Annotated in this window: 77 protein-coding genes and 2 pseudogenes; 68 read left to right on the top strand and 11 right to left on the bottom strand. The window is 65.1% G+C overall.

The window, feature by feature from the left end; all coding sequences use genetic code 11:
- Positions 1 to 128 (top strand): Flp family type IVb pilin (locus tag JNK84_RS22020; protein ID WP_293428288.1); only part of this gene is annotated, 128 nt, incomplete at its 5' end.
- 98 nt (positions 129 to 226) lie between these two features.
- Here JNK84_RS22020 and JNK84_RS22015 read toward each other — a convergent pair.
- The gene (locus JNK84_RS22015) at positions 227 to 1,387 is read right to left on the bottom strand and encodes a M20 aminoacylase family protein (RefSeq protein ID WP_293428278.1); all 1,161 of its coding nucleotides are present in this window, start codon (positions 1,385 to 1,387) and stop codon (positions 227 to 229) included.
- Between the two features lie 180 nt (positions 1,388 to 1,567).
- Here JNK84_RS22015 and JNK84_RS22010 point away from each other — a divergent pair, with 180 nt between their 5' ends.
- Together JNK84_RS22010 and JNK84_RS22005 are read left to right on the top strand one after the other, a co-directional pair.
- On the top strand, positions 1,568 to 3,058 hold the full coding sequence (locus JNK84_RS22010; protein ID WP_293428276.1) for an amidase: 1,491 nt from the start codon (positions 1,568 to 1,570) through the stop codon (positions 3,056 to 3,058).
- A gap of 69 nt (positions 3,059 to 3,127) precedes the next feature.
- A complete protein-coding gene (locus tag JNK84_RS22005) occupies positions 3,128 to 4,705 on the top strand; it encodes an ABC transporter substrate-binding protein (RefSeq protein ID WP_293428274.1) in 1,578 nt (525 codons plus the stop codon).
- Between the two features lie 21 nt (positions 4,706 to 4,726).
- Here the strand turns inward: JNK84_RS22005 and JNK84_RS22000 are convergent, their stop codons facing one another.
- Positions 4,727 to 6,520 carry a cation:proton antiporter domain-containing protein gene (locus tag JNK84_RS22000; protein WP_293428272.1) on the bottom strand — a complete coding sequence of 598 codons (1,794 nt, stop codon included), beginning with the start codon at positions 6,518 to 6,520 and terminating at the stop codon, positions 4,727 to 4,729.
- A 668-nt stretch (positions 6,521 to 7,188) separates the two neighbouring features.
- On the opposite strand from JNK84_RS22000, the gene JNK84_RS21995 reads away from it, so the two are divergent.
- The 3 genes from JNK84_RS21995 to JNK84_RS21985 all read left to right on the top strand — a co-directional run bounded on the left by JNK84_RS21995 (position 7,189) and on the right by JNK84_RS21985 (position 11,219).
- On the top strand, positions 7,189 to 8,433 hold the full coding sequence (locus tag JNK84_RS21995) for an outer membrane protein (protein ID WP_367272380.1): 1,245 nt from the start codon (positions 7,189 to 7,191) through the stop codon (positions 8,431 to 8,433).
- Positions 8,434 to 8,694: 261 nt separating this feature from the next.
- Entirely contained in the window at positions 8,695 to 9,162 is a 468-nt protein-coding gene (locus JNK84_RS21990) for an Lrp/AsnC family transcriptional regulator (RefSeq protein WP_293428270.1), read from the top strand.
- 545 nt (positions 9,163 to 9,707) lie between these two features.
- Positions 9,708 to 11,219: a porin gene (locus JNK84_RS21985; protein WP_293428268.1), complete on the top strand. Its 1,512-nt coding sequence runs from the start codon at positions 9,708 to 9,710 to the stop codon at positions 11,217 to 11,219.
- A gap of 94 nt (positions 11,220 to 11,313) precedes the next feature.
- Here the strand turns inward: JNK84_RS21985 and JNK84_RS21980 are convergent, their stop codons facing one another.
- Complete coding sequence (locus JNK84_RS21980) at positions 11,314 to 12,591, bottom strand: tyrosine-type recombinase/integrase (protein ID WP_293428266.1); 1,278 nt, start codon at positions 12,589 to 12,591, stop codon at positions 11,314 to 11,316.
- Between the two features lie 1,187 nt (positions 12,592 to 13,778).
- Between JNK84_RS21980 and JNK84_RS21975 the strand changes: the two genes are divergently transcribed.
- The 7 genes from JNK84_RS21975 to JNK84_RS21945 all read left to right on the top strand — a co-directional run bounded on the left by JNK84_RS21975 (position 13,779) and on the right by JNK84_RS21945 (position 23,507).
- Positions 13,779 to 14,489: a response regulator gene (locus JNK84_RS21975; protein WP_293428264.1), complete on the top strand. Its 711-nt coding sequence runs from the start codon at positions 13,779 to 13,781 to the stop codon at positions 14,487 to 14,489.
- The gene (locus tag JNK84_RS21970; RefSeq protein ID WP_293428262.1) at positions 14,486 to 15,853 is read left to right on the top strand and encodes an ATP-binding protein; all 1,368 of its coding nucleotides are present in this window, start codon (positions 14,486 to 14,488) and stop codon (positions 15,851 to 15,853) included. The genes JNK84_RS21975 and JNK84_RS21970 overlap by 4 nt, the downstream gene beginning before the upstream one ends.
- 113 nt (positions 15,854 to 15,966) lie before the next feature.
- Positions 15,967 to 16,344, top strand: a complete 378-nt coding sequence (locus JNK84_RS21965; protein WP_293428260.1) for a hypothetical protein — start codon at positions 15,967 to 15,969, stop codon at positions 16,342 to 16,344.
- 15 nt (positions 16,345 to 16,359) lie between these two features.
- Complete coding sequence (locus JNK84_RS21960; protein ID WP_293428258.1) at positions 16,360 to 17,934, top strand: efflux transporter outer membrane subunit; 1,575 nt, start codon at positions 16,360 to 16,362, stop codon at positions 17,932 to 17,934.
- Positions 17,935 to 17,977: 43 nt separating this feature from the next.
- A complete protein-coding gene (locus JNK84_RS21955) occupies positions 17,978 to 19,228 on the top strand; it encodes an efflux RND transporter periplasmic adaptor subunit (RefSeq protein WP_293428256.1) in 1,251 nt (416 codons plus the stop codon).
- A gap of 11 nt (positions 19,229 to 19,239) precedes the next feature.
- A complete protein-coding gene (locus JNK84_RS21950) occupies positions 19,240 to 22,521 on the top strand; it encodes an efflux RND transporter permease subunit (protein WP_293428255.1) in 3,282 nt (1,093 codons plus the stop codon).
- Between the two features lie 23 nt (positions 22,522 to 22,544).
- A complete protein-coding gene (locus tag JNK84_RS21945) occupies positions 22,545 to 23,507 on the top strand; it encodes a cation diffusion facilitator family transporter (RefSeq protein ID WP_293428254.1) in 963 nt (320 codons plus the stop codon).
- A gap of 610 nt (positions 23,508 to 24,117) precedes the next feature.
- Here the strand turns inward: JNK84_RS21945 and JNK84_RS21940 are convergent.
- Entirely contained in the window at positions 24,118 to 25,287 is a 1,170-nt protein-coding gene (locus JNK84_RS21940) for a tyrosine-type recombinase/integrase (RefSeq protein WP_293428253.1), read from the bottom strand.
- 355 nt (positions 25,288 to 25,642) lie between these two features.
- Here JNK84_RS21940 and JNK84_RS21935 point away from each other — a divergent pair, with 355 nt between their 5' ends.
- The 6 genes and pseudogenes from JNK84_RS21935 to JNK84_RS21915 all read left to right on the top strand — a co-directional run bounded on the left by JNK84_RS21935 (position 25,643) and on the right by JNK84_RS21915 (position 28,462).
- On the top strand, positions 25,643 to 26,860 hold the full coding sequence (locus JNK84_RS21935; RefSeq protein WP_293428251.1) for an AAA family ATPase: 1,218 nt from the start codon (positions 25,643 to 25,645) through the stop codon (positions 26,858 to 26,860).
- Positions 26,860 to 27,513, top strand: a complete 654-nt coding sequence (locus tag JNK84_RS21930) for a hypothetical protein (protein WP_293428249.1) — start codon at positions 26,860 to 26,862, stop codon at positions 27,511 to 27,513. Before JNK84_RS21935 ends, JNK84_RS21930 begins: the two co-directional genes overlap by 1 nt.
- A gap of 137 nt (positions 27,514 to 27,650) precedes the next feature.
- A complete protein-coding gene (locus JNK84_RS21925; protein WP_293428247.1) occupies positions 27,651 to 27,872 on the top strand; it encodes a hypothetical protein in 222 nt (73 codons plus the stop codon).
- 51 nt (positions 27,873 to 27,923) lie between these two features.
- Positions 27,924 to 28,046 (top strand): hypothetical protein, encoded by a 123-nt coding sequence (locus JNK84_RS21920; protein WP_293428245.1) that lies wholly within the window; start codon positions 27,924 to 27,926, stop codon positions 28,044 to 28,046.
- Positions 28,047 to 28,125: 79 nt separating this feature from the next.
- A pseudogene (locus JNK84_RS23530) lies at positions 28,126 to 28,200 on the top strand (BRO family protein); the annotation flags it as partial.
- Positions 28,166 to 28,462 (top strand): Rha family transcriptional regulator, encoded by a 297-nt coding sequence (locus JNK84_RS21915; RefSeq protein WP_367272381.1) that lies wholly within the window; start codon positions 28,166 to 28,168, stop codon positions 28,460 to 28,462. The pseudogene JNK84_RS23530 and the gene JNK84_RS21915, both read left to right, overlap by 35 nt.
- 462 nt (positions 28,463 to 28,924) lie before the next feature.
- Here the strand turns inward: JNK84_RS21915 and JNK84_RS21910 are convergent, their stop codons facing one another.
- Positions 28,925 to 29,212 (bottom strand): hypothetical protein, encoded by a 288-nt coding sequence (locus JNK84_RS21910; protein ID WP_293428241.1) that lies wholly within the window; start codon positions 29,210 to 29,212, stop codon positions 28,925 to 28,927.
- 280 nt (positions 29,213 to 29,492) lie between these two features.
- Between JNK84_RS21910 and JNK84_RS21905 the strand changes: the two genes are divergently transcribed.
- Positions 29,493 to 30,224, top strand: coding sequence for a hypothetical protein (locus JNK84_RS21905; protein WP_293428239.1), 732 nt, complete (start codon positions 29,493 to 29,495; stop codon positions 30,222 to 30,224).
- On the opposite strand, the gene JNK84_RS21900 is transcribed toward JNK84_RS21905, so the two are convergent.
- Entirely contained in the window at positions 30,190 to 31,617 is a 1,428-nt protein-coding gene (locus JNK84_RS21900) for a tyrosine-type recombinase/integrase (RefSeq protein WP_293428237.1), read from the bottom strand. The genes JNK84_RS21905 and JNK84_RS21900 overlap by 35 nt on opposite strands.
- A gap of 678 nt (positions 31,618 to 32,295) precedes the next feature.
- On the opposite strand from JNK84_RS21900, the gene JNK84_RS21895 reads away from it, so the two are divergent.
- The 8 genes from JNK84_RS21895 (at position 32,296) to JNK84_RS21860 (ending at position 40,785) form a co-directional block, all read left to right on the top strand.
- Positions 32,296 to 33,645 carry an ABC transporter substrate-binding protein gene (locus JNK84_RS21895; RefSeq protein ID WP_293428235.1) on the top strand — a complete coding sequence of 450 codons (1,350 nt, stop codon included), beginning with the start codon at positions 32,296 to 32,298 and terminating at the stop codon, positions 33,643 to 33,645.
- Positions 33,646 to 33,800: 155 nt separating this feature from the next.
- Positions 33,801 to 35,024 (top strand): mandelate racemase/muconate lactonizing enzyme family protein, encoded by a 1,224-nt coding sequence (locus JNK84_RS21890; RefSeq protein ID WP_293428233.1) that lies wholly within the window; start codon positions 33,801 to 33,803, stop codon positions 35,022 to 35,024.
- 32 nt (positions 35,025 to 35,056) lie between these two features.
- On the top strand, positions 35,057 to 36,667 hold the full coding sequence (locus JNK84_RS21885) for a GMC family oxidoreductase (RefSeq protein WP_293428231.1): 1,611 nt from the start codon (positions 35,057 to 35,059) through the stop codon (positions 36,665 to 36,667).
- A gap of 6 nt (positions 36,668 to 36,673) precedes the next feature.
- The gene (locus tag JNK84_RS21880; protein ID WP_293428229.1) at positions 36,674 to 37,144 is read left to right on the top strand and encodes a hypothetical protein; all 471 of its coding nucleotides are present in this window, start codon (positions 36,674 to 36,676) and stop codon (positions 37,142 to 37,144) included.
- Positions 37,141 to 38,052 (top strand): carbohydrate ABC transporter permease, encoded by a 912-nt coding sequence (locus JNK84_RS21875; protein WP_293428227.1) that lies wholly within the window; start codon positions 37,141 to 37,143, stop codon positions 38,050 to 38,052. The genes JNK84_RS21880 and JNK84_RS21875 overlap by 4 nt, the downstream gene beginning before the upstream one ends.
- A 2-nt stretch (positions 38,053 to 38,054) precedes the next feature.
- Complete coding sequence (locus tag JNK84_RS21870) at positions 38,055 to 38,918, top strand: carbohydrate ABC transporter permease (protein ID WP_293428225.1); 864 nt, start codon at positions 38,055 to 38,057, stop codon at positions 38,916 to 38,918.
- A 34-nt stretch (positions 38,919 to 38,952) separates the two neighbouring features.
- Entirely contained in the window at positions 38,953 to 39,678 is a 726-nt protein-coding gene (locus tag JNK84_RS21865) for a GntR family transcriptional regulator (RefSeq protein ID WP_293428223.1), read from the top strand.
- 36 nt (positions 39,679 to 39,714) lie between these two features.
- Positions 39,715 to 40,785, top strand: a complete 1,071-nt coding sequence (locus tag JNK84_RS21860) for an ABC transporter ATP-binding protein (protein ID WP_293428221.1) — start codon at positions 39,715 to 39,717, stop codon at positions 40,783 to 40,785.
- Positions 40,786 to 41,080: 295 nt separating this feature from the next.
- Here JNK84_RS21860 and JNK84_RS21855 read toward each other — a convergent pair.
- Positions 41,081 to 41,281, bottom strand: a pseudogene (locus JNK84_RS21855) (transposase); the annotation flags it as partial.
- A gap of 138 nt (positions 41,282 to 41,419) precedes the next feature.
- Between JNK84_RS21855 and JNK84_RS21850 the strand changes: the two are divergent.
- Entirely contained in the window at positions 41,420 to 43,390 is a 1,971-nt protein-coding gene (locus tag JNK84_RS21850; protein WP_293428219.1) for a sensor domain-containing diguanylate cyclase, read from the top strand.
- Positions 43,391 to 43,867: 477 nt separating this feature from the next.
- On the opposite strand, the gene JNK84_RS21845 is transcribed toward JNK84_RS21850, so the two are convergent.
- A complete protein-coding gene (locus tag JNK84_RS21845; RefSeq protein WP_293428284.1) occupies positions 43,868 to 45,022 on the bottom strand; it encodes a CaiB/BaiF CoA transferase family protein in 1,155 nt (384 codons plus the stop codon).
- 194 nt (positions 45,023 to 45,216) lie between these two features.
- Here JNK84_RS21845 and JNK84_RS21840 point away from each other — a divergent pair, with 194 nt between their 5' ends.
- From JNK84_RS21840 to JNK84_RS21730, 23 genes are all read left to right on the top strand, one after another.
- Positions 45,217 to 45,858: a TetR/AcrR family transcriptional regulator gene (locus JNK84_RS21840; RefSeq protein WP_293428217.1), complete on the top strand. Its 642-nt coding sequence runs from the start codon at positions 45,217 to 45,219 to the stop codon at positions 45,856 to 45,858.
- Positions 45,859 to 45,948: 90 nt separating this feature from the next.
- On the top strand, positions 45,949 to 47,112 hold the full coding sequence (locus JNK84_RS21835) for an acyl-CoA dehydrogenase family protein (RefSeq protein ID WP_293428215.1): 1,164 nt from the start codon (positions 45,949 to 45,951) through the stop codon (positions 47,110 to 47,112).
- Between the two features lie 69 nt (positions 47,113 to 47,181).
- Positions 47,182 to 47,976, top strand: a complete 795-nt coding sequence (locus tag JNK84_RS21830; protein WP_293428213.1) for an ABC transporter ATP-binding protein — start codon at positions 47,182 to 47,184, stop codon at positions 47,974 to 47,976.
- The gene (locus tag JNK84_RS21825) at positions 47,973 to 49,931 is read left to right on the top strand and encodes an AMP-dependent synthetase/ligase (protein WP_293428211.1); all 1,959 of its coding nucleotides are present in this window, start codon (positions 47,973 to 47,975) and stop codon (positions 49,929 to 49,931) included. The genes JNK84_RS21830 and JNK84_RS21825 overlap by 4 nt, the downstream gene beginning before the upstream one ends.
- Complete coding sequence (locus tag JNK84_RS21820; protein WP_293428209.1) at positions 49,928 to 50,827, top strand: branched-chain amino acid ABC transporter permease; 900 nt, start codon at positions 49,928 to 49,930, stop codon at positions 50,825 to 50,827. The genes JNK84_RS21825 and JNK84_RS21820 overlap by 4 nt, the downstream gene beginning before the upstream one ends.
- A gap of 3 nt (positions 50,828 to 50,830) precedes the next feature.
- Entirely contained in the window at positions 50,831 to 51,880 is a 1,050-nt protein-coding gene (locus tag JNK84_RS21815) for a branched-chain amino acid ABC transporter permease (RefSeq protein ID WP_293428207.1), read from the top strand.
- A gap of 55 nt (positions 51,881 to 51,935) precedes the next feature.
- Complete coding sequence (locus JNK84_RS21810; RefSeq protein WP_293428205.1) at positions 51,936 to 53,129, top strand: ABC transporter substrate-binding protein; 1,194 nt, start codon at positions 51,936 to 51,938, stop codon at positions 53,127 to 53,129.
- A 16-nt stretch (positions 53,130 to 53,145) separates the two neighbouring features.
- On the top strand, positions 53,146 to 53,943 hold the full coding sequence (locus JNK84_RS21805; protein ID WP_293428203.1) for an ABC transporter ATP-binding protein: 798 nt from the start codon (positions 53,146 to 53,148) through the stop codon (positions 53,941 to 53,943).
- Positions 53,944 to 53,951: 8 nt separating this feature from the next.
- Complete coding sequence (locus tag JNK84_RS21800; RefSeq protein WP_293428201.1) at positions 53,952 to 55,163, top strand: phenylacetate--CoA ligase family protein; 1,212 nt, start codon at positions 53,952 to 53,954, stop codon at positions 55,161 to 55,163.
- 29 nt (positions 55,164 to 55,192) lie between these two features.
- Complete coding sequence (locus JNK84_RS21795; protein WP_293428199.1) at positions 55,193 to 56,794, top strand: acyl-CoA carboxylase subunit beta; 1,602 nt, start codon at positions 55,193 to 55,195, stop codon at positions 56,792 to 56,794.
- Positions 56,795 to 56,796: 2 nt separating this feature from the next.
- Positions 56,797 to 58,764, top strand: coding sequence for an ATP-binding protein (locus JNK84_RS21790; protein WP_293428197.1), 1,968 nt, complete (start codon positions 56,797 to 56,799; stop codon positions 58,762 to 58,764).
- Positions 58,765 to 58,767: 3 nt separating this feature from the next.
- Entirely contained in the window at positions 58,768 to 59,229 is a 462-nt protein-coding gene (locus JNK84_RS21785) for a MaoC family dehydratase (protein WP_293428195.1), read from the top strand.
- Between the two features lies 1 nt (position 59,230).
- Positions 59,231 to 60,073: an HpcH/HpaI aldolase/citrate lyase family protein gene (locus JNK84_RS21780; RefSeq protein WP_293428193.1), complete on the top strand. Its 843-nt coding sequence runs from the start codon at positions 59,231 to 59,233 to the stop codon at positions 60,071 to 60,073.
- A gap of 164 nt (positions 60,074 to 60,237) precedes the next feature.
- Positions 60,238 to 61,023 carry an SDR family NAD(P)-dependent oxidoreductase gene (locus tag JNK84_RS21775; RefSeq protein ID WP_293428191.1) on the top strand — a complete coding sequence of 262 codons (786 nt, stop codon included), beginning with the start codon at positions 60,238 to 60,240 and terminating at the stop codon, positions 61,021 to 61,023.
- Between the two features lie 513 nt (positions 61,024 to 61,536).
- Positions 61,537 to 61,890, top strand: a complete 354-nt coding sequence (locus JNK84_RS21770; protein ID WP_293428189.1) for an ArsR/SmtB family transcription factor — start codon at positions 61,537 to 61,539, stop codon at positions 61,888 to 61,890.
- A complete protein-coding gene (locus JNK84_RS21765) occupies positions 61,887 to 63,269 on the top strand; it encodes an FAD-dependent oxidoreductase (protein WP_293428187.1) in 1,383 nt (460 codons plus the stop codon). The genes JNK84_RS21770 and JNK84_RS21765 overlap by 4 nt, the downstream gene beginning before the upstream one ends.
- Before the next feature lie 21 nt (positions 63,270 to 63,290).
- Positions 63,291 to 64,517: an MFS transporter gene (locus JNK84_RS21760; RefSeq protein WP_293428185.1), complete on the top strand. Its 1,227-nt coding sequence runs from the start codon at positions 63,291 to 63,293 to the stop codon at positions 64,515 to 64,517.
- A gap of 239 nt (positions 64,518 to 64,756) precedes the next feature.
- Positions 64,757 to 64,846 carry a potassium-transporting ATPase subunit F gene (locus tag JNK84_RS21755; protein WP_293428183.1) on the top strand — a complete coding sequence of 30 codons (90 nt, stop codon included), beginning with the start codon at positions 64,757 to 64,759 and terminating at the stop codon, positions 64,844 to 64,846.
- 6 nt (positions 64,847 to 64,852) lie between these two features.
- Positions 64,853 to 66,547, top strand: coding sequence for a potassium-transporting ATPase subunit KdpA (gene kdpA / locus JNK84_RS21750; RefSeq protein WP_441343287.1), 1,695 nt, complete (start codon positions 64,853 to 64,855; stop codon positions 66,545 to 66,547).
- 11 nt (positions 66,548 to 66,558) lie between these two features.
- Positions 66,559 to 68,601 (top strand): potassium-transporting ATPase subunit KdpB, encoded by a 2,043-nt coding sequence (kdpB, locus tag JNK84_RS21745; protein WP_293428179.1) that lies wholly within the window; start codon positions 66,559 to 66,561, stop codon positions 68,599 to 68,601.
- Positions 68,602 to 68,613: 12 nt separating this feature from the next.
- Positions 68,614 to 69,204, top strand: a complete 591-nt coding sequence (gene kdpC / locus JNK84_RS21740; protein ID WP_293428177.1) for a potassium-transporting ATPase subunit KdpC — start codon at positions 68,614 to 68,616, stop codon at positions 69,202 to 69,204.
- 4 nt (positions 69,205 to 69,208) lie between these two features.
- On the top strand, positions 69,209 to 71,911 hold the full coding sequence (locus tag JNK84_RS21735; RefSeq protein WP_293428175.1) for a sensor histidine kinase: 2,703 nt from the start codon (positions 69,209 to 69,211) through the stop codon (positions 71,909 to 71,911).
- Complete coding sequence (locus JNK84_RS21730; protein WP_293428173.1) at positions 71,908 to 72,600, top strand: response regulator; 693 nt, start codon at positions 71,908 to 71,910, stop codon at positions 72,598 to 72,600. Before JNK84_RS21735 ends, JNK84_RS21730 begins: the two co-directional genes overlap by 4 nt.
- A gap of 26 nt (positions 72,601 to 72,626) precedes the next feature.
- Here the strand turns inward: JNK84_RS21730 and JNK84_RS21725 are convergent, their stop codons facing one another.
- On the bottom strand, positions 72,627 to 73,175 hold the full coding sequence (locus tag JNK84_RS21725; RefSeq protein ID WP_293428171.1) for a DUF924 family protein: 549 nt from the start codon (positions 73,173 to 73,175) through the stop codon (positions 72,627 to 72,629).
- A gap of 143 nt (positions 73,176 to 73,318) precedes the next feature.
- Here JNK84_RS21725 and JNK84_RS21720 point away from each other — a divergent pair, with 143 nt between their 5' ends.
- From JNK84_RS21720 to JNK84_RS21655, 14 genes are all read left to right on the top strand, one after another.
- Complete coding sequence (locus JNK84_RS21720) at positions 73,319 to 74,125, top strand: response regulator (protein ID WP_293428169.1); 807 nt, start codon at positions 73,319 to 73,321, stop codon at positions 74,123 to 74,125.
- A 113-nt stretch (positions 74,126 to 74,238) separates the two neighbouring features.
- Entirely contained in the window at positions 74,239 to 75,231 is a 993-nt protein-coding gene (locus tag JNK84_RS21715) for a membrane dipeptidase (RefSeq protein ID WP_293428167.1), read from the top strand.
- Positions 75,232 to 75,251: 20 nt separating this feature from the next.
- Positions 75,252 to 76,247, top strand: a complete 996-nt coding sequence (locus JNK84_RS21710) for an Ldh family oxidoreductase (protein WP_293428165.1) — start codon at positions 75,252 to 75,254, stop codon at positions 76,245 to 76,247.
- On the top strand, positions 76,244 to 77,896 hold the full coding sequence (locus tag JNK84_RS21705; protein ID WP_293428163.1) for a hypothetical protein: 1,653 nt from the start codon (positions 76,244 to 76,246) through the stop codon (positions 77,894 to 77,896). Before JNK84_RS21710 ends, JNK84_RS21705 begins: the two co-directional genes overlap by 4 nt.
- Positions 77,893 to 78,270: a DUF3726 domain-containing protein gene (locus tag JNK84_RS21700; protein WP_293428161.1), complete on the top strand. Its 378-nt coding sequence runs from the start codon at positions 77,893 to 77,895 to the stop codon at positions 78,268 to 78,270. The genes JNK84_RS21705 and JNK84_RS21700 overlap by 4 nt, the downstream gene beginning before the upstream one ends.
- Before the next feature lie 88 nt (positions 78,271 to 78,358).
- Complete coding sequence (locus JNK84_RS21695; protein ID WP_293428159.1) at positions 78,359 to 79,477, top strand: SAM-dependent methyltransferase; 1,119 nt, start codon at positions 78,359 to 78,361, stop codon at positions 79,475 to 79,477.
- An 88-nt stretch (positions 79,478 to 79,565) separates the two neighbouring features.
- On the top strand, positions 79,566 to 80,654 hold the full coding sequence (locus JNK84_RS21690) for a TRAP transporter substrate-binding protein (protein WP_293428157.1): 1,089 nt from the start codon (positions 79,566 to 79,568) through the stop codon (positions 80,652 to 80,654).
- Positions 80,655 to 80,791: 137 nt separating this feature from the next.
- Positions 80,792 to 82,045, top strand: coding sequence for a sarcosine oxidase subunit beta family protein (locus JNK84_RS21685; protein ID WP_293428155.1), 1,254 nt, complete (start codon positions 80,792 to 80,794; stop codon positions 82,043 to 82,045).
- A gap of 11 nt (positions 82,046 to 82,056) precedes the next feature.
- Positions 82,057 to 82,335 carry a sarcosine oxidase subunit delta gene (locus JNK84_RS21680; RefSeq protein ID WP_293428153.1) on the top strand — a complete coding sequence of 93 codons (279 nt, stop codon included), beginning with the start codon at positions 82,057 to 82,059 and terminating at the stop codon, positions 82,333 to 82,335.
- A 47-nt stretch (positions 82,336 to 82,382) separates the two neighbouring features.
- Complete coding sequence (locus JNK84_RS21675; RefSeq protein WP_293428282.1) at positions 82,383 to 85,367, top strand: sarcosine oxidase subunit alpha family protein; 2,985 nt, start codon at positions 82,383 to 82,385, stop codon at positions 85,365 to 85,367.
- Complete coding sequence (locus JNK84_RS21670; protein WP_293428151.1) at positions 85,360 to 85,887, top strand: sarcosine oxidase subunit gamma; 528 nt, start codon at positions 85,360 to 85,362, stop codon at positions 85,885 to 85,887. Before JNK84_RS21675 ends, JNK84_RS21670 begins: the two co-directional genes overlap by 8 nt.
- 157 nt (positions 85,888 to 86,044) lie before the next feature.
- Positions 86,045 to 86,989 carry an ABC transporter substrate-binding protein gene (locus JNK84_RS21665; protein WP_441343286.1) on the top strand — a complete coding sequence of 315 codons (945 nt, stop codon included), beginning with the start codon at positions 86,045 to 86,047 and terminating at the stop codon, positions 86,987 to 86,989.
- An 86-nt stretch (positions 86,990 to 87,075) separates the two neighbouring features.
- Entirely contained in the window at positions 87,076 to 87,849 is a 774-nt protein-coding gene (locus tag JNK84_RS21660; RefSeq protein WP_293428149.1) for an ABC transporter permease, read from the top strand.
- Positions 87,846 to 88,634: an ABC transporter ATP-binding protein gene (locus tag JNK84_RS21655; RefSeq protein ID WP_293428147.1), complete on the top strand. Its 789-nt coding sequence runs from the start codon at positions 87,846 to 87,848 to the stop codon at positions 88,632 to 88,634. Before JNK84_RS21660 ends, JNK84_RS21655 begins: the two co-directional genes overlap by 4 nt.
- A 6-nt stretch (positions 88,635 to 88,640) precedes the next feature.
- On the opposite strand, the gene JNK84_RS21650 is transcribed toward JNK84_RS21655, so the two are convergent.
- Together JNK84_RS21650 and JNK84_RS21645 are read right to left on the bottom strand one after the other, a co-directional pair.
- Positions 88,641 to 89,087, bottom strand: a complete 447-nt coding sequence (locus JNK84_RS21650; protein WP_293428145.1) for a BLUF domain-containing protein — start codon at positions 89,085 to 89,087, stop codon at positions 88,641 to 88,643.
- A 167-nt stretch (positions 89,088 to 89,254) separates the two neighbouring features.
- Positions 89,255 to 90,727, bottom strand: a complete 1,473-nt coding sequence (locus tag JNK84_RS21645) for a M81 family metallopeptidase (RefSeq protein WP_293428143.1) — start codon at positions 90,725 to 90,727, stop codon at positions 89,255 to 89,257.
- A gap of 164 nt (positions 90,728 to 90,891) precedes the next feature.
- On the opposite strand from JNK84_RS21645, the gene JNK84_RS21640 reads away from it, so the two are divergent.
- Both JNK84_RS21640 and JNK84_RS21635 read left to right on the top strand, forming a co-directional pair.
- Positions 90,892 to 92,043: a diaminopropionate ammonia-lyase gene (locus tag JNK84_RS21640; protein ID WP_293428141.1), complete on the top strand. Its 1,152-nt coding sequence runs from the start codon at positions 90,892 to 90,894 to the stop codon at positions 92,041 to 92,043.
- Positions 92,040 to 92,969 carry an N-carbamoyl-D-amino-acid hydrolase gene (locus tag JNK84_RS21635; protein WP_293428139.1) on the top strand — a complete coding sequence of 310 codons (930 nt, stop codon included), beginning with the start codon at positions 92,040 to 92,042 and terminating at the stop codon, positions 92,967 to 92,969. Before JNK84_RS21640 ends, JNK84_RS21635 begins: the two co-directional genes overlap by 4 nt.
- Positions 92,970 to 93,099 lie beyond the last annotated feature (130 nt).

The raw sequence follows: 93,099 nt of genomic DNA, 5'->3' as shown, positions 1-93,099 counted from the left end.
GCGCCACCGCCATCGAGTACGGCCTGATCGCCGCCGGCATCGCCGCCGTCGTCATCGTCGCGGTCAACACCATGGGCACCAACACGCTCAACGCCTTCAACAAGGTCAACACGAACTTCAAGCAGTGATCTGACGATCGCTGGTTGGTTCAGGCCCGTCGCTCCGCAAGGAGCGGCGGGTTTTTTGCATTGAGGTGTCCGTTGCGCGTGACGGCGGGCTTCGGCCCTCAGGCCGCCGCCAACCGCTTCTCCACCAGCCGCGCATAGAGCGTCGCGGCATAGGGCAGGAGCTTGTCGTTATAGTCGTAGGCGGGGTTGTGGACCGGGGCTGAATCGCCGTTGCCGATGTTGATATAGGCGCCCGGCACCTTCTCCAGCATGAACGAGAAGTCCTCGGAGGCCATAATCAGGTCGCGGTTGCGGTTGACGTTGGCTTCGCCCGCGATCTCGGCGGCGACATCGGCGATGAAGGCGGTTTCGGCGTCGGTATTGACCAGCGGCGCGAAGATGACGCGGAAATCGACCTCGGCCTGGCAGCCGAAGCCGGTCGCAACGCCGGTCGCGATGCGCTTCATGTTGGTGCGGATGATCTCCAGCGCCTCCGGCTTGAACCAGCGGGCCGTGCCGCGCAGATGTGCCTCGTTCGGGATGACGTTGTAGGCGTCGCCGCCCTCGATCCGGGTGATCGAGATGACCGCGCCGTCAACGGCGGGCACGTTGCGCGAGACGATGGACTGCATGGCGGTCGCGACGTGGCAGGCGGCCAGCACCGGGTCGATGCCGAGTTCGGGATGGGCGCCATGCGAGCCCTTGCCCTCGATGCGGATGTCGAAAAAGGCGCCGCCCGCCATCATCGGGCCGGGGCGGATCGAGAACTTCCCGACGGCGAGGCGCGGCGTGTTGTGGTAGCCGAACACCGCGTCGCAGGGGAAACGCTCGAACAGCCCGTCCGCCAGCATGGCGCGTGCGCCGCCGACGCCTTCCTCGGCCGGCTGGAAGATCAGATTGACCGTGCCGTCGAAATTCTTCGTCTCGGCGAGATATTGGGCCGCGCCAAGGAGGCTCGCCGTGTGGCCGTCATGGCCGCAGGCATGCATGCGGTTCTCGGTCTTCGAACGGTAGGGGAGCTGCGTCGCCTCCTGCATGGGCAGCGCGTCCATGTCGCAGCGAAGCCCGATGGTGCGGCCGGACGAGCCGACCTTCAGGCGGCCGACGACGCCGGTCTTGCCGACATTGCGGTGAACCTCGTAGCCCCAGGACGCCAGTTTCTCCGCGACGATGGCGGAGGTGCGCTGTTCCTCGAAACCGACCTCCGGATGGGTGTGGAAATCGTGCCGCCAGGCGGTCATCTCGGGGTGGATATTGGCAATCTGGTCGAGGATCGGCATGGCTTTGCTCGTCGTCGGGTGGCCCTGGAGGGGCGGCCCTGGAAGGGGCGCGAGCCTAGCCCGGCTCCGATCCGCTGACCACGGCCGGCAATGCCGCGCCCGGCGGGCTAGCCATGCATTGCCGCGGCAGGTGCGCGCCGCCAGAATGCCGCGGCAAACCGCGTCGCCCAGCGAGCCGCCATGGAACCCTGCGACCTCTCCGCTCTCGACGCCCGTGCCCTGATCGGCGCGAAGAAACTGTCAGCCCGGGAACTGCTGGAAAGCTGCCTCGCCCGCATGGATGCCGTCGACCCCGCCGTGAACTGCATGGTGGCGCGCGACGACGCGGCGGCGCGGCGCGCGGCGCTGGCGGCGGACGAATTGACGGCGCGCGGCGAGCCACTCGGGCCCCTTCATGGCCTGCCGGTCGGCGTCAAGGATCTGGAGAACACGAGGGGCCTGCGAACGACCTATGGCAGCGTCATCTTCAGGGATTTCGTGCCCGAGGAAGACCAGCTCATCGTCCGCGCCGTGCGCGAGGCGGGCGCGATCGTCGCCGGCAAGACCAATACGCCGGAATGGGGTGCCGGGGCCAATACCCGCAATGCCGTCTATGGCGCGACCGGCAATCCGTTCGACCCCGCGAAATCGGCGGCGGGCTCGTCCGGCGGCTCGGGCGTTGCGCTCGCGACCGGCATGGTGCCGATCGCCACGGGGTCGGACACCGGCGGCTCGCTGCGCAATCCCGCCGCGTTCAATGGGATTGTCGGCTTCCGCCCGTCGCCCGGCCTCGTGCCGAGCGACAAGCGCCCGCTTGGCTGGAATCCCTTGAGCGTGCTCGGCCCCATGGCGCGCACCGTGCCGGATCTCTGCCTGCTGCTCTCGACCATGGTGTCGGACGATGCCTGCGACCCGCTGGCCACCACGATCTTCGGCCAGACGGTGCGCCGCGCGGGGGATTTCGCCGCGCCTCGTGCCATCGACCTTGCTTCGCTCAGGGTGGCGGTGACGCCGGATTTCGGCTTCACGCCGACGGAGCGGCACATTCGCGAGGTTTTCGCCGAGAAGGTCGGCCTGTTCGGCCACGCCTTCGCGGCGGTCGAGGAAGCCACGCCTGATTGCGCCGGCACCGACGAGACTTTCGAGGTCCTGCGCGCGGTGGCCTTCATGGCCGGCATGTACGAGCGGGTCAGGGACACGCCCGAGCTGGTCGGGCCGAACGTGCGGGCCAATGTCGAGGAGGGCCTGCGCTATTCGGCTCTCGACGTGACGCGCGCCCTGAAGCAGCAGACGGTGCTCTACAAGAACTGGCAGCGCTTCTTCGAGCGCTTCGACGTGATCCTCTCGCCTGCCGTGACGCTGAGCCCGAGGCCCTGGTCGGAGCTCTATCCCGCCGAGATCGACGGTGCGCCGACCCGCACCTATTTCCACTGGCTGGCCAATGCCTATGCGGTGACGACGGTCGGACATCCCGCGATTTCGCTGCCCGTCGGCCTCGACCGGAACGGCATGCCCTTCGGCCTGCAGATCGTCGGACCGCGCGGCGGCGACGCGAAGGTGCTGGCGGTGGCCGCCGCGCTGGAAAAGCTGCTCGCGGACGATGCGCGCACCTGCCGCCCGGTGCCGGATATCGCGAAGCTGAAGGCCACGCCGCCGATCAGCGCCACGCCCGGCTTCATGGGCTTCGACTGATCGCCGCTTCGCTTGCATTCCGGGCACAAGGCGGCACGATGACATTGGAAATGGGGGAGGAGCCCGATCATGGACCGCAGGACTTTGCTGAAGGGCGCGGCGACCGGTGCCGGATTGATCGCCGCCCCGGCCCTGGCCCAGGACTGGCGCGCCTCGACCATGCGCTTCATTCCGCAGGCGAACCTGTCCTCGCTCGATCCGATCTGGACGACGGCCACCGTCACCAACAACCACGGCTATTACGTCTATGACACGCTCTATGGCGCGGACATGGACTTCAAGCCGCAGCCGCAGATGGCCGAGAGCCACGAGATTCTCGACAACGGCCTGCGCTGGCGGTTCAAGCTGCGCGCCGGGCTGAAGTTCCATGACGGTGAGGCCGTGAGGTCGGCCGACTGCATCGCCAGCATCATGCGCTGGACCCAGCGCGACGCCTTCGGACAGCTGGTCGGCCGGGTCGTGGAGGGGTGGCAGGTCATCGACGACCGGACCTTCGATCTTCGTCTCAAGCGAGCCTTTCCGCTGCTGCTCGACGCGCTCGGCAAGCCCGACACGCCGGCTTTCATCATGCCCGAGCGCCACGCGAAGACCGAGGCGACCCGGCAGGTGACGGAAATGATCGGTTCCGGGCCCTACCGCTTCATGCCGGGCGAGTTCAATTCCGGCAGCCGGGTGGTCTACGAGAAATTCGCCGACTATGTGCCGCGCTCCGGACCGGCGAGCCGCGGCGCCGGTGGCAAGGTCGCGCATTTCCCGCGCATCGAGTGGCACATCATTCCCGACCCCTCGACTGCGGCCAACGCGCTCACGCGCGGCGAGGTCGACTGGTGGGAGCGCCCGCCGGCCGACCTGCAGCCGCTGCTGGCCCGCTCGCGCGATGTCGTGCGCGAGGTCATCGACGCCTCGGGCCGCGTCGCGATCATGCGGCTCAACCACCTTCAGGCGCCGTTCAACAACGTCAAGGTGCGTCAGGCCGTCCGGATGGCGGCGATGCAGGAAGACTATATGCGCGGCTCGCAGGGCAACGACACCTCGGCCTGGCAGCTGTGCCGCAGCCTCTGGCCGCGCGGCACGGCCTATTATTCCGGCGAGCAGGAAGACCTCATGCCGCAGTCGATCGCCAAGGCCGCCGAGGCGTTGAAGGCTTCCGGCTATGGCGGCGAAAAGGTCGTGATCATCAACCCGACCGATTTCCCGGATATCGGCCCGCTCGGCCAGGTCAGCGCCGACATCCTCCAGAAGATCGGCCTGAACGTCGAACTGGCGGAGACCGACTGGGGCACGGTCATCCAGCGGCGCAACAGCCGCGAGCCGACCGACAAGGGCGGCTGGAGCATCTTCCACACCACCGGGCCGGCGCCCGGCTGGGGCACGCCCGCCACCTCGCTGCTGGTGCGGGGGCAGGGCGCGCGCGGCTGGTTCGGCTGGTGGGACAGCCCGAAGGCCGAGGCCCTGACGGAGGAATGGCTGTTCGCGCCGGACGAAGCCGGCCAGCAAAAGGCGGCGCGCGAGCTGGGACGGCTGGCGCTGGAGGAGGTGGCGACCGTGCCGCTCGGCCAGTTCACGCTCAAGACGGCCTATCGCCGGACGCTGACCGGCATGCCCCACGGCTCGGCACCCTATCCATGGAGCCTCCGGCGGGCGTGAACCGGTCGCCAGAGCGCCGCGTCAGATCGCGGCGCCGTTCTGGATGGGATTCGTGGCGGGTGGGGCGGTGGCAGCTGCCACCGTGTCGATGATGCCGCGCGCGATCTCGCGCTCGCCCATGATCACCGTGCCGGCGCCGAGCGCCGTGAGGTGATCGACCTCGGCATCCGAATGGGCGCGGGCGATGATCGGCAGGTCGGGCTTGGCCGTCTTCGCCATCTCGATGATGTGCCCGGCCTCGAAGGCGTTCGGAATGGCGACGATCAGCCGCCGGGCGCCCGCCACATTGGCGCACCGGAGGATGTCGGCATTGGCGGCATTGCCGGCGATCGTCTCGATCCGCTCGCCGCGCAGTCTCGCCTGCGGCCTGTCGGCGTCCTCGACGACGAGGAAGGGCAGGCCCCTGGCCTTCAGCGCCTCGCCGACGAGGCTGCCGACGCGGCCGAAGCCGACGAGGATCGTATGGTCGGACAGCGCCGTGACGGCCGGCGGCTCGTCGCTGGTCGGCTGGCCGGTTGGCGGCTGTGGAGCGGGCTCCGGCGCGCCATCGGCCGGAACAGGGACGGGAGCCGCGGGTTCCGGCCTGGGCGCGCGCGTGTCGAGGAAGCGCCGCAGCCGATCGACGCCGGCAAAGACCGCCGGATTCAGCATGATCGACAGGAGTGCGCCCGCGAGGATCAGATCGCGCGCGCGCTCGGGCAGGAGCTTCAGGTGAACGCCGAGCTCGGCGAGGATGAACGAGAACTCGCCGATCTGCGCCAGCGAGGCCGAGATCGTCAGCGCGGTCGCGGCCGGATAGCGGAAGGCCACGACGATCAGGAAGGCCGCGATCGACTTGCCGACCACGATGATGAACAGCGTTGCGAGGATCGGCCAGGCCTCGGTGACAAGGCTCATCGGGTTGAACAGCATGCCGACCGAGACGAAGAACAGCACCGAGAAGGCGTCGCGCAGCGGCAGGGATTCCTCCGCCGCGCGGTGGCTGAGTTCCGACTCGCTCATGATCATGCCGGCGAAAAAGGCGCCCAGCGCGAAGGAGACGCCGAACAGCTTGGCGGCGCCGAAGGCGACGCCGAGCGCGATGGCCAGCACAGCGAGACGGAACAGCTCGCGCGATCCGGTATGGGCCACGTAGTGCAGCACCCAGGGGATGACCTGCCGGCCGACCACCAGCATCAGCGCGACGAAGCCCGCGACCTTGATGAAGGTCAGCGCAAGGATGCCGCCGACGCCGAGATTGAGCCATTGCACGATCGGGTCGGAGGCGGCCGTCGCCTGCGCCTGGCCGCCGAGCAAGCTCGATAGCGCCGGCAGCAGAACCAGCGCCAGCACCATGGCGATGTCTTCGACGATCAGCCAGCCGACCGCGATGCGCCCGCGCTCTGTCTCCACGAGACGACGTTCCTGCAGCGCCCGCAGCAGCACGACCGTCGAGGCGACCGACAGGGCGAGGCCGAAGACGAGACCCGCGCCGTGGCTCCAGCCGAGCGCCATCGCCAGCGTCCAGCCCATGACGGTGGCGACGGCGATCTGCACCACCGCTCCGGGAATGGCGATCGCCCGCACCGACATCAGGTCCTTCAGCGAGAAGTGCAGGCCGACGCCGAACATCAGCAGGATCACGCCCATCTCGGCGAGTTCGGTACCAAGCTTCTGATCCGCGACGAAACCGGGCGTGTACGGCCCGACAAGGATGCCGGCGAACAGGTAGCCGACCAGCGTCGGCAGTCTCAGCCGGTTGGCGATGGCGCCGAAGACGAATGCCAGCCCGAGGCCCGCGACGATAGTGGCGATCAGGGGCGTGTCATGCGGCATCGTACGGTCCGGGGCCTCGCGTCATGGGTGGGGGGAGGATCGGTCCGTGCGGCCGATGCGACCATTATTATGGGGAGCCGGTGGTCCGCCGCGCAAGAAAAGCTGCGCGGCCGATGGCCGCGGCGGCCCTCGAATGAAGGACGAAGGCGCGTTCTGCTGTTGCATGAATGAGACAGATGTCCGGGGAAGGGCCTCTCGCGCCGTGCGATCGACCGGCATCGCCGCGCCCGAGGACGGTAGCAATATACAGTAGTTGGCTCTCACTCCGCGCACGCCACCAATCTCTTGGCCAGACAGGTTTTGAGACATTGGCGCGACCTTGAGTAATAGCAAATTGTATTCCGATAATGTTTTATTAAAGAACATAAAAATCACACGAATGTGATTCGTTCATAGGTACGAAAGGCAAAAAGTGAATAAGATCGATAATGATCGTTGATGGCATAAAGTAATTGATAGAAGAAAATACGAGCGGTGGCGCATTAATGTTAATCTCGAATCCTCGCGGGCATCATTGACGCTTGGTTACATTCTCCGTCACAACTCGCGCGGAAAACACAGGCGCTTGGTAATCCGGGGCCCGGCACGGGCGAAAAGCGCGCACGCTTGGGGGACGACGAATGATGCGAACTGGTCTCGCGTATGCTGCATCCATTCTGGCCATCTGCATGGCCGCACCGGCGGCGCAGTCGGCCGATCTCGGGGTTCCGCGCGCACCGGTGGCCGCCGAGGTGATGGCGAGCGGCTTCACCTGGACGGCCGTCTATGGCGGCCTTCATGCCGGCTACGGCTTTGCCAACACGGCGATCTCGGTTCCCGGTGCCTTCGGGTTCTCGGGAATCGGCTCCAACGGCTGGCTGGTCGGCGGCAAGATCGGCGCGGACTATCAGTTCGCCCAGCGCTGGGTGGCCGGCGTCCTGGCCGAGGGCAACCTGCAAGGCATCGACACCGTGATCGGCATCGGCGGTGTCGGCAACGTCAAGTTCTCCGGTGATCGCCGCTGGGCGATCCGCGGCCGGCTCGGCTACCTGCTGACGCCCGAGACCATGCTCTATGTGACCGGCGGCTTCACGCAGGGCCGCACGACCTTCTCGGCGCCCGGCGGCCTCGGCAGCGTCAGCTTCTCGGCCAACGGCTGGCAGATCGGCGGCGGTGTCGAGACGCGGCTGTCCGGCAACTGGTTCATGTATGCCGAGTATATCCATACCTTCTCGAACAGCTTCGGCCAGTTCGCGCCGCTCTCGGTGAAGCCGACCTCCGGCACGGCGCGGATCGGCATCAACTACCGCTTCGGCGGCGGCAGCCTCTATCCGACCTTCGCGGCGCCCACGCGCCGCAACTGGAGCGGCTTCTTCGCGGGCGTCCAGGCGGGCTACGGCTTCGGCAATACGACGATCTCCGCGCCGCCGGCCTTCAGCTTCCGTGGTATCGGCTCGCAGGGCGTCACCGGCGGCGTGCTGGCGGGCTATGATCATCAGTTCGCGGGCATGAACATCGTGGCCGGTCTCGAGGGCGATGCCAGCCTGTCCGACATCAAGACGACGATCAGCGGCGTGGGCGCCTCGGCCTCGATCGGATCGGACTGGAATATCGGGCTGCGCGCCCGTCTCGGCTACGTCATGGGCGGCTCGATCATGCCCTATGTCTCGGCAGGCTATGGCTGGACCCACGTGAAGACCTCGGGCCTCGGCGGCGGCTTCACCCAGTCGCTTTCGGGCTTCCAGCTCGGAGCCGGCGTCGAGACCATGCTCACCGCCAATGTCGCGCTGCGCGCCGAGTACATCCATCAGTTCAACAGTTCGCGCGACCTCGTACCGGGCATTCTGCGGACCCGCACCGACAACGGTCGCGCCCGCGTCGGCATCACCTACAAGTTCGGAGGGGAGGATGCCGCGGTCGTGGCTCGCTACTGAGCCGATACCGCGCCATCCACCGAACGGAGAGGCCGCCTGCGGGCGGCCTTTTCTGTTGGCGCATGCCGGTCGCCGCGTGACCGCCGGGAGGCGGCATGCGCGCCGACAGCGCGGTGCCTCATTCGCCGTGATGCGGGTGGGGACTTGCCAAGACAGAATAAATAATCTCTCTATCGGCAGCATATGTCGGCGACGTAGAATAATTATCTCGCACGGCGATGCGGATCGCAATTTTCTGCTTCCAGGCCGGACCGAGACAAAATGGACGCCATTGACCGCAAGATCCTGACGATTCTTCAGGACGATTCGACCATATCAATCGCCGAACTCGCCGAGCGGGTGCATCTGTCCCAGACGCCGTGCTGGAAGCGCATCCAGAAGCTCGAGGCCAATGGCTATATCCTGAAGCGCGTGGCGCTGGTTTCGCCGGAGAAGCTGGGTCTCGGCCTCACCGTCTTCGTCTCGATCGAGACATCGGACCATTCGCGCGAGTGGCTCGGCCGTTTCGCCGAAACCGTCGCGGCGCTGCCGGAGGTGATGGAATTCTACCGGATGGCCGGCGATGTCGACTACATGCTCCGCGTGGTGGTTACCGACATGGCTGCCTATGACGCCTTCTATAAGCGGCTGATCGAGACGATCCCGCTGAAGAATGTCACGTCGCGCTTCGCCATGGAGCGGATCAAGTCGACCACGGCCTATGCGGTGCCGGCCTTGCCGAAGCCCTGAGGGCCTGTTGCGCGAGGGGGCATGTCGCGGGATTCGGCGGCCGATATTCGCCGGGTCTCCGAATAGACCCCGATACCGCGAATCCATGGTCGGTCATGCGCCCTGCGCCGGTATCCGGATGGCGAAACGGCATCGCCTGGCGGGGAGGCGGCGCGGCGCCCCCCGGTGAGCGCCCCGCTCCGGTGTTAACATTCACGGAACGGTGAATGTTCGATTTTCCTAAAACAGATCAGGCTCTTGTGAGTTGGATCGGGCGGCTCGCCGTGGTTAAGGGGGCCGTGGCCTTCCTGCAACACTCCCCACCAAAGGCTCGTCGGGGGCGGTGGAAGGCGGTTGTTTCGATTGATCGGCGCGGAACCATCGGTAATGGTGACCCTGCGACGAAGGGGGGCACCCCGGTCGCACCGCCCTTTTGGGGTCGAACGGCAAATGCCACGACAGCAAACAGGCGGCCATCGGGGAATAACGGGCCAGAAGCCTTCCGGGAAACCGGCAGTCAGACGGAACCCCATGCTCCCTCAGGAGAAACTTTGGAGGTCTAAACAATGAAGACGGTTAAGAGCCTTCTTCTCGGCGCTGCCACAGGCTTTATCAGCCTGACGGGCGCTCAGGCGGCTGATCTCCCGGGCAAGGCGGCCCCTGCGGAATATGTTCGCATCTGCGATACGTATGGCGCGGGCTTCTTCTTCATCCCGGGCACCGACACCTGCCTTCGCATCGGCGGCTTCGTCCGTGCGGACTACAATTTCCTCAGCAACCCGAATGGGGGCGTGCAGGGGACAGCGCTCGATCCGCGTCTCGCGACCAGCGGCTACGACGCGAACTACTCGACCAGCATCCGCCTGACGCTGTTCACGGATGCCCGCTCGAACACCGAGTACGGCCTGCTCCGTGCCTTCGGCCAGTTCTCGGCTTACCGGGCCGCGCTGGCAGCCTCCGGTCCGACCTCGGATACCCAGATCAACTCCGGCGTCGGTCAGTCGCAGCGTCAGTCGAACATCAGCGTTGAACGCGCCTTCATCCAGTTCGCCGGGTTCACGTTCGGCTTCTCGGCGTCGTTCTTCAACTTCTACCAGGGTGACGTTTCGTTTGCCCGTCCGTTCGGCGCGACGGCCGTCTCGACGACGGTTCTCGCCTACACCGCCACGTTTGGTTCGGGCTTCTCGGCCACCGTGTCGCTGGAAGACGGCGTCTATCGCCGTGTCGGCAATCAGGACGCTTATGTCGTGACCGCCGCTGCGGTACCGGCCTCGTCGACCGTTCAGCGTCCGCTGTCGGGCGCCTACGGCCTGACCTACGGTGCAAACCAGATCCCGGACATCGTCGCAAACCTGCGCGTCGATCAGGGCTGGGGCTCGGCTCAGCTCATGGGCGCGCTGCATCAGCTGCGTGACTACGGCTATGGCAGCAACCTCGTCGGCGGCACGGGCACGACGGTCGGCACCGCCAATTACGGCGCTCCGGCCATTCGCGCGGGCGACAAGTGGGGCTGGGCGATCGGCGCAGGCGTCCGCCTGAATCTCGACATGCTCGCCCGCGGCGACGTGCTGTGGCTGCAGGCTGTCTACTCGGACGGCGCGCTGGATTACGCTTTCTCGACGGCGAACCAGGGCGGCGACCGCCAGGGCATCTTCGGCGCCGGCAATCGTGCCTCGCCGAACAGCCTGATGAGCCAGCTTCGCGATGCCGCGGTCATCACCGCGGGCGGCGCGACCTCGATCCAGACGACGAAGGCCTGGTCGATCACGGCAGGCTTCCGCCACTTCTGGACACCGGCCCTGCGCTCGGCGATCTTCGGCGGCTACTCCAACATCGACCAGCCCGGCCTCTCGCTGCTGCCGGACGTCAAGTACTGGCAGGTCGGCGTGAATACGATCTGGTCGCCGGTTCGTAACCTCGACCTCGGTATCGAGCTCGTCTACCACAACATCAACTCGCGCACCCAGGCCGGCGCGCCGCTGCCCTTCGGTGCTTCGACCTACGGCGTCAACACGACGCCCGGCCGCACCACGGAAGGCGTCTGGACCGGCACGGTTCGCGCGCAGCGTAACTTCTGATAGCGCCAAATCGCTCTGCAATAAGGATGGCCCCCGGCACTGCCGGGGGCCATTTTCGTTGTAAACCGTCAGGTTTTTGAGGTGCTCGCCGGCCTCAAGCCGGACTCTGGATCTTCTGCATTTCAACCGCCATGACCTTCAGGGCCACGCTGCCATACCGCCTGGCCGTCGTCGCTTGCGCATGTCCAACGATGGCGTCGGCGATCTTTTCCGGCACCCCCGCGGCAAAGGCCTTTTCCTTGAACCAGTGGCGCCAAGCGTGATTGGGATCGCGCTTATGCTCCCTGCCGATTTCCAGCCCAAGCGTATGTAACCACTCGGTAACCCGGCGGATGGTGGAACGGGCGGGATTGTAGCGTGCCAGCGAGCCGGGATCGAGCGGATTGCTCAGCGATGGCTTGAATGCATCCATAGGGGCGGGCGCGAAGAAAAGCCGGTCGCGCTCCAGGCGCTCGACGAAATCGATGAAACCGCGGGAAAGAATGGCCGGGTGGATCGGTACCAGCCGCTCGGACGCCGCAGTCTTGATCGGCCCGGCCTGCCTGGAAATCCGAAGCGCCCAGCAACCCTCGATCTCGACGACATCGGAAGTGCGCAGGTTGGCGATTGTCGCCACACGACTACCGGTAAAGGCGGTAAGCCAGGGAATCCACCGCCGCGAGGCTATGGACTGCCGATCGGCCGCCTGAAGGATGGTGCGGGCCTGGTCATCGCTGAACGCAAGCATCCTGCTCTGCGTCGCGAGCCGCGCCAGCTTGAAGCGGATTCCCTGGGTTGGATCTGACGCAAGAATTTGCTGCTCCACGGCGAAATGGAACAGTGCGCGTATCGCGGCAAAGTCCGCATGACGTGCCGTTCGGATGTTGCGCCCTGACCGGATCAGGTGGTCTCGATAGTCCCGGACATCTTGCGCAGAGACGGTTGCTAGCTCGTCATGGCCGAGATGGTCGACGAACCGGCTGATCAACAGATGCCAATAGGGCGGCGTCGTGGGGGCACCGTCGAGCGCAAGATGGTGAGCGCGCCAAAGTTCGAATGTGTCGAGAATGCGTGGGCCGGAAGCGTTACTGGACGCTGTAAAACGGGGTTCAGAATCGGGCAGGGACGCTGCAGCGCTTTCGACTAACGATGATTCCTCTGCAGTTGCGCTTACGACCTGAAGAGAGATGGCCGCAGCAAAATACTTGGCTTCCTGCAGGGATTGGCAAGGCAACGGGAGCGGGATCGAGCGATTGATGGTCACCGGAAAAGCTACTCCATCGACGCGCACGCAGATGGTAGCTCCCTGATATCGGGTGAGCCGTGCTTCAGTCAGCGGCAGGCTGAAATGATAGCCGCCGTCTGAGGCAATGGTGATCTCGGGAAGGGCCATGCTGGACTGCAGCAACACCTTGAACCTCGCAACGCAACAAACAAAGGACCGCCGGCTTGGCCAATCACACTGACGCGATCGTTACCTGGCCGAAGGCTGGCAATGAGACGATGGCCGTCAGGGCCGTCTGATTGACTGGGAAACGGTAGAAAGGCCGGTGTCGCGCCTCAACAAACGGCGAGTTGAAAGGTAAGTCGAATTATTGCCGGCCAGCAACACAGCATAAGCATAAAGGCCTATCGTAGGAACAAGGGCGGATTTTGAGGGTCGCGGGTACCGGGGGGAATGTGCTTCTCGGGCAATTGTGGTGAGAGCGTCGGGATGTTGCGTTCTCGCCAACGCGCGGGACTCCGACGAAGCGCTTCTTTCGATCAAATTAGCTGACGTGTGTTATTGCGCATGCGTTCAAAAACACGCATTGCGTGTATTACGAAATATGTCAAAATATAACAGTGAGGAATAAAAACATTGCAGAATGGACATGTTCTGCAATGTTGAGACACGAGGGAATGGCAGCGTCACGCTTCCGCCTTCGATAGGGGCTGCCGGCAGCAAGGCTTTGCGCCGAGGCCCGCCTCCCAGCAAGCCTTTCGGGCATGGGAGGCGGGTCGGCAAGGAGCTAGCGAGGGAGCTGATTGGGCGTGCTGTCTCAGAAGTTGCCGAACAGAGCGGCCCCCGACGCTTGAGCATGATCGGGTTGAGGCACGGCGGCAGGCGCGCGGCCGGGCCCGTGTGCCGGCTGAATGAATTGGTGCTGACGGACGAGGTCGGGGCCAGATTTGATGCCTCGCTGGGCGTCAAAGAATTCGTGCCGCTCTCGCTCCTCGGGCGTGAGCGTTGTCGGGTATGATCCACTGGCAATCGCCGCAGCGGGAGCTGTGATGATGAGGAGTGTCGCGATTATAACTTTCATTTCGATATCCTTTCACCAGATCGTGTCGACCTGTGAAGGTATTTCTACATGTTCGATATTGCAGGCATTTCTCCAGTGTGATTCACAATATGCTTGCGTGATTACAAATATTTTCAATGAGGAGATCGGTTGAAAGCCGCTTGCGCGTAGCCCCTAAGGACCGTTTGGCACCGGCAAGAGCGGATCTGAAACAATTCGATACAAAGCCGCAAAGTGGCGATACTGCGGGGTGCGTAATGATGCTGCCCCATCTATCTGTCGAAGCGACCCTAGAATGAATGAACCACATATTCTTTTTGTCGATGATGATGTCGAAATCCGGCAGCTGACGTCCAAATTCCTTCGCCAGTCCGGCTTCCGCGTGACGCCGGCGCGTGACGGGCGGGAGATGCGCGAGGCGCTGAAATCGACGCAGATCGACCTCGTCGTTCTTGACCTGATGCTGCCAGGCACGAGCGGACTTGACCTCTGCCGAGAGCTGCGCGCGAGTTCTTCGATGCCGATCATCATTCTCACCGCGCGTGGCGAAGAAACTGACCGCATCGTGGGCCTTGAACTCGGTGCGGACGACTATCTTGCTAAGCCCTGTAGCCCACGCGAGCTCACCGCGCGGGTGAGGGCGGTTCTGCGCCGGAGCATGGCCGAACCCAATCGAGGCTATGAGAGCTGGTGTTTCTCTTTCGAGGGCTGGACACTCGATACTCGCAAGCGGGAACTGATCGACGCGCGCAAGGTGGCCATTGATCTGTCTACGAGCGAATATGACTTGCTGCTCTCGTTCGTCGAGGCACCTCAGAGGGTGCTGTCCCGCGAACATTTGCTCGACGCGGCGCGAAATCGCATCGCGACCGGTTTCGATCGCGCCATCGACGTGCAGGTGAGCCGGCTCCGTCGCAAGCTCGCGTCCTGTCCCGGCGGCGAGGATATCATCAAGACGATACGGGGGGCGGGCTACCTCTTCTCGCCGGAGGTTAGGCGTACTTGAAGGCGATATTCGACACGCTTGCCGGTCGCGCCATCATCGTGCTGCTGGCGGGCGTTCTCACGGTTCAGTTTTCGAGCCAGTGGATCTACGAGGCGACACTTGCCAACGAGGCCGCGCTCGCCAACCAGGAGCGCCTCGTCGAGCGGCTATACTCCATCTATCAGAATATCGGGCGGCTGTCGTCGGAGGCGCGCGACACGGCGGCCCATGACCTGTCCGGCGGCGCGATCGAGGCTCACTGGGCCATGCGGCCGCGGGCCGTCGGTGATGCAGGCGAGGAGTGGGGCGAGCTGCGCCGCCAACTCCTTCAGAGGCTGCCGCCGGGTGGGGGGGGCGGCGTCATGGTTGGAAAGGACGGATGGGATAACTCGCCTTTGCATCTGGCGATGATATCCATGCGCCTGCCCGATGAATCGTGGATCAATGTGGGCATTCTCGCGCCGCACTTTCATCCGCCCAGGCCGTGGCAGGCGATCGCCGCAACGACGCTGGTCGCGCTGGTTGTCATGCTCGCCTCCGTCCTCATGGTTCGGTGGCTGGCCCGCCCGCTGCAGCGCATGGCGGACGCGGCCCGCTCGTTCCAGCTGGCGGGATCGAGCGAGATCGTGCCCGAGGGGGGGCCTCGCGAGATTCGGGCGCTGGCAACCGCCTTCAATGACATGCAGTCGCGAATCCTCCGGCAGACCCGCACACGTACGCAGGCCCTCGCCGCCGTATCGCACGATCTGAAGACGCCGCTGACGCGCGTGCGATTCAGACTCGAGGAACTGAAGGATCGACGCCTGCGGCGGTCGCTGGAGCGCGATCTGTCCGAAATGGAACGAATGATCGAGGCGACGCTCCACTACCTCAAGGGAGACCGCGCCGGCGAGGAGGCGCAGCCGGTCGAACTTGTCGCATTGCTGCGGACGATTTCGGACGACGCCAGCGACATGGGGCAGGACGTCATGTTTCATGGTCCCGCTACATTGGTGTTGCGCGGTCGACGGCTGGCGCTGAAGCGCGCGATCACGAATATTGTCCAGAACGCAGTTAAATACGGCCGCCGCGCCGAAATAACTGCGTCGATCGATGATGATCAGGCCGTCGTCACCGTCCTTGACGAGGGGCCGGGCGTGCCACCTGACAAGATTGACGCGTTGTTCGAACCTTTCGTTCGGCTGGAGACATCCCGCAACGAGGCGACAGGCGGCTTCGGTCTGGGGCTCACTATCGCCGACGAGATTATCGGCGCCCACGACGGCACGATCACGTTGCAAAACCGGCCCGAGGTGGGGCTGGAAGTCGTGATCCGCCTGCCTCTGAAAGGGCCTGCCGGAAATGTTTTGTCACACAACCGAAACGCGCCGACAGAGCAAATCTGACAGGTTCCGGCCGTCGCTCGGCTGGCCTCCGAAACCCCCTCTTCGGGACGATCCTTTCCGGTCGCTCAATGGTCTGGCCGAGCGCCGCCCGTGTTCTGAAAGAGGTTGCCCACATGACTCTCAGCAGGCGCGCTGTCGCTGCCATTGCTCTTTCGATTCTGCCGTCCGCGGCCTTCGCCAGCGCGCCCGAGCGCGGGCCGAACGGCGGATGGAAGGTTGATGCCGGCCCGCGGCATCACGTCGAGGTCGTCTTCGACGGCTCGACCACTATCAGCGTTTACGTGAGCGATGGAAACTCCCGGCCGATCTCGGCTGAGGGATTCTCGGGCACGGCGACCGTCGTGGTGAACGGCAATACGCACCGTGTGCCGCTCGCAGCCAAGGAAGGGTCGAGGCTGACGGGTACGGCCCCGGTCGCCATTCCGGCTGGCACCAAGGGCGCTATCCAGCTTCAGATCCCCGGCGGCGGCAACGTCCGCGCCGTGCTCTGACCGCAGCAGGCGAGCGTGCCGCTGCCGCGGCACGTCGCTAACATTCTGGTGAATGCCGTGCTCGACATATCCCGGTGCGCTGCGATCGGCGCCATTGCTATTGGCCTGTCCGGTTGCGTAACCCGTGATGACGCGGCTTCGCTGGCAGTGAATCTGCCGGCGCGCTGGAGTAACGGGCCGACGAATACGACGACGCGGCCACCTGCGGATATCGCGACGTGGTGGCGGCGCTTTCGCGATCCGGCCGTGGACCGTCTGGTTCAGGAGGCGCTCGCCAATAATCCTGGTCTTGCGGAGGCGCAGGAACGGGTCATCGCGGCTCGCGCGCTCGCCCGCGCGCAGGGAGCGCAACGGCTCCCAATGGTCGACGGTTCGGCCCAGGCCATTCTCCAGTCGCGCCTCAATGGCCCGGCGAGCGGCCTCAATGCGGCCGGCGAGGATTTCTACGGAGATCCCGCGCGGCGAACGGTCGGCAGCTTTCTTGCCGGCTTCGACGCCAGATGGGAGCTGGATTTCTTCGGCCGTGTGAGGAACACCGTCATCGCCGCCGAGAACGCTGCCAGTGCTGCCGCGGAAGACGCACGCGACGCACAGTTCATTCTGGTCGCCGAGGTGGTCCGCACCTATCTCGAAATGCGTGGGGCCGAGGCGCGCCTCTCCGTCATCACCCGCGAAATCTCGGCGCGACGCGGCCTGCTGGGTCTGGTGCAAACCCAGCAGACAGCAGGCTCGGCGGGCGAATTCGATGTTCAGCGTGCACGATCGACGTATGAGGCGGCGAGGGCACGCGCACCAGCGGCGGAACTCGCCGTGCGCGTTGCAAGGCAGAGGTTGGCCACACTTTCCGGTTCCGCCCGGGCGGACGGCCGCATAGGCGTGAGCCGGCGCGGCGCGGTGATTATCACGACTGCCATGGCGCCCCTCCCGGCCGACATCCTGCGCTGGCGGGCCGACATCCGGCGCGCCGAGTATGTCGTCGCTCAGCGCGGCGCCGAGGCTGAAGTGGCCAATGCGGAACTTTATCCGCGCTTCGCTCTGGCCGGCACGCTCGACGTGGCGGGCAACCTTCTCGGCCGGCCGATCCTGGGCACGCCGGTCACTTTCGCCGGAGGGCCGGCGGTCACCATTCCCCTTGTCGACTGGGGAATGCGCGTTCACGTGCTGCGCGCCCGTGAGGCCCAGTGGCGCGAATCCGTCGCGGCCTACCGTGGCGCCGTCCTTCGCGCCGTCGAGGATGTCGAAATCGCATTGGCGACGATCCGGGCGACGCGCAACAGGCTGGAGCGCCAGCGCACCGCGGTCGCCGCGGCGCGCAGCGCATTGGACCTCGCCGACCGGCAGTATCGCGGCGGTCTCACCGGTCTGACCGAGCGATTGCAGGCCGAAACCGACCTGCGGCAAGCCGAGCTCGAACTTGCGGATGCGACCGAGGGGGCGAGCGTCGCTTCGGTGGCCTTTTTCAAGGCGCTCGGCGCGCCCCCGCCGCCGGAGCCGGTGCCGGCTGTCATCGTACCGGTGTCTTTTCCGGCTGCGGCTGCGAGCCCCGCCCCGTTGGCCGCAATCTCCGTTCGGTCCTCGCAGGCGCAGTGACTTCCGTCCCGCTTCCCCTTTTCGTGCCTAGGCAAACACGCTCATGAAAGCTCTGACCATCGCTATCGCCGGACTGATCGGGGGCGTTGTGCTCAGCCTGGCCTGGCCTCAAGGGCCCCAGATGGCGCGCACCTATCTCTCAGTCATTACCGGCGCAGCTTCAAGCTCGACAGCAGCGCCGAGCGGTAACGCAGGCGGCGCCCATGCCGAGGAGCGCGCCCCCGAAGGCACGCTCGCCATGACGGCGGAGCGCATCGCGACCGCGCGGATCGATCTGGCGGAGGTCGCGGGCGGCAGCCTGTCGCGCAGGCTGACGCTGCCGGGAACGATCGTTCCGGACCGCAACAACATCTGGCGTGTCGCGGCGCGTATCGTCGGGACGGTGTCGGAACTGCGCAAGGGGCTTGGCGACGAGGTTCGGCCCGGCGAGCTGCTGGCCATCCTCGACAGCCGCGAGGTCGCCGAGGCCCGCAGCGACTACATCACGGCGCTCGTCAATTTCGGCCTTCAGAAAACGCTGTTCGAGCGCGAGGAAACTTTGTGGCGCAGCCGCATCCAGGCGGAGCAGCAATATCTGCGCGCCCGAAACGCCTTCACCGAGGCACAGCTTCGCCTGCATCTGGCCAAGCAGAAGCTTGCAGCCCTTGGGGTCAGCGAACAGGAGATCGCCAAGCTCTCGGCCGCGCCGGAGGCGATGAACGGCCTTCAGCGCTATGAGATCCGCTCCCCGGGCCTCGGCCGCGTGGTCGAGCGCATGGTCGATCTGGGCACGCCGGTGGGCGGTGAAGGCCAGGCCAAGGAACTCTATTCCATCATCGACCTTAAGTCCGTCTGGGTGGAGCTGGCGGTTTCGTCGTCAGATCTCAGCCAGGTTCGCGAGGGCAACAAGGTTACAGTATCGATCGCCGGAAACGACCGCCGCGCCGAAGGCAAGATCGTTTTCATCAGCCCCGTTTTCAATCCCGAGACGCGCTCCGCCCGCGTCTTCGCCGCCATCCCCAACGACGATCTGTTCTGGCGGCCCGGCTCATTTGTCAGCGCTGATGTCGAAATCGAAAAGGTCGAGGTCGAGACGCGGGTGCCGCGGGCAGCGATGCAGACCGTCGAAGGCTCGACGGTGGTATTCGTTCGCACCGAGACCGGCTTCCAGACGCGGAAGGTGGTGCTGGGAAAGCAGGACGAGGAGTTCGTCGAGATCGCGTTCGGCGTGGACCCGGGCGAGACGATCGCGATCAGCAATACGTTCCTGCTCAAGGCTGAACTCGGCAAGTCCGAAGCCGAACATTCGCACTAGGTTTTGCCGCAATGATCGCTAGCGTTCTCGCATTCTCGGTCCGTCAGCGCTGGCTGGTGGTCATGGTCACGCTGGCCGTCGTGGCCTTCGGCATCTGGTCGCTCACGCGGCTGCCGATCGACGCCGTGCCGGACATCACGAACAAGCAGGTCCAGATCAACAGCCTGGCGCCTTCGCTTTCGCCCGTCGATGTCGAGCGGCAGGTGACCTTTCCGGTCGAGACCGCGCTCGCCGGTATTCCAGGGCTCGAGTATACGCGTTCGCTGTCGCGCAACGGCTTCTCGCAGGTCACGGCGGTGTTCAGCGAGCGCACGGATATCTATTTCGCCCGCCAGCAAGTCACCGAACGATTGACCGAAGCCGGCCGAAACCTGCCGGCAGGCGTTCGTCCGCAACTTGGACCGATCTCGTCGGGTCTCGGCGAAATCTATATGTGGGCGGTGCATTTCAAGACCGGCAGCGACCGCCCGCCGGTTCGCCCCGGTGCCCCCGGGTGGCAGCGCGACGGTAGCTACCTTACGCCGGAGGGGCAGATCCTCAGGACGGAGCTTGAGCGGGCGGCCTATCTGCGAACGGTCCAGGACTGGATTATTCGCCCGCAACTGCGAACCGTTCCCGGGGTTGCCGGCATCGACACGATCGGCGGCTTCGAGAAGCAGTATATCGTGCAGCCGGACCCCTCCCGGCTGATCGGCTACAACCTTTCTTTCGGCGACATTGCCGAAGCGCTGGAAAACAACAATGTCAGCCGGGGCGCAGGCTATATCGAGCGCAACGGCGAGGGCTTCAACGTCCGGATCAACGGACGGCTCGACGCGGTCGATCAGATATCGAGCATCGTCGTCGCCACCCGCGAAGGTACGCCGATCCGGATATCCGATATCGCGCAGGTCAGCATCGGCCGCGAGATGCGCACAGGCAGCGGCAGCGAGAACGGCGTGGAGGTCGTCATCGGCACCGCGATGATGCTGATCGGAGAGAACAGTCGCACGGTTGCGGCGGCAGTCGATGCCAAGATGCAGGCGATCAACCGGTCGCTTCCCCCTGGCGTCGAGGCGAAACCCGTCCTCAATCGCATGGCGCTGGTCGACGCGACCATCTCCACGGTGGCGAAGAACCTGTCGGAGGGCGCACTGCTCGTCGTCCTCGTGCTCTTCCTGATGCTTGGCAATATCCGCGCCGCGGTCATCACCGCCCTCGTGATCCCGATCGCCATGCTGATGACGATGTCGGGCATGGTGCAGGGAAAAATCAGCGCGAACCTGATGAGCCTCGGGGCGCTGGACTTCGGCCTGATTGTCGACGGCGCTGTGATCATCGCCGAGAACACCCTGCGCCGGCTTGCCGAGCGGCAGCATGAACTGGGACGTCAACTCACGCTCGAGGAGCGGCTGCAGACGGTCATTGGCGCTTCGGAGCAGATGATCAAGCCATCGGTTTACGGTCAGGCGATCATCATCCTCGTCTATGTGCCGCTGCTGACCTTTTCGGGGGTCGAGGGCAAGATGTTCGAGCCGATGGCGCTAACGGTCATCCTTGCACTGGTCGCGGCCTTCGTTCTCTCGATGACGTTCATTCCCGCGGTTCTCGCGATCGTCATCTCCGGCAAGGTGCAGGAGAGAGATAATTTCCTGGTCAAGGCGCTCCGGGCGATCTACGCGCCCGCCTTGAATGCCGGACTTCGTCTGCCGATCCTGTTCATGGCAGGGGCGATCGCGCTGCTGGTCGCCAGCGGCATGCTTTTCGGGCGGCTCGGGCAGGAGTTCCTGCCGCAGCTTGACGAAAAGAACATCGCCATGCACGCCTTGCGGATTCCCAGCGTGTCGCTGACGCAGTCTCAGGCGATGCAGCTGGAAGTCGAGCGTACCGTCTCGCGCTTCAAGGAAGTGGCCTATGTCTTCTCCAAGACCGGCACCGCGGAAGTGGCGGCGGACCCCATGCCGCCGAACGCATCCGACACGTTCATCATCCTGAAGCCGCAGAACGAGTGGCCCGATCCGTCGCTGACTAAGGCCAAACTTATCGAGCGGATTCAGGCCGAGGTCGAGAAGCTCGTCGGCAACAATTACGAGTTCACCCAGCCGATCCAGATGCGCTTCAACGAGCTGCTTGCGGGCGTGCGTGGCGATCTTGCCGTGAAGGTCTTTGGCGACGACTTCGAGCCGATGCTGCGCGCGGCAAATCAGATCGCTGCGGCTCTGCGCTCGACCCGCGGCGCGCAGGACGTGAAGGTCGAACAGGTCGGTGGCCTGCCGAGCCTGGAAATCAACATCAACCGGGCCGAGATTGCCCGGCTGGGATTGAGCGTCCAGGCGGTGCAGGATGTCATCGGCGCGGCCGTTGGCGGCCGTGAGGCAGGCGTGATCTTCGAGGGCGACAGGCGCTTCCCGATTGTCGTCCGCCTGCCGGAATCCGTGCGCGAGGACATCGAACACCTGCGGCACCTGCCGCTGCCGATCGCCGCGGAGGGCGCGCGAGGCGCAGCCTCCATCCCTCTTGAGCAGGTCGCTTCGCTCGCCTTTGTCGAGGGGCCAAACCAGATTTCCCGCGAGAACGGCAAGCGCCGCGTCGTCGTCACTGCGAACGTCCGCGGCCGGGATATCGCCTCCGTCGTGGAGGAGGCGCAGGTGAAGGTGCAGCGCGTCGCTCTGCCGAGCGGCTATTACGTCACCTGGGGCGGCCAGTTCGAGAACCTCGCCGCAGCGCGCAACAGGCTGATGCTGGTCGTGCCCGCATGCTTCCTGCTGATCCTGTTGCTCCTGTCATCGGCGCTCGGCTCGTTCCGCGACGCGTTGCTGGTGTTCACGGCGGTGCCACTCGCGCTCACCGGCGGCGTTATCGCGCTGTGGCTGCGCGGAATGCCGTTCTCCGTCGCGGCCGCCGTCGGCTTCATCGCGCTCTCAGGTGTGGCCGTGCTCAACGGTCTCGTCATGCTGACTTACATGAAGCAACTCGTCGCGGAGGGCTGGTCATTGAAAAAGGCCGTGGTCGAGGGCGCGCTGACACGCCTGCGTCCCGTCATCATGACGGCGCTGGTCGCCTCGCTCGGTTTCGTTCCGATGGCCATCGCGACCGGCACGGGCGCCGAGGTCCAGAAGCCGCTTGCCACGGTCGTCATCGGCGGCCTGATCAGCGCGACGGTCCTGACGCTCATCATCCTGCCCATCCTGTACGTCCGCTACGGATCAGCAGCGAAATCCGGGCAATCCCTGAGTTCAGGTTCCGGCCCGGCAGGACAGGTGGACAACGCAAAGGACGGCGCGACTGTCGCGCCGGCCAGCGCGGGTTCATGATCATGCCGCTGAACAACGGATAGATGGATCGCGACACCATGATCGACGCCCCGCAACGCGGACAGGAGGCCCACGGTGATGGTCCCGGCGCCCATGATCACGGCCAGTCGGTCACCGCCTCCAGCGAGCGGCGCATCCGGTTCGTCTTCATCTTCACGGCCGGTTACGCGCTGGTTCAGGCCGTGGGCGGCTGGATGTCCGGATCGCTGGCGCTTATCGCAGATGCCGGGCACATGGTCTCGGACGCCGCGGCGCTGCTGCTCGCGCTGATTGCCTATCGCATCGCGCGCCGGCCGGCCGACGCGACCCGTACCTACGGCTTCCATCGCGTGCGCGTTCTTGCAGCGCTCGCCAATGGCGCGACGCTTTTGCTGCTTGTCGCCTGGATCGCTTGGGAAGCGGTGCAGCGCATCAAGGCGCCGGGCGAGATTCTCGCCGGCCCCATGCTTGCGGTCGCAGCGGTTGGGCTGCTTGTGAACATCGCTGGCGCGTACATCCTAGCTTCCGGCAATTCTCAAGACAGCAATCTCCGCGGTGCGTTTCTGCATGTCGTCGGCGATCTCCTTGGCTCAGTCGGCGCCATCGCTGCGGCCATCGGCATCATGCTCACGGGCTGGACCCTGCTCGATCCGATCCTCTCGGTTCTCGTCGCGGGCCTCGTCATTCGTTCTGCCTGGACCCTGGTTACGGACTCCATCCGGGTATTGCTGCAAGCTGTCCCGCGCGGCATCGATGCGGTGGAAATCGAACGCGGCATCGCGGCCCTTCCAGGGATCGAAGCCGCCGGTCATTTTCATGCGTGGACGCTGAGCGACGATACGATCGTGGCCACCGTTCACGTCAGCCCGAAGGGCGCAACGGATTCGTTGTCGTTACCAGCACTTGTCGCCGATTGGTTGAAGACCCGCCATTCGATTGAGCATGTGACCGTTCAGGTGGACCGCCAGGTAGTCTCGAAGGAATTGCATAACGCCAAACAGAAATAGTTTACGATATATCGCGTCGAATCGGTTTTCGAAGAAATATTTTGGATAATATTAAGTTATAAAAGCTACATTATTCCGTGTCGCGATTTTGCATCGCCGATCCCGCGTGTACTTATTCAGCGGCTTTACCTATTAGTCGGGCAAGGCAAAGTTCACCTATCTCCCGCGCCGCGCCAGTCTCAGAGCGCCTATTTCGAAAACTTGGATCGAGTGCGCAGCTATGGCCTTTCTCTTGTCAGCCGCTCAGGTCGACGATCCCGGCGAGCCGCGCGGCGCTGTTGCGACTGACGGATTGACGTCATTCGGTGCTCTCTCACGAGCCAAATGGGGCAGGGGTAATCGGGTGCTATTTTGATGCACAAGCCATCGGCATTCGCGCCGAGGGGATTCATGCGAAAGTGTACGAAGATTAAAGCCTGTTCAAATTCCAGGGTTCCTTTCTCTAGGAGCCGATCGCCGACAGTCGTCTTGCAGCGCACTCTCAAGCCAGCATCGCCTGAGGCACTGTTTTGACCCCCATTTTGCGGGCGGTGCGGGACTTCATGGCAGAATGCTCATTGCTGGCTGCGGGTCAAACGCAGGGGTGAGCATCCATGTCCACCAACCTCAGCTAATTCTGCAAAACGAAATCCGCCCACGATTGCATGACATCACGGCGGCGATTGAGCACAGTCGATCGTGCGTATGCCTGTTCGACCGCATTGCCAATAAGGTGAGCGAGACAAAGCTCGGCCACCTCGCGCGCAACACCGTTTTCCGAGCACCAGTCGCGAAAGCTCGAACGAAAGCCATGGACGGTCGCATTGAGCTTAACCTTCTCGGCCCTGACTCCTTTTGGAGCGAGAGCTCGTCTCAGCGCCATCGACAGCGCCATTTGCGAAAGGGCGTTCGTATTGGAATTCGGGAACAGCAGCCCGGATCGATGGGGCAGGGCTTCCAATATTGCGATGGCCTGATCGCTCAGCGGGACGACATGTTCGCGCTTCGCCTTCATGCGTTCCTTCGGCACCACCCAGATCTTGGCATTGAGGTCGATCTCGCCCCAGTCGGCTCCACGTACTTCGCCAGACCTGGCCGCCGTGAGAATCGCAAATAACAGACCGCGCGTGGAAAACCCGCTCAGCCCTAGCAAGCGCTCTGCGAGTGGCGGGACCTGATGGTAGGGCATCGCGTTGAAGTGTCCGCGCTTCGTCGGATCCTGCGGTTCCAACAGTTCCTTTAGCCCGTCGCGCCACCCTGCCGGGTTGTTTCCCGTCCGAAGGTCGAGTGCTGTTGCACGGGCCAAGACCTTCTCGATGCGAGCGCGAAGCTTCTGAGCTGTCTCCGGCACGCGGTGCCAATGCGGCGCAAGCACATCTATGATGTCCTGTCGCGTGATTTCGCTGACGGGCTTGTGCGATAGCGGCTTTGCGAGTTCGCGCAACGAGCGCTCCCACTGACGCTGATGCGACGCCGAGCGGAACATCTTCTTTTGAAGCACGTCGTCAGCAATCGTGCCGAAGGTGGTTGAGCCGCGATCAGGTGTTTGGACCCGCACGCTCTCTCCGCGAGCGACAATGGCCCGAAGAGCTGCGGCTTTGGATCGCGCATCGGCCAACGTGATCGCCGGAAACGGCCCAAGGCCGCTCTTTGCTCGCTTGCCGTTTGACTTGTGCCAGAACTGCCAGGTGCGCGATCCGCCCTTGACGATGAGATAGAGGCCGCCGCCATCGGCGTATGCGCCATCGTCCTTCAGAGCCGCCATTCCACGGGTCGTGAGCAGGTTCAATCCGCGAGCCATCGCCGCATCCCTAGGGCACCTTTTAGGGTACCCGTTAGCACGAGATTGCACGATACGCCAGGATACGCGGAGCTCCTGCCGATTTCGAGAACCTAGAAAAAGCGTGACATAACACAAGGTTGCGTGGATCATCATGGAACGTCGAGAGACGGTTGGATACGTGAGTTATGGTCCCGTAGGGAGCGCCAGCCCTCTTTGGGTGGATAAAGATCAGCAAGAACAAAGACTTATAATGTCAGCCTTGCTGACCTATCCCCCATGCGGGAGTTTGGCTATCCCCCACGGATCGATCTCGTGGGGGTTGGTCCGTTAACGTTCCGCTGATACGTTTCGGAAGTCTCAAAGGTATGCATTCGTGCGAACGCTTCTGAACGTCACTGTTCACAACTTTCTGAGCTTTCGGCGAATCGATGTCGCCCTGAAGCCGTTGAACGTTCTCGTTGGCCCCAATGGGGCCGGTAAGACCAACTTCCTGCGGGTTTTTCAGTTTTTGGGTGACGTCGCCCGCAATGATCTTGTCCCCGCCGTGGACAGCCTTGGCGGCATGGAACACATCCGCTTTCGCACATCAAAAATCGAGCGTGCGTCCACGACGATCGAAGTCCGAGGACTCATCACGGAGCATGCGTCGTTAAACGCTCCAGATGAGTATAGCCTCTCGTTTTGGCAGTTGCGATTGCGCCATGGCCGGCTTGACTCTCCGGGGCCAAGACGAATGCTGCAACGACGCGAGTCCATTGTGTTAAAGCGATTTCGCGGGAGGGGCCGTAGAATAACGCTTTCGGGTGGAAGCATGGTCTTTGCCCCTGAGAAGGACGCCCGAACGCGGGACGAGAGAAAGATTTCTATCCAGTCGCAGTCATCTGGCCTGAGCACCATAAGACGTCTGGGTGAAGAGTACGGCGCTTCTCAAGTTGCGGAGTTGGCATCAGTCTTCGAAGACCTCCGTCTTTTTGAGGTAGATGTTGAAAAGGCGCGCTTGCCTGCGAGTGCAATCGAGCCTTCGAGGCTTTCCGCCGACGCATCGAATCTGGCAGCCTATCTTCAGTGGATGAAGGATGAATATCCCGACATCTTTGAGAAACTTTGCCAAGATGTTCGCTACGTCCTCCCGAGTTTTGTTTCATTTGAGTTCAGTAAGCTTGGTGGGTCCTCCGAAGCAATCGTCGTTCAGTTGAAGGAGCGTTATCTTACGGACCTTACCCCTCTCGGTAGGGCATCGTTTGGGACGATTAGAGCTATCTCGCTATTTGCGATGCTTCATGACCCGTCACCTCCGAAACTGACGTGTCTTGAAGAAGTAGATCATGGCTTGCACCCGCATGCATTGGATAGGCTCGTCCAACGGTTACGCGAGGCTTCTGACCGCACGCAGATCATCGTGGCGACGCATTCGCCCGCGCTTGTCAACCGGCTTCAGGAAGATGAACTCTGCGTGTTCGAGCGAGATGAAGAAACGGACGCCACGAGGGTTGTAGATTTGGGCGAACTGAACGTTTCGGCCATGATCGAAGAGTCTGGCTATGGATTGGGCGAGCTTTGGTTTTCGGGCACGCTCGGGGGAGCACTTTAATGCCGAGGGTGCGGCAAAAGGTCGTGCTGGTTTTCGGTGAAGATGACACGGATCGATCCGCCCTAATCGATATTGCTCAAGCTGTCAGGAAGACCACGGCGAAGTTTGCTAAACGCCACCGGCCTTTAGTATTGCTTCGCAAATCGGAACTGCCCGCCACGAGAAGGCGTGCAGCCGAGGGAATCGCGGCCTTGGTAAGGGCCGAAGCTGTCTCCAACGATGTCATTGCAGTGATAGCCCATCGTGATTGCGACAGCGTCGAGCCCGCCCATGTTCAGGCAGCCGAAGAGATTGAGGCTGAGTTGAAGGCTGCGGGGGTAGGGGTACCCGTGGCTGCTACTCCAGCGTTTGAGATGGAGGCATGGTGGCTGCTTTTTCCCGAGGCACTTAGCCAAGTGCGCCGATGCTGGGCTCGAATTGAAATCGGAAATCGGAACGTCGGTAGTATCGTAGACGCCAAGGAGTTCCTGCGCCGGAGTTTGCGGCCGGCAGACCCGGTGGCTCGGCAGCGCTGCCCTGACTTTTGCGAGTCAGATGGTGCCTATATCGCAGCGAAGATCAAAGAACTCGCCCTAGTCACACCTCAGCGCCGCGCTAGATCGCAATCGTTCGATAGTTTCTGCGCGAAAATTGAGGCATTGAAGAACTTCTAGGCGCATTCCAAGCCTCGATACCCCCTCACTTGTCGCGCGCCCCTTCTCATCCAACTTCAATTGATCCGCACCGCGCTTGCTTTCTATCCGCGATCAGAACATAACGGGAACTGATCAGCCGAGTCGAGAGCCTGCCCATGACCGCGCCCCGCCGCTCGGATCGAGAAATCGCGTCTGAGGCCATCACTGATCATGACGTTGATGACGTTCTGGCCGAGTTCGCGAACGACCCGCGTAGAGCCATCCGGGCGCTCCTTGAGGGCATCGCTACGCTGGCCTTGGACAAGGCGAGGACGACCAGCCGGGGCTATGTGCGGGGCCGTATCTACATGGGCATCGACATGCTCAAGCTGCCTTGAGCCCCTGCATGACATGTGTTCGGCTACGTCGAGGTTGAGAGGAACTGGGCCATGAACGACGCCGCTACGATCCGCGACCTTGAAGCTGCCCTTGAGGCGCAGCGGAAGAAGCTGACGGTTCGCTTTGCCGTGATGATCATCGTGGCGACGGTCGCGGTGTTCCTGCTCGTATAGGAGCTTCGCTGTCGCCTCTGCCGGCCCAGCCCGCGCAGCGGGTGACCATCGTCTCCATCAAGGACGGCCGGGCGTCCGCATCATCACCCTCGACGATAAGCCATGGTTCGTCGCGAAGGATGTCTGCGCCATCCTCGGCTACGTACAGGTCAACCACGCTCTGCGTCTTCTCGATGCCGACGAGCATATTCCCCACAAACTGGGGAAAACTCCGGGTCGTCCGCACCATCGACATGGACCAAGAGGGCTTCACGCTCTTCGCCATGGGCTTCACCGGCCCGAAGGCCCTTCAGTTCAAACGGCTGTACATCCGGGCCTTCAACGCGGCCATGGAGGAAATCCATGGTTCCACGCAGCGGGCCTGTGACACTTGCACTGAACGTCACAGGCCCGACGTCATCAATCTCCGAAAGTGAAGACCACTCGGTCACGCCCAAACCCGCCAGTCCCGGTGCCTCTTGTGCCGGTCGAGACAAAGCGGAATGGTCCTGCCCGACCATCCGAACAGGTTGCCGTGCCTTCTCCTTCGCGGCGGGTCACATAGACGAACCTGCCCTCGCAGACCGCACCCTTGCTCGATCGAATGGTGAGGGTTCCAGCGCCGTCGAGGAAGCCAGTCGCGGTGCCCAGAAAGGTCTCTCCCGTTGCGATGACATTACCGCGCACTGGCAAGGTCATTGAGCAACCCGATAAGAGGAGCGCGGCGGGCAAGGTCGCAGCGAGCGCGAGTCTGTTCATTTCACATTCCATGTCTGCTGGTCGTCGGTGACGGCGGTTCGCCACGCTGACCAGCTTGAGCACAAATGAGCCAACGTGGGGAAGGCCGCGCTGTCTGCATGGGAGCGATGTCGGATTTCCCCGCTGCGCGACTGGCTCCACTATGGCGTGTTGGCCCTGTCGTTGAATCTGCGCACCGCTTCATTGAACTCATCGGTCGCGCTTTCAACTTTCCTGCGGGCGTCCCGAATGAGGCATTCGCGGTACTCATCCAGATCGCTCTTGTAGCGCTCCATATCCATTCGGCAGGCCCGGAACTGCATCTCATCAGCGAAGCGGCCGAAGCCGATGATGCATGATGGGGATGACGGTTCCGAACAGTAGGCGAGCGCCGACGATGTGAACACAGCCAGCCCAGCGGTGGCGACAATCGTGTGGAGCAGTTTCATTCGCATTGATCCATATGGCGAGGCGAGAACGTAGCCCGCTTTTTCACGGTCTGCTGTCTGGCAGTTGCGGCCGTTCACAGGTGTCTTTCGACGCCTCTTGTTGTGATACCCCTCACTCAAGCTAATGCAGCGCGCCGCTGGCCTTGCCGCGCCTATTGTCGCCATCGGCCGTCCTAGGCCGTCTCTCTACCTCACCATCGCCAAACCTGACCGCTTCCCACTGCCGCGCCTTCGGCAGGTGGGTGGCCTTCGCGTGCCTTCCATTCCGTGGAGTCGTCTCATGCTCTCAGCCGTCATCACCACCAGTGACCTCCCGAACCTCGCTCGGGAAATCAACGACGCCCACCGGCAGGTGCGGATGCACGGCCGGGGCATGCTCATGGAAGCCAAGAGGGCGGGCGAGGCGCTCCTCGTGGCCAAGCAGCAGTGCGCCCACGGGGAGTTCAAGGCGTGGATCAACGCTCGCACCATGGTCAGCTACCGACAGGCAGCGGCCTACATGCGCGTCGCCAAGCTCTCGAAAGATGCGGAGGTCCGCACTTTTGATGGCGGCATCGACGCCTTCCTCGACGCCCATGCCGAGGTGAGCATCCAGACGCTGACCGCTCTGGCGTCGGAAGCCGGCATCGAGCCCGGGGAAGCGAAGGCCCACATGGCGAAGGTGCAGGCTGCATTCGTGCAGCAGGCCGATAAGGTGGCGCGGCAGGCCGGTGTCAGCGACTTCGCAGACTTCACGGACTGGGCATGGAAGCATCAGCCCAACACCATGCGCGAGGCAATCCGCACGCAAGCCATGCTCCGCAGCACGGAGGGATATGGCGCTCTGGCTCGGGAGTACATGGCCACGATGGACCAGCACGACCCCCATGCCATCCTTGAGGCCGACTTCGGCAGCGGCATCACGGCGCACAGGACGCAGGAGGGTCGCATCTACCTGAACGTGCCCGGTCAGGGGCAGGTCGGATGGCGGCAGGCGGTCAGCCTTGGACTGGTGAAGGTGTCTCGCCGGTAACGGCTTCGGCCTCCGGGCGCGGCTTAGAGAGCTTGGTCGGAAGCATCACAGCTTCGATACAGGCCATCTTCGCCGCGTCCGATGCCGGCCCGGGGTAGCGCCCCATGGTCAGTCCCAGCGGAAGCTCGCCGCTCTCCTTACTGTGACCGACGACCTCCGCGATGGTCCATGGCGTGAAGCCCGCACCGCCTTGGGCGAGCACATCGCCAGCCTTCTTCATGAACCATCGCCGGAACGAGTAGAAGTCCACCGTCTCCTGCTTGCTGTTGGTGATGGTCTCTCCGATTTTCAACTCGCGCCTGCGACGCGTGAACCGTTGGGACAGGGCAGCGTAAGGCCCACGGGTGTCGGAGGCTTTCCCGGGGAGATCACGGAAAAGCGGCTCATCATCGCCAGCGCCAGCCATCCGCTCCTTTACGATGGTGGCGATTGCCGGGTGGATTGGAACGCGTCGGATGGCGCTGACGGTCTTGCCGTCACGTACGGTGAACATGCCGCCCTTGCTGTCCGCAACCGTCAGACTGGCAATCTCGGTTGGGCGCATCCCCGACAGGGCAGCGACCCTAGCGAAGTCCGGTATGGGCTGGTCCTTGATGTCCCGCAGTAGGATGAAGACCTCATCGTCCGTGAAGGGCCTCTTGGCCTGTCCCTGTGCCTCACGCTTCTTCCTGTCGGACTTCATGCGCCGACCCTGCCACGGGTTCGCGGCACCCTCGGCAAGGTGACCAGCCTCGACCATCCATTTCCAGAACCGGCCGTACCACTTCAACTGGTCGTTCGCGGTCTCGGGGTTCTTCCCGGCCTGCACGAACACCTCTTGGAAGTAGGCGTAGGTGGTCTTCCGGTCGAACGTTTCGACGGCAGCCGCCAAACCCTTTTGCTCGCACCACTCCGTCAGGAGCTTCATGGCGTGCCGTAGCTTGGCCTCGGTGCGGGCAGGGTACTTTCGGGTCGCCGCCATCTCATCGACATAAAGCGACAGAGGCGTCAGCCGGCCCTCCACGATGGCCAGCATATGTTCCGCTTGGTCCTCGCCATGCTTCGCGATGATCCCCGGCAACACGTCCTCAATGAGCACGTCCAGCGCTGTAACCTCTTGCGGCTCCCCGGTGCCGGGGTTCAGCGCGATGGCCTCACGCCACTGCATTGCCTGCTTGGTGATGGGTGAGGGCAGGGTGCCCCTGTGCGCCGCCTGAATGCGGTCCTTGAGGCGCTGGATGACGCCATGCTTGAGGGCCTCGGCCACCTTGGGGTCGCCAGTGCCGAGCGCCTCGCGGAGCTTCGTGGAGCCCACACGCTCCTGCAGGGAAGGGGGCACCATGACCACGACGCGGAGCTTGTTTCCGTGCCATTCGAGGTGGGAGCCGATGCGGGGTTTTGCCTTCGATGCCATGGGCCTGCCTGCACTGCGAAAAGGGGCTGCAATCCCCCATCTATCCCCCAGAGTTATCCCCCGCGCAAGCTTGAAAACATCAACGATTCAAGCATATTAAGAACTTAGATGCCACTTGGCGTGCCCTCCCGTAGGGAGCGCCATCCACTTTCCCTGCATATTCATCCTCCCTTCGCTTTCGCGGCTTTCCTAACCTCGCGGCGCTTGGTTGGGGAGTTCTTGCTCGCGCTGGTTCTTCCAGCTTGTGGATCGCGGCGCTTGCAAATCGGGCTTGATCAGCCTCGAGCGTGTATCGCTCGGCTGCTGCAGGGCTCTTGTGTCCGAGGGGCGACATGATCTCGTGAGCTGTGCTCGGCGGAAGGCGGCCGGCCGCCTTCCGCCGCCCGTGCGGCTGTCAGTCCAGCGGCAAACCGACATCGCGGATCGCGTCGCGTATGGACCTGGAGCGCCCGGGCCTTTCCATCAACGCAGCGCTGCGCTCACGCGGTTGCACGTCCAGCACCTCTCGGGTCGAGTGGTCGCGGTATCATAATGCCATTTTGGCTTACCGCGACGACCCGCTGCGTGAACCCCACCGGGCAGCCTCATCCGTTAGGCCCCCTTGACCAAATATCATATATAACATCAAATACAGAAAAATCGAAGATCCTAGAAGTCTCGTACGGAGGAAGCTTGGTTATGAATGGCAAGATGAGGGTTGGCCCGTCCCGGCGTTCGGTGTTGGGTGGAGCCGCCACCGCCTTGACGGCGATGGCACTGACCGTTGATGGGGCTCAGGCGGACAACGAGCTGGGGACGAGCGGGGCGCCTGTCGAGCTTCGTGTCATTGCCAACGCCGCCTTCTCGCACACATGGCAAACCGTGCTCGTGCCCGAGTTCAACAAGATCTACCCCCACATCCGCGTCACCATCGACGGCGTGCCCTATAACGAGCATCTCGCGAAGCTGATGCTCGAAGCGACCAGCACCAACCCCGAATACGACGTTCTGGTGATCGACGATCCCTGGACGCCGCAGCTGGCGCAGCTGGGCGCCCTGGTTGATCTGAAGGGGCCGAAGGTCGCGCCGATCACCGCAGCGGACTACGAATGGGCTGATTTCAATCCTGCGCCGCTGGCATCGGGCGAGTGGGGCGGCAAGCAGTACAGCATCCCGGTCCGCTCGAACATGCTGATGATGTTCTACAATCGGGCGCACTATCAGAAGGCGGGTCTGCCCGAGCCGACGCCGCAGCTGACCTGGAAGCAGTATTTCGAACAGGCCCCCAAGCTGGTTCAGGACATGAACGGCGACGGCACCACCGATGCATGGGCTGTCGATACGTTCTTCGTCCGCGATCAGCTCACCCCGACGATCTGGCAAGCCATCATGAACTCCAACGGCGGTGCGCTGCTGGACGACAAGGGCGCGCCCATCTTCAACAACGAGATCGGCGTGGCTGCTCTCGAAATGCACCGGAAGCTGCTGGACTACGCCCCGCCCGGTTCCCTCGGGCACGGCCTCCAGGAGTCGCTTCAGACATTCCGTCAGGGCGCCGTTGCCACGATGTTCATGTGGGGCAGCGTGTACAAGGCGTCGGGTATCGATACGAGGGCATCGGTCCTGACCCTGAAGGAGCTCGGGATGCAGGTGATGCCCGTCGGCACCGCGGGTCCGGGCACGCATCGCGGCATCTGGACTGCGGGCATTGGCGCCAAGACCAAGAAGATGAAGGCATCCTGGGCGTTCCTGGAGTGGCTGACCTCCAAGAAGGGAGAGGCCGTCAATGCCGCGCTGGCAGGTTCGTTCCCGGCACGCAAGTCGACGTTGACCGCCCCGAGCGAGGACTGGATGAAGCCCGTCTATATCGCGCTTCAGCAGGCCTATGACGTGGCTGCGAAAGGCAAGATGTGGCGGATCAGGAGCCCGCGCTCCGACGCGACGCAGCAGATTCTCGCCGATGAAATCGCGCGGGCTCTGGCCGGGCAGGTCACTCCCAAGGCGGCACTCGATGTAGCCGCGCGGCGCATCAGCCGCATTCTCCGGTAGCCCTTGCAAGGCCTCGCTCGTGGGCAAGCGGAGTCCATTGGCGACCTTTACAGCTCTGGCGCGCCCGCCACCCGGCGGGCGGGCCGTGCATTCCGTCACCTCACTGCTTGCCCCGGCTGCAGCTCCATCAGTCTCAAACCAAGATTGAGAATGTCATGACGACAAAGGCCCTCATCAAAGAGGTCAAGACCCTTTCCTGCAGCAATTCCTGGCGGAATTACTTCTTCCTGAAGATCACCACCCAAGACGGGATCGTCGGCTGGAGCGAGTTCGACCAGAATTTCGGGTCGCCGGGTGTGGAAGCTGCGATCAATCAGCTCAAGCACCGGCTGATTGGCCAGGATGCGATGCATCACGAGCTGATCCGTGAGGATCTGCGCAATGTCACCCGACCCGGTTCGGGCGGTGTTGTCGGGCAGGCGCTCGGCGCCATCGAGAACGCCTTGCTGGACATCAAGGCGAAAGCGCTCGGCGTTCCCTGCTACACCCTGCTTGGTGGCAAGGTTCGCGACAAGGTGCGGGTCTACTGGTCTCACTTCGTCTCGTACCGCGCACGCACCGAGCACTTCTCGCCGCCGATCTTCGACATCGAGGGCGTTCGCCAGATTTCCCGTGAGGTTGGCGAGCGGGGCTTCACCGGCCTCAAGACGAATATCTTCAACTACGACGAGAACGATCGGATCTCCGGCTGGGCCCCGGGTTTCGGCCGGCCCTTCGAGGGCGGGCGGAATGTCGAGCGGCGGCTGCGCAAGAACTTGCGGCGCCACCTGGAGGTGATCCGCGAGGAGGCCGGGCCGGACATCGACATCCTGCTCGATCTGAACTTCAACGCGCGGACCGAGGGCTATATCGAGATCCTGCGTGAGATCAACGATCTCGACATTTTCTGGGTCGAACTTGACACGCTCGATCCCGAGGCGCTTGCGCTGATCCGCTCGAAGAGCGCTCATCCGATCGCATCCTGCGAGACCCTGATCGGCCTGCAGCAGTTCCTGCCCTACTTCCGTGCGCAGTCGGTTGATGTCGCCATCGTCGATACGCCCTGGAATGGCGTGTGGCAGTCGATGAAGATCGCTGCGGCGGCAGAGGCGTATGAAACCAATGTGGCTTGCCACAACTTCTACGGTCATCTCTGCACGATGATGAATGCGCATTTCTGCGCGGCCGTTCCCAATCTGCGGATCATGGAAACGGACATTGACCGGGTCGCATGGGATCACGAACTGTTCACGCATGTCCCCGAGTTCGTCGACGGTCACCTCATCATTCCGGATCGTCCGGGTTGGGGCACCGAGCCGATCGAGGAGGCGCTGCTTGCCCATCCGCCCGTGAACGCAGGCTTTGTCCAGCAGATCGCCGTCGCGCGACTGGGCTCCTGAGTCGGTAAAGAGGCGAAAGGAACCTCAGTGCAATGACGGGCGCAGTCAACGATCCCGTGGACGTTCTGATCATCGGCGGCGGTGCTTCTGGCGCCGCCGTTGCCTGGAGCCTTGCCGACACGAGGATGAGAATTCTGTGTCTCGAGCAGGGTGATTGGGTCAAGCCGACGGAATTCCCGACCACGGGCCGCGACTGGGAGGCCCGGCAATTTGGCGACTTTTCCGTCAGCCCCAACCGTCGCGGGCTGCCGGAGGACTATCCGATCAACGAGGACGACAGCCCTATCAAGGTCGCCAATTTCAATGGCGTCGGGGGTGGCACGATACTCTATGCCGGGCATTTTCCCCGCCTTCATCCTTCTGATTTCCGCGTGCGCTCTCTCGATGGCGTCGCCGACGACTGGCCGATCAGCTACGAGACCCTGGAGCCCTACTACGCCCAGAATGACGAGATGACGGGTGTTGCCGGGCTTGAGGGAGATCCGGCCTACCCGCCCAAATCGGCGCAGATGCCGCCCTTGCCGCTGGGGCGTACCGGCGCTGTGCTTGGCGGGGCGATGAACCAGCTGGGCTGGCACTGGTGGCCATCCGATGCGGCCATCAACACCCAGACCTATGATGATCGTGCTCCGTGCATCAATCTGGGGCACTGCCTCCATGGCTGTGCGCAGGGTGCCAAATCCAGCACCGACGGTTCGTACTGGCCGAAGGCCATTCGCGCGCGCGTCGAGCTGCGGACGCGGTGTCGCGTGCGGCGGATCGAGACCGATGCCGACCGAATGGCAACGGGCGCCCATTACGTCGATCCGGACGGTATCGAGCGCTTTCAGCCCGCGGCAATCGTCATCGTCGCCTGCAATGGCGTGGGCACGCCACGGCTGCTGCTGAACTCGGCTTCGGAACAGTTTCCGGAGGGGTTGGCTAACTCGAGCGGGCTCGTCGGCAAGAACCTGATGTTCCACCCCTATGGCCAGATCAGGGGCTATTTCGACGATAAGCTCGATGCCTATCGGGGCCCGAGAATTGGTGCGTGGAGCATGGAGTTCTACGAGACCGATGCGTCGCGCGGCTTCGTGCGGGGCTATTGCTACCAGTTCTCGCGCGGGCTCGGTCCCGTTTCGACCGCGACCGCCGGGATGGCGGACGGGTTGATTCCGTGGGGCGAGGGACATCACGCCGGGTTTCGACGCCTCTTCGAGCGCAGCGCCGGTATGGTGTCGATCTGCGAGGATCTCCCCGAGGAGATCAACCGGGTCACACTCGACCCCCAACTGACCGATTCAGACGGCATTCCCGCGCCGAAGATCACGTATCGGCTCGGGGAAAACTCTCAGAAGATGCTGGATCACTCGATCGCCCGCGCGACCGAAATCCTGAAGACGGCGGGAGCGCGCGCGATCACCGCAAAGTCGCCGATGCCGTCAGCGGGATGGCATCTGCTCGGCACGGCACGGATGGGGCTCGATCCAAAACGGTCGGTCGTCAATGACTGGGGGCGCAGCCACGACGTTCGCAACCTGTTCATCGTGGACGGCAGCGTTTTCGTGACTGCCGGAGGCGTCAATCCGACCTCGACCATCCAGGCGATTGCCCTCTATGTCGCCGACCAGATCAAGGCGCGAATTCATAACCTGTTCGATTGAGTGGTCATGACCAAGCTATCTGCCAGCGCCTTCAGCGATGTTCAGCAGGAGACATTGCGCGCCATCGCCGGGGCGATGATCCCGCCATGTGAGGAATCCGGCTTGCCGGGTGCCAATGATGCCGCCATCGTCAGCGATATCCTGGCTTCCACAGGACGCGACACAGCGGTCCTGATCGGCATCCTGGATGCGCTCCATTCCGCCGCCGGCGGCAATCTGGATGCCCTGCGAAGCGCCGGTCCCGGGTCGTTTCTTGCGACGTTCCGGTCCGAAAGCCCGGCACTTGCAGGGGTTCTCGAGCTGGCAATCGCGCAGTGTTACTACCGCGATGACCGGGTCCTGCGGGTCATCGGGATGGAGCCGCGACCGCCGTTTCCCAAAGGCTATGAGATCGAGGAGGGCGACTGGTCGCTCCTCGATCCTGTCCGGGCGCGCGGAAAAATCTACCGGGACGCTGATGAGGGGAGGGCGCCATGACGGATGCCGCTTTGGTGAAGCGACGCAGCCATGGCAAGTGGAAGGATCTCCTCGTCCGCTGGTCGTTCATGCTGCCGACGATCGTCTTGCTCGCGGCCGTCCTCGCCTACCCCCTGTTCTACACGCTCCAGATCAGCTTCTCCTATTTCGACATGTCGATCTTCGGCGCGGGCGAGTGGGTTGGCTGGGAGAACTACGAAACCGTCATCAACGACTACCGATTCTGGGAGTCGCTGCGCGTCACGCTGATCTATCTGGCCATTGCCTTGCCGCTACAGGTCGCGCTCGGTTTCGGTATCGCCTTTCTCATCAACGCCGAGTGGGGCGGCCGTGGCCTGCTGCGCGCGCTCTTCATCATTCCCATGGTCGTGGCCCCCGTGGTTGCGGGTGGAATCTGGCGCATGATCCTCGATCCGCTCTGGGGCTCGATGAATTTCCTTCTCGGCCTCGTCGGCATCGGTCCGTTCGACTGGTTCGGTGACCCGCGACTGGCGATGGCCACGATCATCATCATCGATACCTGGCGCTGGACACCCTTCATCGTGCTGATTGCGACAGCGGCGCTGCTCGCCTTGCCGCGCGACGTGTTCGAGGCGGCCAAGATCGATGGCGCGAACTGGTGGGCGACGCTCTGGTCCGTGGCGCTGCCGCTCCTGGTACCGATCATCGCCGCCACCTTCGTGATCCGCTGGCTGGGCGCAGTCAAACTGTTCGATATCGTTCTAGCCTCAACTTTTGGCGGCCCTGGGAAAGCAACCAGTGTCATCAACCTCTTCATCTATGAAGAAGCATTCCGCTCGTTTCACTTCGCTGAATCCGCAGCAATGGTCATGATCGTCCTGGTGTTGACGATGATCCTGACTGGGCTGTTTCTGCGCGGCAGCCGCAAGCTGGAGGAACTGTTTTGACAATGACTGAAGTCGTCGTCCAGCCACAACATCCTGCGCGTCGCAAGATCAACGGGCATTACGTCCGCATCGCCGCCGGCGTGTTCGTCAGTCTGCTCTTTCTCTTTCCGATATTCTGGATGGTGTTGACATCGTTCAAGCAGCAGGTCGACATCTTTACCACGCCACCGAGGCTGTTCTTCACCCCCACGATCTCGACCTATGTCGAGTACTTGCAACGGGCCGATATTGTCAGGCGACTGATCAATACCGTCATCGTCGCTGTCGGAGCGGGCGTTCTCTCGATCATTGTCGGCGCGATGTCAGGCTATGCGCTTGCCCGCATCAAGATGCGGGGTGCGCACACATTCGGGCTGCTGATCCTGCTTTCGCGCGGCGTTCCGCCCATTGCGCTCGCAGTCCCGATGTTCCTCGTTGCGCGCAAGATGGGGCTGGCTGACCAGCATATCACGCTCATCCTTGCGTATTGCACGTTTCTCATCCCCTATGTGATGTGGCTCATGCGCAGCTTCTTCGTATCGCTTCCCCGCGAACTGGAAGAATCGGCCATGATCGATGGCTGTTCCCGCTATGGCGCGTTCTTCAAGATCATCGTGCCGATCTCGATGCCGGGCCTTCTGTCCACGCTGATCTTCAGCATGATCCTGGCGTGGGAAGAACTTCTCTTCGCGCTCGTGCTCACCAATCGTTTTGCTTCGACGATGCCAGTCGCCATTGCCGGCATCGCGGGCGATACCGTCAACGGTGCGAACTGGGCTGCCCTGACAGCCGTCGGCACGATCACGGTAATTCCTGTCGTCGTCTTTGCCCTGCTGGTTCAAAAGTGGCTGATCCAGGGCCTCGCGGACGGCGCTACGAAGGGATAGACGAAATTACGATGGACTAACCCGGATTGAACCCATGAGCCCGCCCACCGCCTACATGACCAAGTCAGGCCTCGCGCACCAGCAGATCAAGCAGATGATCCTGTCGGGCGAGCTGCGGCCAGGCAGTCGCGTCAAGCTAGGCGAAGTGTCCCGAAGGCTTGGAATTAGCGAGACGCCGATCAGGGAGGCGATGACCGCGCTTCACTCGGAAGGCTGGCTCGACATGACGTCTCATGTTGGTGCGGTCGTGCGGGACATCAGCGTTGAGCAGGTTCTCGAGATCGCTTCTATACGCGGTCTGATCAGCGGGCTGGCGATCGAGCTCAACGGTCCTCACTTCGACGAGGCGATGCTGCAGAAGCTCAAGGACAATGTTCAGGCGATGAGCGAAGCGGTGCGGCGGGACGATCTGCAGGGAATGTCCGCGCTGAATGACGAGTTTCACCGGCTCCTCTCCAATGGCCCGTTTTCCCCATGGTGCGCCCGCATCATGGAGAGTGTCTTGGGCCTGACATCCTACCTGCGCCACGGAATCGTCCCGAAGGCGGAGCGCCTGCGAGAGCAGGTCCGCGAACACCGGAAGCTGGTGAAGCACTTGTGCGAGGGAGACTTTCGCGCAGCGGCGGCTACCGCCGAGCTTCATGAACGCAACGGCGGGCTGTTCCTGATCGGAGAACTGAACAAGGCGAAGGCGAGTGAGGAACAGCTCCCGCCGGTCAAAACCGCGCCCCGCAAGGCCCGTGATCGATCACCCGCGTAACTCGAAACAAACATTTACATTCTGGAGTCGTCCGCAATGAGCACAGTGGACCTGATCAACGTCCGCAAATCCTATGGCAATGTTGAGGTGCTTCACGGCGTTTCCATGCACATCGAGGATGGCGAGTTTGTTGCCCTGGTCGGCCCTTCGGGCTGCGGTAAGTCGACACTTCTGCGCATGATCGCAGGGCTCGAGGATGTTACGAGCGGCGAGATCAAGATCGGCGACCGCGTTGTCAACGATGTCGCGCCGAAGGATAGGGACATCGCGATGGTGTTTCAGAACTATGCGCTCTATCCCCATATGAACGTGCGCGACAATATGGGCTTCGCATTGAAGCAGCGGGGCGTGCCGCGCGCCGAGATCGAAGCGCGTGTCGTCAATGCGGGCCGGATCCTCGGTCTCGATGCTCTGCTGGATCGCAAGCCGCGAGCCCTCTCGGGCGGTCAGCGGCAGCGTGTGGCAATGGGGCGTGCCATCGTCCGCGATCCGAACGTCTTCCTCTTCGATGAACCGCTTTCCAATCTGGACGCCAAGCTTCGTGTTCAGATGCGATCCGAGATCAAGGAATTGCATCAGCGCCTGGGTACCACGACGATCTATGTCACCCACGACCAGGTCGAGGCGATGACGCTGGCCGACCGGGTCGTCGTGATGAACGGTGGCGTGGTCGAACAGGAGGGGCCGCCGCTGGAGCTTTACGATCGACCGAAAACAGCATTCGTCGCAGCGTTCATCGGGTCACCTCCGATGAACTTCCTCGACGGCGCGATGATCGATCGCACTGTATTCCAGCTCAAGGACGGAACGAAGCTGCAGCTTCCCATACCGGACCAGCAGGGGCGCTCCCGCCTCACCGTTGGCGTCAGGCCCGAGCACTTCGTTCTGTCATCTGACGGTTGGCCTGCGACGGTCTCGATTGTCGAGCCGACCGGCTCCGAGACGCAGATCACTGCGAAACTGGGCGGTCGTCTCATTCGCATTCTGGTCCGGGGTCGGACGGACGTGAAGCCGGGCGATTCGATCCGCCTGACCGTGCCGCCTGACCTGGTTCACATGTTCGACTCAGCCCCTGCGCCCGAAGTCGCGGTGACCGAAGCCGCTTGACGCGGCCGCGTGTGGCGGGATGCAAGGCTTCGGGCAGCCCCTTTGACATCAGTTCATTGGACCTTGCCCGCGGCTCTGATCCGGTTTCAGGTCAGTCATCACCGCCCTGACCGAGAAGCCTGATATCATCGAGCATCTGGCGTCTGACTTGGTCGCCGGCGAGGTGATCGAAGCCTTGGCCGACCAACTCGGCACCGATCCGACGGCCGGAGGCCGTGAACGGCGCGGCCACCGACCCTGCCAATGCGGGGGACCATGAAGACAACCGAGGCACGGGGGAGTTGATCCGGGTCGCCCAACGGTTGACGCGATTGTAGACCGTCGTGTGCGAACCATCCCGATCCGGCAGGTTGTGCCACGGTGAGCCCATCCTCAGCACGTAGAAGATGCCGTTGATCACCCGTTGGTCGTCCACCCGGGCAACACCGCGCGGCTTGTTCGGCAGCAGCGGCTCGATCAGCCGCCACACCGTCTCGCTCAGATCGTAGCGTGCCATTCGAGGCTTCAGACGAGACCTTGAATCAGCCAACCCCAACGCCCGCAAATTTTGCGAGTTCAGAGCCTGGCTCCCAGCGCTGAAACGATAACGAAAATTAACACATTTGAGCGAAGGGTTTCCCACAGAGGAAACCAAATGCTCGACCAGAAAAACAAGGCTGGCGCAGGTTGGCTCAAATCCACCGGACCTGCAGCAGGGCTCCTGCTGATTGTCCTCTGCGCCTCCATTATCGGGCTTGGCTGGTATCGCGAAACCCAGTTGCGGGATTCGGACATCCGGGCCGCCGAGCTCGAGGCTGGCAACCTTGCCCGCTCACTCATCCAGCAGGCGGAGGACAGTGTCGAATTGGTCGACAATGCCCTCATCGGTATCGTGCACTGGCTTGAGAATTTCCGCGACCGCCCTAACGCGATCAAGCATCTCCAAGACCTGCTCCATCTGCGGAAGGCAACACTTCCGCGCCTCAGAGGCCTTTTCGTCTATGCCGCGGACGGCTCCTGGATTGCTACTTCAGAAACCGAGAACATTCGCGGGCACAACAACTCGGACCGCAACTATTTCAGGCAACACCGTGAGTCCGGCGACCGAGGGCCGTTAATCGGCCAGCCGGTTCGTAGCAGGTCCGGCGGCCAGTGGATTGTCACGATCACCCGGCGCCTGAACGGACCCAATGGAGAGTTTGCCGGCGTCGTGCTCGCGTCCCTCGATGTCGGCTACTTCGTTCGCAACTTCAGCCAGTTTGAAGTCGGGCGGGAGGGGTCACTGGCATTGCTCAGGACCGACGGCACATTGCTTGCGCGATATCCGTTCGACGATCAGGTCGTCGGCAGGAATTTTTCTGGCTCGTCGTTCTACCGGCACGCCACGAATGAACAATCCGGAACTGTGCACTTTCTCAGCGTTCTGGACGGCGTGGCGCGCATCAGCGCCTATCACCGCAGCCAGAAGCTCCCCTTGATGATGCTGGTCGCGCGCGGGCGAGACGAAGTTCTGGCACCTTGGCGCACCGAGGCCTATTGGCGCATGAGCATGGTGATCGGGCTGACACTGGTGATGGGCGTCCTCGGCCTTTTGATGCTGCGCGAACTTGCATCACGCCAGCGGCTCTTGCGTACCGTGTCGTCTCGTGAAGCCGAGTTCCGGCTTTTGGCAGAAGCCTCGAACGACATGGTCTCAAGGATCGCCTTCGACGGAACGTTGACTTACGTGTCGCCGTCGTCCCAGCGGATTCTTGGTTGGTCTTCGGAAGAACTCGTCGGGGGGCAGGCGCTTGCAGGGCTCAGTCCAGAAGATCGCTCCACGGTGGAGAGCGTCGTGGCCGACCTCAAGCGAGGCTCAAAGTCCGAAGCTATGATTGCCTATCGCACCCGGCATCGCACAACGGGTACGGTCTGGCTGGAATCCTCGCTTTCAGTCACGCGCGACCCGCAAACCGGTCGGGTCAATGGTGTCGTCGCAATCTCCCGTGATGTCACCGAGCACAAGCAGCTGGAAGGGCATCTCTCCCGGTTGGCAACCCTGGACAGCCTCACGGGGCTCGCCAATCGGCGGTTTCTTGACGATCGCGCCGAGCGTGAGCTTGCGCTCGCGCGGCAGACGGCAAATCCCGTCAGCCTTGTTCTGATCGATGCGGACCACTTCAAGGCGTTCAACGACACCTATGGTCATCTCGCGGGCGACAACTGCCTCCAACAGATCGCGGCTGTCATCCAGAGCCACTCAACCCGACCGGGCGATCTCGCTGCTCGATACGGCGGTGAGGAGTTTGCGTTGCTGCTTGCTGACACGGATGCGGACGGCGCCATGGTTGTGGCTCAGCGCATTCGGGCCGCTGTCGAAGAGTTGGGAATTCCACACGTGGGCAATTCGGCGGCCGGAGTCGTTACTGTCAGTCTGGGAGTCGCGACGGCCAGCGTCACGACCAAGCTCAGGACCTTGAAGGATGTCATCCGGCAATCCGATCAAGCTCTCTACCGAGCCAAAGAGGCTGGCAGGAACAGGGCCCTCGACGATCGCGAGCTAATGCAATCGCCCACGCTACAGCCGTCGCTTGCGATTCCATCAGTTGAACTGGCGAACGTGACTGAACCGCCCCAGCTCCGTTAGAGCCAATTCGCCACAAGTGCTGCGTAGATCGAAGGGCGGTACGTGAGCCTTAGCATGATGCCCGAAACCCTCCGGAGGGATGCTCTGGTGGCGACCTGAAGCCCGTTTCGCCTCCGGCCCGAGGGAGAGCCCAGGGTTTCGCTGCCGGCCTGAGGCGGTCCGTTTTTCCGACGAGGCTTTCATTGCGAACTCGGCCGGCGGCGTGTTGCCGAGCGTCGAACGCGGTCGATGATGGTTGTTGTGCCTCTTCGACGGGGCTTCGGCGAGCGTCGAGAACAGAGTGTTGTTGCCGCAGACGTCCAACGCCTTCGCGCCGGCCCGTTGCTCCTTCAGCACCCCGAGTATCTGCTCTTCCGTGAACCCCGAGGGTCGCAACGTACGTCTCTATGGCCGACGAGTTGTCCCCAAATCCGCAGGAGCGTCAGGGTCTCAGGTCACCGATGGGCAATGACGAACGTCAGCCGCTCGACTTCGCGGTCAAGGTGCGCGCCCACCAACGATGCCGGCGTCAAACGCAGCTCTGATCGCCTCGCCGGACAGTCCGGCTTGTTGCAGGATCGCGACGGTATCGTCGCCGATTGCGCTTGCACGGCGAGGGATCGCGGTCGGTGTTTCAGAGAACCGTGGGGCCGGTCTTGGCAGGTGACCGTCGTCCGACCTCACAAACGCGCCGCGGGCAAGGTTGTGCCGATGCTGCATGGCCTCAAGCGGATCGAGAACAGGCGCGAAGCAGACGTCACTGCCTTCGAGCAGGGCCGCCCATTCGTCCCGCGGTTTCGACCGAAACCTGTTGACCAGGATGGCTTTCAAATCCGGCCACATGGATTGGTCCCATTGGTCGCGGAACCGCTCCTCTGTCAGGTCGAGATTGGCCAGGAGGGCGGCATAGAACTGCGGCTCCATGGATCCGATGGACACGTACTTGCCATCGGAACATTCGTACACGCCGTAGAAGGGCGCAGCGCCATCGAGCCAGTTCGCCTCGCGCTGGATGTTCCAGCTGCCCGCCGCCAGAAGGCCGAAGACCATGGTTCCAAGCACGGCGGCGCCATCAACCATGGCGGCATCGACCACCTGACCCTTGCCGGTCGCGCGGGCGTGAATGATGCCAGCGAGGAGCCCCAGAGCCAGCATCATTCCGCCGCCGCCGAAGTCGCCGATGAGATTCAACGGAGGTGGGGGAGGGCGATCCGCTGAGCCGATGGGCCAGAGCATTCCTGACAGGGCGAGGTAGTTGAGGTCGTGACCGGGAGCGGAAGCAAGCGGTCCTTCCTGACCCCATCCAGTCATGCGGCCGTAGACCAGCCGCGAATTCGCGGCGAGGCACTGCTCCGGTCCAAGACCCAGCCTCTCCATGACGCCCGGCCGATAGCCCTCGATGAGCGCATCGGCGCCCGCGACCAACCGCAGGACAATGTCGGAGGCCCCCGGTTTCTTCAGATCCACTGCGATCGAGCGACGCCCTCGCCCGAGAATATCGCCAATCCCCCAGGCGGGTGGGCCCGTTCTGTCGACCCTGATGATCTCAGCGCCCATGTCGGCAAGCATCATGCCGCAGAAGGGTGCCGGCCCAAGCCCTGCAAGTTCCACGACCCTCACGCCGGCAAGCGGTCCACGACCTTTCACGACGATCTCCCCGTCCGTTTTGCCCCGCTCCGGGTGGGGCGCTTCTTGATCACCCTATTCCCTTCGACCGATGCCCTCATGTCGAGAAAATCACCAGACGGTCATTGAGGTAACTTGACGGTCACTTTGGTAATGCTACGGTCATGGGACAGGCAGGTCCACTCTTGCGAAGGCAAGAATGCGCCGCGGAGGACTGATCGATGTCGCGATGGGCCAATGCCCTTCCGAACCGGGAAGAGCAGCTGGAAACGAAGCGGAAGGCCATCATTCGCGAGGCCGCGCGCGTTTTCAGTCGGCGCGGCGTGCATGGCACGTCGCTCGACGATGTCGCCGAACGCCTCGGTGTCACGAAGGCCGCGCTGTACCGTTACGTTCCCAGCAAGCAGGACCTGCTCTACGCGTGCCACGAGGAAGCCATGGATATCGCCCGGGAGGCGATGGACCGTGGCGAGGCGGAGGGCCGGACCGGACTGGAAAAGATCCGCATCGGCATGGCGCGATACATGCGCGAGATGATCGATGCGATGGGCGTGCCGGTCCTCATCATCGAGGAGAACGCGCTCAGCGGCCAGCAAGCCAAGGACATCATGCAGAGGCGCGACGATTTCGAAAGGCGCATGCGACGCCTGGTCGAGGAGGGTATCGCCGACGGCAGCATCGTCCAGGTGAACGTGAAGATCGCGATGTTCACGCTGCTGGGAGCCGTCCATTGGGTGACCAAGTGGTATTCGCCCGACGGGGCTTGGGGCGCCGAGGACGTCGCCGAGGCGGTGATCGAAATCGCAACCCGCGGCTTCGAAGCGCGTCCAGGCAAGGTTCTGCAGGCCCGACTCAACAAGTAGACCGGGCGCCGAGCGCGAATTCGGTCCGCATGCGGACCCAATAATATTGCTGACCCGCAACCGGGCTGCAGATCAGACTTGGAGGATGACGTGAATTTCGACCTCTCCCCGGACCAGATTGCGCTGCAGGAGCGAGTGCGCACCTTTGCGCAGGCAGAGATCGCGCCTCGCGCCGAGGAGCTTGACCGCAACGCCGAGTTTCCTGTCGACCTCTATCAGAAGCTCGGTGAGCTCGGGGTCATGTCCATCCCGTTCCCCGAGGAATATGGAGGCATGGGTCTCGGTGTCTTCGAGGCGGTCCTGGCCATCGAGGAAGTGGCTCGAGCTGATCAGTCGCTGGCGGTCGCGGCGATGGTGTCCATGGCAACGGGCCTGACGGTCGCGCGTTTTGGAACGGACGAGCAAAAGCGCACGTGGCTGCCTGACATCGTCTCCGGGAAGAAGATCTGCTCGATCGCCGGCACCGAGCCGGACGCCGGCAGCGATACCGCGGGCTTCAAGACCCGTGCAACCGACCTTGGGAACGGGCTCTGGTCGCTGTCGGGGGAGAAGGCTTTCATCACCAACCCTGGCACGGATATCTCGTCCTTCGCCATCATCCTTGCGGTGTCGAGCCCCCGGGACGCGCAGGACAAGAAATTCACGCTGTTCCTCGTGCCCCACGGCACGAGCGGTTACACGCAGGGTGAGAAATACCGGAAGATGGGCTGGCGCTCGAACGATACCCGGCCTCTCTATCTCGATGACTGCCAGCTGCCGGAATCGGCGATCGTCGGCAAGGTCAATGGCGGCCGCTGGGTGCTCCACAAGGGCTATCAGGCGGCGCGATTGTTCCTTTCGGCGTGCTCCCTGGGCCTTGCTCAAGCCAGCCTTGACCATGCCATAGCCTATGCGAAGGAGCGCCAGGCGTTCGGCGGCTCGCTCGGCCGGCTGCAGTTGATCCAGGAGATGATCGCCAAGATGGCGCTCAAGGTCGATAGCGCCCGGTTGGTGACCTATCGCGCCGCGTGGGGCGTCGATGCGGGCAAGGACGACCTGATGGCCCTGTCCATGGCCAAGCTTCATGCCACCGAGACAGGCTCCGAGGTCGCCAACATGGCAATCCAGGTGCATGGCGGATGGGGCTACATGGACGATTGCCCGCCGTCTCGGTACCTGCGCGACAATCGCATCTGCACGATCGGCGACGGCAGCTCGCAGATCCAGGCTCTCCTGATCGCGCGCGAGTGCGGTCTGGACGTGACGTTCCGCTGAACATCTGACGCTGAAAAACAAGAACGGGACAACGGTGGCGCGCCGCTCGCGCCACCGAAGGGGGAAGCCATGACCATGCAGGCCTTGCCTACAGCCAGGCGGGCGGTGCTTGAGGCAGATGCACTCTGCCTGCGCTTTGGTGCCGTCGAGACCTTGAAATCCGTTTCGCTCACCGTGTCGGAGGGCGAAATTCACGCCGTTATCGGGCCCAATGGCGCTGGAAAATCCAGCCTCCTCAACTGCTTCTCTGGCTTCTACAAGCCCCAGTCCGGCAGCGTGCGCTTCGAGGGCGAGGACATTTCCGGCCTCTCACCGCACCGTCGCGCGGCACGCGGCATCAGCCGAACCTTTCAGGGCATCCAGACCTATCCCTCGCTGACGGCACGCGAGAACATCCTTTCCGGCTTTCACATGCAGATGAAAACCGGGCCCCTCTCGGCGCTCTTGTGGTGGGGACCGACACGACGGGAAGAAGAAGAATTCGCAGTCAAGGCCGAGCGGATCATCGAGTTTCTCGAACTTGAAGAACAGCGGCACACCCATGTCGGCGACATGTCCTACGGCATGCGCAAGCGGGTCGACCTTGGCCGCGCCATGGCCCTCGAACCGGCCGTCCTCATCATGGACGAGCCCATGGCCGGCATGAGCAATGAGGAGAAGGAGGATCTTGCCCGCTTCATCCTCGACATCCGCGAGGGAATGGGCATCCCCGTCGTCCTCGTCGAGCACGACATGGAAGTTGTCATGTCGATCTCCGATCGCGTCACCGTGATCGATTTCGGTCAGGTCATCGCCTGCGGCACTCCCGACGAGGTGAGGAGCCATCCCGCTGTCATCGACGCCTATCTCGGAGAGGCGGCATGAGCGGACCGCACATCTTTCACGCCGATCCACCGGGGGAGGGATTGCGCCGATCCGACGGGCGAACCCTTCCCCAACTCCTGCGCGACAATGCCTCCCAGTTTTCGCGCTCGCCAGCGTTGAAATTCAAGAAGGCGGGGATCTGGCAGCGGCGCGACTGGGGCCAGGTCCTGAACGAGGTCCGAGACGTCGCTCGCGGCTTCGCCGCGATCGGGCTGAAGCGCGGGGAGGTCGTCGCGCTCATCTCCGAGAACACCGCCGAGCAGTTCATCACGGAACTCGCGGTGCAGTCGATCGGCGCGATCGTGGTGTGCGTCTATCCCGACGCACCGACCGACGAACTCCACTATGCGCTGGACCATTCCAGAGCGGTCATGGCCCTCGGCCAGGACCAGGAGCAGGTCGACAAGATCCTGGACTGCCTGTCGCGTATCGAGCGGATCCGGCGCGTGGTCTTCGTCGAGGAGCGCGGCCTGTGGTCCTACGACGATCCGCGCCTGACATCGCTGGCCAACCTGATCAAGGAAGGGGCGGATTTCGAAACACCCGGCTGGGTCGATGCCCGCATCGCCGAGGGCAGGGCGGACGAGCCGGCGGCCTATTGCTACACGTCCGGAACGACGTCGCGGCCGAAGGCCGCCATTCTCTCGCACGCCTTCATTCTCGACAACGCGCACCGTCTGATGGGCGCGCTGAACGTTCGCCCGGGCGGCAACTACCTCTCCTACATCTCACCAGCCTGGGCGGCTGAACAGTTCTTCGGCATAGCCTTGCCGTTGCTGGCACCCCTGGTGCTGCACTTCGCCGAGAAGCCGAACACCATCCAGCACGATCTGCGGGAGATCGGGCCGGAATTCCTGATGTTCACCCCCCGCCAGTGGGAGATGCAGGCTTCCGGTATCGAGGCCCGCATGATGGCGGCGGGCCGCTGGCGTCAGCGCCTCTACCGCTGGGGTCTTGCACAGGGGCTCGCACGCGTCCGTGGCTCGACCCAGGGCTTGCTCAGCGGCCTGAAGTGGAAGATCGCCGATCTCCTCGTTCTGAAGGGAGTGCGCGACGTTCTCGGGCTGACCCAGGCGCGCGCCGTGCTGTCGGGTGGCGCCGGCCTGTCCGCCGAGCTGTTCGAGCGGTTCAGAGCCTTCGGGGTGCCGCTCGGCAATCTCTACGGGTCGACCGAACTCGGGCTGATCTCCACTCACAGGCCGGGCAGCCGCAATGCCCATTCGCTTGGCAGCCTCATGCCGTCCGATCCCTCTGTCGCGCAGCCGATCGAGGCCTGGATCGATGAGCGCGGGCAGCTCCGCCTGAAGGTCCTGTCGTTCTCCGGCTATCTCGATGATGCCGATGCCACGAAGGAAATGGGTTCCGGCCTCGACGGCTTCGAGACAGGCGATGCCGTGAGGATCGACGAGACAGGAGAGCTGGTCTTCCTCGATCGCCTGAAGGACCTGCGGGCCCTCAAGAGCGGCAAGTCCTACCCGCCCCAGTTCATCGAGAACCACCTGCGCGCGGCCTCGCTGATCCGCGACGCCGTCGTCATCGGCGATGAGGCTCGCGACAGCGTCGTGGCCCTGATCAACGTCGATTCCGAGATCGCCGGCCGCTTCGCCGAACTGAAGGGCCTGGCCTACGGCACGTTCCCCGAACTCAGCCAGCTGGACGAAGTCAGGCGGGAGGTCTCGCAAGCGATCGAGAACGTCAACCGGCTCCTGGACCCCGGCGCCCGAATTTCAGCCTTCGCCAACCTGCCGAAGGAACTGGATGCCGATGAGTCCGAGCTGACGCGATCCCGCAAGCTCCGAAGGGGTCAGATCCACGACCGCTACAGCGCGATCATCGATGCGCTCTACAGCGGTCGGGATGAGATTCGCACGGAGATCGAGGTCCGCTACCAGGATGGAACCACGAGCAAGCTGAACGCGCCGGTCGCCATCAACAGAATGGGAGTGCCGGCATGATCAAGCTGTTCCAGATCCTCATCGAGGGTGCGCTGGTCGGGCTCGTCTACGGCCTCGTCGCCATCTCGTTCGTGGTCATCTATCGCGCGTCGCGCATCGTCAATCTCGCGCAGGGCGAAGTGCTCGTCATCGGAGCACTGCTGCTGTGGACCTTCACGGCCGGCATGAAGGCCGCAGGCTGGCAGGTGCCGCTGGTGATCAGCCTCGCCATGACGCTCGCCGCCTGCATCGCCTTCGGCCTCCTGCTGGAGCGCTTCGTGTTCCGTCCGCTCATCAGCCAGCCCGCCTTCGCCATCTTCATGGCGAGCGTCGCGCTGCTGATCATGTTGCGCGGCACGGCCCAGCTGATCTGGACCGCCGACACCCGCGCCTTCCCCGCCATCCTGCCGGAAGGAGCGTTCCACCTCGGGCCGTTCCTCATCTCCACGCCGCTGGCGATCGGCGGGCTGTTCTCGCTCCTGTTGGCGATGGGGCTTCACGCCTTCTTCACCCGCACGCGGCAGGGACTGCGCCTCGCCGCCGTCGCCGAGGACCACCGCACCGCCATGTCGCTCGGCGTTTCCGTGCGCTCCGCGATCGCCACGGCCTGGATCCTCGGCACGCTTGTCGCGACCGCCGCGGCAATCGTGCTGCTGTCGGGGCGCGTGGTGTCGCTGGAGGTCGCCCATATCGGCTTCAAGGCGCTGCCCGTGGCCCTTCTCGGCGGGCTCGAATCCATCCGTGGCGCGCCACTCGCGGGTGTTCTGATCGGCATCGGCGAGGCTCTCGCCATGGCCTATCTCGACCCGCTGACGAACGGCGCCGCCTCGGGCCTTCTTCCCTACGTGGTGATGATCACCGTCCTGCTCGTCCGGCCTCAGGGGCTGTTCGGCTGGAAGCGCATCGAAAGGCTCTGAGCCATGCTTCCCACGGGCATTCACTTCGACAGCTACGCCGCCGAGACGCGCGTCCTGAAGACGCCGAGGTCGCGGGTCTGGATGCTGGCGCTCGCCGCCGGGCTCCTCGTCGCGCCGTTCTTCGTCGGCGCCTATCTCACCGGCATCGCCAGCGAGATGTTCATCACGCTGATGGCCGTCTATGGACTGTACGTCACGGTCGGCATGGCCGGGCAGATCAACATCGCCCAGTCGGCGTTCGTCGGTGTCGGCGCCTTCGTCGCGGCGAAGCTTTCCGGCTACGGCCTGCCGGTCCTGCTCGTCATCCCCGTCGCGGCGCTGTGCACGGGCCTCGTGTCGATCCTGTTCGCGCTCCCGGCTGCCCGGGTGAAGGGCCTCTATCTGGCGCTCACCACCCTTGCCGCTCAGGCCATGTTCCCGATCATCATCTACGCGCTGCCCGCGGGGGCGCTGGGCGGGCTTGCAGGTTTGCCGGTGGAGCCGCTGAGCCTCTTCGGCTTCGACTTCGGCTCGCCGACCCACCTCTACTATTTCACGCTCGCCATCGTCGCGATCCTCACCGTCTCGGTGTTCCGGCTGCAGCATTCAAGGTTCGGCCGGGCGATGATCGCCGTGCGCGACAATGACGTCGCCGCCGAGGTCATGGGCATTCCCGTGCTTCGGGTGAAGGTCATGTCGTTCTTCGTCGGCTCGCTCTTCGCCGGCGTCGCCGGCGCCTGCATGGCCTATGTCCTGCAGTTCGTGACGGCCTCCAGCTTCACGCTCTTCGCCTCGGTCTGGTACCTCGGCATGCTCATCGTCGGCGGCCTGCATTCGCCGCTCGGCGCGATCCTCGGCGTGGTCTTCATCACAGTCGTGCAGGAAAGCCTGCACAAGGTCGCCAACACGCTCATGCAGCTGGGAGCCGGCGGCGGCGGCACGCTGTTCGCGCTGACCTCCATCATCCTGGGAGGCTGCATCCTCCTCGCCCTCATCTTCGAGCCGCGTGGCCTCGCCCATCGCTGGGCGGTGCTGCGCAACGCATTCCAGATCTGGCCCTTCCCGCGCAACTGAGCGGGGCGGCGAGGCGGCAAACCGGCACGAACCGGAACCACAGGGAGGAAGACCGATGAAGCTGAGAACGAAACTGATCGCCGCAGCGGCCTGGCTCGTCGCCAGTCTGCCCGCGACTGCAGCCGAGTATGTCATGAGCGTCAGTGCCGATTTCTCGGGGCCTTTCGCCAACGTCATGCCGAACGCCATGTCGGGGGTGAAGACCATCACCGACTGGTGGAACGAGGAGGTGGGCAAGCGTCTCGGCGTTACCGTCAAGCTCTCGATCCACGACATGCGCTATGACGCGGCGGTGATCGCCCGTACCTGGCCATCGATCCTGCGTTCCGAGAAGCCGATCATGCATCTCGGGTTCGGCTCGCCAGATCTGACGACGCTGATGCGTCGCCTGCCCAACGACAAGGTGCCGATGCTGATCGGCACGGCCATGGTCGGCCTCGTCTGGTCGGCGGACGGCTGGCACTATTCGATCCGCCCGACCTACAGCCACGAATTCGGCGGCCTGCTGGCCCGCATGCAGCAGGAGAAGGGGCGGACGCTGAAGATCGCCTCGATCAGCACGCAGAACCAGGCGGGTTTCGTCGACCAGATCAACGGGTTGCGGCAGATGGCGCGGGCCTATCCCGACCGCTTCGAGATGCTGGACACCCAGTGGGCCGACACCGCGCCGGTCTCGCTCACCAGCAGCGTCAGGACCATCATCAGCCAGAACGCCGACGTCATCGTCGTCGGCGGCACGACGGCGCAGGTTCAGGCCACCGCCAGTGCGTTGAAGGAACTCGGCGCCCGCATCCCGGTCATTACCTCCACCCATAACGGGCTGAGCGAGGCGTCGAAGGGCACCGCGCTGGCCGACATGGAGGGCTTCTACTCGGCCTTCTCCTTCGCCTCGCCGGCGCAGGACAACCTGCCGATCCGCGATATCTTCAACCGCTACCGCAAGGAAGGCAGCTGGGGCCTCATTACCGCGCAGTCTGCCGCGCAGGCGCTCCTTGCCCTGCGCGTGCTGGAGCGGGCCGTGGCCAAGGTCGGTCGCGATAACGTCACGGGCGAAGCCATGCGGCAGGCGTTGCTCGACAACGTCTACACCGAGCAGGAACTGCTCGGCGCGTTGCCGACGCTCGACTTCGACACCACCGCCCCGTTTCCGATCGGCCAGATCCGGGCGACCGCCGAAGTGGTTCGCAACGGTCAGATCGTCCCGATCGGTGGCGGATGGATCGACGTTCCCGCGATCACCAAGTGGTAAGCAGCGAGGCTTGGTGATGGGCTTGTCTCTGACCAATGTCGATGTCGTCTATGCCGGGGTCATCCAGGTCCTGCGGTCGGTGAGCATCGAGGTTCCCGACGGCAGCATGGTGGTTATCCTCGGCTCGAACGGCGCGGGCAAGACGACCACACTCAAGGCCGTCTCGGGCCTCCTGCATGCCGAGCTCGGCGAAGTAACCGCCGGGCAAGTCCTGCTCGACGGAAAGGACATCCGCAATGCGGATGCGACCGCCATCTTCGGGCAGGGCGTTGTCCAGGTGCTGGAGGGCCGCAAGGTCCTCGAGCATCTGACGGTGGAACAGAACCTGATGGTCGGGGCGCACCTGCGCTCCGACCGCCGGGAGGTGAAGGCTGATCTGGAGCGCGTGTTCGGCTATTTCCCGCGGCTCCCTGCGCTGCTCCAGCGAACCGCCGGATATCTGTCCGGCGGCGAGATGCAGATGCTCCTCGTGGGTCGGGCGCTCATGGCCAAGCCGCGCTTCCTCATCCTCGACGAGCCTTCGATGGGCCTTGCCCCCATCCTGGTCGAGCAGCTCTTCGAGACGATTGGACGCATCCGCCGGGACGAGGGGCTGACCATCCTGATGGTCGAGCAGAACGCTCGTGCCGCGGTTCGCCAGTGCGACTACGGCTACGTCATGGAAGCCGGTCGCATCGTGCTTCACGGCACGCGCGAGCAGCTTGAGAACAACCAGGACGTCAAGGAGTTCTACCTGGGTTTCTCGGGCCAGGAAGGCCGGGACCGCTTCCGCAACATCAAGCATTACCGCCGCCGCAAGCGGTGGCTGGGCTGAGGCTGGTCATGGACACCTTCGCGCGCATTCGCGACGTCTATTCAGCTGCTGCCCGGAAGGCTCCGGGCCTCCGCAGACGGCTGTCCGCCGCGGGGCTTCGAGCAGAAGATATTCTGGGGCCTGACGCACTCAACAGCATCCCGGTGCTGAAGAAGGAACAGCTGCTCGCGCTGCAGGCGGCCGAACCTCCCTTCGGCGGCTTCCTCGCGAGTGATGTCGCCGAGATCGGCCACATCTACGTGTCGCCCGGGCCGATCATCGAGCCTTCGCCTGTCGATGACGGCAGCGGGCACGGCATGCAGACAATGTTCAAGGAAGCCGGGATCGGGCCGGGCGATATCGCGCTCAATACCTGGTCCTATCATCTCGTTCCCGCCGGGCTCCTGTTCGACAAGGCGTTGAGAGCCTGTGGAGCCACGGTCATCCCCGCGGGAACGGGCAATACCGAACTCCTGGCGGACCTCGTCATCTCGCTTCGCCCTACCGCCTTCCTCGGAAGTGCCGCGAACTTCGCAACACTCGTGGACCAGCTTCGACGGTCAGGCCGGCAGATTCCCGAGGACTGGTCGCTTCGCCACGCGTTTCTCGCGGGCGAGCTCGGAGACTGGTCTTCCAGGCGCGATGCGCTCGAGCGCGATTTCGCGCTGAAAACCTGGACCTGCTACGGCACAGCGGACTTTGGATTGATCGGTTATGAGGTCGCAGGGCGCGAAGGCTATCGCGTTCACCCAGATCGATACGTCCAGATCTGCGATCCCGAGACGGGCGCTCCGCTGCCAGTCGGCGAAGCCGGAGAGGTCGTCGTCACCACGCTGGTTCCAGGCTGGCCGCTCATTCGCTTCGGTACGGGAGACCTCGGACGTGCCGCGACCCTCGCAGCCGACGGGGGTGTCGAATGGCTCGCGTCCGTCGAGGGGCGCGTGGCCGCCGCGCGCAAGATCCGCGAGATATTCGTCTACCCCGACCATCTCCGGCAACTGAGCGCCAAACTGGAGGCGGTCAACGAAGCGCGGCTCCATGTCGGACGACGGGGCAGCCGCGAGATCATCACGCTTGAAGTGCTCATCGCACCCGGCTGCCAGGTCGATGACGAGGTCATCGGCAACTGTTTCCGGAGCCTTACCCGCCTGCGCGCGGATCAGGTCGCGCGTGTTGGAACTCCTCAGGAGTTCACCCACTCCAATTCCATTTCCGAGGGCCAATCGGTCCTCGCCTCATAGCGCCGGCGAAGTTGAGATCAGGCACATCCATGGCACAGCTAGTCACCCGCTGTAATCCCAGTGATCCGACGTTTCAGGCGAACGCGGAGGCCTACAGGGCAACGCTCGCCGACCTCCATGCCAAGTTCGACTGGGCACTGGCGGGTGGTGGCGCGAAGATGATCGAACGGCATCACAAGCGGAACAAGCTCCTGGTGCGCGATCGGATCGACCTGCTGATCGATCCCATGACGCCGTTCCTCGAATTGTCTCCGCTCGCGGGCTGGGGCCTCTACAACAACAGTCTCCCCTCTGCCGGCATCGTAACGGGGGTCGGAACGATCCGCGGCGTGACCTGCGTGATCATCGCCAACGACGCGACGGTAAAGGGCGGGTCGTTCTTCAAAGAGACGGTTCGCAAGCACATCCGCGCCCAGGATATCGCGCAGGAGAACCGTCTGCCGGTCGTCTACCTCGTGGATTGCGGCGGGGCCAATCTGCAGAACCTCGAAGACGTGTTTCCCGACCAGGACCACTTCGGCGGGACATTTTACCGCCAGAGCCGCATGTCGGCCGAGGGCATCCCCCAGTTGGCCGCGGTCTTTGGTGAATCGACCGCCGGGGGCGCCTACATTCCAGTCCTGTGCGACGAGTTCGTCATGGTGGCCGGGAATTCCTCGATCCATCTCGGTGGCCCGCAGATCGTTCGTGCCGCCATCAGCGAAGTGGTCGATCGCGACACGCTCGGCGGCCCGCTCATGCACACGACCGTATCAGGCGTCTCCGATCACTACGCAGTCGACGAGCGCGCGGCGATCGCGAAGCTCCGCGATATCGTGGGTGCGCTCAGCTACCCGCAGCCGTTCTCAGCAAACCGTATTGCCTCGCGCGATCCGCTCTATGATGCGGCGGAACTGCCCGGCATCGTAGGCACCGACCTGTCGCGACCGCTCGATCAGCGCGAAATCATCGCGCGCATCGTCGACGGCAGCGAGTTTCACGAGTTCAAGCCGCAGTTCGGCGAGACGTTGTTGTGCGGGTTCGCCCATATCGACGGCTTTCCGGTCGGGATCATCGCCAACAACGGCGTCCTGTTTTCCAACAGCACGCTCAAGGGCGTCCATTTCATCAATCTATGCGACCAGCGGAACATTCCCCTGCTGTTCCTGCAGAACACAACGGGTTTCATGGTTGGCTCCGATGCGGAGCGCGGCGGCATCGCCAAGAACTCCGCCAAGCTGGTCTACGCTGTCTCCAACACCCGCGTGCCGCGCTACACGCTCGTCACCGGAGGCTCCTACGGCGCCGGCAATTACGGGATGTGCGGCCGCGGGTTCCGGCCACGCTTCATGTTCATGTGGCCAAACGCGCGCCTGGGCGGAATGAACCCGGACGTCGGCTCCTCCGTGCTGATGGATCTCCGCCGCGCAAGCATCTCGCGCCACCCGGCGACCGAGGAAGAACTTGCCGCCTACGAAGCTGACCTCCGCCGCCTGTTCGACGAGAAGTCCAGTCCTTATTTCTGCACGGCCCGTGTCTGGGACGACGGCATCATCGCGCCGACCGACACCCGCACGGTGCTCTCGCTCTGCCTGGCGACGGGATCGATGCAGCCGCAGAGCCTTGGCCACCGGCCCGTCTATCGGATGTGATCATGATCGACCTTGCCATAGCGCCACGCCCCATCCGATCGGTCCTCGTGGCCAATCGCGGAGAGATCGCCTGCCGCGTGATCCGTACATGCAAGCGGCTCGGGCTTGCGACCATTGCCGTCTATTCCGATGCCGACGCGGATGCTCTCCACGTCAGGGATGCCGACGCGGCCATCCGGATCGGGCCGCCCGCAGCGGCACAGAGCTATCTGAACGTATCGGCAATCCTGGACGCCGCGCGCCGGTCCGGGGCTGATGCCATTCACCCGGGATACGGCTTCCTCTCCGAGAACGCCGAGTTTGCCAAAGCGTGCCGCGATGCGGGCCTCGTGTTCATCGGACCGTCTCCCGAGGCGATCGCGGCCATGGGATCGAAGATCGAGGCCAAGAAGCTCGCCGAGGCGGCCGGTGTCGCGACCGTGCCGGGCTATCTCGGCGATGACCAGTCTCTCGGGCGTCTGGTCCGGGAGGCGGAGAACATCGGCTACCCCGTGCTGATCAAGGCATCGGCTGGCGGGGGCGGGCGTGGCATGCGCCGGGTGGCCGAGGCGGCGGACATGGCGTCGGCCCTGCAATCAGCGAAGGCCGAGGCGCGGGCAGCTTTCGGCAGCGACGCCGTTCTTCTCGAGAAACTGGTCGCGAACCCGCGGCACCTGGAAGTACAGCTTGTCGGTGACGAGCAGGGCAATCTCGTCCATCTCTTCGAGCGGGACTGCTCGATCCAGCGCAACAATCAGAAGGTTTTCGAGGAAGCGCCGGCGCCCCATCTTCCGCAGCATGTGCGCGAGAAGCTCTACGAACGCGCCCTGAGGCTCGGGCGAACGATCGGCTATACCTGTGCCGGTACCGTCGAGTTCATCATGGATGCCGGCGGCGACGAACCGTACTTTCTGGAGATGAATACCCGCCTGCAGGTCGAGCACCCCGTTACCGAGGCGATCACGGGGATCGATCTCGTCGAATGGCAGATTCGTGTTGCCGCTGGATTGCCCTTGCCAGCGCGCCAGGAGGAGATCCGGCTCAAGGGCCACGCCATCGAAGCTCGTATCGCGGCCGAGCGCCCTGACCGCGACTATCAGCCGTCGACAGGCACCGTCAGCGCCATGTACGTCCCCCGCGGCGCGAGGTTGGACACCGGCATTGCCGAAGGCTCCGAGGTCGGCCTTCACTATGACAGCATGGTCGCCAAACTGATCGCGCACGGGCCCGATCGCGACGTGGCCGTCGCCAATCTGACGGCAGCCCTGGACGAGTTCGCCGTGCTCGGCGTTGGCACCAATGCCGCCTTTCTTCGTGATTGCACCACGAGGGAGGCGTTCATATCCGGCGAACTCACGACCGGGTTTCTCGCTCGGGAGTTTGCCGAGGGATGGACCCCGCCGGCCGCGTCCCTGAAGCAACTGCGCGCTGAAGCCGCCGCGGCCTGGGCGACCGCGCAGCCCACCATTGTCGATGATCCGTGGGAGCGCCGCAGCGCCTTCAGGGTCACATCCTCCGGACGGCCGGCCAAGGTCGAGGTGCTGCTCTCCGATGACTTCGGCGAGGTAGCGGTGACCGTGTTGAAGCGCCCGGGCGACACACGCGTCGCGTTTGACGATGGCACCACGGTTGTCGCGGGACAGCCGGCACTCATCCGCGTCGCGCCGAGTGAAGTCGAGGCCGCGCTTGCCGCTCTCGTGATCAAGGCCCGCGCTTCCCTCGCCATCGATGCCACGACCGATGTGGCGAGCGAGGGGGCTGACGAAAACCGTCTCAGCGCTCCGCTTCCCGGCGTGGTCACGCAGTTGTTCGCGGTCCCCGGCGCCGTCGTGGAGAAGGGCGAAAGCCTTGTCCAGATGGAGGCGATGAAGCTCATCCATACACTGACAGCGCCGCGCGCCGGTCGCATCGCGCGGTTCTACTGCGCGGTCGGCGAGACCGTTGCCGCCGGAGCACCGCTGGTCGACATCGATTCCCTGGAAGAGGAGTGAACCATGGCTGGGCTCTGGTACGAGGAGTTCGAGGTCGGACGTGTCTTCGAGCACGAATGGACACGCACGATCACCGAGGCTGACAACAAGTGGTTCTCGCTGCTCACGATGAACACGCAGCCGGTGCACATCGACAACGCGGCGGCGGCGCGAAGCGTGTGGAAGCGGCCGCTGGTCAACAGCCTCTTCACTCTCGGCCTGATGGTCGGAATGTCGGTGAACGACACGACATTCGGCACGACGATCGCCAATCTGGGCATGAGCGACGTGAAGTTCCCCCATCCGCTCTTCGAAGGCGACACCATCCGTATCCGCACGACCGTGCTGGCCAAGCGTGAAAGCAAGTCGCGGCCGGGCGAGGGGATCGTGACGCTTCGGCACGAGGCCCTGAACCAGGACGGCGCCGTGTGCGGCATCTGTGATCGCCAGGCGCTGATGATGATGCGGCCGCAGAAGGCCGGATGAAATGCGGTCTTTTCTCTTCGTGCCGGCCGGCTCGACGAGGATGCTCGAGAAATCGGTCGCCAGCGCAGCCGATGTCGTCATCCTCGACCTCGAAGACGCGGTGCAGCAGTCGGCCAAGGCCGAGGCGCGGGCGCTCCTGGTTGCGCATCTCAAGGAGCGCGATCGCAAGAGCCCGAAGGTGGCCGTGCGCATCAACGGTCTGAGGACGCCCTGGAGCGCGGATGATCTCGCCGCGATCGTCCCCCTTCAGCCGCACTTCGTCATGCTGCCCAAGACGGAGGGGCCGGGCGATGTCATCGAACTGGCGGAAAGAATGGCGCCACTGGAGCCACTGGCTGGGCACACCGGAATCCTCGCGGTTGCGACGGAGACTATCGCATCCGTCCTCTCGCTTGCGGCTGCTCCGTGGGTGCATCCCCGGCTGAAGGGCATGCTGTGGGGCGGCGAGGATCTGGCTGCCGATCTGGGAGCCACCGCCAATCGAACCCCCGAAGGGCAATATTCCAGCCCATTCCGCCTTGCCCGCGATCTCTGTCTCATGGCGGCCCGCCGTGCAGGAGCACTCGCCATCGACGCGGTGCATACCGATCTGCGCGACCTTGATGGTCTGGCCGCGGAGGCGGAAGCCTCGAGGCGAGACGGTTTCGATGGAAAGGCTGCGATCCACCCGAGCCAGGTCGATGTCATCAACGCCGTCTTTCGGCCCACGGACACAGAGATCGCCTGGGCGCGCCAGGTTCTGGAGAAACTCGCGGCATCGAGTTCCGGCATCGCGCTGGTCGACGGGCAGATGGTCGATGCGCCGCACGCAGCGCGCGCGAAACGCATCTTGGCCGGCGTCTAGGTGTTGACCGGGAGGGAGCGCAGGTGCCGGTCCCGCCTGATCTGCGATCAGCGACGCAATTCCAGCAAGCTGCGCCGTCGTCGTCAGACATGGCGGACAGAAATTACTCCGGTGCGCGCGGGGGCAGGAATGGATTCAGCAAACGTTTCTGATCGGGGGCATTCATGACCTTTTCAGCCAAACCCATTGCCGAAAGCAGCGCGCTGATCTTCGGTGGAACGGCAGGGATCGGACTGGCGAGCGCCAACGCGCTGTTGCGCGAGGGGTTGCCAAGGCTGGTCGTCGTGGGGCGAAATCGCGACCGGGGCGCGGCAGTGGCTGCCGACCTCGGCAGCGCGTTCCCGCGTGCCGACATCCATTTCGTCGCCTGCGATGCGGCTCATCCCGATCAGGTCGCTTCGACGGTCGAAGGCGCGGCGGCGAGAATGGGCTCGATCGATATTCTCGTTAGCTCGGCAGGAGGAGACCCCATGCCGCGGCTCCTGCACACTATCCCGTTGGACGAGATTGTCCCGACGATGACCCAGATATCGAGCGGCGTGATCCTGCCCGCGCGAGCGGTGCTGCCCTACATGACGCGGCAAGGCGGCGGCGCGGTGATCTGCTTCGCGACGGATGCCGCCAAGATTGCAACACCTGGCGAGACCGTCATTGGCGCCGCCATGGCCGCCATTGCGATGTTCTGCCGCGGCATGGCCTGGGAGGCCAAGCGCAATGGCGTCCGAGTCAACTGCCTCACCCCCAGCATCGTGGGCGACACTCCGCTCTATGGAAAGCTGAAAGCCGACGCCTTTGCGGGAAAGCTGTTCGGCAAGGCTGAAACGATGGCCAATCTCGGCATTGTCACGGCGTCCGATCTGGCCGACGCCGTCGTTTTTCTTGCCAGCCCGGCAGCGGCAAAAATGACCGGTCAGACCATAAGCATTACCGGTGGAGTCTCGGCGATCTGAGAGCATTGCCGATGCGGGCGGCGAAATCGCTTTACCGCTCAACTTCATTGTCACCAGGGAAATCGATATCCGGGCTCGTTCCAATCTCATGAGAAGCTCGGTCTGGCGGCTATTCTCACCAGTCGGCGCCGCGTCGATCTGAGACGGCTGCCCACCGGCACATTTCCCTCGACAAGGCGGTGTTCTCGCGGCCGCCGACGGTCCCGGTTATCTCGATCTGACCGAGGACTTCAAGGCGTGGAAACACATCTGGTCGGCGGGCCATGGCGTGAGCGGCATCCGCGACCTCCCGCCCGCAGCTTCTCTCCGCGTGACGCTGGAAGGCGAGTACCGGGCGGCGATCGCCGCCATCGCGGCGCGTGGCAAGCCGCCTCTTGACGCAGGTTGAGGCTGGCTGACCGCAGCTCGTAGCGGTGCGGCTTGGGGAACGCCGCCAGGAGCACTGGAGGACACTATTTCGATATTTCCAGAAATATACTTTACAGGCCGCCCTTCACCGACGATCATACGATCATGATGATCGACGACGCAGCTGTCCGGCTCGAGGCCCTTGGCAACCCCACGCGGCTTAGAATCTATCGGTCCCTCGTGCGGGCAGGGCATGCGGGCATGGCCGTCGGCAAGCTTCAGGCGAGCCTTGAACTGGCCGGTTCGACGCTTTCTCATCACCTGAAGGCGCTCGTCATTGTCGGCCTCGTCGCACAGGAGCGACAGGCCACCACGCTCATCTGCCGGGCCAATTACGAGATGATGCGCGGCATCGTCGATTTCCTCGTGGCCGAATGCTGTGCCGATGCGTGCGACTGCGCTCCGGCTGAAGCTGCCCAATCCAGTACCGACGCAGGCGCAAGAGGAGAAAGAGCATGACGCGCGCTGTCAGGAGGGTGGCCGTCATTGGCGCAGGTCCTGTGGGTCTGGCCGCCGCCGCCCATCTCCTCGAACGCGGGCTGGAGCCGGTTGTGCTGGAGGCGGGCCCTGTCGCGGCCCATGCGGTTCGGCAATGGTCCCACGTGCGCCTGTTCTCGCCGTGGGCGTTCAATATCGACACGGCTGCCGCCCGGCTGCTCGCCGCGACCGGATGGAACGGTCCTGATCCGGAGCAATACCCGACAGGGGCGGAACTGATCGAGAGCTACCTCAAGCCGCTCGCCGAGCGCACCGCCCTTGCCGGTGCGATCAGAACCCGAAGCCGCGTCACCGGCATCAGCCGGGTCGGGTTCGACAAGGTGAAGTCGAGAGGCCGCGAGACCGCGCCTTTTGAGGTGCGCTACGAAAATGGTGAAGGCACGCGTTCGCTGCTGGCCGATACCGTTATCGATGCGAGCGGAACATGGTGGAACCCCAGCCCGGCCGGGGCAAACGGCCTGCCGGCGGTCGGCGAACGGGAGGCGGCCCGGCGGATCACCTATGGAATGCCGGACGTGCTTGGCGCGGAGCGCGGGCGCTATGCCGGCAGGAGCGTTGCCGTGCTCGGCGCGGGGCATTCTGCCGTCGGGACGGTCCTCGATCTGGAGCGGCTGTCTCGCGAGACGCCGGGTACCCGCGTTGTCTGGATGATCCGCGGGGACGATATCGGCAAGGCCTTCGGGGGCGGAGCCAATGACGCGCTGGCGGCCCGCGGCGAATTGGGCTCCGCGGTCGCCGACATCATCCGGCAAGGCCGCATCGAGGTCCGCACCTCCTTCCGGGTGTCTCATATCGCGGAAACAGGGGATGGCTTGCGGATCGGCGCTGGCTCGCCAACCGACGGTCCGGCAGTTCTCGCCGATGAAATGATCGTCGCCACGGGCTTCCGTCCGGACCTCTCTTGCCTGTCCGAACTGCGGCTGGCCCTCGACCCGGCGCTCGATTGCCCGCCCTTGCTCGCGCCGCTGATCGATCCGAACGAGCATAGCTGTGGAACAGTTCGCCCGCATGGGGCCCGCGAACTCGCCCAGCCGGAACCGGGGCTCTATCTCGCCGGCATGAAGTCCTACGGGAGGGCACCGACCTTCCTGATGCTCACGGGCTACGAACAGGTGCGCTCCATCGCGGCGGAACTCGCTGGCGACCACGAGGCGGCGCGCAGGGTGGAACTGGTCCTGCCGGAGACGGGCGTGTGCAGCGTGTCACATCCGGCAGCCGGCGCGGCCGGCTGTTGTGGCGGTCCTCCGGTCAGGGCCGAGACCGCCTGCTGCGCCAAGGACGAGGTCGCGAAGGAGGCTGGCGAGTCCGGCTGCGGCTGTTCCGGGACCAAGTCGGCCTGATCACCGAGGGGATGGATGGCGATGCTGCGAGGACGAGCCCTCGTCGTTGCGATGTGTGTCGGCCAGGTCGGCAATCTCGTGCCGCACATGGTGGTGCAGGCGATCATGGCGCAACATCTCATGCCGCTCTGGGGCCTCTCGGCTGGTCAGGCGGGCCTCATGGCCGGCTCCTACGCCTTCGGCTACATGATCGCCGTCCCGATCCTGGCGACGCTCACCGACCGGATCGACGCCCGGCGCATTCTGATCGGCGGCACGGTGCTGAGCATGGTGGCGACCCTGGCTTTTCCCGTCGTTGCCCGGGATCTCTTCACTGCGTCGATCATGTGGGCCCTGGCTGGCCTCGGCTTCGCGGGCGCCTACATGCCGGGCCTCAAGGCGCTGACGGATCGGCTCGATCCCGGCGACATGTCGCGCAGCGTGACGCTCTACACGTCGAGTTTTTCGCTGGGGGTGGCGCTGTCGTTCCTCATCGCGCAGCTGGTTGCCGATCGGTTCGGGTGGCAGGCGGCATTCTACGTCACGGGCGTGGCTCCCGTGGCGATGTTGGTCGCGGCGGTCGCGATGGTGCCAGTGCCGCCGACGCCGCGGGTGGGGCCGCTGTTCGACTTCAAGGCGGTCTTCGGCAATCGTCCGGCGCTTGGATATGTGCTCGGCTACGGCGCGCATTGCTTCGAGCTCTACGGCATGCGGACGTGGCTGGTGGCCTTCTGGACCTATGTCACCGCGGTCAATGCGGGCGCGGTTCCGGTCAGCGCCATCACCATCAGCGTGCTGGTCAGTTTGCTCTCCATGCCGGCGAGCATCCTCGGAAACGAGGCCGCCATCAGGTTCGGACGGCATCGGGCCATATCGCTGGTCCAGACTGCCTCGGGCCTGACCGGTATCGGCATCGGACTGGCGGTGGGCGCACCGCCTTGGGTGCTGGTCGTGCTGCTGCTCGTCTATGCCATCACCGTTCCCGCTGATTCAGGAGCGCTGACCTCGGGCATGGCCAATGCCGCCACGCCCCACGCCAAGGGCGCCACGATGGCGCTTCACTCCACCGTCGGCTTCGGACTTTCGGCAATAGGAGGCTGGGCGTTCGGCATGACCCTCGATGCTGCCGGCGGCCCGCAATCCGGGCAGGCGTGGTTCGCCGGGTTCGCGCTCCTGAGCGTGGCCATCCTCATGGGGCCGCTCGCGCTGTGGTGGGCGGGGCGCGCCGCGGCGCCGGCGGCCGCGCCAGTTCCGGACGGCAAGGTCTGAGGCCGCCTGGACCAGGCGCCCCGACCGGCCACCCGTCGCGGCCGATTTTACGCCGGCGTTACGCCGGTTGCGGCGGTTCCCTCTCGTCCCTTTACATCACGCGCGCCTAGCCTCCGGCCGATCCTGCCACCCGGAGATGCGCACCGTGCTGACCGACATCCTGTTCCTGACTGCCGGCCTTGCCGGCTTCCTGGTCGCCGCTGCGGCGGTCACGCTCGCCGAGCGCGTGTGAGGCCGCGATGACACCCGACATCGTCCTCGGCCTCGCCTTCGCGGCATTCGCCTTCGGCTATCTCGTGGTCGCCCTGGTGCGGCCCGAACGCTTCTGAGCCATCATCATGACATCCGATCTGATACAGGCCGCGCTCTATATCGGCCTCCTCGTCTCCGCCGCCATTCCGCTCGGGCTCTACATGGCTCGTGTCTTCACCGGCGAGATGACGTTTCTCGCGCCGGCCGAACGCGCCATTTTCGCACCCGCCGGCGTCCGGGCCGGCGAGGGCCAGCACTGGACGCGCTATGCCCTGTCGCTGATCGCCTTCAACGCCGCCGGCTTCCTCGTCCTGTTCCTGATCCTGCGCTTCCAGCACCTCCTGCCGCTCAATCCGCAGGGGTTTGACGGCGTGCCGGCGCATCTTGCCTTCAACACCACCATCTCCTTCGTGACCAATACGAACTGGCAGTCCTATGGCGGCGAGACCACGCTGTCGCACCTCAGCCAGATGGCCGGGCTGACGACGCAGAACTTCGTCTCGGCGGCGTCGGGCATGGCGGTCGCGGCGGCGGTCGCTCGCGGCCTGTCCGGCCGGCAGGTGCGCACCATCGGCAATTTCTGGTCCGACATGGTGCGCGCGGTGCTCTACGTGCTGCTGCCGATTTCCATCGTGCTGGCGGTCGTCCTCATCGCGCAGGGCACGCCGCAGACGCTGGCGGCCTCGGCGACGGCGACCACCGTGGAGGGCGCCCAGCAGACGCTGGCGCTCGGCCCCGTCGCCAGTCAGGTCGCCATCAAGCAGCTCGGCACCAATGGCGGCGGCTTCTTCAACGTCAATTCGGCGCATCCCTTCGAGAATCCGACGGCGATCTCCAACCTGCTGTCAGTGCTGGCGATCCTGGTGATCCCCGTGGCCTTCTGCTTCACCTACGGGCGGATGGTCGGCGACCGGCGGCAGGGCGTCGCGCTGTTCGCGGCCATGGGCATCATGTTCGTCATGGCTTTCGCGGCGGTCTATTCGGCGGAGCGCATGGGCAATCCGCTGCATGCCGCCTTCGCCGATCCCGCAGCCGGCAACATGGAGGGCAAGGAGGTCCGCTTCGGCGTCGTCAATTCGGCGCTCTGGGCCGTGGTCACCACCGCCGCCTCCAATGGCTCGGTCAACGCCATGCACGACAGCCTGACGCCGCTCGGTGGCCTCGTCGCCATGCTCAACATGCAGCTCGGCGAGATCATCTATGGCGGCGTCGGCGTCGGCCTCACGGGCATGCTGCTGTTCGTCATCCTGACCGTCTTCCTCGCCGGCCTGATGGTCGGGCGCACGCCGGAATATCTCGGCAAGAAGATCGAGGCCCGCGAGGTGAAGCTCGCTGCCCTGACGCTGATGGTCATGCCGATTGGCGTGCTCAGCTTCGCCGCGCTCGCGATCGTCGCGGGCACGGCGCAGAGCTCGGTGCAGGATGCCGGCCCGCATGGCCTGTCGGAACTGCTCTACGCCTATTCCTCGGCCACGGGTAACAACGGCTCCGCCTTCGCCGGCCTCAATGCCAACGTCCCCTGGCACAACACCTTCCTGGGACTGGCCATGATGCTGGGCCGGTTCGGCTACATCATCCCGATCCTCGCCATTGCCGGCTCGCTCGCAGCCAAGAAGACCGCTCCGCCCTCGGCCGGCACGTTCCCGACCCACGGTCCCGTCTTCGTGGTGCTGCTGGTCGTCACCGTGCTGATCGTCGGCGCGCTCACCTTCCTGCCGGTCCTCGCTCTCGGGCCGATCGCCGAGCACGTCTCGATGATCGCCGGCCGGACCTTCTGAAAGCTCATCCCATGACCAAGTCAACGACAGCCGAGATCAGCCTGTTCGAGCCGAAAATCCTGCGCGCCGCCGCGATCCAGGCATTCGCGAAGCTCGACCCTCGCGGCCTCGTCCGCAATCCCGTGATCTTCGTCACGGCCCTCGTCTCCGTGCTGGCGACCATCCTCGCCGCTCGGGAGGTGGCAACCGCCGGCCCCAACGGCTTCATCGCCGTGCAGATCGCTCTGTGGCTCTGGTTCACAGTGATCTTCGCGAACTTCGCGGAAGCGGTTGCGGAGGGCAGGGGCAAGGCGCGCGCAGATGCCTTCCGCGCCACCAAGGCGAGCGCTCTGGCCAAGGTGCTGGTCGAGCCCGCGCGGCGGGATGTCTGGCAGGGCAAGAGCCTCGACGACGTGGTGGTGGACGACATCATCCTGGTCGAGGCGGGCGATACGATCCCGACCGACGGCGAGGTGATCGACGGTGTCGCCTCGGTGGACGAGAGCGCGATCACCGGTGAGAGCGCGCCGGTGATCCGCGAGTCCGGCGGCGACCGTTCGTCGGTGACCGGTGGCACGCGCCTCGTCTCCGACTGGCTGGTGGTGCGCGTCACCGCCCGGCAGGGCGAGACCTTCCTCGACCGCATGATCGCGCTGGTCGAGGGCGCCAAGCGCCAGAAGACGCCGAACGAGATCGCGCTCGACATCCTGCTCGCGGGTCTGACGCTGGTCTTCCTGTTCGTCGTCGTGACGCTGCCGGTCTTCGCCTCGTGGTCCTCGACCGAGATACCTGTCATCTATCTCGCGGCGCTGTTCATCACGCTCATCCCGACGACCATCGGCGGCCTCCTGTCGGCCATCGGCATTGCCGGCATGGACCGCCTCGTGAAGGCCAATGTCATCGCCAAGTCCGGCCGCGCGGTCGAGGCGGCAGGCGACATCGACGTGCTGCTGCTCGACAAGACCGGCACGATCACCTTCGGCAACCGCATGGCCGATGCTTTCGAGCCGGTGCCGGGCGTCGGCGAGCGCGAACTCGCAGAAGCGGCCTTCCTTGCCTCGCTCGCCGACGATACGCCCGAGGGCAAGTCGATCGTCGATCTCGGGGCGCGGAAGTTCGGCCTGTCGCAGCAGGCGCGCGCCGGCATGACCTTCGTGCCCTTCACCGCGCAGACGCGCATGTCGGGCGTCGATTTCGCGGACGGATCGTCCATCCGCAAGGGCGCGTCGGACACCATCCTGCGTCTTGTAGGCGGGACGATGGAGCCGGCGCTGGACGCCATCGTGCGGAAGATTGCCATGTCCGGCGGCACGCCGCTGGTGGTGGCCCGCGACGGCCGCATTCTGGGCGTCGTGCACCTCAAGGATATCGTGAAGCCCGGCATCCGGGAGCGTTTCGCCGAACTGCGTCGCATGGGCATCCGCACGGTGATGATCACCGGCGACAATCCGCTGACCGCGGCGGCCATTGCCGCCGAGGCGGGCGTGGACGATTTTCTCGCCGAGGCGACCCCGGAGAAGAAGCTCGAACTGATCCGCGGGGAACAGGCCGAGGGGCGTCTTGTCGCCATGTGCGGCGACGGCTCCAACGACGCGCCGGCTCTGGCGCAGGCCGATGTCGGCGTCGCCATGAACTCCGGCACGCCGGCCGCCAAGGAGGCGGGCAACCTGATCGATCTCGACAGCGATCCGACCAAGCTCATCGAGATCGTGCTGGTCGGCAAGCAGCTGCTGATCTCGCGCGGCGCGCTGACGACCTTCTCCATCGCCAATGACGTGGCCAAGTACTTCGCCATCCTGCCGGCGCTGTTCGTCACCGCCTATCCCGGTCTTGGCGTCCTCGACGTGATGGGGCTCGGCACCTCGCAGTCCGCGATCCTGTCGGCGATCATCTTCAACGCGCTGGTCATCGTCGCGCTGATCCCCATCGCGCTGAAAGGCGTTCGCTACGTGCCTTCGTCGGCCTCCGCGCTGCTGTCGCGCAATCTTGCGATCTACGGCATCGGCGGCCTCATCGCTCCGTTCATCGGCATCAAGCTGATCGACATCATCGTCGATCTCCTGCGCCTCGCCTGAGGATCAGACATCATGCTCTCGCTCATCCGTCCCGCCGTCGTCCTGACGCTCACCTTCACCCTCCTGACGGGCCTTGCCTATCCGCTGGCGATGACCGGCTTCGCGCAAGGCCTCATGCCCCGACAGGCCAATGGCTCGCTGGTCCTGCGCGACGGCAAGGTCGTCGGCTCGGAGCTGATCGGGCAGGCTTTCGCCAGCCCGCGCTACTTCCACGGCCGGCCGTCGGCGACATCGGCCGCTGATCCCGCCGACCCGTCGAAGACGGTCGACGCGCCCTACAACGCTGCTTCGTCGTCAGGCTCCAATCTCGGGGCGAGCTCGAAGGCGCTGGCCGATGCCATTCGCGAGCGCGCCGCGGCTCTCGGCTCGAGGCCTGCTCCGGCCGACCTCGTGACGGCTTCGGCCTCGGGTCTCGACCCGCATCTGTCGCCGGCCGCCGCCCTGGTTCAGGCCGAGCGTGTCGCGATCGCCCGCAACAAGCCGGCGGAGCGCGTGCGCGACCTCGTGCAACGCAACGTGGAAGGGCGTAGTTTCGGCCTGATCGGCGAGCCGAGGGTCAATGTCCTTGCCCTCAACCTCGCCCTCGATGCCGAGATGCCCTGACCGCATGCCAATCTCCGAACCCGACCGGCCGGTCCCGGAAGCGCTGCTCGACCAGCAGCGCCGGGCAGGGCGTGGCAAGCTCAAGGTCTTCCTCGGCGCCTCTCCGGGCGTGGGGAAGACCTTCGCCATGCTGGAGGAGGCCCGGGTGCGCCAGCGGGCCGGCCGCGATGTCGTCGTGGCGCTGGTCGAGACCCATGGCCGCAGCGAGACAGCGGGTCTGCTGGCGAGCCTGGAACAGTTGCCGCGGCGCACGGTCGATTATCGCGGACAGGCGCTGCAGGAGATGGATATCGACGCGCTGCTGGCGCGCCGGCCGCAACTTGCGCTGATCGATGAGTTCGCCCACACCAATGCGCCCGGCTCGCGTCATCCGAAGCGCTGGCAGGACGTGCTGGAAGTGCTCGACGCCGGCATCGACGTCACCACGACGCTCAACATCCAGCACGTCGAGAGCCTGAACGACGTCGTCGCGCGTATCACCGGCGTCAGGGTGCAGGAGACCGTGCCGGACGAGGTGCTGCAACGGGCCGACGAGATCGAGCTGATCGATCTGCCGCCGGAAGAGCTGATCGGCCGCCTGCGCGAGGGCAAGGTCTACGTGCCGCAGCAGGTCGGCCGGGCGCTGGAGAACTTCTTCACCAAGGGCAATCTCACCGCGCTGCGCGAACTCGCCCTGCGGACCGCGGCGAGCCATGTCGATGCCGACATGCTGACCTATATGCAGGCCAATGCGGTGAAGGGCCCCTGGCCGACGCAGGAGCGCCTGCTGGTCTGCATCAACGAGGCGCCCATCGCGCGCGCGCTCGTGCGCGCGGGGAAGCGCATGGCCGACCGCGCGAAGATCCCGTGGATCGTCGCGACCGTCGTCACGCCGCGTCACGAGGCGCTCGGGGAGGAGGCGCGCGCCGCAACCCTCGAGGCGCTGCGCCTTGCCGAGACGCTGGGCGCCGAGCCGGTGACGCTGCATTCGGAATCGGATGCGGCATCCGAGGTGCTGGCCTTCGCGCGCAGCCGCAACGTGACGCGCATCGTCATCGGGCGGCCGCGTCGGCGCTGGCCCTTCGGCTACCTGCGCGAGCCGGTATCCGACCGCATCCTCGACCGGGCGACCGATTTCGAGGTGACGGTCGTCGCCCAGCATGCCCGGATCGAGCGCCGGCGCATCCTTGCGGCCGCGGACCTGCCGCGCTGGCGCCAATGGGGGCCGATCCTCGCGGAGACCGCGGCGGCGATGGCCGCATCGACGATCATCGCATGGCCTCTCGCGTCCTTTGTGCCGCTGGCCTCGCTGGCCGTCATCTATCTCGTTGCCGTGTCAGTCGTCGCGTTCCGGCGCGGGCTGGCGGCGGCGCTGGCCGCCAGCGTGCTCGGCTTCCTCACCTACAATTTCTTCTTCACGACGCCCTACTACTCGTTCGCGGTCGAGCAGGACGAGGCGGTGGTGGCGCTGCTCGTCTTCCTGGTCAGCGCGGTCTTCACGGGTACGCTGGCGAGCCGGCTCAAGGCGCAGGTCGATTCGATGCGGGCGGCGCAGCGGCGCACCGAGACGCTCTACGCCTTCGCCCGCAAGATCGCCTCGGCCCGCAAGGCCGACGACGTGCTCTGGGCCGCCGCGGCGCATATCGCCGCGACGCTCAACTGCCGCTCGCTGATCCTGATGCCCGATGCATCAGGAACGCTCGAACAGGTTCAGGGCCATCCCGCCATCGACGAACTGGACGCCAAGTCGGAGGGCGCTGCCCGCTGGGCCTTCGAGAAGAACGAACCGGCCGGCGCCGGGACGACGACCTTGCCGACCTCGGAATGGCTGTTCGTGCCGCTGGCGACCGCAAGCGCGCCGCTCGGCGTCATCGGCGTGCAGTTCCGCGAGCGCGGTGCCGGGCTCGATCCGGAGACCAAGCGCCTGCTGTTGGCCGTAGAGGACCAGGTCGCGGTGGCGCTGGAGCGGTTCACACTTGCCGCTGACCTTGAGGATTCACGCGTCAAGGCGGAGGGAGAGAAGCTGCGGGCGGCGCTGCTCAATTCGGTCAGCCACGACCTCCGAACGCCACTGGTGACGGTGATCGGCGCGGTCACCGGAATTGCCGAGGGCGACGAGGCGCTGAGCCCCGCCGACCGCCGCGAACTCGCGGCCACCGCGCTCGACGAGGCGCGGCGTCTTGATCGCTATGTACAGAACCTGCTCGGCATGACGCGGCTCGGCCATGGCGCGCTGGAACCGAAGCGGGCGGCGATCGACCTGCGCGAGATCGTCGGACGGGTGCGCGGCGATCTGCAACGCGCCATCGCCGGTCATACCCTTGCGGTCGATATGCCGCGCGATCTTGCCCCTGTGCTGGCCGATCCCGTGCTGATCGGGCAGGCGGTCGCCAATGTCATCGAGAACGCGGCGAAATATGCGCCGGCGGGCACGAGCATCGGCGTCAGGGCCGCCAATACCGGCGACACCGTCACGCTGACCATTTCCGACGAGGGTCCGGGCATTCCGCCGGCCGATCGCGAGAAGGTGTTCGACCTGTTCTACCGCGTCTCGAAGGGCGACGGAGCGCCGGCCGGGACCGGGCTCGGTCTTGCCATCGTGCGCGGATTGGTGGAAGCCCATGGCGGCAGGGTCACCGCCGAGGCGGGGCCGGCCGGCCGCGGAACCGCCATCGCGATCGTGCTGCCGCGGGCGGATGAGGCGGTCGTGCCGGACGAAGCGAAATGACGGAGACCGCCGAAGCCCATCGCGTGCTGGTGATCGAGGACGAGGCGCCGATCCGCCGCTTTCTCGCCATCGCCCTCGGCAGCGCCGGCTTTGCCATGGAGGAGGCGGCGCGCGGCCGCGAAGGCATCGAGAGGGCGGCGACGGCCGCGCCCGATGTCGTGGTCCTCGATCTCGGCCTGCCCGACATGGACGGCAAGGCGGTGGTCGCCGCCATCCGCGAATGGTCGCAGGTGCCGATCCTGATCCTTTCGGTGCGCGACGGCGAGGCCGAGAAGATCGCGGCTCTCGATGCCGGCGCGGACGACTACGTGACCAAGCCGTTCGCGACCGGCGAGCTCCTCGCGCGCCTGCGCGCGCTCGTGCGCAGCCGCCGCCGGGCCGATACGGAGCCACCGGCGGTCGCGATAGGCGATCTGTCCGTCGATCTCGCGCGCCGGCTCGTGACGATCGGCGGGCGCGAGGTGAAGCTGACGCGCAAGGAATATGACGTGCTGGCGCTGCTGGCGCGGTTTCAGGGCAGGCTGGTGACCCACCGCCAGTTGCTCTCGACGGTGTGGGGGCCGGCGCATCTCGACGACACGCATTACCTGCGCATCGCCGTCGGTCATATCCGCGACAAGCTTGGCGACGACGCTGCGGACCCCCGCTTCATCCTGACCGAGCCGGGGGTCGGCTACCGGCTGGCCTGAGGTGCGCGTGGAGCCGGCGCCATGCGTCAGCCGGCAAAGCCGCCGTCGTCGAGGAAGGCCAGTTCCGCAGGCGTCGAGGCGCGCCCGAGCATGCGGTTGCGATGCGGAAAGCGGCCGAAGCGCTCAACGATGGCACGATGGCCGAGCGCATGGTCGAGATAAGGCATGCCGATGCGCTGGTTCAGTTCGACCGCGCGGTGCTGGCAGGCGAGATCCTCTGCGTGGGAGTACGGCAGGTACAGGAAGACGCGCAGCGCCGGATCGATGCCGGCGTCCGCACCGGCGTTGTCGGCTTCGCGCGCGATGGAGAGTGCCAGCGGGTCGGTCGCATACATGTGGCCGGTGCCACGGAAGGCGTTGCGCGGGAACTGGTCGAGCAGGATCAGCAGCGCCAGAAGCCCGTCTGGAGAGGTGCGCCAGTCATCGAGTTCGCGGCGCGCCGCGGCGAAATGCGCGTCGAGGAAGGTGTCGCGAAACCGCCGGTCGAAATTCTCGCTCTTGGTGAACCACGCATCGTGGCCCGCGTCGCGCCAGAAGCTCACGACATCCCGATGCGAAAATTTTTGCCCTGACATGACAATCCCTTGGAATGCTCCACCGGAGATCAGAAGGAGCCCGAACGAAAGGTTAGCTCTACCTTAACCCGTCCCTCCCATGGTTGGCGAACGGGCGGCGGCGCCGGCCCGGTATCGCACGGCGCCCTGATTGAAGACTTGCCATGACGGTTTTGGGCAAGGCGGTTTCGTCCGCCGATCTGGACTGGGTCGAAGCAGGAACCTGGCGGATCATGGTGGCCGAGGATTCAGGCTTCTGGCGCAATGTCGTCCGGTCCGGAATCCGCGACTTCGCATCCGATCTGACCATCATCGAGGCCGGCGACGGGCAAAGCGCTCTCGACGCGCTGTCGCGCGATCGGATCGATATCGCCTTCGTGGATCTCGCCATGCCGGAGATCAACGGCGCCGAAGTGGTCAAGCGCATTCAGGCGGACGCGCGCATGCCGTTCTTCGCGGTGATCTCCGTGACATCGGACGCCGCCGAGATCGCGCGGATGCGGAGGCTCTCGGCCTATGACTATCTGGTCAAGCCGTTCGGCTCGCAGGACATCAAGCGGGTCCTGTCGACCTACGAGCGGATATCCCGGCAAAGCCGGGTGCTGATCGTCGATGATTCCGGTACGGCCCGCTCGATCATCCGGCGCATTCTCCAGCGCTCGATCTTCAATTTCGAGATCGTCGAGGCAGGCGACGGCATCGCTGCCTTCGAGCTCTATGCCGAGCAGCCCGCCGACATCGTGTTTCTCGATCTCAACATGCCCGGCCTGGACGGCGCACAGACCATGCGGATCCTGCGCGCCCACAACCGCAATGTCCGCGTCGTCCTGATGTCCGGCAATCAGGAGGCGCTCGACCGGCATGCGGTGCTGACCCCCGCCGCGTCGCTCAAGAAGCCGTTCTTCTCCAACGATCTCGACCGGGTCGTCCACCATCTGTTCGCGCTGCCGCTGCCCTACGGCGGCGTCTGAAGCCGCGCCGGCGCATGCCTGAGCGGCGGCGATGCATGGCGGTCGGGGCTGGCGCATCGGCATGCAGCTATCCTAGCCTCGTCCGGTAGACCGCCTGAGACGGGGATTGCCGTTTGGCTGAACATCGATCCGGCCGCCCCTTCGTGATCGACGGCGCGCAATATGCCCGCTGGTCGCGCAAGGTCTTCGAGGAGATGCGGGCAGGCGGCGTCGATGCCGTGCACGCGACCGTCGCCTATCACGAGAATTTCCGCGAAACGGTCGATCTGATCGCCGCCTGGAACCGGCGCTTCGCGGAACATGGCGACCTGATCGCGAAGGCGCGTTCGGTCGAGGAGATCGAGGCGGCGCGCGCCTCCGGTCGCACGGCCATCCTGTTCGGCGTCCAGAACCCGTCGCCGATCGAGGCCGATCTCGGTCTCGTCGAGGTGCTGGCCGATCTCGGCATCCGCTTTCTCCAGCTGACCTACAACAACCAGTCGCTGCTCGGCGCCGGCTGGCAGGAATACGAGGATGGCGGCATCACGCGGATGGGCCGCGAGGTGATCGCAGAGATGAACCGCTGCGGCATCGCCATCGACATGTCCCATGCCGGCGAGCGGACGGCGGTGGAGGCGATCGAGCGCTCGGCGCGGCCCGTGACCGTTTCGCACGCCAATCCGCGCTGGTGGCGCGACACGGCGCGCAACGCGTCGGACAGGGTGATCGATGCGCTTGCAGCCCATGACGGGCTGCTGGGCCTGTCGCTCTATCCCCATCACCTCGCGCGCGGCCCGGACTGCACGCTGGAGGATTTCTGCGCCATGGCCGCCCGCCTTGCCGAGCGGCTCGGGACGCACCGCATCGGCATCGGGTCGGATCTCTGCCAGGACCAGCCGGACAGCGTGGTCGCCTGGATGCGCGACGGACGCTGGACATTCCAGACCGCCGTGAACCCGAACGGGCCGCCGGTCTTCCCGCCGCAACCCGGCTGGTTCCGCTCCAACGCCGACCTTCCGGGCATTCGCGCGGGGTTGGTTGCGGTGGGCTTCTCGGCTGCCGAGGCTGACGGCATCATGGGAAACAACTGGATCGACTTCATGCGCCGCGCGTTCGTTCGCGGCTGAGGGGTGAGCTGATGCCGCGAATGAGCCTTTCCGGGATCGAGGCGCTTGCAGCGGAGGCGCTGATCAGGCACGGGGCGAGCGAAGCGCAGGCGAGGGCGCTCGCCGCCGGCATTGCCGGGGCCGAACGCGACGGTATCCGCTCGCACGGCCTGATGTACCTGCCGGTCTATTGCGAGCACCTGACCTGCGGCAAGGTAATCGGCGCGGCGGAGCCGGCGCTGTCGAAACCGGCACCGGGGGGTCTTGTGGTCGATGCCGGCTCGGGCTTTGCCCATGCCGCCATCGATCTCGGATTGCCGGAACTGATCGCCACCGCCAGGGCGCAGGGCATTGCCAGCCTCGCCATCCGCAACTCCTACAATTGCGGCGTGCTCGGCTATCACACCGAACGGATCGCGGCTGCCGGTCTCGTCGCCCTCGGCTTCACCAACGCGCCGGCGTCGATCGCGCCATGGGGCGCGAGGAAGCCTGTGCTCGGCACCAATCCGTGGTCGCTCGCCGTTCCCGACGGGGCGGGCGGCGCGCGCTTCGTCATCGACCAGAGCGCCAGCGTCGTCGCGAAGAGTGAGGTCATCAAGCGGTCGAGATCGGGCGAGGCGATCCCCGAGGGATGGGCCTTCGACGCCGAGGGCAGGCCGACCACCGACCCGGCGGCGGGTCTGAAGGGGACGATGGTGCCGGCCGGAGGCTACAAGGGGGTCGGTTCGGCGCTGCTGGTTGAAGTTTTTGCCGCCTGTCTCGCCGGCGCGACGCCGGGCATTCAGGCGAGCCCGTTCTCCGGGCCGGCGGGGGGGCCTCCGAAGACGGGGCAGTTCTTCATCGCCATCGCGCCGGACGCGTCGTCGGGCGGGGCCTTCGCGGATCGGCTCGCCGTGGTGGTCGAGGCGCTCGGCGCGGAGACGGGCGGCAGGTTGCCGGGCGGCCGCCGCGCGGCCGCGCGCATCCAGGCGGCGGGGGGCATCGAGGTCGATCAGGGAGCCCATGACACTCTCATGCGCCTCGCTGGTCGCGCATGATGGAGCTGCGATCACCCGATCAGGTCATGCGGCTCGACCGGCTCGGCGCATCGCATCCGACCCGGATCAGCTTCCTGCGCGCCATGCTGAGGCGGGTGGAAGGCGAGGGGTGGCGCTATTCGGTGCCGGTCTGGGAGATCGATGCTGACGGCTACGGTCATGCCGTGCTGCAGGTCGATGCGCCGGCCCATTCCTATTCGCTGGTCGCCTTCTCGACACCGCTCGACGACGCGATGCGCACCGACCGGGTGATCGCGGAAGCCTGGGACACCAGCTACGTGCTTTATGACGGCGTGCCGGACGCATGCGAGATCGCGCGGTTGCGGGCGAATGCGCCCCGGCAGGAAGCGGGCCGCTACAGTGAGCGCGACCTGATCCTGTCGCGCGCCAACAAGAGCGTCCGCCTGTTCGCGCATGTCGTGGAGACGCTCGCCGAGGGTCGGCAGCCGGATGCGGAACTCGTCGAGAGCGTCGGCTATCTCATGCGCACCACGGCGGTCTACGGCAACGGCAAGTTCGGCATTGCCGATCGCGACCGGATCGCCGGACGGCCGGAATTTTCCGGGCCGTTCCGGGCCGAGATGCTGAGCGTGTGGCTGATCCGCTCGTTCACGATCATGCTCGCCGAGCATGTCGCAGCCATGCGCGGGCGGGGGCAGGCGGCAAGGCTCGATCCGGCGATGCGGCGCAGCCTCGGCGTCGGCAATTCCACCGGGCTCGGCATGGCACCGTTTCTGGTCAAGCACCCCTTGCTGGTGCACCGCTGGTTTCACGCGCGAGAGACGGCCGTGGCAAGGGTCCGGGCCCGGCGGGCAGCCAGCGAGGCAGAGATCGCTGCTTTCATGGCGGCGCTCGCGACGATGCGCGAGAACGTCCGGCGCTGGCGGACCGAGGATCCGGTTCAGGCGCCGCGAGTGGCACGGCTCGCCGATGAGCTGGCGTATGTGGCCTGTGACGCTGCCAGCATCCTGCGCACCGGCGACCGTCCATGGAACGCGCTCTACCAGTTGCACGAGGCGAAACTGTCGCCGGAAGGGCAGGAGGCGGTCGCCGCCCTGATCCTCGAACCGCATGGCGCACTGGTGGACGACCTCGCCGACGCCATGGATGCGGACGAGGACGCAGTGTTCCGCATCGACGGGGCGATGGCCTGCGGCGTGCTGCGCGAGGCCGTCGACCGCGACTATGGCTGGGCGAAGCGCTTCGATTTCGCCTCGCCGGCGGCCGATGCGCGCTTCTGGTACGTCTCGGAGGAGAAGCTCGAGCCGCGCCTCGGCGAGCGGCATGCCGAGGAGGGCGCGGGCAAGGAGCAGCCGCTGGCCGTGGCGCGCGACGTCACGGCGCTGGCGGCAGCGCTAGCCGACGAGCCGACGGACATGACAGTCGCGGCCTTTCTCATGGCGCGGCCGGAATGGCGGCACGTCGTGCGGCGCGTCCAGATCGCGGCCGGCCATCCCTACGCGGAGGTGCGCGACAACCTGATCGGCGCATCGATGCGGCCGGTGGACCTCCTGCGCGCCAAACTGGCCTTCTTCGGCGCCAGCCGGTTCGATCCGCGCTCGGACCGCTGGCTCCGCATCTCGCTTTTCGCCGATGCGCCGTTCCCGGAGGACATTTGTCGGACCGAAGCCATGCGGGCTGCGTCATGAACGAGGGCCCCGTGATCGACCTGTCGCTGAACGAGGTGGAGGCCATCGCGGCCAAGGCCGCGCGCGGGGCGGGCCTGTCATGGGGCGGCGCCGAGGAGATCGGCAAGGCCGCCCGCGCCATGGCGACGGCGGGAGCGAACTGGGACGGCCTGCTGCTGGACCTGCTGCCGGCGGTCGCGGCGGCGACCATGCCGGCCGCCGAGATCGCCGTGCTCGATCGCTTCGCGTCGGTCGAGGGCGGCGCGCGGACCCGCTTCCACATCGCGCCGCAGCGGTTGGCGGCGCTGGAGGCGCTTGGCGCCCGCACCTATGTCGCGGCAACGGCGCGCTCCCGCGAGGCCGGCGCGGGGGCCGGACTCAGCGACAACGACTGATCCGGACTTCACCGCAATCGATTTCCGTTGCGTCCACCCAGCCACGGGGTAGGCTGTTCTCCGACACGGGGCTTTCGGGAGAATGCGCATGGCGACCAAGGCATCGGCTCAGGTCATTTCCATGCGCGGCGCAGGCTACTATTCCTCCAACACGGTCGGAGCAAAGGCGGTCATCGACAAGGCCGGCGGGCTTGTCGCCGACGCGCTCGCCGGGATGGTGATCAAGCCCGCGAAAACGGCCTTTTCCGTCTGCGACTACGGCGCGGCGGATGGCGGCACCTCGCTCGACCTGATGCGCCGCGTCGCGAAGATCGTCCGCGGGACCGCGCCCGACCGGCCGATTTCGCTGACCTATACCGATCTGCCGCACAACGATTTCTCGGCGCTGTTCCGCCTCACACAGGGGCTGCTCGGCGACCAGGCGAAGAAACCGCTGGCGGAGACGCCCGGTCTCTACATCTTCGGCTCGGGCACCAGCTTCTACCGGCAGATCGTTCCGGACGGCACGCTCGATCTCGGCTTCTCCGCCACCGCCATGCACTGGCTGAGCAAGCGGCCGGGGCTGATCGCAGACCACGTCCAGGCGGTCGGCGCCAGCGCCGAGGAACAGGCGCTGTTCCGCAGGCAGGCCATGGCCGACTGGGAGACCATCCTGTTGCATCGCGTGCGGGAGCTTGCGCGCGGCGGCAAGCTGGTGCTGGCCAATTTCTGCGCCGACGAGAAGGGCCGCTATCTCGGCAATACCGGCGGCGTGAACATGTTCGACGAGTTCGCCCGCCACTGGCGCGCGCTCCGGCAGAAGGGCCGCATCACCGATGCGGAATATGCCAACGCGACCTTCCCGCAATTCTACAAGACCCCGGACGAGTTCGCCGCGCCGTTCCGCGACAAGGGCTCGAAGGTGGCGAAGGCCGGCCTCAGGCTGGACCACATCTCGACCGCCGTCACGAAATGCCCTTACGCGGCGGATTTCAGGAAGCATGGCGACGCCGCCGCCTTCGCGCGCGCCTATGTGCCGACGCTTCGCTCGTGGTCAGAGACGGTCTTTGCCGGCGCGCTCGATCCGAAGCGCAGCCCGCAGGAGCGCGCCTCGATCGTCGACGCCTTTTACGGGGCATACGAGGCCGAGGTCGCGAAGAGCCCGGAGGGGCACGCGATGGACTACGTCCACTGCTTCATGGTGATGACCAGAAGCGGCGGGCGCTAACGATATCAGAGGTCGCTTAGGTCTTCGGGGGAACGTCGAGGAAGGCGCGAAAACGTGCCACCGACGCGAGACAGACGGGAGAACTCGCATGAAACGACGCCATTTCATTGCCGGAACGGCTGGGGCGGCTGCCGCCGCCATCGCGGCACCGGCCCTTGCCCAGACACCCACCGTGCGCTGGCGCATGGTGACGAGCTGGCCGAAGAGCCTCGACACGCTGCAAGGCTCCGCCGTCGCCATGGCAGAGCGGATCAGTCAGGTCACCGACGGGAAATTCCAGATTCAGGTGTTCGCGGCCGGCGAGATCGTGCCCGCGCTCGGCGTGTTCGACGCCACCCAGAACGGAACGGTCGAGTGCAGCCACACGCTCTCGACCTATTTCTTCGGCCGTAACCCCGCGATCGGCTTCCAGGGTGGCATGCCGTTCGGGCTCAACACGCGCCAGCAGCAGGCGTGGATGTTCGCGGGCGGCGGGCGCGAACTGATGCGCGACATTTTCGCCAAGTACAACATCGTCGCCATGCCGTGCGGCAATGTCGGCGTGCAGATGGGCGGCTGGTTCCGCAAGGAAGTGAATTCGCTCGACGACCTCAGGGGCCTGAAATTCCGCATCGGCGGCGTCGGCGGCACGGTCCTGTCGAAGCTCGGCGTCGTGCCCCAGCAGATCGCGGCGGGCGATATCTATACCTCGCTGGAGCGCGGCACGATCGATGCGGCCGAGTGGGTCGGTCCCTATGACGACGAGAAACTCGGTTTCGTGAAGGTCGCCCGCTACTACTACACGCCCGGCTGGTGGGAGGGCTCCGGAGAGATCTCGACCTTCGTCAATACAGGGAAATGGGCGGAGCTGCCGCCGGCCTTCAAGGCGGCCTACGAGGCGGCGGCCAGCGAGCAATGCGTGCAGATGATGGCGCATTACGATGCCAAGAACCCGGAGGCCCTGCGCCGGCTGGTTGCTGCCGGCGCCCAGCTGCGCGCCTTTCCGCGGCCGGTGCTCGAAGCCTGCTACAAGGCGACGATCGAGACGCTCGACGACATCGCCTCCAAGAACGACGAGTTCAAGAAGGTCTATGAAAGTTGGAAGAAGTTCACCGACGAGTCGAACCTCTGGTTCCGCATCGCGGAGAACACGCTGGACCAGTTCCGTTTCGCCGCGCCCAGCTGGGTGAAGGCGTAAGGGCATCGCTGCCCGGGCCGCCGGCCGGCATGCCCGCCCGGCGGCTCCCGACACTTCCCATCGGCGCGCGAACCTGCTGATGTGCGGCGGCCGGCCGTTCGCGGCCGGCGCAGCTGCTCACCCATGACGACGGACCCATGACCTATTCCGCATTCAGGCTGTTTCGCGAGGGCCTGCGGGACCATTCCGGATGGGAAGAGGCCTGGCGCGACGCCGAACCGCAGCCGGCCTACGACGTGGTGATCGTCGGCGGCGGCGGCCACGGGCTGGCGACCGCCTACTACCTCGCGAAGGAACACGGCATCGGCCGCGTGGCGGTGCTGGAGAAGGGCTATATCGGCGGCGGCAATACCGGGCGGAACACGACCATCGTGCGCTCGAATTACCTGCTGGAGGCCAATGCCCATTTCTACGAGCTGTCGCTGAAGCTGTGGGAAGGGCTGTCCGCCGACCTCAACTATAACGTCATGTTCTCCCAGCGCGGCGTGCTGAATCTGGCGCATTCGGATGCGCAGCGCGATGCCCATATGCGGCGGGGCAACGCCATGCGCCTCAACGGCATCGATTCCGAATGGCTGACGAAGGAGCAGGTGGCGGCCTTCGTGCCGCACCTCGACGTGTCGGAAAATGCCCGGTTCCCGGTTGTCGGCGGCCTGTTGCAGCGGCGCGGCGGCACGGCGCGGCACGACGCGGTCGCCTGGGGCTATGCGCGCGCGGCCTCGCGGCGCGGCGTCGATATCGTCCAGAACTGCGAGGTCACCGGCTTCGTCATCGATGGCGGGGCGGTGAAGGGCGTCCAGACCAGCCGCGGCACGATCCGGGCGAAGAAGGTCGGCATCGCGGTGGCGGGCCATACCAGCCACGTCGCGGCCCTGGCGGGCCTCAAGCTGCCGATCGAGAGCCATCTCCTGCAGGCCTTCGTATCCGAGCCGATCAAGCCGTTCATCGACACGGTGGTCACCTTCGGCGCCGGGCACTTCTATGTCAGCCAGTCCGACAAGGGCGAGATGGTGATGGGCGGCGACCTCGACTTCTATCCGTCCTACGCCCAGCGCGGAAACCTGCCGATCATCGAGGAGGCCATGTCCTGTGGCCTGCAAATGTTCCCGGCGCTGTCGCGGCTGCGCATGCTGCGCCACTGGGGCGGCATCATGGACATGTCGATGGACGGCTCGCCGATCATCTCCAAGACGCCGATATCCGGCCTCTACCTCAATGGCGGCTGGTGCTATGGCGGCTTCAAGGCGACGCCGGGTTCGGGCTTCGTCTTCGCCCACACCATCGCGCGCGACGAGCCGCATCCGATGAACGCGGAGTTCCGGCTTGACCGGTTCGAGCGCGGCTATGCCATCGACGACAAGGGCGCCGGCCCGACGCCGCAGGCGCACTAGGGAGCGGAACCATGCTGACCATCCGCTGTCCCCATTGCGGCGAACGGACCCATACCGAGTTCACCTTCATCGGCGACGGCGAGCGCATGCGCCCGGCCGACGATGCGAGCGCGGCGGCCTGGTACGACTACGTCTATCTGCGCGACAACAGGCGCGGCCCGCTGGCCGAGATCTGGCAGCACACGCTGGGATGCCGCGGGTTTGCGCTGGTCGAGCGCGACCTCGTCACCCACGCGGTAAGCGGGACGCGGCCCTTGCCGCCGACACGGTTGCCGGGAGCGTCGTCATGAGCTTCCTGCGCAGCCGCGACCCGGGGCCGCCATTGGCCGCCGCGCAGATGCCGCAGCCGGGGCGGCTGGCATCGGGCGGCGCGGTGGACCGCGAGCAAGCGCTGGCCTTCACGTTCGACGGCAAGCGTCTTGCCGGCTATGCGGGCGACACGCTCGCTTCGGCGCTGCTGGCCAACGGCGTTCATCTCGTCGGACGCTCGTTCAAATATCACCGCCCGCGCGGCATCCTGTCGGCGGGGGCGGAAGAACCCAATGCCATCGTGCGGATCGGGGAGGGCGATCGCGCCGACCCGAACAGCCGCGCGACCATGGCCGAGCTCCACGAGGGACTGGTCGCGGAGAGCCAGAACCGGTTCCCCTCGCTGAACATCGACCTCGGCGCGGTGAACTCGCTGGTCTCGCGCTTCCTGCCCTCCGGCTTCTACTACAAGACCTTCATCGGGCCGGGGTTCGTCGGGCAGAACCGCGCCTGGATGGTCTATGAGAAGGGCATCCGCCATGCGGCCGGCATGGGCCGGGGCGTGCCCCATGCCGACCCCGACAGCTACGAGCACCGCACCGCGCATTGCGACGTGATCGTGGTCGGCGGCGGCCCGGCGGGCCTTGCGGCGGCGCTGGCGGCGGCCGATGCCGGAGCGGACGTGCTCCTCGTCGACGAGCGGCCGCAGCTCGGCGGCCAGTTGCGTTTCGAGACCTACGAGATCGATGGTATGGCCGCGCCGGATTTCGCGTCGCGCGTCGCGGCCGACCTGTCGTCGCGGCCCAATGTCCGGGTGCTGACGCGCACGACCGCGTTCGGCTTCTACGACCATGGCACGGTGGCGCTGCTCGAACGCGTCACCGACCATCTCGGTCCGGCCGCGCCGGCCGATCTGCCGCGTCAGCGCCGCTGGCAGGTGAAGGCAAGGCAGGTGGTGCTGGCTCAAGGGGCCATCGAGCGGCCGCTGGTCTTCGCCGACAACGACCTGCCAGGGGTGATGCTGGCCTCGGCCGCGCGCCGCTACGCCAATGAATATGCGGTCGCGGCCGGACGGCACGTGCTGGTCTTCACCACCAACGACGACGGCTACCGCACCGCCATCGACCTGAAGGCGAAGGGCATCGATGTCGTGCTGGTCGCAGACGCGCGGCCGGCTCCGGGCATCGTCGCGGACTGGGCGCGCGGCGCGGGAATCGAGGTTCTCGCCGGCCATGTGGTGACACAGGCGACCGGGCGCGGTCGCGTGCAGGGGGCGGCCGTCGCGCCGCTCGCGGGCGGGCGGGCGCGGATCGTCGCCTGCGACCTCATCGCCATGTCCGGCGGATTCTCACCGGCCGTACACCTCCATTCGCAGGCCGGCGGCAAGCTGGTCTGGCGCGACGAGATATCAGCCTTCGTGCCGGGCCGGATCGGTCAGGCCGCGCGGTCCGCCGGGGCCGGCAACGGTGTCTTCGCGCTCGATGGCCTGATCCGCGAGGGCGCTGAAGCCGGCGCCGCTGCGGCGGAAGCCGCCGGTTTCGCGCGCAGGGCGCTGCCCGACTGGCAGGTCGCCGACGAAGCGCCGGCATCGCCGTCCGAACCGCTCTGGGCGGTCGCCCTGCCGGAGGGGGTGAAGGCCAAGCGCTTCGTCGACTTCCAGAACGACGTGACCGCTTCCGATCTCGGCCTTGCCGTGCGCGAGAACTACCGGTCCATCGAGCACGTCAAGCGCTACACGACGCTCGGCATGGGCACCGACCAGGGTAAGACCTCGAACATCAACGGCCTCGCCATCGTCGCGGAAGCGCGCGGCGCGCCGATCCCCGAGGTTGGCACCACAACGTTCCGGCCGCCCTATACGCCCGTGACGCTCGGCGCGCTGGCCGGCGCGGAGGTCGGCCAGCACCATGCCCCGAAGCGGCGGACGCCGATGGACGCCTGGCATCGCGCCAACGGGGCGGTGATGACCGCCTCCGGCCTGTGGGACCGCCCGAAGACCTATATCCGCGCCGGCGAGACCTACCGGGAGGCCTGGATCCGCGAGACGCTGATCGTGCGGGCCGGCGTCGGAATCTGCGACGTCTCGACGCTCGGCAAGATCGACGTGCAGGGCCCGGATGCCCAGGCCTTCCTCGACCGGCTCTACTGCAACCCGATGGCGTCGCTCGCCGTCGGCAAGGCGCGCTACGGGTTGATGCTGCGCGATGACGGTTTCGTCATGGACGACGGCACCGTGACGCGCATCGCCGAGAACCGCTTCTACGTGACGACGACCACGGCCAATGCGGCCAAGGTGCTGATGCACATGGAATACCTGCTGGCGACGGCCTGGCCGGACATGAAGGTGCAGGTGGCCTCCATCACCGATCAGTTCGGCCAGATCGCGGTGGCGGGGCCGCGGGCGAGGGCGGTGCTCGAGAAGATCGCGGGCAGGGCGCTCGGCAACGACGTGCTGCCCCACCTCGGCACTACCGAGGCCCTTGTTGCCGGCGTGCCGGTGCGACTGTTCCGCGTCAGCTATTCCGGCGAGATGGCCTATGAGGTCGCGGCGCCCTGGCGCGGCGCGCTGGGCGTCTGGGAAGCGCTGGTCGCGGCCGGGGCCATGCCCTACGGGCTGGAGGCCATGGGTGCGATGCGCATCGAGAAAGGCCATGTCGCAGGAGCGGAACTCGACGGCCGCACGACCCCGGCCGATCTGGGGCTCGGGCGCATGGTCTCGGCGAAGAAGCACTTCGTCGGCAAGGCGATGCTCGGCCGCGCGGGCCTCAACGATCCGGACCGGCTCCGGCTGGTTGGGCTGGAGCCTGCCGACGGGGTCACACCGATCCCGGCCGGGGCCAATCTCGTCCACGATCCGAATGCGCCGGCACCCATGCCGATCCTCGGCCATGTCACCTCGGCGACCTGGAGCCCGACACTGCGCAAGTCCATCGCGCTAGCGCTGATGAAGCCGAGCGCGACCGAAGGCGGGCGCATGGTCGTGGCGGCGGCGCCGATCGTTGGAGCGATCGTGCCGGTGAAGATCGTCGATCCCGTCTTCCTCGATGCCGCAGGGGAGCGGATGCATGGCTGACGCAGACGCCATGACAAAGGTCGCCGTCACCCGGGCATCGCCCGAAGCGCTGCTACTGGTCAGCGCCCATCGGGATGCTGTCGGGGCGGGCGAGGCGCTGTCCGCGGCTCTCGGCTGCGCCCTGCCATCGGTCAACCGATGGACCGGCGGGGCCGGCGTGCAACTCGTCTCCGCGGGCCTCGACCGCTGGTTCGTGATCGGGCAGGGCGAGGCCGAGCCGGTACTGGCCGAACGCGTCGAGGCTGCCGTGGCCGATCGCGGCGCGGTGGTCGACCTGACCCACGCGCGGGAAATCTTCGGCCTCTCCGGCGACGGCGCGCGGACCGTCCTCTCGAAAGGCTGCACGGCCGACCTGAGGTCGGCATCCTTCGGGCCCGGCGGGGCGATCGTCACGGCCATCGGCAAGATCGGCGTGACCATCGTCGCCCAGGACGGCGGGCGGTTCGATATCCACGTTCCGAGCTCCTACGCGGACTTCTTCGCGGAATGGCTGGAGACCGCGAGCCGAGCCACGTCCTGACCGGGTGGCGCGACATCTTTGCGCTGCACACGGTTTTCTGTGGGTCATACGTATATGTCCGTATGCAAACGGAATGTTCCGCGCTCCTAGAGTGCGGCAAGAGGCGGCTTTGTCAGACCGCCACCAGAGGAGAATGACGATGTCGCCCATGCTCACCCTGCGCCGCCTCTCGGCGGGCGCGGCCTTTGTCGCGGCGATGGCGCTTGGCAGCGCCGCTCAGGCCCAGACCAAGGTCAATATCGGCATTTCCGGCTGGACCGGCTTCGCGCCGCTGACGCTGGCCAAGGAGGCCGGGATATTCGCGCGCAACGGCCTCGACGTGACGATCCGCAAGATCCCGCAGGCGAGCCGCCACCTCGCCATCGCCTCCGGCGACATCCAGTGCGCCGCGACCACGGTCGAGACCTGGATCTCGTGGAATGCCAGCGGTATCGCGACCACCCAGATTTTCCAGCTCGACAAGAGCTACGGCGCCGACGGCATGGCCGTGCGCAGCGGCATCAACTCGATCCGCGACCTGCGCGGCCGGACAGTCGCGGCTTCGGCGCCCGGCACCTCGCCCTATTTCGCGCTCGCCTGGATGCTGAAGGAGAACGGCCTCTCGATCCGCGACGTCACGATCGTCAACATGGAGCCGGGGCCGGCTGCGCAGGCCTTCGTCGCCGGACAGAACGACGCCGCCATGACCTACGAGCCCTATCTCTCCTCGGTTCGCGCCGCGCCGCAGGCCGGCAAGATCATCGCCACCACCCTCGACTATCCGATGGTCATGGACACGTTCGGCTGCACGCCAGCCTTCCTGCAGGCGAACGAGGCCGCGGCACGGGCGCTGGCCAAGAGCTATTTCGAGGCGCTGGAGATGATCCGGACCAACCAGGCGGAAGCCTACCGCATCATGGGCGCGGACGTCCGGCAGACGGCCGAGCAATTCGGCAATTCCGCGCAGTATCTGCGCTGGCAGGACCGCGACGCGAACAAGACCTTCTTTGCCGGCGAGTGGCGGCGGTTCACGGAGAAGGCAGCCGACCTGCTGCTGGAAATCGGCGTGATCCGGCAGAAGCCGAACTTTGACACGATGGTCGATACGCGGTTCATCCAGTAGCCGCGCGCCCGCATGTGCCGCTCATGGCCGGGTCAAGCCCGGCCATGACGCTTTCTGGAAGGTCGTCGGCTGACGGATCGGAGCCCATGAAACCCCTCGAACCCGTCTCGCCGGGCACGCGCATCGTCCTCGGCATATCGTTCTTCGTGGTGTTCTTCGCGGCCTGGGCTGCGATCACCTTTGGCGGCCTCGTGCCGAAGCTGTTCCTCGCCGATCCCCTGACGATGCTCCAGGAGGGCTGGAACCTCATCACCCATCACGGCTTCCTGAAGGATATCGGCGTCACGGTCTGGCGCGTGGTCGGCGGGTTCATTCTTGCCGCGCTCATCGCCGTGCCGCTGGGGCTCGCCATGGGCGCCTACAAGCCGGTGGAGGCCTTCTTCGAGCCCTTTGTCTCCTTCGCGCGCTATCTGCCGGCCTCGGCCTTCATTCCGCTGTTCATCCTGTGGGCCGGCGTCGGCGAGAAGCAGAAGCTGCTGGTCATCTTCGTGGGTTCGGTGTTCCAGATCGTGCTGATGGTGGCGGTGGCGGTCGGCTCGATCCGCCGCGATCTGGTCGAGGCGGCGCTGACGCTCGGCGCGCGCGACCAGGGCATTGTCGGGCGGGTCATGGTGCCGTTCGCCGCCCCCCAGATCGCCGAAATCCTGCGCCTCGTTCTCGGCTGGGCCTGGACCTATGTCATCGTCGCCGAACTGATCGGGTCATCGTCCGGCATCGGCCACATGATCATCGAAAGCCAAGCGCTGCTCGCCACCGGCCAGATGATCTTCGGCATCATCGTCATCGGCGTCATCGGGCTCATCTCCGACTTCCTGTTCAAGGCGCTGAACCAGAAGCTGTTCCCGTGGAGCACGATATGAGCGGCGTCGTCGTCAAGGGCGTGTCGCGCACCTTTCCGGGCGTGCGCGGCGGCGCGCCGGTTCAGGCGCTGTCTCCCGTCGATCTGACGGTCGGGGAGGGCGATTTCGTCGCGATCCTCGGGCCGTCCGGCTGCGGCAAGTCGACGCTTCTGCGCATCGTCGCCGGCCTCGACAGGCCGACCACCGGCACTGTGACGCTCGACGGCAAGCCGGTGACGGAGCCGGGCGCCCAGCGGGGCATGGTGTTCCAGAGCTACACGCTGTTCCCGTGGCTGACGGTCGCCGAGAACATCCAGTTCGGGCCGCGCGAGCGGGGCGTGGCGGTGACCGAGCGGCGCGACATCGCCGAGCGGCTGATGGCGCAGGTCGGCCTTGCCCAGTTCGCCAACCACTATCCCAAGCAGCTTTCCGGGGGAATGCAGCAGCGCGCGGCGCTGGCGCGCGCGCTTGCGAACGACCCGAAGGTTCTGCTCCTCGACGAGCCGTTCGGCGCGCTCGACCACCAGACGCGGTCGCTGATGCAGGAACTGCTGCTGAAGATCTGGGAAGACAACCGCAAGACCGTGCTGTTCGTGACCCACGACATCGAGGAAGCCGTGTTCATGGCCAACCGCGTGCTGGTGATGAGCGCAAGGCCGGGGCGGTTCAAGAGCGAGGTGCAGGTGCCCTTCGCCCATCCGCGCTCCTACCGGATCAAGACGGCGCCGGAATTCGCGCGGCTGGAAGAACAGCTGACGGAGGACATTCGCGGCGAGACGATCATCGCCGCGCAGGCGGGCTTTTGACCTCCGTCAGGTAACGACGCGCTTGATGGCGGCAAGGTCAGTCGCGAGGTCGAGCAGGCGATCGTCGGCATCCGGCCCCGGAATCTCGTCGATCGAGAAATCGAGCACGGCGAAGACCATGCTGGTCGACGGCGCGGCATAGCCGAGCGCGAGGTGCCAGTCGGGGAAGTGCCGGCGGGTGATGACCGCCCGCTCGACGAGACGCAGCGAATGGTGGCGGGGATCGGCGCCGAGCTTCGCGTAGAGAGCATCGATCGCCGCGGACGGCCCTTCGATGACCTGCGCGAACCAGCGGCGCGCACAGACGAGGAAACCGGTAATGCCGGCTCCCGCATTGGCCTTCGACGCTACCTGCTCGATATCGGCGAAGGCCATATTGAAGCCGCTGGCGTCGGTCGGCAGTTCGTGCGCGCTGACATAGGTCAGCCGGATGAGATCGGCGTCTTCCGACATTGTCTGTCCTTGCTGAGGGGACTGTGCGCCGGCTCGGCAACAAGGCCGACGACGGAGAAGGGGGCCTGTCGGGCGCGCAATAGCAGCGGCGACAGGGCGCTGATACCACAACCCGCTTCCTCCCGTGGCGTTCCCTCAGCGCTCGCCGAAGGAGGCGAGGCTTCCCTTCAGGCTATGAGTTTGCCCGGCGAATCCTGCTCCATCGGCCATTTCGGCCGCTGTATCCGATGGTAATCGTGGGTCTGGTAGCGCTGCGACGACGGCCCCTGCGTTTCGGAATAAAAGACCGTCGAGGCGAGCGGACCATAAGCCGCCATGAAATGCTGGGCCGATTTCAGCACGAGCAGCCGGTAGGATTTCGGGTTGAGGCCGAGATCGGTGAACAGCTCGCGTCCCAGCGCCTGGCAGCGATTGGTGTTGAGGATCACATCGACGCCGCCGATGCGCACTGCGGCGAGATCGCCGACCGCCGCCTTGGCGTCGCCGAAGCTCTGCCAGCGGTCGGTGGCGACCGCCAGAACCTCGCAATCGGCATCGACCGGATCACCTGAGAGATCGGAGGTCTTGCCGCCGATCCTCAGGCGCACCCTGCCGCCCGGACCGACGGCATGGCAGAACGACACGGACACGGGGTCCCAAAGGGGCGCGACCGCCGTGCCCTTCACGCCACGGCGGATCAGCTCGTGCAGCGCCATCGTGTTGTCGGAAGCCGAGCCGCCGCCGGCATTGTCGGCTGGCTCGGCGATGATCGCAGGCCCGTTGGCCGTATTCGTCGCCAGCGCCTGGTCGAGCGCGTCGACGAAATCGAGATCGGGCGGGGCGGTCTTGCCGCGCAGCGCGATGATCTCCTCGCCGAGCTGCCGCGCCAGCGCGTCGCCCTTCGGCTTGGCATTGTCGGTGTAGACCAGCATGCGCGAGCCCATTTCCGGCACGTCGGCATGGGGAAAGCCGTGGACGAAGGAGACGGAGAGAACGCCGTCCTTGCCCTCGAAGCTCTTCTGCCGAGCGACGAAGGACAGGTTCGGCTCCGACGTGGTCGGATAGAAGGCGATCATGCCGCAGTCGTAGAGCGAGGCGACCGGACGGATTTCCTTGCGGATGGTCTTCAGCACCAGCGTCACCAGTTCCTCGGCGCGCGGCACGATGTCGGTGTGCGGATATTCCTTGAACAGCACGATGACGTCGGCGAGGCGGAGACGCTTGAGCGTCAGGTGGCAGTGCGGATCGAGCTCGACGCCGATGACGCAATCCGGCCCGACAATGGCGCGCACGTGGTCCAGCAGGTCGCCCTCGCAGTCGTCATAGCCGTCCGCGACCATGGCGCCGTGCATGCCGAGCAGGACGCCGTCCACCGGCATCGCGGCCTTCAACTGCCCCAGAACCTCGTCGCGCATGGTCTCGTAGGCGCGCCTGGTGGTGAGGCCCGCCGGCTGGGCGAAGAAGCACGAGCCCTCGATGAGGGTGAAGCCCTCCTGCTGCGCGCGCCGGCGCGCGACGAAGAGCGGCGCCGTGCAGAGGCTTGGCTGGTCGGGATGTTCGCCCGGCCGCGCGACGAAGCAGGAGAGATAGCTCTCCAGCGAGGTCGGGATCGGCGAGAATGTATTGGTCTCGGTGGCGATGCTGGCCGTGAACAGGCGCATGAATTCAGGTCCCGATGCAGTGTTGCTCCGACGCCATTCGACCCTGTCACGACCCGCGGCTCAAGGTGGCAGGCGGCATGCCGTCCATGACGATGCGGAAGCCTGCCGGTCCCGCATCGGCGCCATGCCTTGTCCAACAGCCGCCGACCGGCATAGTCAGTGGTATGTCCGATGCACTCCGCCTGCCGGCCGGCGCCACCTTCCTCCTCAATCCGGCGCTCGACCGCACTCTTGCCTATGGGCCCGAACAGCGGGCGATCCTGTCGCTGGATGGCGGGGCAGCCGCCTATCGGGCGATCAGCCGATGGGACGGCTATCAGCCGACGCCGCTGATCGCGCTGGAGGCCATGGCGCGCGCGGCCGGCGTCGGCGTGGTTCTCTACAAGCACGAGGGCAGGCGCTTCTCGCTGAAGAGTTTCAAAGCGCTGGGCGGCGCCTATGCGGTCCAGCGGCTGGTCGAGCAGCGCGGCTCGGCAGACGGCCTGACGGTTACCTGCGCCACCGACGGCAATCACGGCCGCGCTGTTGCCTGGGGCGCGAAACGGCTGGGCGTCAAGGCGATCATCTATGTCCACGAGACGGTCAGCGAGGGCAGGGCGGAGGCCATCGCCGCCTTCGGCGCCGAGGTCCGGCGGGTTCCCGGCAATTACGACGACGCCGTGCGGGCCTCGGCCGAGGCTGCCGCCGCCAATGGCTGGACCATCGTCTCCGACACCTCCTGGCCGGGCTATGACCTCATTCCACGCGACGTGATGCAGGGCTATGCCGTGCTGGCGCTGGAGGCCGAGAGCCAGGGCGCGACGCCGACCCACGTCTTCGTGCAGGGCGGCGTCGGCGGCCTCGCGGCCGGCATGCTGTCCTACTACTGGGAGCAGCAGGGAGCGCAGCGGCCGGTCGTGGTCGTGGTCGAGCCGGTCCAGGCGGATTGCCTGTTCCAGAGCGCGCTGGCCGGGCGCTGGACGACGGTCGGCGGCGATCTCGATACGATCATGGCGGGTCTTGCCTGCGGTGAGCCCTCCGAACTCGCCTGGAAACTGCTGTCCCCGGGCGCCGACGCCTTCGTGACCATCCCGGACGAGCGGGCGGCCGACGCCATGCGCGACCTGGCGCCGCTCGGCATCGCCGCGGGCGAATCGGGTGTCGCGGGGCTTGCCGGCTTTCGCGCGATCGCCGGCGATGCGCGGGTGCGCGCGGCGCTCCGGCTCGGTCCGGATTCGCGCATATTGTGCATCGGCACGGAGGGCGCGACCGATCCGGAGATCTACCGCGAGATTGTCGGCCGGGATGCCGCCGAGGTCGAAAGGAGCGCTGCATGAGCCGCATCGTCACGGTCGGAGCCGCCCAGATGGGGCCGATCCAGCGTGCGCATTCGCGCCGCGAGGTCGTCGCCCGCATGGTCGAGATGATGCGCGAAGCGGCCTCTCACCGCTGCGATCTCGTCGTCTTTCCGGAATTGACGCTGACGACCTTCTTTCCGCGCTGGTGGATGGAGGACAGGAACGAGATCGACGCCTTTTTCGAGCGCGAGATGCCGTCCAACGAGACCGCGCCGCTGTTCAACGAAGCCGCCCGGCTCGGCATCGGCTTCTCGCTCGGCTATGCGGAGCTGACGCCGGAAGGCCGGCACTTCAACACCGCTGTTCTCGTCGACAAGTCGGCGCGCATCGTCGGCAAGTACCGCAAGATTCATCTGCCCGGCCATGCCGGGCACGAGCCGTGGCGCGCCTTCCAGCACCTGGAGAAGCACTATTTCGAGGTCGGCGACCTCTCGTGGGGTGTCTGGAACGCCCTCGGCGGCCATATGGGCATGATGATCTGCAACGATCGCCGCTGGCCGGAAAGCTACCGGGTCATGGGCCTGCAGTCGGTGGAGATGATCCTGCTCGGCTACAACACGCCCCGGCACAATCCGCCGGCGCCCGACCACGACCGTCTCTCGGAGTTCCATAACCAGCTCGTCATGCAGGCCGGAGCCTACCAGAACGGCACCTGGGTCGTGGGCGTCGCCAAATGCGGCGTCGAGGAGGGCTGCGAGATGATCGGCGGCTCGTCCATCGTCGCGCCGACCGGCGAGGTGATCGGGCAGGCCCTGACGCAGGACGACGAGCTCATCGTCGCCCGCTGCGATCTCGACCTGACGAAGAGCTACAAGGCCTCGACCTTCAATTTCGACATGCACCGCCAGCCGGACCAGTACCGGCGGATCGTCGAGCAGCGGGGCGCGGTGGGGCCTGAGGGGTGATCGGGAGGATATCAAGCTCGGGCACTTGTCGTGGGTGGGGGGGCGCGGCCCCCCCCCCCACCACAAAAAAAAAAACAGTGTGGAATTATACGACGGTGGACCCCGGGCGGGCCGGGCCGCACGGGTGATG

Origin of the sequence: Phreatobacter sp., from assembly GCF_016793595.1 — a bacterium.
GTDB lineage: Bacteria > Pseudomonadota > Alphaproteobacteria > Rhizobiales > Phreatobacteraceae > Phreatobacter.
The sequence above is the reverse complement of the archived record's forward strand: the minus strand, read 5'-3'. Positions and strand labels throughout refer to the sequence as shown.

Coding starts and splice junctions, on each gene's coding strand:
- JNK84_RS22015 (WP_293428278.1), bottom strand. CDS start 1,387: ATGCCGATCCTCGACCAGATTGCCAATATCCACCCCGAGATGACCGCC.
- JNK84_RS22010 (WP_293428276.1), top strand. CDS start 1,568: ATGGAACCCTGCGACCTCTCCGCTCTCGACGCCCGTGCCCTGATCGGC.
- JNK84_RS22005 (WP_293428274.1), top strand. CDS start 3,128: ATGGACCGCAGGACTTTGCTGAAGGGCGCGGCGACCGGTGCCGGATTG.
- JNK84_RS22000 (WP_293428272.1), bottom strand. CDS start 6,520: ATGCCGCATGACACGCCCCTGATCGCCACTATCGTCGCGGGCCTCGGG.
- JNK84_RS21995 (WP_367272380.1), top strand. CDS start 7,189: ATGGCCGCACCGGCGGCGCAGTCGGCCGATCTCGGGGTTCCGCGCGCA.
- JNK84_RS21990 (WP_293428270.1), top strand. CDS start 8,695: ATGGACGCCATTGACCGCAAGATCCTGACGATTCTTCAGGACGATTCG.
- JNK84_RS21985 (WP_293428268.1), top strand. CDS start 9,708: ATGAAGACGGTTAAGAGCCTTCTTCTCGGCGCTGCCACAGGCTTTATC.
- JNK84_RS21980 (WP_293428266.1), bottom strand. CDS start 12,591: ATGGCCCTTCCCGAGATCACCATTGCCTCAGACGGCGGCTATCATTTC.
- JNK84_RS21975 (WP_293428264.1), top strand. CDS start 13,779: ATGAATGAACCACATATTCTTTTTGTCGATGATGATGTCGAAATCCGG.
- JNK84_RS21965 (WP_293428260.1), top strand. CDS start 15,967: ATGACTCTCAGCAGGCGCGCTGTCGCTGCCATTGCTCTTTCGATTCTG.
- JNK84_RS21955 (WP_293428256.1), top strand. CDS start 17,978: ATGAAAGCTCTGACCATCGCTATCGCCGGACTGATCGGGGGCGTTGTG.
- JNK84_RS21950 (WP_293428255.1), top strand. CDS start 19,240: ATGATCGCTAGCGTTCTCGCATTCTCGGTCCGTCAGCGCTGGCTGGTG.
- JNK84_RS21945 (WP_293428254.1), top strand. CDS start 22,545: ATGGATCGCGACACCATGATCGACGCCCCGCAACGCGGACAGGAGGCC.
- JNK84_RS21940 (WP_293428253.1), bottom strand. CDS start 25,287: ATGGCTCGCGGATTGAACCTGCTCACGACCCGTGGAATGGCGGCTCTG.
- JNK84_RS21930 (WP_293428249.1), top strand. CDS start 26,860: ATGCCGAGGGTGCGGCAAAAGGTCGTGCTGGTTTTCGGTGAAGATGAC.
- JNK84_RS21925 (WP_293428247.1), top strand. CDS start 27,651: ATGACCGCGCCCCGCCGCTCGGATCGAGAAATCGCGTCTGAGGCCATC.
- JNK84_RS21920 (WP_293428245.1), top strand. CDS start 27,924: ATGAACGACGCCGCTACGATCCGCGACCTTGAAGCTGCCCTTGAGGCG.
- JNK84_RS21915 (WP_367272381.1), top strand. CDS start 28,166: ATGTCTGCGCCATCCTCGGCTACGTACAGGTCAACCACGCTCTGCGTC.
- JNK84_RS21910 (WP_293428241.1), bottom strand. CDS start 29,212: ATGAAACTGCTCCACACGATTGTCGCCACCGCTGGGCTGGCTGTGTTC.
- JNK84_RS21905 (WP_293428239.1), top strand. CDS start 29,493: ATGCTCTCAGCCGTCATCACCACCAGTGACCTCCCGAACCTCGCTCGG.
- JNK84_RS21900 (WP_293428237.1), bottom strand. CDS start 31,617: ATGGCATCGAAGGCAAAACCCCGCATCGGCTCCCACCTCGAATGGCAC.
- JNK84_RS21895 (WP_293428235.1), top strand. CDS start 32,296: ATGAATGGCAAGATGAGGGTTGGCCCGTCCCGGCGTTCGGTGTTGGGT.
- JNK84_RS21890 (WP_293428233.1), top strand. CDS start 33,801: ATGACGACAAAGGCCCTCATCAAAGAGGTCAAGACCCTTTCCTGCAGC.
- JNK84_RS21885 (WP_293428231.1), top strand. CDS start 35,057: ATGACGGGCGCAGTCAACGATCCCGTGGACGTTCTGATCATCGGCGGC.
- JNK84_RS21880 (WP_293428229.1), top strand. CDS start 36,674: ATGACCAAGCTATCTGCCAGCGCCTTCAGCGATGTTCAGCAGGAGACA.
- JNK84_RS21875 (WP_293428227.1), top strand. CDS start 37,141: ATGACGGATGCCGCTTTGGTGAAGCGACGCAGCCATGGCAAGTGGAAG.
- JNK84_RS21870 (WP_293428225.1), top strand. CDS start 38,055: ATGACTGAAGTCGTCGTCCAGCCACAACATCCTGCGCGTCGCAAGATC.
- JNK84_RS21865 (WP_293428223.1), top strand. CDS start 38,953: ATGAGCCCGCCCACCGCCTACATGACCAAGTCAGGCCTCGCGCACCAG.
- JNK84_RS21860 (WP_293428221.1), top strand. CDS start 39,715: ATGAGCACAGTGGACCTGATCAACGTCCGCAAATCCTATGGCAATGTT.
- JNK84_RS21850 (WP_293428219.1), top strand. CDS start 41,420: ATGCTCGACCAGAAAAACAAGGCTGGCGCAGGTTGGCTCAAATCCACC.
- JNK84_RS21840 (WP_293428217.1), top strand. CDS start 45,217: ATGTCGCGATGGGCCAATGCCCTTCCGAACCGGGAAGAGCAGCTGGAA.
- JNK84_RS21830 (WP_293428213.1), top strand. CDS start 47,182: ATGACCATGCAGGCCTTGCCTACAGCCAGGCGGGCGGTGCTTGAGGCA.
- JNK84_RS21825 (WP_293428211.1), top strand. CDS start 47,973: ATGAGCGGACCGCACATCTTTCACGCCGATCCACCGGGGGAGGGATTG.
- JNK84_RS21820 (WP_293428209.1), top strand. CDS start 49,928: ATGATCAAGCTGTTCCAGATCCTCATCGAGGGTGCGCTGGTCGGGCTC.
- JNK84_RS21815 (WP_293428207.1), top strand. CDS start 50,831: ATGCTTCCCACGGGCATTCACTTCGACAGCTACGCCGCCGAGACGCGC.
- JNK84_RS21810 (WP_293428205.1), top strand. CDS start 51,936: ATGAAGCTGAGAACGAAACTGATCGCCGCAGCGGCCTGGCTCGTCGCC.
- JNK84_RS21805 (WP_293428203.1), top strand. CDS start 53,146: ATGGGCTTGTCTCTGACCAATGTCGATGTCGTCTATGCCGGGGTCATC.
- JNK84_RS21800 (WP_293428201.1), top strand. CDS start 53,952: ATGGACACCTTCGCGCGCATTCGCGACGTCTATTCAGCTGCTGCCCGG.
- JNK84_RS21795 (WP_293428199.1), top strand. CDS start 55,193: ATGGCACAGCTAGTCACCCGCTGTAATCCCAGTGATCCGACGTTTCAG.
- JNK84_RS21790 (WP_293428197.1), top strand. CDS start 56,797: ATGATCGACCTTGCCATAGCGCCACGCCCCATCCGATCGGTCCTCGTG.
- JNK84_RS21785 (WP_293428195.1), top strand. CDS start 58,768: ATGGCTGGGCTCTGGTACGAGGAGTTCGAGGTCGGACGTGTCTTCGAG.
- JNK84_RS21780 (WP_293428193.1), top strand. CDS start 59,231: ATGCGGTCTTTTCTCTTCGTGCCGGCCGGCTCGACGAGGATGCTCGAG.
- JNK84_RS21775 (WP_293428191.1), top strand. CDS start 60,238: ATGACCTTTTCAGCCAAACCCATTGCCGAAAGCAGCGCGCTGATCTTC.
- JNK84_RS21770 (WP_293428189.1), top strand. CDS start 61,537: ATGATGATCGACGACGCAGCTGTCCGGCTCGAGGCCCTTGGCAACCCC.
- JNK84_RS21765 (WP_293428187.1), top strand. CDS start 61,887: ATGACGCGCGCTGTCAGGAGGGTGGCCGTCATTGGCGCAGGTCCTGTG.
- JNK84_RS21760 (WP_293428185.1), top strand. CDS start 63,291: ATGCTGCGAGGACGAGCCCTCGTCGTTGCGATGTGTGTCGGCCAGGTC.
- JNK84_RS21755 (WP_293428183.1), top strand. CDS start 64,757: ATGACACCCGACATCGTCCTCGGCCTCGCCTTCGCGGCATTCGCCTTC.
- kdpB (WP_293428179.1), top strand. CDS start 66,559: ATGACCAAGTCAACGACAGCCGAGATCAGCCTGTTCGAGCCGAAAATC.
- kdpC (WP_293428177.1), top strand. CDS start 68,614: ATGCTCTCGCTCATCCGTCCCGCCGTCGTCCTGACGCTCACCTTCACC.
- JNK84_RS21735 (WP_293428175.1), top strand. CDS start 69,209: ATGCCAATCTCCGAACCCGACCGGCCGGTCCCGGAAGCGCTGCTCGAC.
- JNK84_RS21730 (WP_293428173.1), top strand. CDS start 71,908: ATGACGGAGACCGCCGAAGCCCATCGCGTGCTGGTGATCGAGGACGAG.
- JNK84_RS21725 (WP_293428171.1), bottom strand. CDS start 73,175: ATGTCAGGGCAAAAATTTTCGCATCGGGATGTCGTGAGCTTCTGGCGC.
- JNK84_RS21720 (WP_293428169.1), top strand. CDS start 73,319: ATGACGGTTTTGGGCAAGGCGGTTTCGTCCGCCGATCTGGACTGGGTC.
- JNK84_RS21710 (WP_293428165.1), top strand. CDS start 75,252: ATGAGCCTTTCCGGGATCGAGGCGCTTGCAGCGGAGGCGCTGATCAGG.
- JNK84_RS21705 (WP_293428163.1), top strand. CDS start 76,244: ATGATGGAGCTGCGATCACCCGATCAGGTCATGCGGCTCGACCGGCTC.
- JNK84_RS21700 (WP_293428161.1), top strand. CDS start 77,893: ATGAACGAGGGCCCCGTGATCGACCTGTCGCTGAACGAGGTGGAGGCC.
- JNK84_RS21695 (WP_293428159.1), top strand. CDS start 78,359: ATGGCGACCAAGGCATCGGCTCAGGTCATTTCCATGCGCGGCGCAGGC.
- JNK84_RS21690 (WP_293428157.1), top strand. CDS start 79,566: ATGAAACGACGCCATTTCATTGCCGGAACGGCTGGGGCGGCTGCCGCC.
- JNK84_RS21685 (WP_293428155.1), top strand. CDS start 80,792: ATGACCTATTCCGCATTCAGGCTGTTTCGCGAGGGCCTGCGGGACCAT.
- JNK84_RS21680 (WP_293428153.1), top strand. CDS start 82,057: ATGCTGACCATCCGCTGTCCCCATTGCGGCGAACGGACCCATACCGAG.
- JNK84_RS21675 (WP_293428282.1), top strand. CDS start 82,383: ATGCCGCAGCCGGGGCGGCTGGCATCGGGCGGCGCGGTGGACCGCGAG.
- JNK84_RS21670 (WP_293428151.1), top strand. CDS start 85,360: ATGGCTGACGCAGACGCCATGACAAAGGTCGCCGTCACCCGGGCATCG.
- JNK84_RS21660 (WP_293428149.1), top strand. CDS start 87,076: ATGAAACCCCTCGAACCCGTCTCGCCGGGCACGCGCATCGTCCTCGGC.
- JNK84_RS21655 (WP_293428147.1), top strand. CDS start 87,846: ATGAGCGGCGTCGTCGTCAAGGGCGTGTCGCGCACCTTTCCGGGCGTG.
- JNK84_RS21650 (WP_293428145.1), bottom strand. CDS start 89,087: ATGTCGGAAGACGCCGATCTCATCCGGCTGACCTATGTCAGCGCGCAC.
- JNK84_RS21645 (WP_293428143.1), bottom strand. CDS start 90,727: ATGCGCCTGTTCACGGCCAGCATCGCCACCGAGACCAATACATTCTCG.
- JNK84_RS21640 (WP_293428141.1), top strand. CDS start 90,892: ATGTCCGATGCACTCCGCCTGCCGGCCGGCGCCACCTTCCTCCTCAAT.
- JNK84_RS21635 (WP_293428139.1), top strand. CDS start 92,040: ATGAGCCGCATCGTCACGGTCGGAGCCGCCCAGATGGGGCCGATCCAG.